Genomic DNA, 112,484 nt, shown 5'->3' on the forward strand with positions numbered 1-112,484 from the left:
GGCGATGACGATCGTCACCAGCCTGCTGGCACAGCTTTCCAATGCCATGACCTCCATTTTCCTGCTGTTTTTAACGGTGGTTTTCATGCTGCTGGAGGTGCCGCAGCTGCCAGCAAAGCTGCAGCAGATGATGGTCCGTCCGGTCGAAGGAATGGGGGCGATTCAACGCGCGTTGGACAGCGTTTCCCGCTATCTGGTGCTGAAAACCGCCATTAGCCTGGTGACGGGCGTTGTCGTCTGGTTGATGCTTCTGGCGCTGGACGTTCGCTTTGCGTTTGTCTGGGGGTTGCTGGCGTTTGCGCTCAACTACATTCCCAACATTGGCTCCGTGCTGGCGGCGATCCCCCCTATCCTCCAGGTGCTGGTTTTCAGCGGGCTTTATGACGCGCTGATCCTGCTTGCCGGATACCTGGTCATCAATCTTGTGTTCGGTAACATTCTTGAGCCACGCATGATGGGTCGTGGCCTGGGGCTCTCCACGCTGGTGGTCTTTTTGTCCCTGATTTTCTGGGGCTGGCTGCTCGGGCCCGTTGGGATGCTGCTCTCCGTTCCACTCACCATCATCGTCAAGATTGGTCTGGAACAGACGGCAGGCGGGCAAAGTATCGCCGTGCTGCTGAGCGATATGAGCCATAAATAGCGCTCAGTCCTCCATCGACAGGAGGGGCTTGCGGGTCCTTCCACCTTCACGATAAGCGCTGAGCGCCCTCTGCCACTCCGCCAGCGGGTACACCGTAACGTCGCTGTACTCACTGCCAGGCAACATCCGCCAGATGCGCTCGAACTCCGCGCGCCACGCCTCAACGCCGAGCGCATCCAGACCGTTTCGGATATGGAACCACGTCACGCGCGGCGCAGGCCGCCGCTGTGTGAAGGCTTGCCCGGAGAGCAGCCCGTAGCAGACAAACATGCCCTGCTCGGGCATCACGCTGAGGATCGCTTCCGCAAGCGGCCCGCCGGTGGCATCGTAGACGATATCGCTACGGGCGGCGACGATGCCGATTCTGTTTGCGTCATGCTGCGCGACAGGCGTGATGCCCATCGCTTCCAGCCGTTCAGCATGCACGGCAGAACGGTGAATGCCATACACCGCTTCCGCCCCCGCCTGACGCGCCCACTGCCCCAGCAGAATGGCGCAATCCGATCCGGCAGCCGTGAGCAAGACCCGCTTTCCACGAGGCGGGTAGCGGGTCAGCATCATCTGCGCCGCCAGCGGGTTGATATAGGCCCGTGCGGCCAGATGTGCGGCGACGGTGTCCGGAACGGGTATCGCATACTCTGCCGGGCAATCAACATAGCGCTGCCAGGTTCCCTGACCGCGCAGCGGCAGGACTCGCTGACCCACAAGATGCTTAAACGAGGCGGGCGCCTCGATGACAACCCCAACACCCTCATACCCCGCGACCGCCGGTAACGGGGTTCGGTGGCGATAGGCACCGGTGATGGGGATAAGATCGGACGCGTTCACCGGAGAAAATAGCATCCGCACGCGGAGCTGTCCCGGCGCAAGCGCGCCCGGGGGCGTGGTTTCAGGTTGCAGAACGGTTTCTGGCTCGCCAAAACGGCGATACCAGAGGGCCAGATTTTCCATTACGATCTCAAGGCTGATAGCGGAACTACTCGCGCCAGCCCATTGCCGGTGCGACATGCTTGAGAATAGACTCAATCACGTGCGCATTATAATCCACACCCAGCTGGTTCGGTACGGTCAGTAAGAGCGTGTCCGCCTCGGCAATCGCCTCGTCTTTTTTCAGCTGTTCAACCAGCTTGTCCGGCTCCGCGGCATAGCTTCGCCCGAAGATGGCGCGCGTTTTCTCATCAAGGTAACCCACGCTATCGCTGTCGTTCCGGCTGGCACCGAAATACATCCGGTCACGGTCGTCCATCAGCGCAAAAATACTGCGGCTGACCGACACCCGCGGCTCGCGCGTATGCCCTGCGTCTTTCCAGGCCTGACGGTACGCGCGGATCTGTTTTGCCTGCTGAATATGGAACGGCTCACCGGTTTCATCGTCCTTCAGGGTTGAACTTTGCAGGTTCATGCCCAGTTTTGCGGCCCATACGGCCGTCGCATTGGAACCTGCGCCCCACCAGATACGCTCGCGCAGCCCTTCAGAATACGGCTCCAGGCGCAGCAGCCCCGGCGGATTAGGGAACATTGGCTGCGGGTTCGGTTTGGCAAACCCTTCCCCACGCAGCACCTCAAGCAGCACCTCGGTATGACGACGCGCCATGTCCGACTCGTTTTCCCCTTCCTGCGGGACATAGCCGAAATGACGCCAGCCATCAATAACCTGCTCCGGGGAGCCGCGGCTGATGCCGAGCTGCAGGCGACCGCCGGAAATCAAATCCGCCGCGCCCGCATCCTCGGCCATGTACATCGGGTTTTCGTAACGCATGTCGATCACGCCGGTGCCGATTTCGATGGTTTTCGTTTTTGCACCAATAGCGGCCAGCAGAGGGAACGGCGAGCTAAGCTGTCGGGCGAAGTGGTGCACGCGGAAATAGGCGCCGTCTGCGCCCAGCTCCTCAGCCGCCACGGCTAAATCAATGGACTGCAGCAGCGTGTCTGCCGCCGAGCGCGTGCCCGACTGCGGCGAAGGCGTCCAGTGACCAAAGGATAAAAATCCGATCTTTTTCATAACCATTTTTCCTGATAATACGTTGCGTTCTGTCCACTTTACGCATTACCCGATAAGAATAAATGCCGTTTATTTAACGGAAAGCATCAAATAAATTGACAGAATAGCGCGGTTCTTCATTCCGCCCCATAATGGGATATAATCTTCCCCACTCTTTTCATGGCAGGTAAAACCGGCAATGGCTTTGATCCCCAAAAACTACGCGCGGCTGGAAAGCGGCTATCGCGAAAAAGCATTAAAAATCTATCCATGGGTGTGTGGACGCTGCTCGCGCGAGTTTGTCTATTCCAATCTTCGCGAACTCACGGTTCACCATATCGATCACGACCATACCAACAACCCGGAAGATGGCAGCAACTGGGAGCTGTTGTGCCTGTTTTGCCACGATCACGAGCATTCGAAATACACCGAAGCGGATCGGTACGGCACCACCGTGGTCGCCGGGGAAGACGCGCAAAAAGACGTGGGCGTCGCCACGTTTAACCCGTTTGCCGATTTAAAGGCGATGATGGATAAGAAGAAGTAATCCTCTCGCCCCCTCGCTCACATCGTGATCCGCGAATTTAGAATGTCCAGGTGATAGCGGCGGTTGCAGACCCCTCATTACGCCGCATCACTATCGGGCTGTCATTGGCATGGTCGCCAAGCCAGGTATAGTCCGCGCTCAGGACCGTCCCCCAGTGGGCATTGAACTGGTGGCTCCAGGTCAGGCTGGTGTCGACGCCGTAAAATCCACCCGGCGCAGCATAGCGGCGATAGCCGGTGCGGCGGCTCTGCTGCTCGCTGACCCCATACCAGGTATTCAGATAACGGCTGTCGCCAAACAGGGCCGCAGACTGCAAGGCGATCGTGTCCTGGTTATTTTGTACCGGGATCAGCGTAACGGAGGCCTGATAGCTTGCCCCCTGGCTGTCGGTTAACGGCAGCGTCGCTTTGCCTTCCATACTCAGCCATGGCGCGGCCTGCCAGCCGACGGCAAGGCCGGTATTCAGGGTGGCATCAATGTCCCCCATTCCTTTCAGATTGTTTGCGCCCTCACGCCAGCCAGAATTTTTATCAGCCCTTCCGAAGTCGTAGCCCAGCGTGTGTTCGAAATACCAGCCGCTGTCATTTTGCAGGTCATACCCCACCCCTTTTTGCACATCAACGAAGAAAGCGCCTTTGCGTCCCTGCAGCACAGGAACCACCTGCCACACCTGCTTGTCTGAGCCTGAGTAACGCGGGGCGTATTGCCCTCCCAGCCCGACGGTTAGGGAATCGGACGCGGTGCCATCATCCGCCTGCGCGCCGGAAGCCACGGCCATCAGAAGCGGGACGGACATATACAGGACTTTATTTATCGCTATCATACTGCTCTCCATACGGACGCTGGCGCCTCCTGATACGGGGGCGGCCACACAATGTTGGCGCAGTATGATTTGGCTGAATCAATGAATCGTCGGGATAGTGTTAAGAAATGGTCAAGGTGAACGGATGTTGTCCAGAAGAGTGCTTATTATTGAAGATGACGCCGATGCGGCCGGCGTGCTCGAAGCCTATTTACGGCGGGAAAATTACGACGTGACCATTACCGGGGACGGTCATTCCGGGCTGGATATAGCACAGCGGTGGAAGCCAGACCTCATTCTGCTGGACGTGATGCTGCCGGGGCTTAACGGCACCGAAGTGCTGGCTGGCCTGCGTCGTAAAAGCGATGTGCCGGTGATTATGGTCACGGCCATGGGGGATACTCCCGATCGCATTGGCGCCCTGCGGTACGGTGCCGATGATTACGTTGTGAAGCCTTATCATCCGGGCGAAGTGGTGGCTCGGGTGCAGGCGGTGCTGCGGCGCAGCAGTAAAAAAGAGGCTGACGAAGAGATCCTTCGCTGGCAAACGCTGGCGGTGGATGTCGCCGCCATTGTGGCGAGCGTAGACAACGGCGACGACGCGCCCGTGATGCTCGATCTTACGCCAACGGAATTCTCGCTTCTGGCAACGCTGCTGCGCTCTCCCGCACGCCCCTTTTCCCGTCAGTACCTGCTGGAACACTGTCTGCCGGAAAGCGAGGCGCTGGAGCGCGTGGTGGACACCCATATTTATAACCTGCGTAGAAAACTCGAAGCGGCGGGCATCTCCGGCGTGTTGATTAACGTTCGCGGCGTGGGTTACAGGTTCAGACAGCCATGATAAAAAACCGGCACTCCTCTCTGTGGCGCTGGATTTGCGCGCGCATCCTGGCGCTGGCTATCGGCAGCGTGATCGTCATTGCCACCTGCATGTGGCTGCGCTATGCGGTCCAGAACTACTGGATCATGGGCAGGATGCCACCGGCGGTCCGGCAGGAGTTTCTTACGCTCAGCCAGAACCCGCAGGCCAATCCGGCCCGCTTCCACTCGATTGTGGACACCTGGTGGGGCCTGAGCTATTCCACACCGTCCATCGCCTCTGCGGACTGGGTTACGGTGGCCCTGCTGGTGCTGGTGATGATCCCGTTTATCGTGGTGATGGGGCTCAAACACGCCCGACCGCTGGCACTGCAGTTCAGCCGCCTTCGCGATGCGGCAAAGGATGTCGCCGACGGGCAGTTTGGCCGTCAGGCTGAGCTCATCAAGGATGCACCGGCGGAAATGGTCAGCTTTGCGACCGACTTTAACTCCATGACGGGGCAACTCGCCCGCTATGAAAAAGAGCTCCGCGCCTCGCACGTCGCGATGGCGCACGAGCTGCGCTCGCCCCTGACGGCCGCCATTGGTCGTCTGCAGGGCATGTTGGACGGCGTGTTTGATGCCAGCCCGGCACAGCTGGGCATGGTGATGAAACAGCTCCAGCACCTCAATCGTCTCACCGATGAGCTCCATCTTCTCTCGCTCGCCGACGCGGGTAACCTTGTGCTGGAGAACCAGCCGTTCTGTCTGGATGAGCTGATTCAGGAGCGGGCGGCCTGGATCATGCCCGAGGCTGACGCGCATCATTTTCGGATAACGTTTCGCAACCCGCGCACCAGCCCCTTCAGAGGCGATGCGTTCCGTCTTGGACAGGTCGTTACCATCCTCATGGAAAATGCGCTACGTTACGGGCGCGATGGCGGCCACCTTGAGGTGGCGCTGCACTACGCCAGCGGTCATTACATCCTCGAATTTACCGATGACGGGCCGGGCGTGTCGCCCCAGTTCTTACCGGAAATGTTTAAACGCTTTAGCCGCGAGGAGCAGTCCCGCGCGCGGCATTCCGGCGGCAGCGGCCTCGGATTGTCCATCGCCCGGGCAATTTGCCAGGCGCATGGGGGTGAGATTAGCGCGTCATTATCCAAAACGGGCGGCCTCGCCGTACGCATCGTATTGCCCTGGCACCCGTCCGGTAATGAAAATATCCACTCTTGATAAAGCCTTGACAGAACGTCGAATCTTTCTCGACGTAGCGCGCATTTAATAACGCCATTCCCTTTATGGAGCGGCGTTATGTCAGACGATTTTTTTCTCTCCCTCCGCCACTGCCTGCATCATTTGTACGGCGTGGCGCGCACCCTTTCCTGGCTGCATTTTCTTCCCCTGGCCCTGCTTGCGCTGGCGATTTTTCCGCTGACTGGCTGCGGTGATAAACACGAAAACAAACCTGACCCAGTGCGTAAGGTACGCTACGTCGTCGTTGGCTCCGCCCAATCCCCTCCCGCGCTGGAAAGAACCGGTGAGATCCATGCCCACGATGAAACGACCATGAGCTTTCGGACCGGGGGCAGGATACTGACGCGCAGCGTTGATATTGGCGACCGGGTCACTGCCGGACAGCTACTGGCCACGCTTGACGATACGACCGGGAAAAACCAGCTCGACAGCGCTGAGGCCGACTATGAAGGTGCCAAAGCCTCTGCTCAGGTCGCCGCGATTAACGTCAGTCGCATGCAAAAGCTTATGCCAACGGGTGCGATAGCCCGCACGCAGCTCGACAGCGCCCGTGCGGACTGGCTTGTCGCCCGCGCGCGCTTAAAAAGCAGCGAGGCCGCCTGGCGAAATGCTCGCGAAAGCCTCGGCTGGACGCGCCTGATCGCGCCACAAGCGGGCGTCATCACGGCCGTGAGCGCCTCAGCGGGGCAGGTTGTCAGCGACGGCCAGTCCGTGCTGACGCTGGCGACCGGAGAAGGTCGCGACGTGGCGTTTGATATTGCTACTCCGGATGCGATTCCGCCTCTGGATAAGACAGAATTGCGGGTTTCCCTCCTCAGCGACCCGTCGGTACAGGCCTCTGCCGTACTGCGGGATATTACCCCGCAGGCCGATCCTCAGACCCGCACCTGGCGCGTCAGAGCGACCCTGCAAAACCCGTCGGAGGCCATGGCGCTGGGCGCCAGCGTCACCGTTACGTTGCCCTCCGCCGCCCCGCACGGGTACGCGCTTCCCGCGTCGGCGCTGACCCGCGTCGGCGACAAACCGGCCGTTTTTGTCATTACCCCGCGGTCGCAGGCGCAGCTGCGCGTGGTGGTGCCCGTCGGCTATACGGCCTCCTCCGTCATGATTGCCTCCGGCCTTGAGCCCGGTGACAGGGTGATTACGGCGGGCGTGAGCACATTACGATCCGGCGAGCCGGTGGTGCCAGGGGAGGTTCAGCCATGAGTACCGGAGCGGAAGCCAAATTTAACCTCTCCGCCTGGGCGCTTAAGAACCAGCAGATGGTCAGCTTTTTCATGCTGCTGGTGATTGCGATGGGCGTGTTCTGCTATGAGAAGCTGCCGCGTAACGAAGATCCGGCGTTCACCATTAAAACGGCCGTCGTCTCCGCGCAGTGGCCGGGAGCCTCCGTGACGGATACCACCCGCCTGCTGACCGATACGCTTGAAAAAAAGCTGCAGGAAACGCCCTGGCTGGACTATCTCGAAAGTGAAACCCGTGCCGGACGCACCGTTATCCACGTCAACCTCCGTGACGATACGCCCCCGCAACGCGTGCCCGATATCTGGTATCAGGTTCGCAAAAAAATGCAGGACATCGCGCCGTCCCTGCCTGACGGGGTGCAGGGCCCTGCCGTGGACGATGAGTTTGACGACACGTTCGGCACTATTTATGCCTTTATTCCCGACGGTTTTACCCTGCGGGAGGTGCGGGATCGCGCAGAGACAATACGTCGCGAGCTCATGTCCCTGCCGGATATGGGTAAGACCACCCTGCTGGGCGAACAGCAGGAGCAGTGGGTCCTCGCCTTTTCTCCGGCACGTCTGGCCGGTATGGGGCTCGATATTCAGGAAGTTGCCGACGCCCTCCGGGCGCAAAACGCGGTTGTCCCGGCTGGCGTTATGCGAACCGGGCAGGAGAACATGGCGATAAAGGTCAGCGGAGCGCTCACCACCGAAGAGAGCTTACGCGCCGTCACGCTGCACGTTAACAATCGCTATATTCCGCTGACCGATATTGCCACCGTCACCCGTGAAATCGCCGAGCCACCGGCTCCGGCCTACCGGGTGAACGGCAAGCCGGCTATCGGGCTGGCGGTGTCGATGGCGCCGACAGGCAACATGCTGCGTTTCGGCGCTGCGCTGAATGCCAGAATGGCGACCCTCAGCGCCGGGCTGCCGCACGGTATCGAGATGGTGAAAGTCGCCGATCAGTCCGCGGTGGTGAGTGACGCGGTAAGCGGGTTTATCCGGGTGCTTATCGAAGCCGTTGTTATCGTGCTGGCGGTTTCATTTGTCTCGCTGGGTTTACGGGCCGGACTGGTGGTGGCGACGGCCATTCCGCTGGTGCTCGCCATGACGTTTGCCGGCATGATGCTCGCAGGTATTGGCCTTCAGCGTATCTCGCTCGGGGCGCTGATCATCGCCCTGGGCCTGCTGGTGGATGACGCCATGATCGCCGTCGAAACGATGGTCTCCCGGCTGGAAGCGGGGGATTCCCGTCGGCACGCGGCCACCCATGCATTCAAAACGACGGCCTTCCCGATGCTCACCGGGACTCTGGTAATGATTGCCGGTTTTATTCCCGTTGGTTTTGCGACCTCCAGCGCCGGTGAATACTGTTTTTCCCTCTTTGCGGTGGTGCTCATTGCCCTGCTCTGCTCCTGGATTGTCGCGATCTTGTTTTCGCCGCTAACGGGTACGTGGATGCTGCCGGAAACAGTCAGACATCACGCGGCAGAACCCGGAAGGATCGCGCGCGGGTACGGACGGCTTTTACGCCTGGCATTGCGTCACCGGGTCGCTACCGTGCTGCTCGCCCTTTCCGCGCTGGGGCTGTCAGCGTACGGCACGACGTTTATGCAGGGCGAGTTTTTCCCCGCCTCGGACCGGCCCGAGCTGCTGGTCAGCCTGACGCTTCCGGCTAACGCGTCGCAGCCGGAAACGCTCAGAGAGGTGGAAAAGCTGGAAAAGGCGCTGGCCGACAACAGCAATATCGATCGCTTTTCGACGTACGTTGGCTCAGGCGCCATCCGTTTTTACCTGCCGATGGACGTGCTGCTGGAAAATGAAAATATCGCCCAGATGGTTGTGGTCGCGAAGGATCTTGCGGCGCGGGATCGTCTGCACGCACAGCTCAACACGATCCTGGCGACGCAATTTAGCGACATCATCACGCGCGTGTCGCCCCTTGAGCTGGGGCCGCCCGTCGGCTGGCCCATCAAATACCGGGTGAGCGGGCCAGATTATCTGCAGGTCCGGGCGTTTGCGAACCGTCTCACGGACGCGATTGGCCGGTCTTCGTTCTCACGCGACGTTAACCGGACGGCCGGAGAGCCTGAAAGGGTCATCACCCTTAAGGTGAATCAGACGGCGGCCAGGGCGGCGGGAATATCGTCCGAAAGCCTCGCCCGCACGCTGAATACCGTCTGGTCCGGCAGCGTCGTCACCTCGGTCAGGGATAATGACCGCCTTGTCGACGTGGTGCTGCGGGCCGAGGACAGCGCGCGCCACAGCACCGCCACCCTCTCCTCGCTCACGATTCAGGGGAATGACGGTAAAAAAATTCCGCTCAGCGCCGTCGCGACGCCGGTCTGGGGCGTGGACGATCCGGTCATCTGGCGCCGCCAGCGCGTGCCCTTTATCACGGTGCAAACCGACCTTGCCCCGGGGCTGAAGGCTGAAGCGGTATCCGCCGCGCTGCGTCCGGCGGTCGACAAGCTGCGCGCGAGCCTGCCCGCAGGTTACAGCATTGAAGAGGGCGGCGCGGTTGCCGAATCGGACAAGGGGAACAGCTCCGTCTTTACCGTTCTTCCGGTAACGCTGGCCCTCATGCTGTTGCTGCTGATGCTTCAGCTGCGGCGATATTCCCGGATGCTGCTGGCCCTCCTGATGGCCCCGTTTGGCCTGCCGGGGATCGTGCTGGCTATGCTGCCCGGCGGCACGCCGATGGGGTTTGTCGCGCTGCTGGGCGTCATCGCCCTGGCGGGGATGATCGTGCGCAACGCGGTGATACTGATTAGCGAAGTTGACAGCAATCTTGCTCAGGGGATGGCAAACGATGCCGCAATTATGGCGGCCGCGGAGCACCGGGCCAGACCCATCTGTCTGACCGCCTGCGCCGCCATTCTGGGCATGATCCCGATCTCTCATCAGGTCTTCTGGGGGCCAATGGCCTATGCCATTATCGGCGGGCTGCTGGCTGCGACGCTGGTGACGCTGACCGTGTTACCCGCGTCGTTTAGCCTGCTGTTACAGTGGGGAGCTCAGCGCAACGCCGCAGAAGACGGACTGCGCTGAGGCTCCACCGTTTCCCGGCAGATTACGCGGCGGTCAGCGCAAAACGGTCTTTCAGGACATGGCGGATTTCCTCCTCCGCCAGCTGCCGCGTTTCAGTGCCGTTCGCCGTGATGGTTTTCAGCACATCGCCCAGCAAAATCTGGCGTCCCTCCGGGCTGTGCTGCACCACCACCCTCTTCTGCACAAAGATGGCATCCGGGTGCGTGGAGTTAAGGTAGTTGGCCGGAACGAAATCAATCCATTCCTGAGGGGTGAGATCAAAGCCGTACTGCCGGGCCCACTCTCCCTCAACCTTCGCCTCAAGCAAATACTCACCCTCCGCGCTGCGGCTCAGTCGGAACGTGTCGAAATCCTGTACGATCTCAACATCAAGCGTGTCCAGCGCCATCGGCGCACGAATACCGTAGCTGCCGAAACCGAGGTCGCAAAGCCACTGTCGGCTATCTACCTCAGCAACGATCGCCATGTGGGTTTTCGGCCGCCGCGCGGGGTAGAACATCGGGCGCGCCGCCACGAAGCGGTAAGGGATCCCTAACGCCTCCAGCGCCATGGCAAAAAGCCCGTTTACCTCATAGCAGTAGCCGCCGCGCCCCTGCGTTAACACCTTATCGGCGATATCGTCTGGCGCCAGCGAGACAATTTTCCCCGCCTGAACGTCCAGATTTTCAAAGGGAACGGAAAAGAGCTGACGGCGCATGAGTGCATGCAGGGTGGCCGTATCGGCACCCGCCGGTCCGGTATAGTTTATGCGTTTGAAATAGGTGGAAATGTTGAAGTTATCGCTTTGCATAATGCCTCCTTGTCCTGAACATGCCGGACACTATAGATGGCGCGCATCAATGGCTGTATAGTCAGTTTTATCGAAAATTAGCCTGAACAGTTACCCATGTCTGCCCCGTCCCGGTCCTCTCCTCACTATCGCCGTATTGCGGATATGCTGCGTCTTACCATTACGTCCGGCGCGCTGCGCGCCGGTGACAGGATGATCTCCGCGCGCAAACTGGCCGAACGCGAGCGCGTTAGCCTTCCGACGGCGCTGGAGGCCCTTCGCTGCCTTGAGGCTGAGGGGCTGATCGTTGCGCGCCCGCGTTCAGGCTATTACATCCGTCTGACCAGCCAGCCTCCGCGTGCGGAGCCCGCGCGTTCCCCACCCGGCCCGGTCCCCGTCACGATGTCCGCCGTGGCCCGGTCGCTGTTCAGCAGTGCAGAAGCCCGGCTGATCCCGCTGGGCGCCGCCCTGCCCGATCCCGCGTGGCTGCCGGGAGATGCGCTGCAGCGGGCGTTACACTCTGCGGGCCGTCGTCTGGACGCACATGGACAGAGCTACAGCCTGCCTCCGGGAAGGCGGGATTTGCGAAGTAAAATTGCCGCGCGCTCTGCGCAGTGGGGAGCCCGTTTCAGTGCGGACGATCTCATTATTACCGCAGGCGCGACGCAGGCGCTGCGCCTGGCCCTTCGGGCCGTATGCCAGCCGGGAGATGTGGTGGCGATTGAGCAGCCCGCCTACTTTGGCACGCTCCTGCTGCTGGAGGATTTAGGCCTGAAGGCCTTAGCGGTCCCCACCGACCCTGCAGAAGGCCTGCTGCTGGAACCGCTGGCGGACGCCATCCGCTGCCACCGCCCCGCGGCCGTTCTGGCCTCGCCCACCGTGCAAAACCCGTTGGGTGCCAGCATGCCCGTCGCGCGCAAGCAGGAACTGGTTTCTCTGCTTGAAGAAGCCGGTATTCCTCTGATTGAGGACGACGTTTACGGTGACCTGGTCGGCGAGGGGCAACGCCCTCCGGCCTGCAAGGCATTCGACCAGAGCGGAAATGTGATCTACTGCAGCTCCCTGTCTAAAACGCTTGCGCCGGGGTGGCGAATCGGCTGGATTGCCGCCGGACGCTACTCCCCGCAGGTCTTGCAGGCCCGCATGGCCGGAGACTGGGCCGGTGCGCCGCTGCTGGAAGCGGCGACGAGCGACGTCCTGGCAAGCGGCGACTACGATCGTCACCTGCGGCGGCTGAAGCGGCGGATCGCAGAGGGCGTTCGCGCCGTCGTGGCACAGGTCAAGGCGAGCTTTCCACCCGGTACATGCGTTAACGTGCCCGCTGCCGGTTTCCTGCTGTGGGTAGAACTGCCTCAGCAGGTCAACGCGCTGGAGGTGCATCGTCGCGCGCTGGCGCTGGGTATAGGCGTCAGCCCCGGTCCCCTGTTTTCCCCTGCCGCCGAATTAACGCACTTTCTGCGGCTGAACTGCGCAAACGAACCCACGCCCCGCCTGCTGAACGCCGTGGAACAAATTGGTGCGCTGTGCCACGAGCTGGCCGTTTTCACACAAGACTCTCCAGCCACTCGGTAAAAACCCGCACCTTGCGGGAGAGGTGACGGTGTGGATAGAGCAGTGACAGCTTGCGGTCCGGCGAGCGATAGCCTGGCAAGACTTCAACCAGAAGACCGCGGTCTATGTAAGGCTGGAGAAAAAGATTCATCCCCTGCATTAACCCCAGCCCGGCCAGGCCTGCCGCGATGTAGGCCTCGGAGTTATCCACGACAAGCTTACCGGGCAGGGTAATCTCCGCGATGCCTTCTGGCGTGGTAAACGTCCACGGATGAATGTGTCTGCTGCGGTTATTAATCCAGTTGATGGCCTGATGCTTGCGTAAATCATCCGGCGTTTCTGGCGTACCGTGTTTTGCCAGCCAGGCCGGGCTGGCGCAGGTCGTGATTTTGATATTCCCGATTTTACGCGCAATATAATCGCCGTCCTCCAGCTCACCCACCCGCAGCACGCAGTCCAGTCCATCCCGCAGCATATCCCGACGGCGGTCAGAGCTGCTCAGAATGATGTCGATCCCGGGATGCTGACGATAAAAGTCAGGCAGATTGGGTATCACCCGCAGCGTTGCAAACGAGACCGGCATATCGACTCTAAGCTGGCCATGTATTGCCCGATCCGTACCAAACGACTCCAGTAATTCGTCCGCCTGCGCCAGCAGGGGTTTACTGCGGCGATAAAACGCTTCCCCATCCGGCGTCAGGTTAATCCGACGCGTGGTGCGCTGCAGGAGCCGCGTGCCGCTGTGTTGCTCAAGAAGCTGCAGCGCTTTGGTGACCGCCGGGCGATGGATCTGCAGATTCTCCGCCGCTTGGGTAAGACTGCCTGACTCGACAATTTCAATAAAAATCCGAATAGATTCAAAGAGGTTTATTTGCATAAGGGATGTTTTTGCCGCGAGCAGGATAAAGTTATTGTTATTAATTTTATAACAGTGATGAATATTTTTGGCTATTTTTCCTAACAATACTGCGCCCTACACTCTTCCCCATTCAAACGTAAGGGAGAGTCTGCTATGAAAAATAACCGTATTTGTCAGATCCTGGGTATCGAAAAACCTGTTATTCAGGGGCCATTGTCCTGGCTTACTGACGCCCGCCTGGTCGCTGCGGTCAGCAATGCCGGAGGGCTCGGCGTGCTGGGGCCCAACGCTGGGTTAACCGCCGATACCGCGGTCTCCACGCCGGAAGAGACCGCCGAAAAAATGCGTGAAGAAATTCGAAAAACCAAACGGCTGACCGAAAAACCGTTTGGTGTGAACCTGATCCCTACCGCCGTTAATGACGTCTGGACAGGGCCTATTCTTCAGGTGGTAAAAGAGGAAGGCGTCAGAGTCGTGGTGTATACGGGCTATGGGGAAGGCAGCATTATTCCCGCGCTGTTTAGTGAGTTAAAAGAGGCGGGTATTGCCATTATCTACCGCGACATCAACCCAACGCCGGAAAACACCCGTCTCGCAGAAGAAATGGGGGCAGACATTATCGTCGCCACCGGTTTTGACGAGGGCGGAACATTGCCCGCAACGGTGCTTGGCACCTTTTCCATCGTGCCGCTGATTGCCGATGCCGTGAAGCATATCCCGGTGATGGCCGCGGGCGGCATTACCGATAATCGCACCGCCAGAGCGGCGCATGCGTTAGGCGCTGAAGGCGTGTTTGCCGGTTCGGTCTTTATCAGCAGCGAAGAAAGCCGCGTGCCGCAGGGAGTCAAAGAGAAAATTATTGCCGCCAACGGCCTGGACCTGCTGCTTTTCCGGACCGTGCCCCATTACTACCGCTCTCTACCCGGCAAGCTGGCGGAAAAACTGGCGGCGATGGATAAAGCAGGCGCAAGCAACGAAGCGCTGGGCAAGGCGATGGGAGGATTACGGGGCCTGCGCCTGGGCATGCTGGAAGATAACACCGATGAAGGCTATATCGCGCTCGGCACGGGGATTGGGAACATCCACAGCGTGAAAAGCGTGGCCGAGATCGTCAATATGTTAGCGGTTGAGTAAGCCCCTGGCGTCCTGACGGTTATCAGGACGCCCTGTGTTCTCAGGGAATAATCCGCGCGGCTCTCATCTGCGCGAACAGGCTGAAAAACATCTCATCGGTCGCCTGCATTTGCGTAAAACCCGCCCTGCGCAGCTTGCTCCCGTCACCGAACATGTCGTAATCCCAGCTAAAGACAAAATCGGCAAACCGCCCGTCGCTCAGCTGCAGAATATCCGCTTCCACCAGCCGCTCTTCGGCAAGTTCGCGCCATACGCCGCGATAGTCGTTAAACAGCTGATGAAATGACAGCCTCACCGGCGGCGCAGAGTCCAGTTCAAACCAGCGTGCGATGCGCGGCCACAGCTCGCTCCAGCGCCAGATATCTCCATTGTTTACGTTGAAGGCCTGATTCTGTGCCGCAGGTGACGCGGCGGCCCACAGCGTGGCCTCGGCCAGCAGCCCGGCGTCGGTATGATCCACAATGCTGTGCCAGGTCTGTTCTGAACCGGGAAAACGCAGCGGTAAACCCAACGCCTTGCACAGGGAGGCGTACAGGGCGATGCTCAGCGCAAGGTTCATGGCATTGCCCGGCACCGCGCTCCCCACCACGCCCGGCCTGATGGCATTCCAGTGCCAGCGTTTTCCCCGCTGAAACTGGCTGAGCCACGTGAGCTGTGCGGCGTTAAACTCGGCCCCCGGCACGCCGGGATCGCTTTCCCGCGCCGGGGTTTTAAACGGCCCCAGATGCGCGCCGTAGACCTTGTACCCCTGCATCAGGCTTATCGTCTGCAAAGGTGCCGCTGTTTCGAGGGTGCTGACCAGATTGCGCAGCATGGTGACGTTCGGCTCAACCATGTCCGTCCAGTTCGCCGCGTTCGCCCAGGCGCTGTAAAAGATGTGGGTGACACCGTTCAGGGAGCGCAGCGCCCGGGCGCTGTCCTGTTCATCCAGTAAATCGACCTTGACCATCGGAATGCCGTCAGGATGCGATCCGGCATGACGGCTGAGGCCAATCACCTCCCACTGATGGTTCAGGAGCGTGTTGACCAGCTGCCTGCCGACAATGCCGCTGGCGCCCGCGACCAGGGCGACGTTGTGTTGCTGCCTCTTACTCATGGTGTTTCTCCGGAAAGGGTGACAGCCACAGTGTGATATATTATTTTTTCTGCAAATACTCCCTGAAATCGATGGCACTTATAAGCAGAATCATTAAATGAATAACAAGCTCACCGCCATTTCTACCTTTCTACGCGTCGCTGAAGCAGGCTCGTTCTCAGCGGCCGCCCGTCAGACCGGGATTAAGCAGTCCGCCGTCAGTCAACAGATCGCGGCGCTTGAGGAAGCGCTTGGTGTGGTATTGCTGCACCGAACGACGCGTACGATGAAGCTGACCGAACAGGGTGAACGTTACCGGCGTGATATGCAGCTTGTGCTGGACGCCATGGGGGAAGCGGAGAGGCGTTTACATCCTGCCGATCATAGCGTTCAGGGACGCGTCCATGTCCAGTTACCGAGCGGCCTGGGTCAGATCTTTTTACCGCATCTGCTGGCGCTGCAGCGCCTGCATCCCGAACTGCAGCTGATGATTTCTCTCGATGACCGCCTTGCCGATCTGGTGACGGAGGGCGTGGATATCGCGATACGGCTGGGCAGCGAGCCTCCGCAGGCGCATGCGGCTCGCGTGCTGGGGCGTATTGAGGCGGCGCTGTTTGCCGCTCCCGATTTTCAGGCGGTACACGCCGTCAGCGAGCTGGCGACGCTCCCACACGTGCGGTTCAGCGGCATTCCGCTGGATGCCCCCCTGCGCCTGATTTCTGACGAGGAAACGGTCGAGGTCAACGTGAATACCGTTTTCCGTGCCAACACCAGCGACGCGCTGCTGCAGGCGCTGGAATCCGGCATGGGTATCGGCGGCATGCAGCGACCGCTCGTGGCCAGAGCGCTGCAGGTGGGCACGCTGGTACCGGTGCTGCCCGACTGGCGGTTACCCGATCGCTTCCTCTATGCCGTTTATCCTGATGCCCGCTTTATTCCGCAGCGCGTCAGAAAGGTCGTCAGCGTGATTGAGCAGTTACTGCCTGAAATAATAAAGAAATGCTGATGATTCCCCCCCGTAAATTACGTGCATTTTTCAACCGCCAGGAATAGAGTATTTTTACCGTATCCCCTTTTTCTGGAGCACTTATGCCGGAGTACTGTTTTTTCCAAAAAGGCCCAAACCTCATAGCAATCGAAAGCGCAAACACCGATGCGGCTGCACAGCTCATCGCCCAGGGGTTCGAAAAACAGTTCGAGGAGATCGGCGCCGCGGATGAAAAAGAGGCGCTTACTCGCCTTACCGATATCCGTAAAAATAGTGAGATCGATCGTCATAACTTCCTGGCCGGTGCGGGCGAAATGCCGCTGATCGGCGTGCTGGCGGCTGCGGCAACCTGGTTGATTCAAAAGAAATAACGCAACGATACTCTACCTCGCCACCGGCAAATCGGCGTACCGCGTTGTATAGGCCGGTGACAACATTTCCCGTTTCATCGCCCACGGTTTCTCAATACCCTGCCCGGCAAACCATATCTTCCCTTTGCCGGAATGATTCAGGCTGTCGATCGTTTCCATCAGCGCCGCGCTGTTGGCGCGCAGGCGATTATCGTCAAACAGGTTAAGCTGGGCGACGCCGCTGCTGAAAAAGTCCGCCAGCATGACCCCGGCCTTCATATAGCGATACCCGTCGAGCCATATCCGCCCCAGCGCTTCCGTGGCGGCGCGGATGATATCGCGCGAGTCATTGGTGGGCGTCATCAGGGTGACCGAAGCCTGATTGCCGTAATAAATTTCGTTGTCCGCATGCGGGCTGGTGCGCACAAACACGCTGATAAAACGACAGTATTGATGCTCGCCGCGCAATTTCTCTGCGGCGCGTTCCGCGTAGGCGCAAATCGCCTGGTGCATTTCCTCGTACTGCATAATACGGTGTCCAAACGAACGGCTACAGATAATTTGCTGCTTCGTGGGGGTGAACTCCTCCAGGTCAAGGCAGGGCTCACCGCGAAGCTCGCGGGCCGTACGCTCCAGCACCACGTTAAAATGTTTGCGAATGACCCACGAGGAGGCCTCCGCCAGCTCCAGCGCCGTGGTGATCCCCATCGCGTTGAGCTTTTTCGTGATGCGTCGGCCTACCCCCCACACCTCCTCTACCGGAACCTTTTCCAGCAGTTTACGCTGCCGCTCGCGGCCTGAGAGATCGACCACGCCGCCGGTGCCGGACCACCGTTTCGCCGCATAGTTGGCCAGCTTCGCCAGCGTTTTGGTCGGGGCAATACCGACGCCAACGGTTAATCCCGTATTTTTAAAGACCTGCGAGCGCATCTGGTGACCAAACGCTTCCAGTGACAGGCAGTGACTGACCCCTGAAACGTTCACGAACGCCTCATCAATGGAGTAAATCTCTATTGCCGGGGCGAGATCGGTCAGCGTCTGCATTACCCGACTGCTGAGATCGGCATACAGCGCATAATTCGAGCTAAAGACGTAAACTTTTGACGGATATAGTTTTTGTTTGAATTTAAAATACGGCTCACCCATTTTTATGCCGAACTGCTTTGCCTCCCGCGACAGTGAAATAATGCAGCCGTCGTTATTGGAAACCACCACGATGGGCTTCCCCTCCAGATCGGGGCGGAAGACCCGCTCGCAGGAGGCATAGAAGCTGTTCACATCAACCAGCGCGAACATGTCTATGCGTTTTAAGCGTGTGGGTGACGACGCCGAAGATCTGCAGCTCCTCTTCGGACTGAAAGGTAATCGGCTGATAGCGGACATTATGTGGCAACAACCTCAGAACCGGGCGCGTCTGTAGCTCCTTCACCGTAAACTCACCGGCGACCGACGCCACGACGATATCTCCGTGTTCGGCATTTAACGAGCGGTCAACCACCAGCAGATCGCCATCGCCGATCCCCGCCCCAATCATGGAGTCTCCACTCACCTTAATAAAATAGGTCGCACTGGGGTGCCTTACTGCCAGCCGGTTAAGATCGAGACGATCCTCCACATAATCCTGTGCCGGGCTGGGGAACCCACAGGCAACACGTTCTAAAAACAAAGGTAATTCAATGATTTGTTTTGGTTGATAAGAAAAGAGAGTGTCCATAATGCCTTTCTCGCCGAATGCTGTATATAAATACAGTATTACGGATTATGGACAAGGATCAAGGTCATTTCCGGAAGCGGACCCAAACGCGTTGAAGTGTCAGAAGATTTAAAACGCGCAAAGCCCGGAAGCGCATGTCGGGCTTTGCGCCTGTGACGATCAGTCCATCAGCGTATTCAATGTTTCCAGCGCGTCAGGCGGCAGCTGCAGTTCCCCCGCCGCGAGGTTTTGCCGCAGATGCGCCACGGAAGAGGTGCCCGGGATCAGCAGAATATTCGGAGAACGCTGCAGCAGCCATGCCAGCGCAACCTGCATTGCCGTGACGCCCAGTGAATCCGCGACAGCCTTAAGCCCGGAAGATTGCAGCGGCGTAAAGCCGCCCAGCGGGAAGAACGGTACATACGCGATCCCTTGCTGCGCGAGCAGATCCACCAGCGCATCATCACCCCGGTTAACAATGTTGTACATGTTCTGCACGCACACCACCGGCACCATCTTCTGCGCTTCCGCAACCTGGGTGGCCGTGACGTTGCTCAGGCCAATATGCCGCACCAGCCCCTGCCGCTGTAATTCTGCCAGGGTGGAGAGCGGTTCAGCAATCGACCCTTCCGCAGGCCCGTGTGCGCTAAACATGATCCGCAGATTCACCACGTCCAGCACGTCCAGCTGCAGATTACGCAGGTTGTCATGCACCGCCTGCGTCAGTTCCTGTGCGGAAAAGGCCGGCAGCCAGGCGCCTTTGTCGTTGCGACGGGCGCCAATCTTGGTGACGATCGTCAGATCGTCCCGGTAAGGATGAAGCGCCTCGCGGATCAGCTGGTTGGTGACATGAGGACCATAAAAATCACTGGTATCAATATGGTTCACCCCCGCCGTCACCGCCTCGCGCAGCACGTCCAGCGCGGCCTGCTTATCCTTCGGTGGGCCAAAGACGCCCGGCCCGGCGAGCTGCATCGCACCGTAGCCCAGTCTTTTAACCGTCCGCGTCCCGAGCGCGTACGTCCCGCTTTTATCAATGCTGCTCATGTTAACCTTCCTCATAAAAATGATCCGGATTTACAACAGGTTCCTCACCGGAGCCCTTAGTTAAGCGCGAGTTAAATTAAAGTTTAAATTCTATACGACGATAGTATTGGTGTACCTCTGCATCCTTTCTAACGGACGACCGCTATGCTGAAAAATTTGCACGTGATTACCGGTATTATCTTTGCTCTCACCATATTCTGTCTGCTGCAAGTTGTCACGGGAGGGTTGTTCTACTCTGCCGTCAGCAACGATCGCCATAACTTCCAGAATTCCGGCGTGCTCAATGCCCAGCAGGAAAGCCTGAGCGACAGCGTGAACACGCTGGTGAAAACGCGCGTCACCGTCACCCGCGTGGCGATCCGCTACCTGAAAAACCAGCGTGACCCGGCTTCCCTGGCAGCGATCAACAAACTGCTTGGCACCGCAGGCGACTCGCTGGCAAAAGCCGAAGCCTATAACAAAGAGTGGCAGAAGCTGCCGCAGGTTAAGGGCCAGGAGGCGGCATTGACCGACGAGATGCAGAAATCCTGGAACCAGATGCATGAAGTCATGCGTTTATCGATTGAGTATCTGCGCGCCGACAACTATCAGGCCTATGGCGATCTGGATGCGCAGCAGGCGCAGGACGATATGGAAGCGGTCTATAACCGCTGGCGCGCCGAAAACAACACCCTGCTGAAGGCCGCAACCGAAGAGAACCAGAGCAGCTTCACGCAGATGCAGTGGACGCTGGCGGCAATTCTGCTGGCCGTGATCGCGGTTCTGGTGGTCATCTGGCAGGGTTTACAACATCTGCTGTTAAAACCACTCCACTCCATTATGAACCATATTCGCGCCATTGCAGGGGGCGACCTGACGCAGGAGATCGCTATCTCGGGTCGCAATGAGATGGGTCAGCTGGCCGCCGGCCTGCATGAGATGCAGCAGTCGCTGGTAACCACCGTCAGCGCCGTACGCGGAAGTACCGATTCCATCTACACCGGCGCAGGTGAAATTGCCGCGGGGAGCAACGATCTTTCCGCCCGCACCGAGCAGCAGGCCGCCTCGCTCGAAGAGACCGCTGCCAGCATGGAAGAGCTGACCGCGACGGTTAAACAGAACTCCGATAACGCCCGTCAGGCCACGCTGCTGGCGAAAAACGCCTCTGAAACGGCCGCGCGCGGCGGTCACGTCGTGGATAACGTGGTTCGCACCATGAACGAAATCGCCGACAGTTCGCAGCAAATTGCGCATATTACCGGCGTGATCGACAGCATTGCGTTCCAGACCAACATTCTGGCGCTTAACGCCGCGGTGGAAGCGGCACGCGCCGGGGAACAGGGCCGTGGTTTTGCGGTTGTTGCAGGCGAAGTCCGTACGCTGGCGAGCCGCAGCGCGCAGGCGGCGAAAGAGATCAAAGGGCTTATCGAGAACTCTGTCAGCCGGGTGAATACCGGTTCTGAGCAGGTTAGCGAGGCCGGCACCACCATGAAGGAAATTGTCGCCGCCGTCACCCGCGTGACCGATATCATGGGTGAGATTTCATCTGCCTCTGACGAGCAGAGCCGCGGTATTGAGCAGGTGAGCCTGGCCGTTTCGCAGATGGACAGCGTGACGCAGCAAAACGCCGCGCTGGTGCAGGAGTCCGCCACGGCGGCTGCGGCACTGGAAGATCAGTCCGAGCAGCTGCGCCAAGCGGTGGCCGCGTTTCGCTTGAACGGCAAAGAAAAAGCGGTCGCCCCGCGCCCGGCCAGTCTGAAAACGCCACAGCTGCTGCGCCCGGCGACAACTACCGCCTCTACCGACAGCAACTGGGAAACGTTCTGAGTCATCGGCGGGCGAGGAGATCGCCCGCTAGCGGCTGCGCTTGGCGTGCCGCTCCCAGTTTTCCTGTTTTGCTTCATCCGATTTTCGCAGTGAAACATAACATGCCCCGCTGCCGCCGTGATGCGGCAGCGCCACGCAGAAAGCCTGCACTTCCTCAAACTCGGTTAACCAGCGCGCCAGATAGCTGCGCACCACATTGGGATGCGAGTTCTGCTCGCGCCCTTTCCCGTGAATGATAATCAGATTGCGTAACCCGTCGCGTCCGGCCTGACGAATAAAAGAATAGAGCATCTGACGGCAGCGTTCGGCGGGCTGGCGCAGGAGGTTTAAGCTGGCCTGGCGGGCATATTTACCCGCGCACAGCTTATCAATAACGCCCTGCTGTACCCCTTCGCGCTGGAACGCCAGCGGTTCTTCCAGGGGAAGCACGTCGAGAAAATCCAGCGTCAGGAAGTTATCCAGCTGTTCGCTATCCACCTCCTCGCGCGCCCGCGTATTGCGGCTGGGCTGCCAGTGAATATCCGCGCAGCGCTTCAGTGGCTGGACATCTTCCATGGCGTCAAGAAAAAATGATTTGTCGTCAGGGTTCATGGACATCCTCCGGCTACATCTGAGGACTGTACTATACCTGCGCCAGAGACCGGCCTCAATCACCGTTACAGGGCGATACGTGGCAATAATATTAACCTGATGAATATATATAGTCATTATTAAAGAAAGTTAAACTACACTTAACTAAAACTTCAGCAAAGTTAAATTACGTGATTTATGTTAAAAATTCATTAAATCAATTACTCGCCTGCCTTTCATTTTTCGGAAAAGGTGTTATACCTAAATATACCTGCCTCATGGATATAATACTCAGGATTGGCGAAAGGACGCACTGCTGTGTGTACTATAGGGTCTGTTTGATGTCGGACAGATCCTGTTTTTTTTATATGCATTTCAGGCGATGACTATTTTCCTCACCTCCCTTCTGAACTGCGTAATTAATGACTCAGCAAGGGGAGTCTGACGTGAATCACGGCGCTGAATTAAATAATAGGTTGCTTTAGGAAGCGATTCGACAACCGGCAGCATGACCAGCCGGTGCGCCAGCAGCGGGTCACACCCTAGCTCCTGCGGCAATATGCTTAAAAAGTCACTTTGCGCAACCAGGCTAATACAGGAAGAAAATGTTTCGCAAACCACACCAATTCGCGGTATTTGCGAACGATCGCTAAATACCTCCTCTAATTGCTTATAATAACTTCCCCGCGGCGTCGGCATTGTCCAGTTATAATGCAGGAGTTCATTAATTGACGTTGCTCCCATTGCCGGGTGACCTTCACGACAAAATACCGCAAACGGTTTTTCGAAGAGCTTTTCAAACGTAAACTCCTGGTCGTAAGGCCCCTGATAATAAGTGTTGATGGTGAAGTCCAGTTCGCCCTGGCGTAATTCATTGATCATCGACACCAGCTGCCCTTCCATAATCCTCACCTTGACCTGCGGATGCTGCGCATGGAAGCGGGTGATAACGGCGGGCATAAGCGTGCGTGAAACGCTGGCCCCCATCCCGATGTTGATCTGCCCGGCCAGCTCCCCCTGCCGCTGACGGATGTCATCCTGCGCCGCGCGCAGCTCTTCCAGAATCAACCTGGCGCGCTGGTAAAAGCCCTCACCGCATTCGGTCAACGCGACGCCCTTACTCCTGCGCACGAAAAGCTGCGCCGCCATGCCCTCCTCCAGTTCTTTAATGGATTTGGTCAGCGCCGGCTGCGAAAGATTCAGCGTCCTGCTGGCACCGCGAATGCTGCCCTGACGCGCAACCTCAACAAACGCCCGGATTTGATGAAATTTAATCTGGAATGTCATAGCCCAACCGATAACCGTTGTTTATCAGAGTAAAGAAACTGTCATCTACTTTAATGGAAAGGGATGTGCGAGGGTAATTCCTGAACGGTTGAAACTGTGAAAAATCGGTTAGTGATAAGTAAAAACTATCACAGCGTGAAGCAGTTCACATATTTTAATGATGACAGGAACAGATATGGACACACTGGCGCAGTACATCCAGACGTTAACGCCGCAGCTGAGCGCGTGGCGTCGCGATTTTCACCATTTTGCGGAATCCGGCTGGGTAGAGTTTCGTACCGCCGCGAAAGTCGCGGAAATACTGGACTCGCTGGGTTACGCACTGGCGATGGGCCGCGACGTGGTCGATGCCGAAAGCCGGATGGGGTTACCCGATGACACAACCCTGGCGCGAGAGTTTGCCCGCGCGCGCGCGCAGGGCGCGCCTGAGAAATGGCTGGCGCCGTTTGAAGGCGGGTTTACCGGCATTGTCGCCACCCTGAATACCGGCCGCCCGGGCCCAACCCTGGCGTTTCGCGTCGACATGGACGCCCTTGATTTAAGCGAAGCGCTTGACGACAGCCATCGCCCGTTCCGCGACGGGTTTGCCTCCTGCAATCCGGACATGATGCACGCCTGCGCGCACGACGGCCACACCACGATTGGTCTGGGACTGGCACAGGTGCTAAAGCAGAATGAAGCCCGGCTCAACGGCACCATCAAGCTGATCTTCCAGCCTGCCGAAGAAGGAACGCGCGGCGCGCGCGCCATGGTTGCCGCCGGGGCGCTGGATGACGTGGACTATTTCACGGCTATCCATATTGGCACCGGCGTACCTGCCGGGACGGTAATCTGCGGCAGCGATAACTTTATGGCCACCACCAAGTTCGACGTGAGCTTCACCGGCGTGGCCGCGCACGCGGGCGGTAAGCCGGAGGACGGTCGTAACGCCCTGCTCGCCGCCGCGCAGGCCGCCCTCGCCCTGCACAGCATCGCCCCGCACAGCGACGGCGCATCCCGGGTGAACGTCGGGGTGATGCAGGCGGGCAGCGGGCGCAACGTGGTCCCCGCGAATGCGCTGATTAAGGTTGAAACCCGCGGCGAAAGCGAAGCGATTAATCAGTACGTCTTTGAACGCGCGAAGGCGGTGATTACCGGCGCGGCGGCGCTCTACGGCGTGAGCGCGGAGATGCGCCTGATGGGGGCTGCCACCTCCAGCGCGCCGACATCGGCGTGGGTGGATTATCTGCGCGAACAGGCGAGCCGGGTTTCCGGGGTTGTTCACGCCATCGATAAGGTGAAAGCGCCAGCGGGCTCCGAAGACGCCACGCTGATGATGGCCCGCGTGCAGCAGAACGGCGGCATGGCGTCCTATATGGTGTTTGGCACGGATTTGAGCGCCGGGCATCACAACGAAAAATTCGACTTCGATGAGCAGGTGATGCCTGTCGCCATCGAAACGCTGGCGCGAACTGCGCTTAATTTCCCGTGGACGCGAGGTGTGTAATGCAGGAGAACTACGCTTTTATTGCCGATGCGATCGACACGCGATGTCGGACGTTAGCCGATATTGCCGACGCGATCTGGGATCGTCCCGAAACCCGCTTTGAAGAGTTCTGGTCCGCCGAACGGCTGGCCAGCGAGCTGGAAGCAGAAGGCTTCACGCTGACCCGCGAGGCAGGCGGTATTCCAAATGCCTTTATCGCCAGCTTCGGCAGCGGAAAACCGGTTATCGCCCTGCTGGGCGAGTACGACGCGCTGGCCGGGTTAAGCCAGCAGGCACACTGCGCGACCGCGCAAACCGCCACGCCGGGGGCTAACGGCCACGGCTGCGGGCATAACCTCTTAGGCACCGCGGCGCTTGCGGGCGCGGTGGCGGTGAAAAGCTGGCTGGAGCAGCACGGCGGCAGCGGAACGGTGCGTTTTTACGGCTGTCCCGGCGAGGAAGGCGGCTCCGGGAAAACCTTTATGGTGCGCGAAGGGCTGTTTGATGACGTCGATGCCGCCGTCACCTGGCACCCGGAAGCCTTTGCCGGGATGTTTAACGTCAGCACGCTGGCGAATATTCAGGCCGCCTGGCGTTTTCACGGCGTGGCGGCGCACGCGGCCAACTCCCCCCATTTGGGACGCAGCGCTCTGGACGCCGTGACGCTGATGACCACCGGCACCAACTTCCTCAACGAACACATCATTGAGAAAGCGCGCGTCCATTACGCCATCACCGACACCGGCGGGATTTCCCCCAACGTGGTACAGGCGCAGGCCGAAGTGCTGTACCTGATCCGCGCCCCGGAGATGGCCGATGCGCAGCAGATCTACGAACGCATCGAGAAAATTGCCCAGGGCGCGGCGATGATGACCGAAACCACCGTCGAGTGTCGCTTTGATAAAGCCTGCTCAAGCTACCTGCCGAACCGCACGCTCGAGGCGGCGATGTATCGCGCCCTGCAGCACTACGGCACGCCGCAGTGGACCGAAGAAGAGCGAAAATTTGCCCGCGAGATCCGCGCCACGCTGACGCCCAACGATCTGCAAAACAGCCTGAAAAATATTGCCGCCACGGGTGGCGACGCGGGTAAAGCCTTTGCCCGTCGTCATCAGGCGACGCTGCTGGTAGATGAAGTCGCGCCTTACGCCGTCACCGACAACGTGCTGGCGGGTTCAACCGACGTGGGCGACGTCAGCTGGAAAATGCCGGTGGCCCAGTGCTTCAGCCCCTGCTTTACCGTCGGCACGCCGCTGCACACCTGGCAGCTGGTGTCTCAGGGGCGAACCTCTATTGCCCACAAAGGCATGCTGCTGGCCGGAAAAGTGATGGGCGCAACCGCGCTCAATCTGCTGCAGGACGCATCGCTGCTGAAAAAATGCCGTGAAGAGTTTGAACAGCAAATACAAGAAAAACCGTACGCGTGTCCGATCCCACGGGGCGTGACACCGTCACCTTTAAAATAAAAAAACATAACACAACACAACAACACTCCCGAGGAACGCCCATGAGTATGTCATCCATACCTTCGCATTCCCCATCCGGTAAGCTCTATGGCTGGGTTGAAAGGATCGGCAATAAAGTGCCGCACCCTTTCCTGCTGTTTATCTATCTGATTGTGATTTTGATGGTCGCCACTGCCGTGCTCTCCGCCTTTGACGTCAGCGTGCGCAGTCCGGCCGACGGCAGCCTGGTGGCGGTGAAAAACCTGCTCAGCGTTGAGGGGCTGCACTGGTTTTTACCCAACGTGATTAAAAACTTCAGCGGCTTCGCCCCGCTGGGCGCCATTCTGGCGCTGGTGCTGGGTGCCGGACTGGCCGAACGCGTGGGCCTGCTGCCCGCATTGATGGTAAAGATGGCTTCTCACGTCAGCGCGCGGTACGCCAGCTACATGGTGCTGTTTATCGCCTTCTTTAGCCATATCTCCTCCGACGCCGCGCTGGTGATCATGCCGCCGATGGGGGCGCTGATCTTCCTCGCCGTCGGGCGCCACCCCGTGGCGGGCCTGCTGTCGGCGATTGCGGGCGTGGGCTGTGGATTCACCGCCAATCTGCTGATCGTCACCACCGACGTGCTGCTCTCGGGCATCAGTACGGAGGCGGCGAAAACCATTGATGCGGCCATGCACGTCAGCGTGATCGACAACTGGTACTTTATGGCAAGCTCGGTCATTGTCCTGACGATTGTCGGCGGGCTGATTACCGATAAGATCGTCGAGCCGCGCCTGGGCAAATGGGAAGGCCGCAGTGATGAAAAGCTGGAGACGCTGAGCGAAACGCAGAGCTTTGGCCTGCGCGTGGCGGGGATTGTCTCGCTGGCCTTTATCGCCGCGGTGGCGCTGATGGTGGTGCCGGAAAACGGCATACTGCGCGATCCGGTTAAACATACGGTCCTGCCTTCGCCGTTTATCCAGGGCATCGTGCCGCTGATTATTCTGTTTTTCTTTGTCGTCTCGCTCGCCTACGGTATCGCCACCGGTAAAATCCGCCGCCAGGGCGATCTGCCGCAGCTGATGATCGAGCCGATGAAGGAGATGGCGGGTTTTATCGTGATGGTGTTCCCGCTGGCCCAGTTTGTGGCGATGTTTAACTGGAGCAACATGGGCAAGTTTATGGCCGTGGGCCTGACCGACGCGCTGGAGGCTGCCGGGCTAAGCGGCGTACCGGCGTTTGTCGGCCTGGCGCTGCTGTCATCCCTGCTGTGCATGTTTATCGCCAGCGGCTCCGCCATCTGGTCGATTCTGGCCCCGATCTTCGTGCCGATGTTTATGATGCTGGGTTTTCACCCGGCGTTTGCCCAGATCCTGTTCCGTATCGCGGACTCCTCGGTGATACCGCTGGCGCCGGTCTCGCCGTTTGTTCCGCTGTTTTTAGGCTTCCTCCAGCGCTATAAACCCGAGGCCAAACTGGGTACCTACTATTCGCTGGTTTTACCCTACCCGCTTATCTTTTTAGGGGTATGGCTGGTGATGCTGGTGGCATGGTATCTTGTCGGCCTGCCGATTGGGCCGGGAATATACCCGAGGCTGAACTGAAGGAATGAGGATGCTGAGATTACTCGAAGATAAGATTGCGACGCCGCTTGGACCGCTGTGGGTTATCGCGGATGAGACGTTCAATCTGCGCGCCGTTGAGTGGGAAGAGCACAGCGACCGCATGGAAGAGCTGCTCAATATTCATTACCGCTTGCAGGGTTATGAACGTATCAGCGCAACCAACCCGGGTGGGCTGAGCGACAAGCTTGCGGCGTACTTCGAAGGCGATCTCAGCATCATTGATACTCTGCCGACCGCCACGGCTGGCACGCCTTTTCAGCGCGAAGTGTGGCAGGCGCTGCGGTCGATTCCGTGCGGGCAGGTCATGCATTACGGCCAGCTCGCGGAGCAGTTAGGTCGCGCAGGCGCTGCACGCGCGGTGGGTGCCGCTAACGGCTCTAACCCGGTCAGCATAGTGGTGCCCTGCCATCGCGTCATTGGCCGCAACGGTACCATGACAGGCTATGCCGGTGGCGTGCAGCGAAAAGAGTGGTTGCTGCGTCACGAAGGGTATCTCTTGCTCTAGTTCCCAGGCTTTTTGTGCTTAATTTTCTACCGGTTAGGCTAAAAATCCATAATCAAGCTGTGGAATTTCAAGAAGATGGCGACGCATTGTCGTCTCTTGTCCTTATTGAGGGTTTGTCAGGCTTACGTACTTACCAAAAAGATGTTAAAATTGACCAATATCAATTAAGGCTTGAGCAAACCTATGATCCCGGAAAAGCGAATTATACGACGCATTCAGTCTGGCGGTTGTGCTATCCATTGCCAGGATTGCAGCATCAGCCAGCTCTGTATCCCGTTTACCCTGAATGAGCATGAACTCGATCAGCTTGATAATATTATCGAGCGTAAGAAGCCTATTCAGAAAGGGCAGACGCTGTTTAAAGCGGGAGACGAACTGAAATCGCTCTATGCTATCCGTTCTGGCACCATCAAGAGCTACACCATCACCGAACAGGGCGATGAGCAGATCACCGGCTTCCATCTGGCGGGTGACCTGGTAGGCTTTGATGCCATCGGTACGGGCCACCACCCGAGCTTTGCTCAGGCACTCGAAACCTCGATGGTTTGCGAAATTCCGTTTGAAACCCTGGACGATCTGTCCGGCAAGATGCCTAACCTGCGTCAGCAGATGATGCGTCTGATGAGCGGTGAGATCAAAGGCGATCAGGACATGATCCTGCTGCTTTCTAAAAAGAATGCCGAAGAGCGCCTGGCCGCGTTTATCTACAACCTCTCCCGCCGCTTCGCCGAGCGTGGCTTCTCGCCGCGTGAATTCCGTCTGACGATGACGCGTGGCGATATCGGCAACTACCTGGGTCTGACCGTGGAAACCATCAGCCGTCTGCTGGGTCGTTTCCAGAAAAGCGGGATGCTGGCCGTTAAGGGTAAATATATCACTATCGAAAACGGTGAAGCGCTGGCCGTTCTTGCCGGGCACGCCCGTAACGTGGCGTAAACGCCATACGTATACTGCCAGACCGATAAATTTTCCTGATTCATTGGTCTGGCATATTACCCCGTCATTTATCTGACCTTTTCACCGTAGCACACCCCCACACAGCGCCCGAAAGGTTCTCGTTGAGGTTATGAATTGAGAGAAAGTTTGTTTTTCGTTTCAGTCGTGATTGCCTCAGTGACCTTTATCTTCATCTGGATCATGCTTGTCGGCCCAATGAAGGGGGAAGAAAAAACCTACGTCCAGGACTCCACGACCTTTGCGATAGCAGTGATGGTGCTGCTGTTTATTGCGTTTATCGCGGTGACGACGACGGTACTTTTCCTCTGATAAATTTTCATGAAATATTGATCTGGCAAAACCTCCCCTCTGTTTCATTCAGGATATATAGGTTACTCTTTTAATTACAGACTGTGGTGACAGTAGTAAGGAGACCTGTATGGCCAAGTATCAAAACATGCTGGTAGCTATCGATCCGAACCAGGACGATCAGCCGGCATTACGACGTGCTGTGTATTTACATCAACGGATTGGTGGCAAAATCAAAGCGTTTTTGCCGATCTATGACTTCTCGTATGAGATGACCACCCTTCTGTCGCCTGACGAGCGAACCGCTATGCGTCAGGGCGTCATCAGCCAGCGTACCGCGTGGATCCGAGAACAGGCGAAGTATTACCTGGAAGCGGGTGTTCCCATTGATATTAAAGTGGTCTGGCACAACCGACCTTTCGAAGCCATCATCCAGGAAGTTGTCGCCGGTGGGCACGATCTGCTGCTGAAGATGGCGCACCAGCACGACAAGCTGGAATCCGTGATCTTCACCCCGACCGACTGGCACCTGCTGCGCAAATGCCCTTGCCCGGTCTGGATGGTTAAAGACCAGCCGTGGCCTGAAGGCGGGAAAGCCGTTGTGGCGGTAAACCTCGCTAGCGAAGAGGATTACCACAACTCCCTGAACGAGAAGCTGGTGAAGGAGACCATCCAGCTTGCCGACCAGGTCAATCATACTGAAGTGCACCTGGTAGGTGCCTATCCGGTCACCCCTATTAACATTGCCATTGAGCTACCTGAATTTGACCCGAGCGTGTACAACGACGCGATCCGTGGTCAGCATCTGCTGGCCATGAAAGCGCTGCGCCAGAAATTCAGCATTGATGAGAAAATGACCCACGTGGAAAAAGGGTTGCCTGAAGAGGTGATCCCGGACCTGGCGGAACACCTGCAGGCGGGGATTGTGGTGCTGGGTACTATCGGCCGGACCGGTATTTCTGCCGCCTTCCTCGGCAATACCGCCGAACAGGTGATCGACCATCTGCGCTGCGACCTGCTGGTCATTAAGCCGGATGAGTACCAGACGCCGGTTGAGCTGGACGATCCGGAAGACGATTAACACCTGACGCCGCCCGACAATAAAAAAACCGCCAAATTCGGCGGTTTTTTCGTTTCAGCGCAACTTACAGCGCTTTCAGAATCGCATCCACGCTGGCTTTAGCATCGCCAAACAGCATGTGGGTATTCTCTTTGAAGAACAGCGGGTTCTGCACCCCGGCATAACCGGTATTCATAGAACGTTTGAAGACGATTACGTTCTGCGCCTTCCACACTTCCAGAACCGGCATACCGGCGATTGGGCTACCCGGATCGTCCTGTGCAGCAGGGTTAACGGTATCGTTGGCACCAATGACCAGCACGGTGTCGGTGTCGGCGAAATCATCGTTGATCTCATCCATTTCCAGCACGATGTCGTAAGGCACTTTCGCTTCCGCCAGCAGCACGTTCATGTGGCCAGGCAGACGCCCTGCCACCGGGTGAATACCAAAGCGAACCTTGATGCCCCGCGCGCGCAGCTTCTCGGTGATTTCCGCAACCGGATACTGCGCCTGCGCCACCGCCATGCCGTAGCCGGGGGTGATGATCACAGAATGCGAGTTTTTCAGCATGTCTGCGGTATCTTCCGCAGAAATTTCACGGTGCTCACCCACTTCTTCATCAGCACTGGAAGAAGAGCCATCTGTCCCGAAACCACCGGCGATTACGCTAATGAACGAACGGTTCATCGCCTTACACATGATATAAGACAGGATCGCGCCGGAAGAACCCACCAGCGCACCGGTGACGATCAGCAGGTCGTTGCTCAGCATAAAGCCTGCCGCCGCTGCCGCCCAACCGGAGTAGGAGTTCAGCATCGAGACAACTACCGGCATATCCGCACCACCGATGGATGCCACCAGGTGCCAGCCGAATGCCAGCGCGATGATGGTCATTACCAGCAACGCCAGCACCTGCAGACCGACGCTTTCGGTACGCACGAAGATCACCAGCAGAACAAATGACACCACCAGCGCCGCCAGGTTCAGCTTATGACGGTTTGGCAGCATCAGCGGTTTAGAGGAGATCTTCCCGCGCAGTTTACCGAACGCGACAATGGAGCCCGTGAAGGTCACCGCACCGATGAAGATACCCAGGAACACTTCAGTCAGGTGGATGTTGACCAGAATCGGTTCCAGACCCGGTTCGTGATACAGGTAGCTGTTGAAGCCCACCAGCACCGCGGCCAGACCCACAAAGCTGTGCAGAATGGCAACCAGCTCCGGCATCTCGGTCATTTCAACGCGTTTTGCCAGACGAATACCAATCGCGCCACCGATGATCATCGCCACCAGGATCCACGCTACGTTGCCGGTATCCGGCCCGAAGATGGTGGCAATCAGCGCAATCGCCATCCCGGCGATACCAAAGTTATTCCCCTGCTGAGACGTTTCGTGTTTGGAAAGCCCCGCCAGACTGAAAATAAACAGGATTGCAGCAACAATGTATGCGGCTGTCACTAATCCTCCAGACATATGCTACCCCTTAGCCTTTACGAAACATTTTCAGCATGCGCTGAGTCACGGTGAAACCACCGAAAATATTGATACTGGCGATCAGTACCGCGATAAAGCTCAGGAAGCTGATCCAGCCGCCGTGACCAATCTGCAGTAACGCCCCCACCACGATGATCCCGGAGATGGCGTTGGTTACCGACATCAGCGGCGTGTGCAGCGCATGGGAGACGTTCCACACCACGTAGTAACCTACGACGCAGGAGAGCGCGAAGACGGTAAAATGGCCGAGGAACTCTTTTGGCGCGACGTCAGCCAGCCAGCCGAACAGAATAATCACCAGCGCCATGATCGCGTATTTACGCCACGGTGAAGCCGGTTTAGCAGATTCTTTTGGCTCAGGCGCCGCTTTCGGTGCCGCCTGAGGCTGAGCAGATACCTGAATAGGCGGCGCAGGCCAGGTAATTTCACCTTCACGGACCACGGTCACACCGCGCACCACCACATCGTCGAAATCAACGGTGACGTTGCCGTCTTTCTCTTTGCAGAGCAGCTTAAGCAGGTTGACGAGGTTAGTGCCGTACAGCTGAGAAGACTGCGTTGGCAGACGGCCCGGCAGATCGGTATAGCCGATCACCTTCACGCCGTTAGCGGTCGTGGTCACCTGATTCGGTACGGTATATTCACAGTTACCGCCGTTTTGGGCGGCCAGGTCGACAATCACGCTGCCCGGCTTCATGGAATCAACCATCTCACGGGTAATCAGCTTCGGCGCAGGTTTACCCGGGATAAGCGCGGTGGTGACAATAATGTCGACATCTTTCGCCTGAGCGGCGAAGAGTTCCATTTCGGCTTTGATAAAGGCTTCGGACATCACCTTCGCGTAACCGTCGCCGCTGCCGGCTTCTTCCTTGAAGTCCAGCTCAAGGAATTCGGCGCCCATACTCTGGACCTGTTCCTTTACTTCAGGACGGGTGTCAAAGGCGCGTACGATAGCGCCCAGGCTATTTGCCGCACCGATTGCGGCAAGGCCCGCCACGCCCGCGCCAATCACCATGACTTTCGCCGGAGGGACTTTACCCGCGGCGGTGATTTGACCGGTAAAGAAGCGACCAAATTCGTGGGCTGCTTCAACAATGGCGCGGTAGCCAGCAATGTTTGCCATGGAGCTTAAGGCATCCAGCGACTGCGCGCGCGAAATGCGCGGCACGGAGTCCATCGCCATTACGGTCACGCCACGGGCCGCCAGCTTCTCCATTAGCTCCGGGTTTTGCGCAGGCCAGATGAAGCTCACCAGGGTTGTCCCCGGATTCAGCAGCGCAATCTCACCCTCTTCCGGTGCGTTGACCTTCAGAATCACCTGCGACTGCCAGACGTCAGCACCGTCGACCACTTCCGCGCCAGCCTGGATAAAGGCCTCGTCATCGAAACTCGCCAGTTTGCCCGCGCCGCTTTCAACCGCGACCGTAAAACCCAGCTTAAGCAGTTGCTCCACCGTTTTCGGTGTTGCCGCTACGCGGGTTTCATTGGCTAACCGTTCTTTTGGTACCCCAATACGCATAGTTTTCCCTTCCATCGGTTCTTGATGATGGTTTATCGATAAATGCCCGCGGTTTGTATCAATTTTCACCATCGCGCCAGCGACGAGATATGATTAACCCCGGAAAATAAAACAGTAACAAACTGTCTATAACCTACTGAAAATAGCGCCCGTGATCTACCGCCAGAAAACACTATTTCTTACTTTATCTGTGAAAAATAAGCGATCGGCGTCACTGACAGTGATATTTACCTTAAATTCATCGCCGGAACCGATAAATCGCGCAAGCGAAGCGGTAAAAACATGATATAGCGCCGTAAGAGAACAACTTATTAACATTAAATTAACTTGCAAAAGTCATATGCTTTATCAGTTTTACTTGTCAAACGCGTGTTTTTTCAACATATCACTAAATGTTATCGAATAAGGTGATTCAGTGAGCACAGGCAGTGAAAAATGGCGCAGACAGCGACGGGTTTTAAATGCAATAATCGGGACCGTCTTAAATTAACAACAATACCAGTACATGGTTTGCGCAAGGCGAAGGATCATTTTTATGAAGCTTAAGAACACACTCCTGGCGTCCGCACTTCTTTCCGCGACCGCCCTGTCTGCGAATGCCGCAACAGAGTTAACGCCGGAGCAAGCGGCAGCGTTAAAACCTTTTGACCATACGGTCATTGTGGGTCGTTATAATTCTATTGGCGACGCCGTCGCCGCTGCATCAAAAGCTGCTGATAAAAACGGGGCGGCCTCGTTTTATGTCGTTGACCAGTCCGATTACGGCAACAGCGGTAACCTGCGCGTGACCATCGCGCTATTCAAAGACAATGCGCCAAAAGCTGACGCACCGAAAAACCGCGTGATCAACGGTGTTGTTGAACTGCCGAAAGATCAGGCGATTGAGCTGGAACCCTACGACACCGTCACCGTTCAGGGCTTTTACCGCAGCCAGCCTGAAGTGAACGATGCCATCACCAAAGCCGCGAAAGAGAAAGGAGCTTATTCTTTCTACATCGTGCGTCAGGTCGATGCTAACCAGGGTGGCAACCAGCGCATTACCGCGTTCATCTATAAAAAAGATGCGAAAAAACGTGTTCTGCAAAGCCCGGATGCCATCCCGGCGAATTCAGAAGCGGGTCGCGCGGCGATAGCGAAAGGTGGCGAAGCCGCGAAGAAAGTTGAAATTCCAGGCGTCGCAACGACGGCGGCCCCAAGCGCTGAAGTGGGTCGTTTCTTTGAAACGCAGTCCACGAAAGGTGGCCGTTACTCCGTTACGCTGCCGGACGGTACCAAAATTGAAGAGTTGAACAACGCCACTGCAGCGCAGATGGTGCCGTTCGACAGCATCAAATTTACCGGCAACTACGGCAACATGACGGAAGTCTCTTACCAGGTCGCGAAGCGTGCGGCGAAGAAAGGGGCGAAGTACTACCACATCACCCGCCAGTGGCAGGAACGTGGTAACAACGTGACCATCAGCGCCGATCTGTACAAGTAACAAAAGTCGTTTACGAAAGGCGGCGCAATGCCGCCTTTTTTGTTACTTTTTTTGAATTTCTGCCTCACGTCATTGCATGCTTTCGTTACACTCCGTAAAATCCCGCGCCTTAGTGTGATCCACCATTTTTATGCGCCTGAGCGAAATAATTATTCTGGATTTTGACCTTTCATAACAGGAAGCCAATGGAAAAGAAACTTGGCCTGAGTGCTCTGACTGCACTCGTTTTAAGCTCAATGCTGGGTGCGGGCGTATTCAGTTTGCCGCAAAATATGGCGGCAGTCGCGAGCCCTTCTGCGCTCATCATTGGCTGGGGCATTACGGGTGTCGGAATATTGCTGCTGGCCTTCGCTATGCTGCTGCTCACCCGCATTCGCCCGGATCTGGACGGCGGCATTTTCACCTATGCGCGTGAAGGTTTCGGCGAGCTGATTGGCTTCTGTTCCGCGTGGGGATACTGGCTGTGTGCCGTTATCGCCAACGTCTCCTATCTGGTAATCGTCTTCTCGGCGCTCAGTTTCTTTACCGATACGCCTGAGCTGCGCCTCTTTGGCGACGGAAATACCTGGCAGTCTATTGTGGGCGCCTCGGTGTTATTGTGGTTCGTCCACTGGCTGGTGTTACGTGGCGTACAAACGGCCGCCAGCATCAACCTGGTAGCGACGCTCGCGAAGCTGGTTCCGCTCGGCCTGTTTATCGTTCTGGCCTTCATTGCGTTCCGTATGGACGTGTTTAAGCTTGATTTCAGCGGTGTTGCGCTGGGCGTCCCCGTCTGGGAGCAGGTGAAAAACACGATGCTGATTACCCTGTGGGTGTTCATCGGTGTAGAAGGCGCGGTCGTGGTTTCTGCCCGAGCCCGAAATAAACGCGATGTGGGCCGCGCCACGCTGCTGGCCGTACTCGCTGCGCTCGGGGTCTATCTGCTGGTAACGCTGCTGTCGCTGGGCGTGGTGGCGCGTCCTGAACTGGCTGAAATGCGTAACCCGTCAATGGCAGGGCTGATGGTGAAAATGCTCGGCCCCTGGGGCGACGTGGTGATTGCGGCTGGCCTTATCATCTCCGTCTGCGGCGCGTACCTGAGCTGGACCATCATGGCGGCAGAAGTGCCTTTCCTGGCCGCGACGCACAAAGCGTTTCCACGCCTTTTCGCCCGTCAAAACCAAAACAGCGCGCCGTCGGCATCGCTCTGGCTGACCAACATCAGCGTTCAGGTCTGTCTGGTGCTGATCTGGCTCACAGGTTCAGACTATAACACCCTGCTGACCATCGCCTCGGAGATGATTCTGGTACCCTATTTCTTAGTGGGTGCGTATCTGTTAAAAATTGCCACACGCCCGGCGCATTATGTTGTGGGTGTCGGAGCCTGTATTTACGGCCTGTGGTTGTTGTATGCTTCCGGTCCTATGCATCTGCTGCTGTCGGTGGTGCTGTACGCACCGGGTCTGCTGGTGTTTATCTATGCCCGCCGCACGCATCAGTTGGAGAACGCGCTGAAACGCCGTGAGATGGCATTGATTGGACTGTTACTGGTTGCTGCCCTACCGGCAACCTGGATGTTAATGGGATAGCATCGCCTTTCCCATTGTTGAACTGTAAAGGAGAATACGATGGGAAATGCACCGCTTCGCCCAATACTGATTACCGGTGGAGGCCGCCGTATCGGCCTCGCCCTCGCCCATCACTTTCTCAACCTTCGCCATTCGGTCATTGTCAGCTACCGTACGGAATACCCGTCGATTGAAGGGTTACGCAAAGCGGGGGCGGTCTGCATTCAGGCTGATTTTTCAACCGATGAAGGCATTCTGGCTTTCGCGGAAACGGTAAAAGCCACCACGACGGGGCTGCGCGCCGTGATCCATAACGCCAGCGCATGGCGTGCCGAAAAACCCGGTACGTCACTTAGCGAAACGCTCTCCTCCATGCTGCAGATCCACGTCAATGCCCCTTATCTGCTTAACCACGCTCTGCAGGACCTGCTGCGCGGCCACGGGCACGCTGCGGGCGACATCATTCATTTCACCGATTATGTAGTGGAGCGCGGCAGCGACAAGCACATCGCCTACGCGGCCAGTAAAGCCGCGCTGGATAACATGACCCGCTCGTTTGCCCGCAAGCTCGCCCCCGAGGTGAAGGTGAACGCCATCGCCCCGGCGATGATTTTATTTAACGAAAACGATGATGCAGAGTATCGCCAGCAGGCGCTGAATAAGTCGCTCATGAAAATCGCCCCCGGCGAGAAAGAGGTCATCGACCTCGTGGATTACCTGCTCACCAGCTGCTACGTCACCGGCAGAACCTTTGCCGTGGACGGTGGCCGTCCGCTGCGCTAGTGAAAGCGAATAACAGCCAGAATTACGGAACCGGCGTTAATTTAGAAAGATTAATGGAAGGTTAAGGTTTCGCGGTGTATGTTGGCTTTTTTCACGAAAACAGACGCTGTATGAATAAGATTGTTTATGTTGAAGACGAACCCGAAGTCGGGCAGCTGATCGCCGCCTATCTGGGTAAACATGATATGGACGTCATTGTTGAACCTCGCGGCGATCGTGCCGAAGAGGTGGTCGTCCGTGAAAACCCGGATCTGGTGCTGCTGGATATCATGTTGCCAGGCAAAGACGGCATGACGCTCTGCCGTGACCTGCGCGCCCGGTGGGAGGGCCCTATTGTCCTGCTCACCTCGCTGGACAGCGATATGAACCACATTTTGTCGCTGGAGATGGGTGCCAATGACTACATTCTGAAAACCACACCGCCTGCCGTCCTGCTTGCTCGCCTGCGCCTCCATTTACGCCAGCACGCCAGTATCGAACGCGAAGCACCGGCGCCGTCTCTGACGCCGCACAAAGCGATGCGCTTCGGGACGCTGTCTATTGATCCGATTAATCGACAGGTGCTGCTCTCTGGCGAACTTATCGCCCTTTCTACCGCAGATTTTGACCTGCTGTGGGAGCTGGCAACGCATGCCGGACAGATTATGGACCGTGACGCGCTGCTGAAAAACCTGCGTGGCGTGAGCTATGACGGAATGGACCGCAGCGTTGACGTGGCGATTTCGCGTCTGCGCAAAAAACTGCAGGATAACGCCACCGAGCCCTACCGCATTAAAACCGTGCGTAACAAGGGTTATCTGTTTGCCCCGCACGCCTGGGAAACCTGACTCCGTTATCCGGTTAGCATAACCTGCGCGAAATGAAGGGATTAAACACCGATGCCCTCTCTTTCGCGCGTTTATTTATCCGTTTGCGCAACAATTGACTTGCTAAGCACGCGAACTATTCCATAATTAAGTCTCCCACTCTCCTTTCTTCAGCTCGCCCCGACTGCATGTAGACTCGCTTTCACCGCGAAGCGTTACGATATCTCTCCCATACAATCTTGAAATGAGGATTTAAGCCTATGGCATATGTATAGCTACAATCAGGTAGAAGCCATCAAAACCAATCTCGAGTGGATTGTTAATCAGGCAGCTTTAAGGCGCGCCTCTCCCTCGCGCTCCGATCAAAAAGCGCTTTTTGACCTGCTGGAACTTATCCAGTATTTCGAAATACTCCTGGATTTAATTAACGAATTCGGTACCGATGTGATTGATACGCACATTGCAGAAGGCCTGGCCGTGACCGAAAAACTCATCGCCAAGTTAAAAAAAAGCGCGAAAGCCATATAACACGCTCGACAGACGTGAAAAACTCGAAGGGTTTTCATGTATATTCTGCACATAGCGTTTTTGCGGTGAGATCCAATGAAAAAGCTGTTTGTGCAGTTTTATCTTTTACTGTTTGTCTGCTTCCTGGTGATGACCATGCTGGTCGGGCTGGTTTATAAATTTACCGCCGAACGTGCGGGCAGGCAGTCGCTGGACGATCTGATGAAAAGCTCGCTCTATCTGATGCGCAGCGAGCTAAGAGAGATCCCGCCACACGACTGGGCGAAAACCCTGAAAGAGCTGGATCTGAATCTGTCATTCGATTTACGCATCGAGCCGTTGAAAGATTTCGATCTGGACCCGCCCGCCATGCAGCGTCTGCGCGACGGGGACATCGTCGCGCTGGATGAGAAATACACCTTTATCCAGCGTATTCCTCGCAGCCATTACGTGCTTGCCGTCGGGCCGGTGCCCTATCTCTATTATCTGCACCAGATGCGTCTGCTGGACATGGCGCTGATGGCCTTTATCGCCATTTCGCTCGCTTTTCCGGTTTTTATCTGGATGCGCCCCCACTGGCAGGACATGCTGAAACTGGAATCCGCCGCGCAGCGTTTTGGCGAAGGGCATTTCACCGAACGTATTCACTTCGACAGCGGTTCCAGCTTTGAACGCCTTGGCGTGGCCTTTAACCAGATGGCCGATAACATTAATGCCCTGATCGCCAGTAAAAAGCAGCTGATCGACGGGATTGCACATGAGCTGCGCACGCCGCTGGTGCGCCTGCGCTATCGTCTGGAGATGAGCGAGAATCTGACGGAAGCGGAGTCTCAGGCTCTGAACCGCGATATTGGCCAGCTCGAAGCGCTGATTGAGGAGCTGCTGACCTATGCGCGCCTCGATCGCCCGCAAAACGAACTGAACCTCAGCACGCCGGATCTGCCCGCGTGGCTGCAAACCCATATTGACGATGTTCAGAGCGTAAACCCGCAGCGCACGCTGTTGACGCGCGTCACGCCGGGTGATTACGGCGCGCTTGATATGCGCCTGATGGAGCGCGTGCTGGACAACCTGATGAACAACGCCATGCGCTACAGCGAAAGTACGCTGCAGATTGGGCTGGATTTGCAGGGAAACCAGGCCAGCCTGACGGTAGAGGATGACGGACCGGGGATTGCCCCGGAGGCACGCGAAACCGTGTTTGAACCGTTTGTCCGCCTCGATCCCAGCCGCGATCGCGCCACCGGAGGATGCGGCCTGGGGCTGGCCATTGTCTACTCTATCGCCCAGGCCATGGGCGGTACGGTGCATTGCGAGGAGAGCGAGCTCGGCGGCGCGCGCTTCTGCTTTAGCTGGCCGGTGTACCATAACATCGCCCTTCCCGTACCTGCCTGACTTCAAGCGCACGCTGGCCTGACCCGGCGTGCTGTGCTATATGATAAGTATGTTGTAACTAATGAGAGTATTTATGGCGACCTACGATCTCATCGAACGGCTGAACAGCACGTTCCGGGAAATAGAACACGAGCTGCTAACCCTGACAGAACGTTTGCAGACCTGCCGCCTGCTGGCCGCGCGCGTCTTTACCCTGCCCGAGGTGGTCAAAGGGGCCGAGCACGATCCGCTGGACACCATCGACGTGAAGCAGCACATCGGCAAGGCCGCACTGGAGCTGGCGATGAAGCACTATCGCCATCTTTTTATCCAGCAGCAGTCTGAACAGCGCAGCAGCAAGGCGGCGGTGCGGCTGCCCGGCGTGATCTGCCTGCAAACCGATGCCGCAGCGCGCGACGCGCTGGAAAGCCAGATTACCCATATCAACACCCTGAAAGCGGCATTTGAGAAAATCGTTACCGAAGAGTCGGGCCTGGCCCCCGCCGCCCGGTTTGAGTGGGTGCACCGTCAGCTTCCGGGGTTAATTACCCTGAATGCCTATCGCACGCTGACGGTACTACGTCATCCCGCCACGCTGCGCTTCGGCTGGGCGAATAAGCACATCATTAAAAACTTCACCCGGGATGAAATTCTGGCGCAGCTGGAAAAAAGCCTGAAGACGCCGCGCACCGTCGCGCCGTGGTCGCGTGAGCAGTGGATTGAGCGCCTCGAACAGGAGTACCACAGCATCGCCTCGCTGCCGGCGGACACGCGCCTCAAAATTAAGCGCCCGGTGAAGGTTCAGCCTATCGCCCGCGTCTGGTATTCCGGCCAGCAAAAACAGGTGCAGTATGCCTGCCCAACGCCGCTGATTGCGCTCTATGATGACGATCGGGGGGCTATCGTGCCGGATATTGGTGAATTGCTGAATTACGATGCTGAAAATGTCCAGCACCGTTACCGACCTCAGGCGCAGCCGCTTCAGCTGATTATTCCGCGGCTGCACCTGTACGTAGCGAGTTGATTATTTCAGGCTGCCAACCATCGCCTCGGGACGTACCCAGGCATCGAACTCCGCCTCCGTCAGATAGCCCAGCGCCAGGGCGGAGGCTTTCAGCGTCAGCCCCTCCTTATGCGCTTTTTTGGCGATCTCGGCGGCTTTGTCGTAGCCAATATGGGTATTGAGCGCGGTCACCAGCATCAGCGATTCGTTCAACAGCTGGCTGATGCGCTCGCGGTTTGGCTCGATCCCCACCGCGCAGTGTTCATTAAAGCTCTCCATGCCGTCAGCCAGCAGACGAATCGATTGCAGAACGTTGTGGATCACCATCGGGCGATAGACGTTCAGCTCGAAGTTGCCGGATGCACCGCCCAGGTTGACGGCCACGTCGTTGCCCAGTACCTGACAGCAGAGCATGGTCATGGCTTCGCACTGGGTCGGGTTAACTTTACCCGGCATGATGGAGCTGCCCGGCTCGTTTTCCGGAATGCTGATTTCACCGATGCCGCAGCGCGGGCCCGAGGCCAGCCAGCGCACGTCGTTGGCGATTTTCATCAGCGACGCCGCCAGCCCTTTCAGCGCGCCGTGGGTGTGGACCAGCGCATCGCAGGTCGCCAGCGCCTCGAACTTGTTGGGCGCCGTGACGAACGGCTGCCCGGTGATGTTTGCCAGCTCCTCCGCCACGCGCACCGCATACTCCGGATGGGTGTTCAACCCGGTCCCAACCGCCGTCCCGCCGAGCGCCAGCTCCGCCAGATGCGGCAGGCTGTTCTCAATATGCTTCAGGTTGTGTTCCAGCATCGCCACCCAGCCGGAAATCTCCTGGCCGAGCGTCAGCGGCGTGGCGTCCTGCAGGTGCGTACGGCCAATTTTGACGATGTAGCGGAAGGCCTGCGCCTTCTCGTTGAGCGTAGACTTCAGGACGTTGAGCTGCGGGATAAGCTGCTCGCGGATAGCAATCACCGCCGCCACGTGCATGGCCGTCGGGAAGACGTCGTTGGAACTCTGGCTTTTGTTGACGTCATCGTTCGGGTGAACCTTGCGCTCCATGCCGCGCACGCCGCCCAGCAGTTCGCTTGCCCGGTTCGCCAGCACTTCGTTCATGTTCATGTTGCTCTGGGTGCCGGAACCGGTCTGCCAGATAGCGAGGGGAAATTCGTCGGGATGCTTGCCCGCCAGCACTTCGTCGGCGGCGTTGATGATGGCGGTCGCTTTGTCTGCCGTCAGCAGGCCTAAATCCTGGTTCACTTTCGCGGCCGCGCGTTTGGTGAGCGCCAGCGCCTGAATCAGCGAGACGGGCATTTTTTCAGTCGAGATACGGAAATGCTCCAGCGAACGCTGGGTTTGCGCGCCCCATAGCTTGTCGGCCGGGACGTCGATGGCGCCCATCGAGTCTTTCTCATGGCGTACCGTGGTCATTACTTTCTCCTTGATAACAAAAGAGGGATAGCTCACATGCTTAAGGGATAAGTATTGATGACTTCTGAGAAACGTTATGGCGCTTTGTGCGCTCTTTTTGATGTCGGGTGTCGGCTGCGCCTTACCCGACCTACGAAAATCCAGGCCGGGTAAGCGTCAGCGCCACCCGGCAATTTACAGATTTACTTCACACACGCCGAACACTGGGACGACTGGATCTGCTTGAAGAAGTCGTTGCCTTTGTCATCCACGAGGATGAACGCCGGGAAATCTTCCACCTCAATTTTCCAGATCGCTTCCATACCCAGTTCCGGGTATTCCACGCACTCCAGGCTCTTGATGCTGCCCTGCGCCAGAACCGCAGCCGGGCCGCCGATGCTGCCGAGGTAGAAGCCGCCGTGCTTGTGGCAGGCGTCCGTCACCTGCTGGCTGCGGTTGCCTTTCGCGAGCATGATCATGCTGCCGCCGTTGGCCTGCAGCTGGTCAACGTACGAGTCCATACGGCCCGCCGTGGTTGGGCCTAACGAGCCAGAGGCGTAGCCTTCAGGCGTTTTCGCCGGGCCGGCGTAGTAGATCGGGTGATCTTTAATGTACTGCGGCAGCCCTTCGCCGTTGTCCAGACGCTCTTTCAGCTTCGCGTGCGCGATGTCGCGGCCCACGATAATCGTGCCGTTCAGGGAGAGACGGGTCGAGACCGGATACTGCGAAAGCTGCGCCAGAATCTCTTTCATCGGACGGTTCAGGTCAACGCGGACCGCTTCCCCCTCGCCCGCTTTGCGCAGCTCTTCCGGGATATATTTGCCCGGGTTGTTTTCCAGTTTTTCGATCCACACGCCTTCGCGGTTGATCTTCGCCTTGATGTTGCGATCCGCAGAGCAGGAGACGCCCATCCCGACCGGACAGGAAGCACCGTGACGCGGCAGACGGATCACGCGCACGTCGTGGGCAAAGTATTTGCCGCCAAACTGCGCGCCAAGACCCAGGTTACGCGCTTCTTCCAGAAGCTCCTGCTCAAGCTGAACGTCGCGGAACGCCTGGCCGTGCTCGTTACCTTCGGTTGGCAGGCCGTCGTAGTATTTGGTTGAGGCTAGCTTCACAGTCTTCAGCGTGCTTTCAGCCGACGTGCCGCCAATCACAAACGCGATATGGTACGGCGGGCACGCCGCGGTGCCGAGGGTGCGCATCTTCTCAACCAGGTAGTTCTTCAGCTTACCCGGGGTGAGCAGCGCTTTGGTTTCCTGATAGAGATAGGTTTTGTTGGCCGAACCGCCGCCTTTGGCGATACAGAGGAATTTGTACTCGTCCCCGTCGACGCTGTAGAGGTCTATCTGTGCAGGCAGGTTGGTGCCGGTGTTGACCTCTTTATACATGTCCAGCGCCGCGTTTTGCGAATAGCGCAGGTTGTCTTCGGTGTAGGTGTTATAAACGCCGTGTGCCAGCGCCGCTTCGTCACCGCCGCCGGTCCAGACGCGCTGGCCTTTTTTACCGACGATGATCGCCGTACCGGTATCCTGACAGGTTGGCAGAATGCCTTTCGCCGCGATATCGGAGTTACGCAGGAACTGCAGGGCAACGTACTTATCGTTTTCGCTGGCTTCCGGGTCACTCAGAATATCGGCCACCTGCTGCTGATGGGCAGGACGGAGCATAAACGAGGCGTCGTGGAAAGCGTGCTGCGCCAGCAGCGTCAGCGCCTGCGGATCCACCTTGAGGATCTCTTGTCCTTCAAACTCAGAGACGGAGACGTGATCGCGGGTTAACAGGTAATACTCGGTCTGATCCTTACTGAGGGGAAAAGGATCCTGATAATGGAAGGGTTTATTCGACATTGTTCTCTCACTTACTGCTTCGGTCTGTTTATTCAGGGCAGATGTTCCGCTGCCCGGCTTAAAAGCGAGTCAGCTTATCCTACACAATTTTTTAACAAAAACTGAGACTAGTACGACTTTTTACATCCACAGGTTACTTCCATGTGGTTTATTGCTTTAATACCCGGAGTTAATTCCATCATTGAATCAGGGCTTGATAATGCAAAAACTCATTAACTCAGTGCAGAACTACGCCTGGGGAAGTAAAACTGCGTTAACGGATCTCTACGGTATCGCGAACCCGAACAACCTGCCGATGGCAGAACTGTGGATGGGGGCGCACCCGAAGAGCAGCTCAAAAATTGAAGACGCCAGCGGCCAGGTGCGCAGCCTGCGTGACGTAATCGAGGCCGATAAAGCCGCGCTGCTGGGCGACAAGGTGGCTCAGCGCTTTGGCGAACTGCCGTTCCTGTTTAAAGTGCTGTGCGCAGACCAGCCGCTCTCCATCCAGGTTCACCCGAACAAGCAAGCGTCTGAAATCGGCTTTGCGAAAGAGAACGCGGCGGGTATTCCGTTAGACGCCGCCGAGCGTAACTACAAAGATCCTAACCACAAGCCGGAACTGGTGTTCGCGCTGACGCCTTTCCTGGCGATGAACGCATTCCGCGAGTTTTCAGAAATTATCTCCCTGCTGCAGCCGGTCGCGGGTGCCCATAACGCTATCGCGCATTTCCTTGAAAACCCGAACGCCGACGCGCTTAGCCAGCTGTTTGCCAGCCTGCTGAATATGCAGGGTGAAGAGAAGTCCCACGCGCTGGCGGTACTGAAAGCCGCCCTGGACAGCCAGCAAGGTGAACCGTGGGAGACCATCCGTCTGATTTCCGAATTCTATCCGGACGACAGCGGCCTGTTCTCCCCTCTGCTGCTGAACGTGGTGAAGCTGAATCCGGGTGAAGCAATGTTCCTGTTCGCTGAAACCCCGCACGCCTACCTTCAGGGCGTGGCGCTGGAGGTGATGGCCAACTCCGATAACGTGCTGCGCGCGGGCCTGACGCCAAAATATATCGACATCCCCGAGCTGGTTGCCAACGTGAAGTTTGTGGCGAAACCTGCCGCAGAGCTGCTGACTCAGCCGGTGAAAAACGGCGCAGAACTGGACTTCCCGATTCCGGTGGACGATTTTGCCTTCTCCCTGCACGACCTGAGCAGCGCCGAAACGTCTGTGGCTCAGGAGAGCGCGGCGATCCTGTTCTGCGTGGAAGGCGAAGCGACGCTGCGTAAAGGCGAACAGTATCTGGTGCTTAAGCCCGGTGAGTCAGCATTCGTTGCAGCCAATGAGTCTCCGGTTAGCGTAAGCGGCACCGGTCGTCTGGCGCGCGTTTTCAATAAGCTTTAACCACTTACTGAATTTTTTAACAACTCTTGCTAAGCTAGTTGCAGGCTTAATATCTCCAGGCGGTTTTTACCGCCTGGTTTCATTTTAGGGATAGTCGCAATGAAAAAATCGGTCGTAGCGGTTGGAGTGATTGTAGCGTTAGGCGTGGTCTGGACGGGTGCCTCCTGGTTTACCGGGAAACAGTTGGAAGGCCGTCTGGCTGAGATGGTGGCGCAGGCTAACGGAGAGATTAAGCGCAGCGCGCCGGAAGCAGGTCTGGAACTGAGCTACCAGAATTATCATCGCGGCGTGTTTACCAGCCGCATGCAGCTGGTAGTGAAGCCGGTTGCCGGTGCTGCAAACGGCTGGCTGAAACCGGGCCAGAGCGTGGTGCTGGACGAGGTGGTGAGCCACGGTCCCCTGCCGCTGGCGCAGCTGAAGTCCTTTAACCTGATCCCGTCGATGGCGTCCGTCCATACCGTGCTGGTGAATAATGACGTCACCAAACCGCTTTTTGACCTGGCGAAGAATGAATCGCCTTTCGACATTAATACCCGCATTAGCTATTCCGGTGACACGAGTTCCGATATTGCTCTGAAAGCGCTGAACTACGAGAAAGAGAATGAGAAAGTCGCCTTCAGCGGCGGTCACTTCAAACTCGATGCTGACCGCGATGGAAACGTGTTCTCCCTGACGGGTGAAGCGGAAAGCGGCCTGGTCAATGCCGTGAACGAATATAACCAAAAAGTTCAGCTCACCTTCAATAACCTGAAAGCCGACGGCAACAGCCGCATGACCGATTTCCAGGAGCGTATCGGCGATCAGAAACTGTCTCTCGACAAAGTCGCCATTGCTGTTGAAGGAAAAGAGATGGCCGTGCTGGAAGGCATGGACGTCAACGGAAAATCCGACGTTTCTAAAGATGGTAAGAGCATCAATACCCAGCTGGATTACACGCTGAAGAGCCTGAAAGTGCAGAATCAGGATCTGGGCACCGGCAAACTCTCGCTCAAGATCGGCAATATCGACGGTCAGGCGTGGCACGAGTTTAGCCAGAAATACAGCAAAGAGAGCCAGGCGCTGCTGACCGACGCCGCGCTGCAGCAAAACCCGGAAGTCTACCAGCAGCAGGCGATGGCGGTGCTGTTCAACAACCTGCCGATCCTGCTGAAAGGTGAGCCGGTGGTCACCGTTGCGCCGCTGAGCTGGAAAAACAGCAAAGGCGAAACCAGCTTCAACCTGTCGCTGTTCCTGAAAGATCCGGCCACCGCAACGGGTGAACCGCAGACGCTGGCGCAGGAAGTGGATCGCAGCGTGAAGTCGCTCGACAGCAAGCTGACCATTCCGATGGATATGGCAACCGAGTTCATGACCCAGATTGCGAAGCTGGAAGGCTACGGCGATGAAGACGCCGGCAAGCTGGCGAACCAGCAAGTGAAAGGCCTGGCGGCAATGGGCCAGATGTTCCGCATCACGAAGGTGGATAACAACGCGATTTCCACCAGCCTGCAGTACGCCAACGGCCAGGTCACGCTCAACGGCGACAAAATGCCGCTGGAGGATTTTGTCGGCATGTTTGGTATGCCTACTCTGGGAATGCCGGAACCGGCTGAACCGGCAGCGCCAGCCGAACCGGCGGCACCGCAGCAGTAAACAGCAAAACCCCTCGCATGAGGGGTTTTTATTGCCTGCTAGCTTTTCCATCCCGCCAGGAAATCCAGCAGAAGCGCGTTAACTTTCTCAGGCTGTTCTTCCTGCGGAAGGTGGCCGCACTCATCAATACCATGCGCCCGCAGGTTCTCCGCCATTTCGGCCCAGACGCTTTCCATATCGAAAAGCTTGCCGACCGCATGAAAATCATTTCCCCACAGCGACATTACCGGGCAGGTGATTTTCACCTCAGCGTCTGCCATATCCTGCGCCACATCCTCTGCGTTGGCGCGATAGTCAGCCATAGCGCCTCGCACGGCACCCGGTGCCTGATACGCCCGAACATAGGTATCAAACGCCTCGCCGCTGATGGTCGACGGATCGTAGGTCCAGTCCGAGAAAAAGTGGCGTAGCCAGATATTCTCCCGACCCGCAATCAGCGCTTCCGGCAGGTCTGGCACAAGATGAAACAGAAAGAACCAGTATGCACGCGCAATCGACGCATTCAGATCGCGCGCCACAATACGCGTTGGCACGTTATCCATCACCACCAGTCGATCCACCAGCTCAGGGTAATCTTTTGCAAACCGCGTCGCGACGCGCGCCCCGCGATCGTGCCCCACCAGTACCACTTTCTGTAAACCCAGGACACGCATCAGTTCCCGGATGTCCCGCGCCATGTTGCGCTTATCATAGCCAGAAGCAGGTTTATCCGTTTCGCCATACCCGCGTAAATCCGGCGCAATCACGCGATAGTGCCTGGACAGTACGGGTATCTGGTAGCGCCAGGCATAGTTTGTTTCAGGAAAACCATGCAGGAGAATAACCGGTGCGCCTTCACCCTCTTCGACCACAAACTGACGGATACCGTTTGCCGTTACGGTGTAACTTTTCATGCTCGTCACCTCACTTTATTTCAGCAGAGGCACGTTGGCCGCACGTTGATAAGGACCGTAATTTACCGGGTTCCAGCTAAAGCCCTGCTGCCAGGCGGTGATATGCCCGATACCGGGGAAAGGCAGATGCGCTGCGGCCATCCACTCACCGTCTTTCGCCAGCGCGTTAAACTCCTGCGCCCGGGATGAGATGGCTTTTTTCGGATCGACATCAAAGCGAATAGACACTTCAGGGTGCGGGAACTGGACGGCAGGAGCATGAATCAAATCCCCAATGAAGTTGATAGCCGTCCCCTGCGACGCGAAGCGATAAACGGTACTGCCAGGCGTATGACCAGTGGCATATGCCGTCTGGACTTCCGGGATGGGCGAAGCTGGCGGGACAAAGGTTTTGAGGTGACCGGTGGCTTTATACGCAGACAGCGCATTCCTGGCGATAGCGAAATACTCCTTCGCGTTAACCGGCGCGCTCGCTTCTTTTGCAGGGTCAAGCCAGTAGTCGGCCTCCCCCTGCGGTACGTAGACGGTGGCATTGGGGAACAGCGCCTTACCGTCTGCATCGCTCAGGCCGCACACGTGGTCAAGATGCAGGTGGGTCAGGAAAATGGTATCGACCTGCTCAGGACGATACCCTGATGCGTTTATATTGCTGACCAGCTGGCCGGCCGTTTCCGACATGCAGTGGCCTCCTCCGCTGTCAATCATCACAAGGTGTTTACCGGTATTGACCAAAAACGCGTTGAAGGCGGTAGGCATGCGTTCGGCATCAATTTTGTGTTGAGCCAACAGTTCGCGAACCTTGTCGCCTGAGAGCCCGTGCAGTAGGGAAGGCGAAAGATCGTTATAGCCGTCGAACAGCGCCGTCACCTCATATTCCCCTATCGCCAGACGATAATAACCGGGGACCTGCTGTTTCACCTGCGCGGGGGCATCTGCCCATGATGTGCTTGCAAAGAGCAGGCCGCTGAACGCCAGAACCGTTTTCAACTTTTTCATCTTCACCCCAGACTGATATTTTTTCAGGTTGTGAAGAGACTATGGCAGCGTAACGATTAATAATGTAGACATGTACTTTGATAGGTCAGCATAACGAAAAGCGATACAATGAAACTGGAAGACGTTGAAGTGTTTATCGAAGCCGTCAAGGCGGGTAGCCTGGCGGGTGCCGCGCGTCGGCTCTCTGTGAGCCCTATGGCGGCATCACGGTCTCTTAATAATCTTGAGGCGGAACTGGGGGTCAGGCTGGTGCATCGCACCACGCGTTCCCTCTCACCCACCAGCGATGGGGATGTTTTTTTGCCGCATGCGCAGGCGCTGCTGGAAGATAAAAATAATGCGCTGGCCGATCTGTTTCCCGAGGGGACGCATCTTACCGGACGCCTGCGCATTACCGCCTCAGCAGGGTTTGGCCGTAAGATCGTTGCTCCTATGCTGACCCGGTTCATGCAGCAGCATCCCGCCCTGCAGGTCGATTTACTCGCCACCGACGAACAGGTTGATATTGTCGGCAAAGGCATTGACGTGGCGTTACGCATTGCGCCGCTGCGCGATAACCGGCTGGTTGCCCATCGCCTGTGTCACAACCCTCGAGACCTTTGCGCCAGCCCGGCGTATCTGGTCGCACACGGCTATCCAAAATCGTTTAACGATCTGGCGGCACACAGCTGTCTGACCACCTCAGATACCGTCCACTGGTCATTCGAACAGGGCGAACAGCGCTACAGGCAAAAGGTCTCGGGCCGATTCTCCGCGAACTCTGTTGAGGCCATTTTCGAAGCCTGCCTTGGAGGGTTGGGCATCGCCAATTTATCTCGCTGGTACGTAGAACCGGCCTTCAGAGAGGGTAAACTCGAGCGGATCGTCCTGGAGGATGCCCGGCCGGAATCGCTGGCCGTTTGGGCGGTTTATCCGACCTCCAGGCTGATCCCGGCAAAAGTACGAAAATTTGTGGAGGCACTGGAAGCCGAACTGTTGCTCAATCCGCTAACGCAACTCACCTGATACTATTTTACCGGCACCAGGCGCGCCGCCACAATCTGGTGCCCGGCCTGTACATCCGTATTGTCGATACGCTGCATGATTCTGTCCGCCAGGGTGTAACCCATCTCCCGCGCGGGGGTAGTGGCCCAGACGATCGGCAGATCGTCCAGCGCGTTTTCACCGACGTCGGCGAACGCCCCCAGCGCCACCTGGTGGCCGAAGAAGGTTTCCACCCCGCCCTCGCCGCTCTGACGCCCGGCGCGGATCAGGCCAAACCAGGCCCCCATAGCGATCACATCGTTATAGCAAATCACGGCGCTGATCGTCGGGCTGCTTCGCAGCAGCGCGCCTATCGCTTCCGCCGCCATCTTCTGGCTGGACTCACACTCCACGACCCACTCGCTGTGGAACGGCAGGCCGTATTTAATCAGCGTCGCACAGTAGCCGCCGACCCGCTCGGCGCGGGTCAGGGACGAGCTTTTCCCGCCCAGCCAGGCAATGCGCTGATGACCGCGACGAATAAGATGCTCGGTCAGCATTTGCGCGGCCTGCATGTTATCCGGACGCAGCGTATCGGCTTCGTCGAGGTAGCTGGCGCGCGAGGCAAACACCAGCGGCACGCCTTTTTCGGCGGCACGCTCGCACAGCTCGCTGCCCACGCCCGACGCCCCTGCGACGATCACCCCGTCCACCCCCTGGTTCAGCAGCATATCGAGCCGGGAAAGCAGCTGATCGGCTTCGCGGCCGCCGTGAAGCAGAAAGACCATCCGCCCCTGCGCTTCAAGCGCTTCGGTTAACCCGGCCGTCAACTCCGCATAGAAAGGTGACGTCAGGTCACGAACGATCAGACCAATCACCCCGCTTTGCCCCCCGCGCAGCGCCGACGCCTGGCGGTTACGCACAAAGCCCAACTGTTCAACCGCCTCGTTCACCCGCTGACCGGTCGCGGGAGAGATGCGCCCTTTTCCGCTCAGTACCAGAGAAACGGTGCTGACGGAAACCCCCGCCGCCAGCGCGACATCGTTGATGGTGACTTTTTTCGCTACGGCCATGTGTTGGCGTGACTCCCTGAAAATGAGATCGGTAAAACGTTTTATCAATACGTTATCTTTATACTACCAGTCAAAGCCTGAGAATGTGATTTAGCGCGCACTAAACTTTGATAAAACGTTTTATCTTCTCGCAGCATTGAGGCAGACAAACTGATTTTAACAATAAAGGAGTCGTTTTATGACGGCGAAAGCAGCACAAAAAATATCGCTGTGGGAATTTTTCCAGCAACTGGGTAAAACCTTCATGCTGCCCGTGGCACTTCTCTCGTTCTGCGGGATCATGCTGGGGATCGGCAGTTCACTCAGCAGTAAAGACGTCATTACGCTGATCCCGTTCCTCGGCACCCCCGTGCTGCAGGCGATCTTTATCTGGATGAGTAAAGTCGGCTCTTTTGCGTTTAGCTTCCTGCCCGTCATGTTCTGTATCGCTATCCCGCTGGGCCTGGCCCGCGAGAACAAAGGCGTCGCGGCGTTTGCCGGTTTTGTGGGTTACGCGGTGATGAACCTGGCGGTTAACTTCTGGCTGACCGCGAAAGGCATTCTGCCGACAACCGACGCTGCCGTGCTGAAAGCTAACAACATTCAAAGCGTGATCGGTATCCAGTCTATTGATACCGGGATCCTCGGTGCAGTGATCGCGGGCGTGATTATCTGGATGCTGCACGAGCGCTTCCACAATATTCGTCTGCCGGATGCCCTGGCCTTCTTCGGCGGTACCCGCTTTGTGCCGATTGTGACCCTGGTGGTCATGGGTCTGTTTGGTTTGATCATTCCGCTGATCTGGCCGGTCTTTGCGATGGGCATTAACGGTATTGGCCGCATCATCAACGGCGCGGGAGATTTTGGTCCGATGATCTTCGGCACCGGCGAGCGTCTGCTCCTGCCGTTTGGCCTGCAGCATATCCTGGTGGCTCTAATTCGCTTCACCGAAGCGGGCGGCACCATGGAGGTGTGCGGTCACGATGTGAGCGGCGCGCTGACTATCTTCCAGGCGCAGCTGAGCTGCCCGGCCACCCACGGCTTCTCCGAGAGCGCAACCCGCTTCCTGTCTCAGGGTAAAATGCCGGCCTTCCTCGGCGGCCTGCCGGGTGCCGCGCTGGCGATGTACCACTGCGCGCGCCCGGAAAACCGTCATAAAATTAAAGGTCTGCTGATTTCCGGCGTGATCGCCTGCGTCGTGGGCGGTACCACCGAGCCTATCGAGTTCCTGTTCCTGTTCGTCGCGCCAGTGCTGTATCTGATTCACGCTGTGCTGACCGGTCTGGGCTTTACCGTGATGGCGGTGCTGGGCGTTACCATCGGCAACACCGACGGCAACGTGATCGACTTCGTGGTGTTCGGGATCCTGCACGGCCTCTCCACCAAGTGGTATCTGGTGCCGGTCGTGGCGGCGATCTGGTTCGTGGTGTACTACGGCATCTTCCGCTTCGCCATCACCCGCTTTAACCTGAAAACGCCTGGCCGCGATACCGATACGGCCACCAGCTTTGAGCAGGCGGTAGCCGGTACCGTGGGCAAATCCGGCTATAACACCCCAGCAATTCTGGCAGCGCTGGGCGGTGCAGATAACATTACCTCGCTGGATAACTGCATTACCCGCCTGCGTTTGTCGGTGGCGGATATGTCAAAAGTCGATACCAACGCCCTGAAAGCCAACCGGGCCATCGGCGTGGTACAGTTAAATCAGCACAATTTGCAGGTGGTTATCGGCCCGCAGGTACAGTCAGTGAAAGATGAGCTGGCTACCCTGATGCGAACAGTAGAAGCCTGATGCCTCAGCCCCCTCTCCATGAGGGGGTTTTACGTTAAGGATTAAAGCATGTTTGATTTCTCAACCGTCGTGGATCGACACGGCACCTGGTGTACGCAGTGGGACTACGTCGCCGACCGTTTTGGCGCGGACGATCTGCTGCCCTTCACCATCTCGGATATGGATTTCGCCACCGCCCCCTGCATAATCGACGCGCTGCATCAGCGCATTCATCACGGCGTGTTTGGCTATAGCCGCTGGAAAAACGACGAGTTTCTCGCAGCCGTCGCGCACTGGTTCCAGCAGCGCTTTAACAACCAGATTGATACGGAAACCGTGGTTTATGGCCCCTCCGTCATCTACATGGTCTCTGAACTGATACGCCTCTGGTCAAACCCCGGCGACGGCGTGGTGGTACACACCCCGGCATACGATGCGTTTTATAAGGCCATAGAGGGTAACGCGCGTCGTGTTGTGGCGGTTGAGATGGAAAAGCAGGCGGCAGGCTGGCAGGGCAATATGGCGGCCCTCGAAGCGGCGCTGGCGAAACCGGAAAACAAAATTTTGCTGCTGTGCAGCCCGCAGAATCCGACCGGTAAGGTCTGGACGCGGGATGAGCTGACGCACATGGCGGAACTGTGCGCACGCTATGACGTGGCGGTGATCAGCGATGAAATTCATATGGATATGGTGTGGGGAGAGCATCGTCACACGCCGTGGATCGCGGTGGCGCGCTGGAAATGGGCGCTTCTCACTTCCGGCTCGAAAAGCTTTAATATTCCAGCTCTTACGGGCGCTTACGGCTTGATTGGCGATGAAGAGAGCCGTAACGGTTATCTCAGCGCGCTAAAAGGACGGGACGGACTCTCTTCCCCTTCCGTGCTGGCGCTTACGGCCCACATCGCGGCCTATCAGCAGGGGGAGCCGTGGCTGGATGCCCTGCGGGGTTATCTCGAAGGGAATTTGTCGTATATCGCGCAGGAAGTAAACCACGCTTTTCCGAAACTAAACTGGCAGCCGCCGGAAGCGACCTATCTGGCCTGGATCGATCTGCGCCCGCTGAACATTGACGATCGGGCGCTGCAAAAAGTGCTGATCGAGCAGCAAAAGGTCGCCATCATGCCGGGATATACCTATGGAATAGAGGGAATTGGCTTCGTACGCCTGAATGCGGGCTGCCCGCGAAGCAAGCTTGAGCAAGGGGTTCAACGCCTGATTGCCGGGATTAATACGCTCCTGTAATCAATTTGCGCAACGGAATATTCCCTTGCGCAAATAGCTTTTTACCCCGTTTTGTTTTTATAATATGGCGCACTTTAACCAGAAAAGAGTGCGACCATGATTGATACACGCCTGCCTTTAACTGATATTCATCGTCACCTTGACGGTAACATTCGTGCCCAAACCATCCTCGATCTTGGCCGCCAGTTCAATTTAACGCTTCCTGCTCAGACCCTTGAGTCCCTGATCCCTCACGTACAGGTGACCTCTAATGAACCGGACCTGGTCAGCTTCCTGAGCAAACTCGACTGGGGTGTGAAGATGCTGGCGTCGCTGGAGGCCTGCCGCCGCGTGGCGTTTGAGAACATCGAAGATGCCGCCCGCAACGGCCTGCACTACGTCGAGCTGCGCTTCTCGCCGGGCTATATGGCAATGACCCACAGCCTGCCCGTTGCAGGCGTCGTGGAAGCCGTCATTGAAGGCGTGCGCGAAGGATGTAAAACCTTCGACGTTCAGGCTCGCCTGATCGGCATCATGAGCCGTACGTTCGGTGAAGCCGCCTGCCTGCAGGAGCTGGAGGCGCTGCTGGCCCATCGCGATGCCATCACCGCCGTCGATCTCGCCGGTGACGAGCTGGGCTTCCCGGGCAGCATGTTCCTCTCCCACTTCAACCGCGCGCGCGATGCCGGCTGGCACATTACCGTACATGCGGGTGAAGCGGCTGGCCCGGAAAGCATCTGGCAGGCCATCCGCGAGCTGGGCGCCGAGCGTATCGGTCACGGCGTGAAGGCGGTCGAAGATCGCGCGCTGATGGATTTCCTGGCGGAGCAGCGTATCGGGATTGAGTCGTGCCTGACGTCTAACATTCAGACCAGCACCGTGGCAACGCTGGCGCAGCACCCGCTGAAAACGTTCCTTGAGCACGGCGTACTGGCCTCTCTGAACACTGACGATCCGGCGGTACAGGGCGTGGATATCATCCATGAGTACAACATCGCCGCACCTCAGGCGGGTCTGAGCCGCGAGCAGATCCGTCAGGCGCAGATCAACGGGCTGGAGAGTGCCTTCCTGACGCCTGCAGAGAAGCAGGCGCTGAAAGATAAAGTGGCTCGCGGTTAACTCCGCTGCCGGGTGGCGCTAACGCTTACCCGGCCTACTAAAATATTTAAAATTATGCCAGACAGAGCGTCGCGCGATGTTTGGCAGATTCAATACCCAGCTCAATCAGCTCCATAATCTGTATCGCCTGGCTGGCCGGAACCGGATTTTCGCCCGTACCGTTCAGCGCATCGCGGATGCCCGCATAATAGGCCGGATAGTTACCCGGTATCGTCAGAAAGGTCTCCTCGACCAGCTCCTCGCCTTCCACCCGCGTCACTACGCCGTCGCGCATATCATAGCCCCAGTCTTCCTGCGGTAAACGTTCACCGCTTTTCAGCCGGTCTTCCTGCGGGTCGAGACCAAACTTCACGTAGCTCCCGCGCGTGCCGTGCATAATATAGCGGGCCGATTCCGCGGCCGCGACCATCGTACCGTGGAGCACAATCCGCCGCTGCGGGTAACTCAGCACCGCGTGGAAGTAATCGGTCGTCTGTGCTCCGGGCCTGAGCTGGGCCAGATCGACCGTCATGCTCACCGGCAGACCAAAAAGATTGACGGCCTGATCCAGCAGATGCGGGGCTAAATCGTACCAGATGCCGCTGCCCGGACCGGCCTGCTCGCGCCAGCGGTTTCGTACCTGCGGACGGAAGCGGTCAAAGTGCGATTCAAAAAAGAGGATCTCCCCTAATGTGCCCTCACTGAGAAGCCTTTTTACCGTTAAAAAGTCGCTGTCCCAGCGGCGGTTATGGAACACCGACAGCAACCTGCCCAGACTCTTTGCCAGCGCATCCAACTCGCGCGCCTGAGACAACGTAACGGTAAAGGGCTTATCGACAACCACGTGCTTGCCGGCTTCCAGCGCGGCCTTTGCCAGTGGAAAGTGGGTGTCGTTCGGCGTGGGGATAACGATTAAATCAATATTCGGATCGTTGAAAAGGTGTTTTGGCTCAGAGACAACCGGCACGGAAGGCCAGTCTGTATGGACTTTAGCGGCATCGCTGCTGGTTACCGCTGCCAGCGCCATTCCCGGCGTCCCGGCTATCAGAGGCGCATGAAACGTTTTGCTTGCATACCCGTAGCCGATAAGCCCAACGCGGATATTATCACTCATAGTGCCATCCTCTTTTATGACGTTCTTATTTCACACTGGCTAGCCTGGCATTGCCACAGATTAATAATGTGCCATATGACTTAAAATAGCAGGTCGTACGGGTTGTTTTTGTTACATAGTATTAACCTACTGATTTTGTTTAAGGGAACCGTTCCCAAAGCGCTTGCGGCCGGGGAAACGTCGCTGTAACATTTGCACCCTGTATTTAAGGATAAAGTACAACTACGAATCATGACGTCAATTATTAATCGAATCATTGAATTAGCGGGATGGATTGTCCTTGGGGTTTCGGTCATTTTGCTGGGTGTAGCCAGCCATATCGATAACTACCAGCCGCCGGAGCCTGTCACAGTCGCCCAACCCAAGTAACCGGTTACCGCAATAAAGAGTGACATAATATGTCAGTTACTTATTGCCAGCCCTGGTGAACACGGTTAACCTTCTCTTCCAGGCATCGTCTGATGCCTGAATTTCAGCAAAGAAAACTCCTAATTTCGTCGCGTTACCTGAGTGGGCTGTTTACGTCTTTATTAATCCGTTTATTATTCGAACGAATTACCTTAACTGGTATTACTCACTTTTATATGGAAACTTATTAATATGACAGTTCAGGACTATTTATTAAAATTTCGCAAGATCAATTCGCTTGAGAGCCTGGAAAAACTGTTTGACCATCTGAACTACACCCTGTCTGATAATCAGGACATCATTAATATGTATCGTGCCGCTGACCATCGCCGTGCGGAGCTGGTTTCCGGCGGTCGTTTGTTCAACGTGGGTGAAGTGCCTAAGTCCGTATGGCGCTACGTTTTATAAGAAAGTAGCCATCCGCGCGAAATGTTATATACTCTCCGCCCTGCCAACTGGCTGTAAAACATTTCGCGCAGATTATGGGAGAGTTCATGACCGCAACGCCTGGAGAACGCATTGGAGGCTGGTTAATCGCCCCACTGGCATGGCTGCTGGTTGCCTTATTAAGCGCATCACTTGCGCTGCTGCTTTATACCACCGCACTGATTACCCCTCACGCCATCCAGACCCTGATGTCGCAAAACGTGCTGAATATTGCTTTGTGGTTTGTGTCATTCGTTTTCGCGATCGGGATGTGGTACTACACGCTGTGGCTGACCATCGCCTTCTTTAAGCGCCGTAAGAATGTGCCTAAGCACTACATTATCTGGCTGCTGGTTTCGGTCCTGCTGGCGGTTAAGGCGTTTGCTTTTTCGCCCGTTTCAGACGCGCTGGCCGTTCGTCAGCTGCTTTTCCCGTTGCTGGCCGCGGCGCTGCTGGTACCCTACTTCAAGCGTTCGACGCGGGTGAAAAACACCTTCGTGAACCCGTAATAACCCTACAGATAACCTGTTGTCGCCTGCGTGTGTTTGTCCGATAATAGGCGGCTTTTTTATTTCAGGCTAAATAATGACCGATTACTTACTGCTCTTTGTCGGCACCGTGCTGGTTAACAACTTCGTTCTGGTGAAGTTCCTTGGCCTGTGTCCGTTTATGGGCGTTTCCAAAAAGCTGGAAACGGCAATGGGCATGGGGCTAGCGACGACCTTCGTCATGACGCTGGCGTCCATCTGCGCGTGGTGGATTGATACCTGGATCCTCATTCCGCTGGGGTTAACCTATCTCCGGACGCTGGCCTTTATTCTGGTTATCGCAGTGGTAGTGCAATTTACCGAAATGGTGGTGCGCAAAACCAGCCCGGCGCTCTATCGCCTGCTGGGTATCTTCCTGCCGCTGATCACTACCAACTGCGCCGTTCTCGGCGTGGCGCTGCTGAATATCAACCTTGGCCATAACTTTATGCAGTCGGCGCTGTACGGTTTTTCCGCTGCAGTCGGTTTCTCATTTGTTATGGTTCTGTTCGCGTCGATTCGCGAGCGTCTGGCGGCAGCGGATATCCCCGCCCCCTTCCGCGGTAACGCGATTGCGCTGGTGACCGCAGGTTTAATGTCTCTGGCCTTTATGGGCTTTAGTGGTCTGGTGAAGTTGTAATGAGTGCTATCTGGATTGCCATCGCCTCTATTAGCGTTCTGGGGTTGGTGTTTGGCCTTATCCTGGGTTACGCCTCCCGCCGCTTCGCGGTAGAGGACGATCCTGTTGTTGAGAAAATTGATGAACTCCTGCCGCAAAGCCAGTGCGGGCAGTGCGGCTACCCTGGCTGCCGTCCCTACGCGGAAGCGGTAGGCATTCAGGGTGAAAAAATTAACCGCTGTGCGCCCGGCGGCGAAGCGGTGATGTTGAAAATTGCGGCCCTGCTTAACGTTGATCCGCAGCCCGTTGACGGCGATGCGGAGATGCTGGAGCCGGTCCGCGCGCTGGCCGTGATCGACGAAGCGAACTGCATCGGCTGCACCAAATGTATTCAGGCCTGCCCGGTCGACGCCATTGTTGGCGCAACTCGCGCCATGCATACCGTGGTGGCGGACCTGTGCACCGGCTGTAACCTCTGCGTAGCACCCTGCCCGACGCAATGTATCGAGCTGCGCCCGGTTGAAACGACTACCGAAAGCTGGAAGTGGGATCTTCAAACCATTCCGGTTCGCAATATTCCTGTGGAACAACATGCTTAAGTTATTTTCTGCTTTCAGAAAAGAGAAGATTTGGGATTTTGACGGGGGTATTCATCCACCGGAGATGAAAACCCAGTCTAGCGGCACGCCGCTGCGTCAAATTCCGCTGGCGACCCGTTTCGTTATGCCGCTCAAGCAGCACATCGGCGCTGAGGGTGAGCTGTGCGTCAAAGAAGGCGATACGGTCCTTCGCGGTCAGCCGCTGACCTTTGGCCGCGGACGTATGCTGCCGGTGCACGCTCCCACCTCCGGTAAGGTGGTCGCCATCGCACCCCATACGGTGGCCCATCCGTCAGCGCTTTCAGAGCTGAGCGTGATTATTGAAGCCGACGGTGAAGACCGCTGGATCGACCGTGATGGCTGGAGCGATTACCGCAGCCAGAGCCGCGAAGTACTCATCGAACGTATTCATCAGTTCGGCGTTGCCGGCCTCGGCGGCGCAGGCTTCCCGACAGGCGTCAAGCTGCGCGGCGGTGGCGATAATATTCAGACGCTGATTATCAACGCCGCCGAATGCGAACCGTACATTACCGCTGACGATCGTCTGATGCAGGACTGCGCCGCCCAGGTGGTGGAAGGCATCCGCATCCTGGCGCACATTCTGCAGCCGCGGGAAGTGCTGATCGGTATCGAAGACAATAAACCTCAGGCTATCTCGATGCTTCGCGCCGTGCTGGCCGGTAGCCACGATATCAGCCTGCGCGTCATCCCGACCAAGTACCCCTCTGGCGGTGCTAAACAGCTGACGCAAATCCTTACCGGTAAGCAGGTGCCGCACGGCGGACGCTCTTCGGATATCGGCGTGCTGATGCAGAACGTCGGCACCGCGTACGCCGTGAAGCGCGCGGTGATCGACGGCGAGCCGCTGACCGAGCGCGTGGTAACGCTGACCGGGGAATCGGTCTCTCGTCCGGGCAACGTCTGGGCACGACTGGGTACGCCGGTGCGTCACCTGCTGGAGCAGGCTGAGTTTTGCCCGGGCAGCGACCAGATGGTGATCATGGGAGGCCCGCTGATGGGCTTTACCCTGCCGTGGCTCGATGTGCCTGTAGTGAAAATTACCAACTGTCTGCTCGCCCCTTCCCCGACCGAGATGGGCGAAGAGCAGGAAGAGAAAGGCTGCATCCGCTGCAGCGCCTGCGCCGATGCCTGCCCGGCGGATCTGCTGCCGCAACAGCTGTACTGGTACAGCAAAGGGCAGCTGCACGACAAGGCAAAAGCCCATAACCTGGCCGACTGCATCGAATGCGGCGCCTGCGCCTGGGTCTGCCCAAGCAACATCCCGCTGGTGCAGTATTTCCGCCAGGAGAAGGCTGAGATTTATGCTATCTCCATGGAAGAAAAACGCGCCGCGGAAGCTAAGGCACGTTTCGAAGCGCGCCAGGCGCGACTGGAGCGCGAAAAAATCGCCCGTCAGGAGCGCCATAAGCAGGCCGCGGTTCAGCCCGGCGAGAAAGATCAGGATGCCATTAACGCCGCACTGGCGCGCGTTCGTGAGAAAAAAGCGACAGCTGCGCAGCCTGTGGTGATCCCGGCCGGCGAGAAGCCTGACAACAGTGAAGCCATCGCGGCGCGTGAAGCTCGCAAAGCCCAGGCTCGCGCTCGTCAGGCTGAAAAAGCGCAAACGGTCCAGACGGATGCCGAGGTTGACCCGCGTAAAGCGGCCGTTGAAGCGGCAATAGCCCGCGCCAAAGCGCGCAAAGCCGGCGAGCAGAACGTGGTGGTTGAGCAGGAAGCGGTCGACCCTCGCAAAGCGGCCGTCGAAGCGGCGATTGCCCGGGCCAAAGCGCGCAAGGCGGCGCAGCAGACGCCAGCTGCAGAAACAGAAGCACCGGTCGACCCGCGTAAAGCCGCCGTCGAAGCGGCGATTGCCCGGGCTAAAGCCCGTAAGGCGGCGCAGCAGGAAGAGCAGCCGCAGGCCGCCAACGATGACCCGCGCAAAGCCGCCGTGGCCGCCGCCATCGCGCGCGTTCAGGCGAAGAAAGCCGCACAGCAAGCAGTTAACGAGGATTAAATGGTTTTCAGAATCGCAAGCTCCCCTTACACCCACAATCAGCGCCAGACGTCGCGCATTATGATGCTGGTCTGCCTGGCCGCGCTGCCGGGCATTGCCGTTCAGTGCTGGTTTTTCGGCTGGGGAACCCTGTTCCAGATAATCCTGGGCTGTGCCAGCGCCTTAGCGGCGGAAGCGCTTGTCCTTAAGCTGCGCAAGGCGGCTGTCTCCCGTATTCTTGCCGACAACTCCGCGCTGCTGACCGGCCTGCTTCTCGCCATCAGTATTCCGCCGTTTGCCCCGTGGTGGATGGTAGTGCTCGGCACCGTGTTTGCGGTGATCATTGCCAAACAGCTGTACGGCGGGCTCGGTCATAACCCGTTTAACCCGGCGATGATTGGCTACGTGGTGCTGCTGATCTCCTTCCCGGTGCAGATGACCAGCTGGCTGCCACCGCACGAGATTGCGGCCACGGTTCCGGGCTTTATGGATGCCCTGCACGTCATCTTTACCGGCCATACGGCACTCGGTGCGGATATGAACGCCCTGCGCATGGGCGTGGACGGTATCAGCCAGGCGACGCCTCTCGATACCTTTAAAACATCCCTGCATGCCGGGCACAGCGTTGAGCAGATCATGAAGTCCGCGATCTACAGCGGCATGCTGGCGGGCGCGGGCTGGCAGTGGGTCAACCTGGCGTATCTGCTGGGCGGCCTGTTCCTGCTGCAGCAGAAAGCCATCCGCTGGCATATTCCGGTCAGCTTCCTCGTGACGCTGGCGGTGTGCGCCACGCTGGGATGGGTCTTTTCTCCTGAATCACTGGCCAGCCCGCAGATGCATTTGCTCTCCGGTGCCACCATGTTAGGAGCCTTCTTTATCCTGACGGATCCGGTGACGGCGTCAACGACTAACCGCGGCCGCCTGATCTTCGGCGCGCTGGCGGGCCTGCTGGTCTGGCTCATCCGCAGCTTTGGCGGGTACCCGGACGGCGTGGCCTTTGCCGTCCTGCTTGCCAACATTACCGTTCCGCTCATCGACTACTACACGCGCCCTCGTGTGTATGGCCATCGCTAGGGGTTTCGCCATGTTAAAAACGATGCAAAAACACGGCGTCACGCTGGCTGTCTTCGCCGCGGTGCTGACGGGGCTGACGGCACTGGTTAATGCGCTGACCAAAACGACCATCGAAGAACAGGCCTCGAAGCAGCAAAAGGCGCTGTTCGATCAGGTGATCCCGTCCGATTTCTACGATAACGATCTGCAAAAAAGCTGCTTTGTGGTAGACGCGCCGCAGCTAGGGAAAGGCCCGCACCGCCTCTTTATCGCCCGCAAAGGGGATAAACCGGTTGGCGCGGTGATGGAAGCGACGGCGCCTGACGGCTATTCCGGCGCCATTCAGCTGCTCGTGGGCAGCGATTTCTCCGGCACCATACTGGGCACCCGCGTGACGGAACACCATGAAACGCCGGGTCTTGGCGATAAAATTGAAACCCGTCTTAGCGACTGGATTTTGCACTTTGCCGGTAAAGCGATCCATGGCGAAGGTGACACCGCGTTTGCGGTGAAAAAAGATGGCGGCGAGTTCGACCAGTTCACCGGTGCGACCATCACCCCACGCGCGGTGGTAAATGCCGTAAAACGAGCCGGGCTGTTCGCTGAAACGCTGCCCGCGCAGATCAACAATCTTCCGGTCTGTGAGGAGTAATCATGAGCCAGGTTAAAGAGGTTATTGTCCAGGGGTTGTGGAAGAACAACTCCGCGCTGGTGCAGCTTCTGGGGATGTGCCCCCTGCTGGCGGTAACGTCCACCGCCACCAACGCGCTCGGTCTGGGTCTGGCAACCACCCTGGTATTGACCCTGACCAACCTCTCCATCTCTGCCCTGCGACGCTGGACGCCGTCGGAAATTCGTATTCCGATTTACGTCATGATCATTGCGTCGGTGGTCAGTATTGTTCAGATGCTGATTAACGCCTACGCGTTCGGCCTGTACCAGTCGCTCGGGATCTTTATTCCTCTTATCGTCACCAACTGTATCGTCGTTGGGCGTGCGGAAGCGTTCGCGGTGAAAAATAGCCCCGCCATGTCGGCGCTGGACGGTTTTTCCATAGGCATGGGCGCCACCTGCGCCATGTTCGTGCTGGGCTCTCTGCGCGAAATCCTCGGCAACGGTACGCTGTTCGACGGCGCAGATGCCCTGCTGGGCGGCTGGGCCAAGGCCCTGCGCGTTGAAGTGTTCCACACCGATACGCCGTTCCTGCTGGCGATGCTGCCGCCCGGCGCGTTTATTGGCCTTGGCATGATGCTGGCGATAAAATACCTGATTGATGAGAAACGTAAGCGCCGCGCGGCTGAGCGCAGCGTTCTGGAAGGGACACCCGAGAAGGCTTCATGAATAAAGAAAAGCGCATTGCGATCCTGACCCGTCTGCGGGACGAGAACCCGCACCCGACGACGGAGCTGAATTTTACCTCCCCGTTTGAGCTGCTGATCGCCGTGTTGCTCTCCGCACAGGCTACCGACGTGAGCGTCAATAAAGCCACCGCCCTGCTCTATCCGGTCGCCAATACGCCGAAGGCCATGCTGGAGCTGGGCGTGGAAGGCGTGAAGTCGTATATCAAAACCATCGGCCTGTTTAACAGCAAAGCCGAGAACGTCATTAAGACCTGCCGGATCCTGCTCGAACAGCATGGAGGGGAAGTGCCGGAAGATCGCGCCGCGCTGGAAGCCTTACCGGGCGTGGGGCGTAAGACTGCCAACGTGGTGCTCAACACCGCGTTTGGCTGGCCCACTATTGCCGTAGATACGCATATTTTTCGCGTGTCTAACCGGACCAACTTCGCGCCGGGGAAAAATGTCGAGCAGGTCGAAGAGAAGCTGCTTAAAGTGGTTCCGGCTGAGTTTAAGGTTGATTGCCATCACTGGCTGATTCTGCACGGTCGTTACACGTGTATTGCCCGTAAGCCTCGCTGCGGCTCCTGTATTATTGAAGATCTCTGCGAATACAAAGAAAAAGTGTATCCCTGAATGTCACAATCCCTTACCAAAACAAGGGCTACCAGAAGCCCTTCTTTTCCCCGCTATTTGTCCGCCTTTCGTTTACCCTCACCTGTCACTTCTTCGGTTGTTTAACGCTCAAACAGGTTAATAGTTTTTTCATAGCCAAAAATTTCTATACATCTGTGATCGCGATCACCCTGATAACTTCATGTTGTATTTTTGTTGTCAAAATCAGCCTAAACCCTTTATCTGACAAGACACTCTTCTTTTTTTGCCGACGATAAGACCATCTATTTTTCAGAATATGGGCTATATCACTGCCAGAAGCAGCAAATAGCAGAACATATCGCCAAACACCGGTCCTGACGGGGCTCTGCCAGTCGAAAAAACTACCTTTATACATCGTATAAAATTTAACGCTGAATAACATTTGCATGAACCGACGATTATACCACTTCAGATATATGTAACAGATTATTACAAACGTATTGCCAGATGGGGCAGGATAGTGAACATTACCCGCCGTTTCTCCTCCCAATATAACTATAAGGCGTATGGACTACGGCCATCACGCTATGAACACCCCCGTTAATATGGGATGTAAAAAAAGAGGTATATGTGTCTACTGCAAACAATAAACCAACAGATGAAAGCGTGAGTCTTAACGCTTTTAAACAGCCTAAAGCGTTCTATCTCATCTTCTCTATCGAGTTATGGGAGCGTTTTGGTTATTACGGCCTGCAAGGGATCATGGCGGTTTACCTGGTCAAACAGCTGGGTATGTCTGAAGCTGATTCCATCACGCTGTTCTCCTCCTTCAGTGCCCTTGTCTATGGTCTGGTTGCTATCGGCGGCTGGCTGGGTGATAAAGTTCTGGGTACTAAGCGCGTCATTATGCTGGGCGCTATTGTACTGGCAATTGGCTATGGTCTGGTGGCATGGTCAGGGCACGATGCCGCTGTCGTGTATATGGGCATGGCAACGATCGCCGTGGGTAACGGTCTGTTCAAAGCGAACCCGTCTTCCCTGCTCTCTACCTGCTACAGCAAAGATGACCCGCGTCTGGACGGTGCATTTACCATGTACTACATGTCCATCAACATCGGTTCATTCTTCTCGATGCTGGCAACCCCATGGCTCGCCGCGAAATTCGGCTGGAGCGTGGCGTTTGCGCTGAGCTTCGTGGGTATGCTGATCACCGTTGTGAACTTCCTGTTCTGCCGCAGCTGGGTTAAAGACTACGGTTCAAAACCTGACTTCGAGCCTGTACACATGGGCAAACTGCTGGCGACTATCGTGGGCGTTGTTGTCCTCGCGGCAATAGCCACCTGGCTACTGCACAACCAGGGTATCGCTCGTGCCGTTCTGGGCGTGGTTGCGCTGGGTATCGTGGTTATCTTTGCAAAAGAAGCGTTCGCCATGCAGGGTGCTGCCCGCCGCAAGATGATTGTGGCGTTCATTCTGATGCTGGAAGCGATTATCTTCTTCGTGCTGTACAGCCAGATGCCAACCTCTCTGAACTTCTTCGCCATTCGTAACGTTGAGCACTCTATTCTGGGCATCGCGTTCGAGCCGGAGCAATATCAGGCGCTGAACCCGTTCTGGATCATGATTGGTAGCCCGATTCTGGCCGCTATCTATAACAAGATGGGTGACCGTCTGCCAATGCCGCACAAGTTCGCAATCGGTATGGTACTGTGCTCAGGCGCGTTCCTGGTGCTGCCGCTGGGTACCAAGTTTGCCACTGACGCAGGCATCGTCTCCGTTAACTGGCTGATCCTGAGCTACGCGCTGCAGTCTATCGGCGAACTGATGATCTCCGGTCTGGGTCTGGCGATGGTTGCACAGCTGGTGCCGCAGCGTCTGATGGGCTTCATTATGGGTAGCTGGTTCCTGACCACTGCCGGTGCGGCAATCATTGCGGGTAAAATTGCGAACCTGATGGCTGTGCCTGAAAACGTCACTGACCCACTGGTCTCCCTGAACGTCTACGGTACCGTGTTCATGCAGATTGGTATCGCGACAGCGGTGATCGCTGCGCTGATGCTGCTGACCGCGCCGAAACTGAATCGTATGACTCAGGACGACGACAAGACGGCTGAAGCGACCAAAACTGCTACTGCGTAAGATTATTGAGAAACGACTGAACAGAAGCCGCTAACGCATTAGCGGCTTTTTTTTTGGCCGTTCGCGCACTAACATAGCTGAAACCTCAGCAAAAAGGAGTTACCGATGAAACTGTTCTACAAACCGGGCGCGTGCTCTCTTGCTTCCCATATCACCCTGCGCGAGAGCGGCAAAGATTTCACGCTGGATGGCGTTGATCTGATGAAAAAGCGCCTGGAAAATGGCGATGACTTTCTTGCCATTAACCCGAAAGGACAAGTTCCGGCGCTCCTGCTGGATGACGGTACTCTGCTGACCGAAGGCGTGGCGATTATGCAGTTTCTGGCCGATAGCGTGCCCGATCGCCAGCTGCTGGCACCGGTCAGTACCATTTCTCGCTATAAGACGCTGGAATGGCTGAACTACATTGCCACCGAGCTGCACAAAGGGTTTACCCCCCTGTTCCGCCCGGATACGCCGGAAGAGTTTAAGCCGACCCTGCGTGCGCTTCTTGAGAAAAAGCTGCAGTACGTTAACGAATCACTGAAAGACGGACAGTGGATTGGCGGGTCGCGCTTCACGATTGCCGATGCGTATCTGTTCACCGTGCTGCGCTGGGCTCGTGCGGTTAAGCTGAATCTGGAAGGGTTAGACCACATTGCATCGTATATGAAGCGTGTGGCAGAGCGTCCTGCGGTGGCTGCGGCGCTGAAAGCGGAAGGGTTGAACTAACCGAGCGGCCTCTGTTGCCGGGTGGCGCTGCGCTTACCCGGCCTACAAAATTCACAGCCCCTCACGCGCAGCGCCACCCGGTATCGTTTAAAGCTGGGTTGCGCTGAAATAGTGCTCCGGCTTCGCGATTCGATCCTGTGCTGCGACCACCTGCAGTTCATATTCCTGCATTTCTTTCGTCGCCATCATAATTTCGTATACTGCCGCAGTCACATGCTCCAGCGCATCGCGCAGCGTTGCCCCCTGAAGTAATTTCACCAGCAGCAGGCCGCTGGTCACATCCCCCACGCCCACCGGCTGGCGTTTACCAAAATCCACCAGCGGACGGCTGATGTGCCAGGCATCGTCTTTCGTCACCAGCAGCATCTCAAAGCGATCCTGACTTAGCCCTGCGCGTGCGAGATGTTTTACCAGCACAACCTCAGGCCCCTGCGCGATCAGCTCGCGAGATGCAGTTACTGCCTCTTCTACGCTGTTAACCGGATGCTCGCAGAGGATCTCCAGTTCCACCAGGTTTGGCGCAATGATATCGCTGGCGGGCAGAGCGTGGCGGACGTGGAACTCCGCAACGCCTGGCGCCACGATGCAGCCTTTTTCCGGATGACCCATAACCGGGTCGCAGAAGTATTTTGCCGACGGATTTGCGGCTTTCACCTGGCGTACGATGCCGAGGATATGCTCCCCCTGCTCCGCTGAACCAAGATAACCGCTCAGTACGGCATCACAGCGCTTGAGCTGGTCGATATCGGCAATGCCCTGCACAACCTCGGTAAGGTGCGAAGGCGGCATCACGCAGCCGGTCCATTTGCCGTACTGCGTGTGATTGGAAAACTGGACGGTATTGAGGGGCCAGACGTTGGCGCCGAGGCGACGCATCGGGAATTCCGCTGCGCTATTGCCAGCATGTCCAAAAACGACGTGGGACTGAATGGCGAGGATGTTCTTCATTATTTTCTTACCAAACCCTGAAAAAACAAAAGGGGCGTGGTTTCCCACGCCCCTGGAGACTGTTAATTATTTCCAGCAGACAAGGCAGTAGTTTTTCTTACCGCGACGCAGCAGGGTGTAACGGCCATACAGACGATCGCCGTCAACGAAGGTGTATTCCGGGTCGGCCTGTTTCTCACCGTTGATGGTGATCGCGTTAGACGCGATGGTTTTACGCGCCTGACCGCGGGAAGGCTGCAGTTCAGAGTCCACCAGCGCCTGCATCAGGTCAGCCCCTTTCTCCATCTCAACCATTGGCACGCCGTCCTGCGCCAGCTGTTCAAAGTCCGCTTCGCTCAGATCGCTCAGGGTGCCGTTAAACAGGCTAGCGGTAATGCGTTTTGCCGCGGCCAGACCTTCTTCACCGTGAACCAGTTTGGTCACTTCATCCGCCAGCACGTACTGCGCGCGTGGCGCTTTACCGCTGTTCTTATCTTCTTCTTCCAGCGCGTTGATCTCTGCGATATCCATGAAGGTGAAGAACTTCAGGAAGCGATAAACATCGGCATCCGCCGTGTTGATCCAGAACTGGTAGAATTTGTACGGACTGGTTTTCTTCGGATCGAGCCATACCGCGCCGCCCTCAGTCTTACCAAATTTGGTGCCGTCTGCTTTGGTAATCAGCGGAACGGTCAGACCAAACACCTGGTTCTGGTGCAGACGACGGGTCAGATCGATACCGGAGGTGATGTTGCCCCACTGGTCAGAACCGCCAATCTGCAGGGAAACGCCGTGCAGTTTGTTCAGGCAGGCAAAGTCATACCCCTGCAGCAGGTTGTAGGAGAACTCGGTAAAGGAGATACCCTGGTCGTCACGGTTCAGACGCTGCTTCACAGCCTCTTTGTTAATCATCTGGTTAACAGAGAAGTGTTTGCCGATGTCACGCAGGAAGGTCAGCACGTTCATGCTGCCAAACCAGTCGTAGTTGTTGGCGGCAATCGCGGCGTTATCACCACAGTTGAAGTCGAGGAACGGCGCAACCTGTTTGCGGATCTTATCCACCCACTCCTGCACGGTATCTTCGGTGTTCAGTTTACGCTCAGCGGCTTTAAAGCTTGGGTCACCAATCAGACCGGTCGCGCCGCCCACCAGGGCAACAGGCTTATGGCCCGCCATCTGGAAGCGTTTCAGGCATAACAATGGAACAAGATGCCCCAAATGCAAGCTGTCAGCGGTGGGATCGAAGCCGCAATAGAGCGCGATCGGGCCTTGCGCCAGTCGCTCTGCTAACGCTTCCTCGTCCGTCACCTGGGCCACGAGGCCCCGCTCTTGCAATTGTTTAATCAAGTTACTGCTTGCCATCAAATTCTCCATGTATAAACGACTGCACCTTTGCCGGTACACGACTTTTCGCCTGATGCGAAAGGACCCATAGAATAAAGCGCAAGCGCGGCGTGCGCTAGCGCTTAAATCAACAAATTTCGGGGATTACGGTGCCAGTCTGTCGATTTTCCAGCCGCCATTCTCGCGCTGGTATAAAAAGCGGTCGTGCAGGCGATGTTCGCCCCCCTGCCAGAACTCAATCTGATCTATCGGGATGCGGAAACCACCCCAGAAGCTCGGCAGCGGGATTTCACCCTGCTGGAACTTCTGCTTCAGCTCCAGGAATTTACTTTCCAGCACGCCGCGGGCGGAAATGCGGCTCGACTGTTTTGATACCCAGGCGCCAATCTGGCTGTCACGCGGGCGGCTGTGGAAATACTTCACCACTTCCAGCGTCGAAAGACGTTCCGCTTTGCCGGTCACCATGACCTGACGTTCCAGCATGTGCCACGGGAACAGCAGGCTGATACGCGGATTGTTTTCCAGATGGTGCGCTTTGCGGCTGCCAAGGTTGGTGTAGAACACCAGTCCTTTCTCGTCATAATGCTTGAGCAATACGATGCGCTGATAGGGTTGACCGTTTTCATCCACCGTCGCGACAACCATGGCCGTGGGGTCGGCGAGCTTCGCTTCGCAGGCCTGTTTCAGCCAGCGTTCAAAAAGCACGAGGGGTTCAGCGGGAAGATCCTGGCGACGCAGGCCGCCTTTGGTGTATTCACGGCGCAGATGCGCAATTTGCTGCAGTTCGTCGTTATCTGACATGGCGTTAGCTGACATTGAGAGTGGGTGGCGCTATTGTGCGCCGCCCCTGTAAAAATCTCAACGCTTCGGATTTTCAAGCTGGCAATTGTTCAGCACAATGCGGTCGCGTTTGTAGACCGTGGCGCTGTCGCCTTTCGACCAGAAGACATAGATACCGTCAGTGTAGCGGGCGCCTGAGGCTGAAATGCCCTGCTTCAGCGTAAGCAATTTATTGTCGTAAACAAAACTGGCTTCCTGGCGTGGATTGTTCAGCTTCACGGTCAGCGGTTTTTCGTCGCAGCGATACTCCAGCGTATCGGTCTGCATGCGCTCAAGGAGCTGGTTGTAGACGCTGCATCCTGACAGCAACAAAGGAGCGGCAATAAGAAGAAGTTTTTTCATGGGCGTATTCCGAAGACTTTCCTGGTCCTGGAGGGCATGTCCGCCCTCCTGTTTCGTTTCATTCTAACGGCGACGCACCGCGCTGAATTTCAGTTAACTCTGATTATGACGCGGATTCGCCGGGAAAATCGCCCCAAGAACGCTCGCCTCGCGAGCACCGGTTACCGACGGCAAATTACCCGGCAGCCCGGCAATGGTGCGCCAGGCAAGCCAGGCGAAAGCCAGCGCCTCCATGTCATCCCCGCTGATGCCAGCCTCATCGGTCGTAGACACTTCGGTACCCGGCAGTAGCCCCGCAAGACGCGCCATCACCAGCGGGTTACGGCTTCCCCCGCCGCACACCAGCAGGCGTTCGCATCCGCCGCTGAGGAGCACCTGTTCGGAAATCGACACGGCCGTGAGCTCGGCAAGCGTCGCCTGGACATCCTGCGGTGCAAGCGCCGGGAATGACGCCAGCTGGCGCTCAAGCCAGCCAAAGTTGAAGTATTCACGCCCCGTACTTTTCGGTGCCGGTAAGGCAAAATAAGGGTCGCTCAGCATGGACTGCAGCAGCGGGATAATCACCTTACCCTCGCTCGCCCACTCCGCGTTTTTATCATAAGGTTGACCGCACTGACGCCAGATCCAGGCATCCATCAGCATATTGCCCGGGCCGGTATCGTAGCCGCGAACCGGCTGCCCCGGGATCAGCATCGACAGATTGGCGATCCCACCAATGTTGAGCACCATACGACGTTCTGAAGGGTGCGCCAGTAGCGCCTGATGGAACGCAGGCACCAGCGGCGCGCCCTGTCCGCCAAGGGCGATATCGCGACGACGGAAATCGCCAACCACCGTCACGCCCGTCTTCGCCACAATCTGGTTGTTATCACCGATTTGCAGCGTATGCGGGGCAACTCCTCCGGGTTCATGCCAGACCGTTTGTCCATGACACCCGATGGCCACCACATCCTGCGGGCGAAGATGTTCTTTCTGCATTAAAGCCAACACCGCATCCGCAAACAGCGCCCCCAGGCGAACATCAAGCTGTCCAAGCTGGGAGAGGGTCAGCTGCTGCCCCTGACAAATGCTCAAAATATCCTCTTTCAGTGAAATGGGGATTGGCCAGGTCAGGCTCGCCTGCTGTGCCACCATGTTTTCGTCAATGGCGGCCAGAACGACATCTACCCCATCCAGACTGGTGCCTGACATCACACCAATGTAGCGACCCGATTTCATGCGCTTTCCTTACGTTGCGTGGGCTAAGGATACCCACTCAACCATAAACGGCGCAGCTTTGCCATCCGGCGATAATATTTTTTAACAATGTCAGACGCGTAACGCTGGCGGTTCCTGTTTATCTCTCGTTAAGTCAAATTCAAGTACAATTTTCTTATTGTTAGTGCAAAGATATGAACTATGGCTCCTTATGCCATATAATTTAGCCATAACGGATGCCCCAACCGGGCGTTTTTGGTGAACAGGAGATTCAAATGATTTTACGTGTACTGGGCGTTTCGCTGATTGGTTTAACTCTGGCTGGCTGTGTGAATGACAGTTCACTCTCTGGCGACGTTTACAGCGCTTCTGAAGCGAAACAGGTTCAGAACGTAACTTACGGTACCGTTGTTAACGCACGCCCTGTACAGATCCAGGGTGGTGATGAAAACAACGTGATGGGCGCAATCGGCGGTGCCGTCCTGGGTGGTTTCCTGGGTAATACCGTCGGCGGTGGCACTGGCCGCTCGCTGGCGACGGCCGCAGGCGCCGTTGCAGGTGGTGTAGCTGGCCAGGGCGTTCAGGGCGCAATGAACAAAACTCAGGGCGTAGAGCTGGAAATTCGTAAAGACGATGGCAGCACTATCATGGTTGTCCAGAAACAAGGCAACACTCGCTTCTCTGCAGGCCAGCGCGTCGTTCTGGCAAGCAACGGAAGCCAGGTGACCGTTTCTCCACGTTAATTAAAAATGGATGTGGTCATCGGACCACATCCATTTACAATATATATCACTCCCACAAATATATTTACAAAATAAATTCACCCCGCCAATTTTTAACCACATCATATATTGTTTTTGCGCAAAGTATTTAGCAGGCTAATTGATTAAACTCTCGCAATTACCTCACCTTAATTCATTATAAAGCCATTAAAAACGTATATGTTTTCTAATCATCGTTCCGTAAAGGGTCGTTATACCTCGTTCTGTCTGGGTTGTATTGTTGTCATTGGCATATTACACGCCCTGTTTTCGAAAATTGCCGAATGGGTACCTAGCTTCTCGTCTCATTTGTTCCCTACGCTCACCATTTTTTTGCTGGTGTTTAACCTGTTTATTGCCTTCTTTATGGCAATGAAATACTGGTGTGACCGAAAACGGTTGTATCTGGTAGCGATCGCTTTTGCCTTTGCCGGGGCGGCATCGCTGATGGTCGGAACGTTGTCCTGCTTTCCCGCCTGGCTGGACCTCTATCAGTTCAACGCTGTAAACTACAACGATGCGATGATCTTCTATATGTTCCGCCATCTTTTAATGGCGGTGCTAATAATCGTTTCGGCAATACTCTATACCACGCGCAATTGTCCTCTTTCACGACTGGCGCATATCCTTATTGTGGGCGGCGAGTTTCTCTTTACCGTCTTTGCAGTAGGGTTGGCCTGGATGTATTCCAGTCACTCTTCATTTTTATCCATTGATCTGGTGGATAATGAAACCCGTGAGTTTATGGTTCTCTGGAGCCACTTCATTAATATTGCATTAATTGCACTCTGGGTGGTGACATTAGGAACGCTGATGTTTATTACGCGCATACGCAACTTATTCTGGGTGGGCGGTAATTTTCTGTGCGTCTGCTATATCGTCACGCTCACAATGCTGTTAGCGGGTGGAAATGTCGAAGATATCTCCTGGTATCGCGCCCGCTTATTTGAGACTGTCGCCACGCTGCTGCTCATTTTTGTTCTGCTCTACGATGTTTTCAGGCTGTATCGCGACTCGCACGCCAAGTATCAGCAGTCGTACCAGAACTCAATTCGCGACCCGCTGACGCGCCTTTATAACCGCAGCTATTTTTATGAAACATTAAAGCAGGCGCTGGATATTGCCAAACCCAGCCGCCCTGTTTCCGTCATCGTCAGCGATCTCGATCGCTTCAAGCGTATCAACGACACCTACGGGCATCTTCAGGGCGACAAAGTCCTGCAGTTTGTCGCTAACCTGCTGATGGATTCCGTACGCCCGCAGGACATCGCGGCCCGTATCGGTGGTGAGGAGTTTGTTCTGATGCTGGCCAACACCTCATCAGAAGCAGCGCACCAGGTGGCGGAGCGCATACGGTTAAATCTGAGCAGCTTCGATAACACCAGCAGCGGCGGTCAACTACCGGAGCCAGTCACCATCAGCATGGGGGTGTATACGGCGACGTCACCCGCGATAGCCGCAGAAACGTGCGTGGAAAACGCCGACAAAGCGATGTATGAAGCGAAGGAGACGGGACGTAATCGTGTGGTCGTCTTTAAATAAAAAAAGGCCTTGCTGCTGCAAGGCCTTCGTGTTTATTAGTCGCGAGAATGCAGCTCATGGATGTTTTGCTCAAGGCGAGCAATAAGGCTGATGAGCATTTCCAGCTCCGCGGGTGAAACGCCTGACAGGATTTCACCGCGCGTCCTGGTGATCACGGCTTCCATTTCCGTGATGATTGGCGCCGCTTTCTCGGTGAGTTTAATCCGCTTGGCGCGACGATCGCTGGCGCAGGTTTGCCGCGAGATCAACCCCTTCTCTTCCAGCTGGTCAAGCGTGCGCACCAGCGACGGTTGCTCAATCCCTATCGCTTTTGCCAGCTGAATTTGCGACTGATCGGGCGGCAGCTGATGGATGTTGTGCAGCGTGACCCAATGCGTCTGTGTGAGTTCCAGAGGTTTCAGGCGATGGTCAATCAGAGCACGCCAGACGCGTACCAACCTTGCCAGATCAGAACCTAATGGCGATTCCAATTTCATCTCCTTATAATTAGCTTGCTAAGTTATTATACTGATTTTAGAATAGTGTGCAGCATTTGTATTGCCAAAACAAATGCAATACTGCATTCATCGAACTTAAAAGTATGACTAACACTGAATTGTGATGCTTCATCATACTAAGACAAGCCAACGCGGCATTCTGTTCACTGCAAAGGATTTCTGCCCGTGACGTTTTTTCATCGCTCAGAGGGGTTGCCCCTTCAGGACCTGATCTTCGGTGCGTCAGTCTATTTTCCTCCGCTGTTTAAGGCCGTTCTGGTGGGTTTTCTGCTCTGGCTCATCGCGCATCGTCTGCTTCGCGACTGGATGTACTCCGGTGAAATCTGGCATCCCATGCTGATGGATCTTTCCCTGTTTGCCCTTTCCGTATGCCTGGGCCTTGCCGTTTTGACTGTGTGGTGAATATGTCCCTGAAAACGCTAAAGTACTTTTCCACCCTGTTTGTCCTTGCCCTCGCGCTGGTTGCGGGGTGGTGGATGTGGAATTTTTATATGCAGTCGCCCTGGACGCGTGACGGCAAAGTTCGCGCTGAACAGGTCAGCATTACTCCTCAGGTGTCGGGAAGTATCACAACGCTTTTAGTTAAGGATAACCAGTTTGTCAAAAAGGGGGACGTTTTATTCCGTATCGACGATACCCCGTACCACATTGCGATTCTGAACGCCCAGGCCCAGCTGGCAAAAGCCCAGTCGGATCTGGCAAAGGCCAACAACGAGGCCAATCGCCGCCGTCACCTGTCGCAAAACTACATCTCAGCGGAAGACTTAGATACCGCCAATATCAACGTGAAGGCAATGCAGGCTAACGTCAACGTGGCGGAGGCGACGCTGAAGCAGGCGCAGTGGCAGCTGACCCAAACTGTGATTACAGCACCTGTCGATGGATGGGTGACCAACCTCTCCGCCCGCGTGGGGAATTATGCCACCACGGGACAACCGATATTCGCCCTCGTCGACAGTCACTCCTTCTACGTCGTGGGCTATTTCGAAGAGACCAAGCTTCGGCATATTCGCGAGGGCTCGCCAGCCACGATAACGCTTTACAGCGGCTCTCAGAGGTTACAGGGTCACGTATCCAGCGTTGGCCGTGCCATTTACGATCAAAGCGTTGAAACGGATTCAGGTCTTGTGCCGGATATTAAGCCGAACGTACCCTGGGTGCGTCTGGCCCAGCGCGTTCCGGTTCGCGTGGAGTTTGACCGTTTACCGCAGGACATTACGCTGGTGTCCGGCACCACCTGCACAGTCTCCATTGGAACCCGTTAATGAAGCTGCAGGGGATCGCCTGGCAAAACACGCCGTGGATGAAAGCGACGCGCCCACAGTGGCGCTACTCCCTACGTAACGGCATTGCCATGTGTCTGGCGCTGACCGTCGCCTATTACCTGAACCTGGATGAGCCCTACTGGGCGATGACGTCTGCGGCGGTGGTTAGTTTCCCAACGGTGGGCGGGGTGATCAGTAAAAGCCTTGGCCGTATCGCAGGCAGCCTGCTGGGCGCCACCGCAGCGTTAATTATCGCCGGGCATACGCTGAACGATCCGTGGCTGTTCCTGCTCAGTATGGCGGCATGGCTGGGGGGCTGTACCTGGGCCTGCGCCCATTTTACTAATAACGTCGCCTACGCTTTTCAGCTGGCGGGCTATACCGCCGCCATTATCGCCTTTCCGGTAGTTAACGTGCTCGACACCACCGAGCTGTGGAATATCGCCCAGGCGCGCGTCTGTGAAGTGATTGTCGGGATCCTCAGCGGCGGCTTCATGATGATGATCCTCCCCAGCACATCCGACGGCACAGCGCTTATCACTGCGCTAAAAACCATGCACACCCGGCTACTGGAACACGCGAGCCTGCTGTGGCAACCGGATAACAGCGACGATATCCGCCTCGCGCATGAAAAGGTTATCGGACAGATTCTGACGATGAATCTGTTGCGTATTCAGGCGTTCTGGAGTCACTACCGCTTTCGCCGCCAGAACACCCTACTTAACTATTTGCTGCATCAGCAGCTGCGCATGACCAGCGCCATATCCAGCCTGCGCCGGATGCTGCTCAACTGGCCGACGCCGCCGGATAACACCCGTGCCGTTATCGAAACGCTGCTCGCGGCACTTGCGCGCCCGGATGCGGACATCTACACCGTTGCGAAGATCATCGCCCCGCTCGCCCCTGTTGATGAGTACGACTACCGCCATCGCGCCTTCTGGCAGCGCCTGAACTACTTCTGCCGTCTGTACCTGCGCAGCAGCCGCTGGATTATGGCCGTCGAAAATGCGACCCCATTGACGGAGTTCAACGTCCCCGGCAGCCCGGCACTTGCACGCCATACCGACTATCTTGAAGCGTTGTGGAGCGGTTTTCGCACCTTCTGCGCGCTGATGCTGGTGGGAGCATGGAGCATTACCACGCAGTGGGAGTCCGGAACGGCGGCCCTGACGCTTGCCGCCATCAGCTGCGTGCTATACTCCGTCGCGGCATCGCCGTTCAACTCTCTTACTCTCCTGTTGCGCACGCTGGTGCTGCTATCGCTGTTCAGCTTCGTGGTGAAATTTGGCCTAATGGTGCAGATAAGCGATCTTTGGCAGTTCCTGCTGTTCCTGTTTCCCCTGTTGACCACCATGCAGCTTCTGAAGCTGCAGATGCCGAAGCTGGCGGGCCTCTGGGGACAGCTGATTGTCTTTATGGGCTCGTTTATCTCCGTAACGAATCCGCCGGTTTATGATTACGCCGACTTTCTCAATGACAACCTGGCAAAGATCCTTGGCGTGGGGCTGGCGTGGCTGGCCTTCGCGGTGTTGCGTCCCGGCTCCGATGCACGCAAGAGCCGCAGGCATATCCGAGAGTTACGCAGAGGGTTTGTCGACCAGCTCAGCCGTAAACCACACATGAGTGAAAACGAATATGAATCGCTGGTTTATCATCACGTCAGCCAGCTGAACAGCAGCCAGGACGCACTTTCCCGGCGCTGGCTGCTGCGCTGGGGCGTGGTGCTGTTGAACTGCTCGCACGTGGTCTGGCAGCTTCGCGGGTGGGAAACGCGTTCCGACCCGCTGTCGCAGGTTCGTGATGTTTGCATATCCCTGCTGCGCGATGTGATGAGCGAACGCGGTGTTCAGCAGCGCCCGCTGGCAACCACTCTTAATGAACTGCAGCGGATCTGCGATACGCTTGCACTGCATCATCTGCCCGCAGCCCGTGATTTGGCCTCGATAATCTGGCGGCTGCACTGCTCGCTGTCGCAGCTGGAGCAGGCACCACCGCCGGGAACGATTGGGGATCAGATCACGCCGCACGCATAGCGTGCCCCTCCGCCGCCAAGCGGTTTAGGCCGATCGGACATATTGTCGCCGCCGACATGGATCATCAGCGCTTTGCCTTTCACCTCATCCAGCTTTTTCAGACGCGGCGCGACGACGGGTTCGGTGGCTTTACCGTCGTTATTGACCACCAGCACGGGCAGATCGCCTAAATGCCCCATTCCATCCGGGCCTTCATGCTTACCGGAATGCTGGGGATCGAGGTGCCCCCCTGCCGCTTCCGCCGCCGACGGTTTACCTTCTTTTAAAGCGGGCTGACAGCTGCCTTTGGCATGAACATGGAAACCATGCTCACCGGGCGGGAGTGCTTTGAGGCTGGGGGCAAACTCCAGTCCTTTATCGGTTTCCGTGATTTTCACCGTCCCGATGGACTGACCCACTCCTTGTGGGGTGACGAGATTCATTTCCACTTCGTCGCTGGCTGCCTGCGCCCCTGCGCAAACAACCAGCGTGATCAGTGCCAGAGCAAAACGCTTCATATGACCTCCGCGGGTTATTTTTTGCCCCTTAAGTGTATACCAGGGGCAAAGATTTCACCGGAAAGTCACCTTCTGGCGGTTTATGGCACGTCGTAACCCAGAGCGGCTTTGCGGATGCGGAACCACTGCTGGCGGGTCATCTGCAGCTCTTCAGCGGCCAGTGCAGAACGCACGCGTTCTATTTTGCCGGAACCGATAATGGGCAGCGGTTTTGACGGCAGGCGCAGGATCCACGCGTAAACCACCTGTTCGATGCTTTCCGCGTTCAGTTCGCGGGCGATCGTCTCAAGCTCGTTGCGCAGCGGCTGGAATTCATCATCATTAAACAGGCGTCCGCCCCCCAGGCAGGACCAGGCCATCGGGCGAATGCGCAGCTGTTGTAGCTGATCGAGGGTACCATCCAGCAGCAGCGGCTGGTGAACCGGGGAGATCTCAACCTGGTTTGTGGCCAGGGTAAACGGCAGACGAGACTGAAGAAGCGCAAACTGCGCCGGGGTAAAGTTAGAAACGCCGAAATGACGCACTTTCCCACTCTGATGGAGGTTCAAGAAAGCTTCGGCCACCTCGTCAGCATCCATCAGCGGGTCGGGGCGGTGGATTAACAGCAGGTCGATACGATCGGTCGCCAGATTGACCAGCGACTGCTCGGCGCTCTTGATGATATGCGCGCTGTCGGTGATGTAATGACCGAGGGCGTGTTCAGGTTTTGCCGTGGTGGCAATCCCACACTTCGTGACAATTTCCATGCGATCGCGCAGTGCCGGAACCAGCTTAAGCGCCTCGCCGAACGCGGCCTCGCACTGGTAGCCACCGTAAATATCAGCATGATCGACCGTGGTGATGCCTAAATCGAGGTGCTCTTCAATAAAGCTCGCCAGCTGGAGCGGAGACATATTCCAGTCCATCAGGCGCCAGTAGCCCATCACAAAACGGGAGAATTCTGGCCCCTGGGGGGCAAGGGTAATTCGCTGAACCATAACATTTTCCTCAAGGACGTGATGTCATGAGTATACGCAATTACCGTGTTAAAAAAGTGAAGGTTGCTGGGGTTCTTCGGTCTCACCCGCTTTGTTTGCGCGTATTTTGCGCAGAAGGCGCTGTCGACAGAGGCGTAGTACCTCCTGCTTTTGCGTGTCGCTAAAGTTTTGCCAGTTGAAACGCTCGTCACGGGTACGCATGCATCCACGGCAATATCCGCGTTCATCCACCTGACAAATACCCCGGCACGGGCTCTGGATGGGGAAAAACTCCAGCTGCTCTGCCACACTCACCTCCAGATAGCCACTCTCACCTACAGTGAAGACGCTAAACGCGCCACGTGCAAGGCCTATAGCACAGATTTGTGGCATTAAGGTTTCACTAATCTTCCCTCTCTATACTCGGCCCATCATGACAATAACAGGTTTACCGATCGATGTGGTCAATCAAAAAGTTACACTGTAACGACATTAAATTTACTCTGGGTTGTGCTCTCTTCTTTACGTTAATCAACGGGCTGTTTATCCAGCGCAGCTGGGCCATTATCGGCCCAATTCATCTGCACGACTTCCTCTTTGCCGCCTCCGTACCGCTGGTGCTGTTTTGCGGCTGGGTGATTGTCTTTAGCCTGCTTAATATCCCGTATATCCGTAAACCGCTGCTGATTGTTTTAACCATCGGTTGCGCCGCTGCGACGTATTTTATGTACACCTACGGCGCGGTGATCGATCAGAATATGATTGTGAACGTCTTCGAAACCAACTCTCAGGAAGCGACCGCCCTGGTGACCCCGCAGATGATTCTGTGGATTGTTATCGCAGGCCTCGTTCCCTCGGTGGTGCTGGCTCTTACCCGCATTCGTACCGGGAAATGGTGGTATGCCCTGCTGACGCGGGTTGCCGCGATGCTCGGCGCTCTGCTGGTGATTATTCTGGTTGCCGCGCTGTTTTATAAAGATTACGCGTCGCTATTCCGCAATAACAAAAGCATCGTCAAAATGGTCACTCCGGCGAACTATGTCAGCGCCGTGGTGAAGTACAGCAAGATGCGCTGGTTTGCCGGCGATCAGACGCTGGTGCGGATTGGTGAAGATGCCCATAAAGGGCCACTGATTTCCGGTCAACAAAAGAAAACCGTTCTGGTGCTTGTCGTCGGCGAAGCGTCTCGCGCGGCAAACTACTCCCTGAACGGTTACGATCGTGAAACCAACCCGGAGCTAAAAAAGCAGGATGTGATTAACTTCCCGCAGGCCTCCTCATGCGGCACTGAAACCGCGGTTTCCGTTCCGTGCATGTTCTCCGGCATGACGCGCAGCAAGTACGATGCCGACCTTGCACACCATCAGGAAGGTCTGCTCGATGTGCTGAAGCATGCGGGAATCAATCTGCTGTGGCGCGACAACGACGGCGGGTGTAAAGGTGCCTGCGATCGCATCCCCCATACCGATATGACGCAGTGGAATCTGGATCAGTTCTGCAAAGATAAATCCTGTATTGACGACGTGAACTTCTACCGTCTGGACAACGTGCTGGATGGCGTGAAGCAAGATACGGTGCTGGTTATCCACCTGATGGGGAGTCATGGACCGGCGTACTATCGCCGTTACCCGGACAATTTCCGGAAATTCACCCCAACCTGCGACACCAATGAAATTCAGGATTGCGACCATCAGGCGCTGGTAAACACCTATGACAACACTATCCTCTATACCGACAGCATGGTCAGCAAAACCATTGATGCGCTGAAAGCGCGACAGGCAAGCATGAACACCGCGCTGATTTACCTTTCGGATCACGGTGAATCACTGGGTGAAAGCGGTATTTATCTGCACGGCACGCCGTACATGCTGGCGCCGGAGCAGCAAACTCATATTCCGTTTATGTTCTGGCTGTCACCGGATTATGCAAAAAACTTTGGCATCAACGGACAGTGTTTGCGTGACCAGGCAGCAAAAAATGCGGTTTCCCAGGACAATTTGTTCTCAACCGTATTGGGTATGATGGACGTGAAATCAATGGTTTATCAACCGCAGCTGGATATACTGAGTGCATGTCGTCAGTAAACTCGCTTGCATTAGACCGAACGGTCTATTAGAGTGCGGCCATGAGCAGAAATACTGAACACGATACCCGCGAACATCTACTGGCAACCGGCGAGCAGCTTTGCATGCATCGCGGGTTTACCGGTATGGGGTTGAGCGAGTTATTAAAAACCGCTGAGGTACCGAAGGGGTCGTTTTATCACTACTTCCGGTCCAAAGAGGCCTTTGGCGTGGCGATGCTGGAGCGTCATTATGCTGGCTATCACCAGCGTCTGGCGACCCACTTTGCGTCGGGTGAGGGAAACTACCGGGATCGTGTTCTGAATTACTATCAGGAAACGCTGAACCAGTTCTGCCAGCAGGGCATTATCAGCGGATGCCTGACGGTCAAACTGTCTGCCGAAGTGTGCGATCTTTCCGAAGATATGCGCTCGGCGATGGATAAGGGTGCCCGCGGCGTAATCGCCCTGCTGGCCCAGGCGCTGGAAAAAGGCCGCGAAGAAAAAACGCTGGCCTTTTCCGGCGACCCCTTAATGCAGTCTCAGGTGCTCTACTCCCTCTGGTTAGGAGCCAACCTGCAGGCAAAAATTTCGCGCAGTGCCCTGCCGCTGGAAAGCGCGCTGGCACATGTGAAAAACAGTATTACTGCGCCAGGCGTATAACGGGCGCTTTTTATTTACCTTATTACTAGTCGACTGGTCTACTCAGGAGTCTTTATGTCAGCTGAAAAACTGTTTACCCCATTGAAAGTGGGTGCCGTCACGGCGCCAAACCGCGTGTTTATGGCTCCGCTGACCCGTCTGCGCAGCATTGAGCCGGGTGACATCCCCACCCCCCTGATGGGCGAATACTATCGTCAGCGCGCAAGCTCTGGCCTGATCATTACGGAAGCCACACAGATTTCTGCTCAGGCGAAGGGTTATGCGGGCGCGCCGGGCCTTCACAGCCCGGAACAGATCGCCGCATGGCAGAAAATTACCGCAGGCGTTCACGCTGAAGAGGGTCGCATTGCGGTCCAGCTGTGGCATACCGGTCGTATCTCTCACAGCAGCATTCAGCCTGGCGGCCAGGCTCCGGTCTCCGCTTCGGCCCTCAGTGCAAATACCCGCACTTCCCTGCGTGATGAAAACGGTAATGCGATCCGCGTGGATACCTCTATGCCACGTGCCCTGGAGCTGGATGAAATCCCGGGTATCGTTAACGACTTCCGCCAGGCCGTGGCCAACGCTCGTGAAGCCGGTTTTGACCTGATTGAGCTGCACTCCGCGCACGGCTACCTGCTGCACCAGTTCCTGTCACCGTCGTCTAACCATCGCACCGACCAGTACGGCGGCAGCGTCGAAAATCGCGCTCGCCTGGTACTGGAAGTGGTTGATGCCGTATGTCAGGAGTGGAGCCCGGATCGTATCGGGATCCGCGTTTCCCCAATCGGTTCTTTCCAGAACGTCGACAACGGTCCGAACGAAGAAGCCGATGCACTGTACCTGATCGAAGAACTGGCTAAACGTGGCATCGCTTATCTGCACATGTCCGAGCCGGACTGGGCCGGCGGCAAGCCATACACTGAGGCTTTCCGTCAGAAAGTGCGCGAACGTTTCCACGGGGTCATCATTGGTGCAGGGGCGTATACGCCGGAGAAAGCCGAAGATCTGATTAATAAAGGGCTGATTGATGCCGTCGCGTTTGGCCGTGACTACATCGCCAACCCGGATCTGGTTGCTCGTCTGCAGAAAAAAGCAGCGCTCAACCCGCAGCGTCCGGAAAGCTTCTACGGCGGCGGCGCGGAAGGCTACACCGACTACCCTTCACTGTAATCTCGCCATTGTTCATTGATAGCGGCGACAGTTCGCCGCTATACTAAAACATCGTTTCTGATCAAAAAGCTTTTTTATTCCATTGGTTAATGAGGAAATTATGCGCCTACTTCACACCATGCTGCGCGTTGGCGACCTGCAACGTTCTATCGATTTCTACACTAACGTCCTGGGCATGAAGCTGCTGCGCACCAGCGAAAACCCGGAATACAAATACTCGCTGGCGTTCGTGGGTTACGGCCCGGAAACGGATGAAGCAGTGATCGAGCTGACCTACAACTGGGGCGTTGACAGCTATGAGCTGGGCACGGCCTACGGCCATATCGCGCTGGAAGTGGATAACGCGGCCGATGCGTGCGAACGCATTCGCAAAAATGGCGGTAACGTTACGCGCGAAGCGGGCCCGGTAAAAGGCGGCACCACCGTGATTGCGTTTGTTGAAGATCCGGACGGTTACAAAATCGAGCTGATTGAAGCCAAAGACGCCGGTCGCGGTCTGGGCAACTGATCCCTCAGGGCGCAACGTGCGCCCGTAGTTTTACTGCATCACCCCGCAAAATTTGCCATAATGCGCTCTGCTTTTTCCCCATGTAAGAGACCCTGATGTCCGATAACGCTCAATTTAGCGGTCTGTGCGACCGTTTTCGTGGTTTTTATCCCGTTGTCATTGATGTAGAAACAGCCGGATTTAACGCTAAAACCGATGCGCTGCTCGAAATTGCCGCCATCACGCTGAAGATGGATGAACAGGGCTGGCTTACACCGGACACCACGCTGCATTTCCACGTTGAACCTTTCGAAGGGGCAAACTTACAGCCGGAAGCGCTGGCGTTTAACGGTATCGATCCGCATAACCCGCTGCGCGGTGCCGTCAGTGAATATGATGCGCTGCACGCCATTTTTAAAATGGTGCGTAAAGGCATGAAAGAGAGCAACTGCAGCCGCGCCATTATGGTGGCCCATAACGCCACCTTCGATCACAGCTTTACCATGGCTGCCGCGGAGCGCGCATCGCTCAAACGCAACCCCTTCCACCCTTTTGTCACCTTCGACACCGCCGCATTGAGCGGCCTGGCGCTGGGACAAACGGTGTTATCTAAAGCCTGCATTACGGCTGGCATTCCGTTCGACGGAACGCAGGCGCACTCCGCTCTATACGATACGGAGCGCACCGCAGAGCTGTTCTGTGAGATCGTCAACCGCTGGAAGCGTCTTGGCGGCTGGCCGCTGCCGATGGGTGACAGCGAAGAATAAAAAAAAGCGACCTTATCTGGTCGCTTTTTTATTTGCGCAGAAAATTACTCTGCGTCCGGCTCTTCCGTTTTGTACTTCGCCGCCGTCTCTTTGATCAGCTGCTGCAGTTCGCCGCGCTGATACATTTCAATCAGGATATCGCAGCCGCCAACCAGTTCGCCGTCAACCCACAGCTGTGGGAAAGTCGGCCAGTTAGCGTACTTAGGCAGCTCAGCGCGGATGTCCGGATTCTGCAGGATATCAACGTAAGCAAAACGCTCACCACAGGCTGACAGCGCCTGAACCGCTTGTGCGGAGAAGCCGCAGCTTGGCAGCTTCGGAGAACCTTTCATATACAGCAGAATCGGGTTTTCAGCGATCTGGCGCTGGATTTTTTCAATAGTGGTGCTCATGTCTTGCTTCCTTTAACTTCTGTTACGGCATTCGTCTGACATTGTAGCGGTTCAGACTGGCATCGGAAAATAACATTTTTGTCACGTTTATACATTCTACCCCGAGTCACGAAAAGTTGCATTGCAAATGGTGTTTACCCCTGCCGCATTCAGGGTTTTGCTTAGGGAGCGGGCAAATGTGCGACAGAACGATGAATTTTTTTGCACTTGCTAACGAAACACGATTGTAGATTGAAAAATGCTATTAACTTTCTGGCTTTTTATAGATTAGAATCGACGGGCTTTGTAAATCACACGCGGGTATTATTGATGACCTGCATTTATCAGGGGACTGCCCAGTGGCGCGGATAAATAAAATCTCGATCACGCTCTGTGCTTTACTGTTTACTTCACTCACTTTCACGCCAGTGGCAAACGCCTCTCAGCAGGCGCGGCATTCTGCTGTACAAAAAAACCATCTGGTGAAAGCCACAGAACGTAAGAAAAAAACCACCGCTAAGAACGACAAGAAAAAAACACCGGCTCAGACGAAACAGACCGCTTCCAGCAAAACGAAAACAAAACCTTCCCGCACTGCCCACTCTGCCAAAAGTAAAGCTTCGCAAACCACCTCTAACCTCGTTACTGAAAAATGCATCACCCGTAAAGGCCATAAGGCGAAATGCACGAAGGTCATGAAAATTGCTGAAGTGCATAAAGTGCGCGTACAAAAAGCGCAAAAAACCGCAATGAATAAACTGATGGGGCAGATTGGTAAACCTTATCACTGGGGTGGGACTTCGCCGCGTACCGGTTTTGACTGCAGCGGCCTCGTCTATTACGCCTATAAAGATCTGGTCAAGTTCCGCATTCCGCGCACCGCCAACGAAATGTACCACCTGCGCGATGCCTCACCGGTTGACCGCGGTGAGCTGGAAAATGGCGATCTGGTGTTCTTCCGCACCCAAGGCCGCGGGACGGCTGACCACGTTGGCGTCTATGTAGGCAACGGAAAATTCATCCAGTCTCCACGTAGCGGTCAGGATATTCAGATCACCTCTCTCAGTGAAGACTACTGGGTACGCCACTACGTCGGCGCACGCCGCGTGATGACGCCGAAAACCATTCGCTAACCCCTGCCCTGCCACACCCGTGGCAGGGTAAGTTCCTCTTTTGCATACCCTTTCAATTTGCTATCCTGTCCTTGTTGTCTGTGTGGTTATTGGCAACGCAAAATACAATAAGGAGAGAAGCAATGTCGTTCGAATTACCTGCACTACCGTATGCAAAAGACGCCCTGGCACCGCACATTTCTGCGGAAACCCTGGAATATCACTACGGCAAACATCACCAGACTTACGTCACCAACCTGAACAACCTGATCAAGGGCACCGATTTTGAAGGCAAAACGCTGGAAGAGATCGTCCGCAGCTCTGAGGGTGGCGTATTCAACAACGCCGCTCAGGTGTGGAACCACACCTTCTACTGGCACTGCCTGGCGCCGAATGCCGGCGGTGAACCTGTCGGTGAACTGGCTACCGCTATCAACGCCGCATTTGGCAACTTCGCAGATTTCAAAGCGAAATTTACCGATGCAGCCATCAAGAACTTCGGTTCAGGCTGGACGTGGCTGGTTAAAGAGGCGGATGGCAAACTGGCTATCGTATCCACCTCTAACGCGGGCACCCCGCTGACCACCAGCGCGAAGCCGCTGATGACCGTGGACGTATGGGAACACGCTTACTACATCGATTACCGTAACGCGCGCCCGAACTACCTGGAACACTTCTGGGCACTGGTTAACTGGGACTTTGTGGCGAAGAACTTCGCCGCGTAAAAGACACGCAGAAGGGTTCGCCCTTCTGCGTTTTTGGTTTATTCCGCAGCGCAGGCTGCTTCTGGCTGTTTACGACCCGACATCATCACCAACAGCAGGCCGAGCGCGGCAATGATTGCCCCCATCACCGGCACAAAGCTGTATCCCAGACCACCTGAAATCACGGCCCCACCGGCCGCCGCACCGAGCGCATTGCCCAGGTTAAAGGCACCGATATTGACCGAGGATGAGAGGCCCGGCGCTTCATGCGCAACACGCATCACGCGCATCTGCAGCGGTGGCACCACGGCGAACGTTGCTGCACCCCAGACGACCATCGCCATCGCGGCGCCAAACTCGTTACGCGCCAGCCACGGAATGGCGATCATGATGACAATCAGCAGGGTTAAGAAGCCCTTCAGCGTCCCGCTCACGGAACGGTCGGCAAATTTCCCGCCGAGATAGTTGCCAATCGAGAAGCCCACGCCAATCAGCACCAGCATCGCGGTCACAAAGAGAGGCGTTGCGTGGGTGATATCGTGCAGTACCGGTGAAATATAGGTATAGAGGGTAAACATCGCCCCTGCCCCGAGAACGGTGGTAAGCAGCGCGGAAAGCACCTGCGGGCGCACCAGCACCGACAGCTCCTTACGCACTTCCGGACGTTCTCCGGCGCTGCCTTTCGGCAGGGAGAAGAACAATGCCACCATCGCGACCACGCCCAGCCCGGCCGTCGCCAGGAAAGACATACGCCAGCCGATCGCTTCTCCCAGCCAGGTTGCAGCAGGAACACCGCCGATGTTAGCGATGGTCAGCCCCATAAACATGGTGGCCACGGCGCTCGCCTGCTTATGTTTTGGCACCACGCTTGCCGCCACGACCGACCCCAGCCCAAAGAACGCGCCGTGGTTGAGGCTTGTCAGAATACGCGACAGCATCAGCGTGGTGTAGTCCGGCGAAATGGCCGAAAGCACGTTGCCGAGGGTGAAAATCGCCATCAGGAAAATCAGCGCATTGCGGCGCGCGCGATGAGAAAGGAGAAGCGTCATCAGCGGCGCCCCCACCATCACGCCGATAGCGTAGGCGCTGATCAACATGCCAGCCGCAGGGATCGAGACGTCCACGCCGCGGGCGATGACGGGCAGTAACCCCATCGGGGAGAATTCAGTGGTGCCAATCCCAAAAGCGCCAATCGCCAGGGCCAGCAGGGGAAAATTGATTTTCATGCGTAAACTCCGGATGCCGTGTCACGTGGTGACACAGAACAAAGAAGCGGAAAGCATGACATCAATCACAAAAAATGAGAAGTTAACAAAATGGCAAAAGATTTTTGCCAGAGAAGTAACAATCCGGGGAGTCGGGAGGGAGAAGGCTCTCCCTCCGCGTAAATCAGTGCAGCGCAGCCGTCAGACCGGCCACAACAATCAGAGCCAGCACAACAACGGTGGTGAACAGCGAAAACTTAAGATCGGAACTCATCAATTTTTCTCCTTTTAATCCCCACACGAAAAGTGAGCTTGCTCATTTTTGCACAGATTACGTCAAAAATCTTCCTGGATTTATACTGATAACCACTTTACCTCTTCCCCTTTTCATCAAGATAGGACAAAATTCCACGCTAAATTTATTAGCGTACCGGCCATTGACCCCCTCCTGACGTCCCGTGTCGTTTTCCCGGCGTGCCGCAATTCAAGATTGCGTGATAAGGGTGAGAGAAGGCAAACGTTTACCTTCAAGTTTTTCAGGAGCTTAGGATATGGTCTGGAGTGACATTTAATGGCAACAATTAAAGACGTAGCAAAACGCGCAAACGTTTCCACTACAACCGTATCACATGTAATTAACAAAACCCGCTTTGTGGCGGAAGAGACGCGCAACGCCGTCTGGGCAGCGATCAAGGAGCTGCATTATTCGCCAAGTGCGGTCGCGCGTAGCCTTAAGGTTAATCACACCAAGTCCATTGGATTGCTGGCGACCAGTAGTGAAGCGGCCTATTTTGCCGAGATCATTGAAGCGGTTGAAAAAAACTGCTTCCAGAAAGGCTATACCCTGATTCTGGGCAACGCGTGGAACAGCATTGAAAAACAGCGCGCCTACCTGTCGATGATGGCTCAGAAGCGCGTTGACGGCCTGCTGGTGATGTGTTCCGAGTACCCGGAATCCGTGCTGTCGATGCTCGAAGAGTATCGCCACATCCCCATGGTCGTTATGGACTGGGGCGAAGCGCGTGCAGATTTCACCGACTCCGTTATCGACAATGCCTTTGAAGGCGGTTATATGGCCGGCCGTTACCTGATCGAACGCGGTCACCGCGAGATTGGCGTGATCCCGGGTCCGCTGGAGCGCAACACCGGGGCGGGCCGTCTTGCCGGTTTTATGAAAGCGATGGAAGAAGCGCTGATCACCGTGCCGGAAAACTGGATCGTGCAGGGCGACTTTGAGCCGGAATCAGGCTACCGCGCAATGCAGCAGATCGTTTCCCAGCCGCACCGTCCGACCGCCGTTTTCTGCGGGGGTGACATCATGGCCATGGGCGCGCTCTGCGCCGCCGATGAACTGGGTCTGCGCGTACCGCAGGATATTTCCGTGATCGGGTATGACAACGTGCGTAACGCGCGCTTCTTCACCCCTGCGCTGACCACCATTCACCAGCCGAAAGATTCGCTGGGCGAAACGGCCTTCAATATGCTGCTCGACAGGATCGTCAACAAGCGCGAAGAGTCGCAGTCCATTGAAGTTCACCCGCGCCTGATTGAACGCCGTTCCGTTGCGGACGGTCCGTTCCGCGACTACCGTCGTTAATCCCTTTACGGGGCCAGCTACGCTGGCTCCCGTAACCATTCCCGGTTCAGCGTTTCGCTGTCCCCCAGATAATCCAGCAGCCAGGCCATGGCGGGCGAGACATCATTTTGTTGCCAGGTCAGGCAGCAGGCCGCGTCCGGGAACGGATTTTCCAGCGTCAGTTCAACCCATTCGCCGGTATTGATGCGCGGACGCGCAAAATGAACGGGCACCATCGCGACGCACAGTCCGGCACTGAGGCACGTCGCCGACGATTCCCAGTCCGGAGCCACCACCCGCCGCTGGTTGTCCAGAAGCCAGGTGATACGCTTGGGCAATGAACGGGACGTATCCTCCAGCACCAGCGAGGGCCAGTTGCGCAGCGTATCGTCGCTAAGCGGCCCGTCCATCGCTGCCAGAGGATGATCGCTGGCCACCACGCATTTCCAGCTCAGCATCCCCATGTCGCGAAAGGCGTAACGTCCCCCGACCGGGATCGCCTGCGTCGCGCCAATCGCCATCTCCGCCCTGCCGTCCGCCAGCGCATCCCACACCCCGTTGAACACCTCCTGCGAGACCCGCAGCTCAACGTCAGAGAAATGACGATAGAAATCGACAATCATCTGTCGGGTGCGTTCCGGCTTCACGATGTTATCCACCGCGATGGAAAGATGTCCCCGCCAGCCGTTGGCGATCTGCTGGCACTGTTCGCGGGTGATCTGCATTTTTTTGATAACAGAACGCCCTTCCTTCAAAAACCACGCCCCGGCGGGCGTCAATTCCACGTCACGATGCCGCCGCTCAAACAGCGGAACCGCCAGCCACTCCTCCAGTTGACGCACCGTGTAGCTGATGGCCGAAGGGACGCGGTGCAGCTCCTGCGCCGCACCGCTGAAGCTGCCGTTACGCGCGACAGCATCGACCACTTCAAGAGAATAATCTGACCACATTTTCTGCCTGCAAAAAATTTGAATGCACCCGCCAAATATTAGCGTTTCACAAGCGGCTTTGCACTCCCTACACTCAGCGCCAATGTATACCTGCCTCCTCAGGAGAATAAAATAATGCAACCCAGGAACGGTTTTTTAGTCTGGCTCGGCGGCTTAAGCGTGCTGGGCTTTTTGGCCACCGATATGTACCTGCCGGCTTTTGCCGCGATGCAGGAAGATTTGCAAACCCCCGCTGCCGCCATCAGTGCCAGCCTGAGTTTGTTCCTCGCCGGTTTTGCTTTTGCACAGCTGCTCTGGGGACCGCTCTCGGATCGCTTTGGTCGTAAACCGGTACTGCTGCTGGGTCTGGCCATTTTTGCGGTGGGGTGCCTGGGGATGTTATGGGTACGCGACGCCACCTGGCTGCTGGTGCTGCGCTTCGTTCAGGCCGTGGGCGTCTGTGCCGCGGCCGTGACCTGGCAGGCGCTGGTGACTGACTACTACCCGGCTAACCGCACAAACCGTATTTTCGCCACCATTATGCCGCTGGTGGGCCTCTCCCCTGCCCTGGCTCCGCTGCTGGGCAGCTGGATCCTCGCGCACTTTGACTGGCAGGCCATTTTTGCCACGCTGTTTGCCATCACGCTGGTGCTGATGCTGCCGGCGTTTGCCCTCAAGCCTGCGCATAAAAAAGAGGCGCATGCCGACGCGAAGCCGATTACCTTCACCTCACTGTTGAGCGCCAAAGCGTATCGCGGGAATGTCCTGATCTATGCCGCCTGCTCGGCAAGCTTCTTCGCATGGCTCACCGGCTCGCCGTTCATTCTGCACGATATGGGCTACAGCCCGGCAGCCATCGGCCTGAGCTATGTTCCGCAGACAATCGCGTTCCTTGTGGGCGGGTACGGCTGTCGCGCGGCGCTGCAAAAATGGGAAGGCCAGCAGATGCTGCCATGGCTGCTGGTGCTCTATGCGCTGAGCGTCATCGGGACCTGGGCCGTTGGCTTTATTCCGGGTGCCGGTCTGGCCGAAATTTTGATCCCGTTCTGCGTGATGGCCATTGCGAACGGGGCGATTTACCCTATCGTTGTGGCGCAGGCGCTGCGTCCATTCCCGCAGGCAACAGGCCGCGCCGCCGCGCTGCAGAACACCCTGCAGCTGGGTTTGTGCTTCCTGGCAAGCCTGGTGGTCTCGGCGCTGATTGCTACGCCGCTTTTGACCACCACCAGCGTGATGCTGTTCACCGTAGCGCTGGCGGTATTGGGCTATCGCATGCAGGCCTCCGCGCAGCGTGAGCAGGATAACGGTGCTCAGGTGGAAACCTCGCATGCCTGATTGCGCCAGAAATCATGTTATATTTCAGTGATTAGGTTGCTAACAATTTTCTATTGAATCACCAAATTTTGAAGCCTATACTAAATTTGGTTCGATTAAATACGATAAATATTAAGTGTTAACGGGAGCCGGAGTGCTCCCGTTTTACCATGGAAGGCATTTCGGCAAGGGTTATCTCCCTTCCTCTGTTCTACGTCGGATACTAGCCTCGCGGTATTTACCGTGAGATTTCTCACAAACCAAAAAAAGCGTCTACGCTGTTTGAAGGTTCTGATCACATCAGGGTGATGGAGAAGCTATGAGTTCATCGTGTATAGAAGAAGTCAGCGTTCCGGACGACAACTGGTCCCGGATCGTCAGTGAACTGTTAGGTCGAGCAGGCATCACTATCAACGGATCTTCGCCATCCGATCCCCAGGTTAAACATCCCGACTTTTTTAAACGCGTGTTGCGGGAAGGGTCGTTAGGCCTGGGAGAAAGTTATATGGACGGCTGGTGGGATTGTGAACGGCTGGATATCTTTTTTGCCAGCGTGTTGCGTGCCGGTCTGGAAAATCAACTCCCCCGCAATCTGAAAGACACTTTGCGTGTCGCCTCTGCCCGACTGTTTAACTTGCAAAGTAAAAAACGCGCCTGGATCGTCGGCAAAGAGCATTACGATCTCGGCAATGACCTGTTCAGCCGCATGCTGGACCCTTTCATGCAATACTCCTGCGCCTACTGGAAAGAGGCCTCGACGCTTGAAGAGGCTCAGCAGGCGAAGCTGCGTCTGATTAGCGAGAAGCTGCAGCTACAGCCCGGCATGCGCGTGCTGGATATCGGCTGCGGCTGGGGTGGGCTGGCATATTTTATGGCGAAGCATTATGGCGTCAGCGTGGTCGGCGTGACGATCTCAGCGGAACAGCAAAAAATGGCGCGGGAGCGCTGCCAGGATCTCGATGTGGATATCAGGCTGCAGGACTACCGTGACCTGAATGAACAGTTTGACCGGATTGTTTCCGTCGGCATGTTCGAGCACGTGGGGCCAAAAAACTACGATACCTATTTTGAGGTGGTGGACCGGAATCTGAAACCGGACGGCATCTTCCTGCTGCACACCATCGGCTCTAAGCGGACCGACAACAACGTTGACCCGTGGATCAACAAATACATCTTTCCGAATGGCTGTTTACCGTCCGTTCGCCAGATTGCCAACGCCAGTGAACCCCATTTCGTGATGGAAGACTGGCATAACTTTGGCGCGGACTACGACACCACCTTAATGGCATGGCATGAACGTTTCCAGAAAGCCTGGCCAGAGATTGCGGACAACTATTCTGAACGATTCAAACGAATGTTTAGCTATTATTTGAATGCCTGCGCGGGGGCGTTTCGCGCACGGGATATTCAGCTCTGGCAGGTGGTATTCAGCCGTGGGATAGAACACGGACTGCGTGTCGCACGCTAAAAAAATAACCCCGGATATCCGGGGTTATTTTTTATTCTTCTTCGGCGGTCTTTATTATTGCGGCTTCTTTTGCTGCCAGCACGCGCTCAACCGTATCAACCACAGCCTGGGTCTGCGGATCGATTTCGATATTCACGCGATGCCCCAGTTTTTTCGCGCCCAGCGTGGTGCGCTGCAGCGTTTCAGGAATTAAATGCACGCAAAAACGCGTTGGCGTCACTTCCCCTACCGTCAGGCTAATCCCGTCAATGCCAATAAATCCTTTATAGAGAATGTATTTCATTAATGACGGGTCCTGCATTTTAAACCAGATTTGACGGTTATTTTCCGAGGTCACGATTTTCGCCACTTCGGCGGTGGTCATGATGTGCCCCGACATAAGATGACCGCCAATCTCATCGCTGAACTTCGCCGCGCGCTCAACGTTGATGGTATCGCCTACCACCAGCTCGCCCAGGTTAGTGATCCGCAGCGTCTCTTTCATTAAATCAAAGCTAATCTGGTTGCCGTTAATTTCGGTAACGGTCAGGCAGCAGCCGTTATGGGCAATCGACGCGCCGGTTTCAATGCCCTCGAGCATATATTCCGGCAGCTCAACAACATGAGTACGGAAATTAGGTTTTTCATCAATGGACACCACTTTGGCAGTGCCCTGCACAATACCAGTAAACATGCTTACAACTCCTGTTTTTTCCGAACGGTGATGACACCGTTTAATCCCTCCACAATAACAGTTGGAAAAACAGGTTGCCAGCAGAGCGCATTTTCTGGCGATTTTTTCACTAGATAAATAGCTAAAGCCCGCTACAATAGCTGGCACCCCCCTGCATTTTCTTCTTGCTGCCAGTTTCGGCGGCTTTTTTAGTCTCTCATATAACTACAAAATAAAGGTGTTCACGTGCAGAAGTACATGAATGAAGCGCGCCAGCTATTGGCACTGGCTATACCAGTGATCGTCGCGCAGGTGGCCCAGACCGCAATGGGATTTGTGGATACGGTAATGGCAGGTGGCTACAGCGCCACCGACATGGCGGCCGTTGCTATCGGCACGTCAATCTGGCTTCCGGCCATCCTGTTCGGCCACGGTCTGCTGCTCGCGCTCACGCCAGTTATCGCTCAGCTCAATGGTTCGGGGCGCCGCGATCGCATTGCCCATCAGGTCCGCCAGGGCTTCTGGCTGGCAGGATTTGTCTCGGTGCTAATTATGGTCGTGCTCTGGAACGCGGGCCATATCATTCGCGCTATGCATAATATTGACCCGGCACTGGCAGACAAAGCCGTGGGTTATTTGCGCGCGCTGCTCTGGGGTGCGCCTGGCTACCTCTTCTTCCAGGTGGCGCGTAACCAGTGTGAAGGCCTGGCGAAAACCAAGCCCGGCATGGTGATGGGCTTTATCGGGCTGCTGGTCAACATTCCCGTTAACTATGTCTTTATTTACGGTCATTTCGGGATGCCGGAGCTGGGCGGCGTCGGCTGCGGCGTGGCGACGGCCGTCGTTTACTGGGTAATGTTCTTCTCGATGCTTACCTTCGTGAAGCGCGCCCGCTCCATGCGCGATATTCGTAACGAGCACAGATTCAGCACGCCGGACTGGAACATCATGACGCGTCTGGTGCAGTTAGGGTTGCCGATTGCCCTCGCGCTGTTCTTTGAGGTGACCCTGTTTGCCGTGGTCGCCCTGCTGGTCTCCCCGCTGGGCATTGTGAACGTCGCCGGGCACCAGATCGCGCTGAACTTTAGCTCCCTGATGTTCGTCCTGCCGATGTCGCTGGCGGCGGCGGTGACGATTCGCGTAGGCTTCCGCCTGGGCCAGGGCTCAACGCTCGATGCGCAAACGGCCGCCCGAACCGGACTGGGCGTCGGCGTCTGCATGGCGATCTGTACTGCGCTCTTTACCGTTGCATTACGCGAGCAGATCGCTCTGCTCTATAACGACAATCCGGAAGTCGTCACGCTGGCATCGCACCTGATGCTGCTGGCCGCGATTTACCAGATTTCTGACTCCATTCAGGTGATTGGCAGCGGCGTGCTGCGCGGCTATAAAGACACGCGTTCCATCTTCTTTATCACTTTCATCGCCTACTGGGTGCTGGGTCTGCCGTGTGGCTATATTCTGGCCCTGACCGACCTGGTGGTTGAGCGCATGGGGCCGGCAGGGTTCTGGATGGGCTTTATCATCGGCCTGACCTCGGCGGCGATTATGATGATGATGCGCATGCGCTTCCTGCAGCGCCAGCCATCAACGGTCATTTTGCAACGCGCTGCACGTTAACGACGCAGTAGCCGCCGCCTGGCGGCTACTTTCTCTTCACTTTGCGCGGTAATACAGCAATCGCGTGAAATCAGAGAGAAAATTGCATTTTCCCTCTTGCCACCTCGATGCTGTGCCGCTAATATTCGTCCCCGTTGTCACCGACAACACGTTGCGTTCATAGCTCAGTTGGTTAGAGCACCACCTTGACATGGTGGGGGTCGTTGGTTCGAGTCCAATTGAACGCACCATTCTGCGTCCGTAGCTCAGTTGGTTAGAGCACCACCTTGACATGGTGGGGGTCGGTGGTTCGAGTCCACTCGGACGCACCATTTCAGTCCTGAAATGGTGCAACTCCTCTTCTGATATCCTGAATTTTCCTAATCCCTTATTTTCTTCATTGTTCTCCTGCTACGCTTTTCCTATGGAAAAAAACACAGGAAACGTGTTGATGAAGAAGATCGCGATTATCGGCTCCGGCCCCACAGGGATTTACACCTTTTATCACCTGCTTAAGAACAGCACGCCGCTCTCCGTTTCCGTTTTCGAACAGGCCGATGAAGCCGGCGTGGGAATGCCCTATAACGACGACGATAATTCCCGGCTGATGCTGGCGAACATTGCGAGCATTGAAATCCCGCCCATTTTTATGACCTACCTCGACTGGCTCAAGGAACAGAGCGACGCCCATCTGTCGCGTTTTAAGGTTGATAAAGCCAGCCTGCACGATCGGCAGTTCCTGCCGAGGATCCTGCTGGGGGAGTATTTTCGCGACAGCTTTCGATCAATCGTAAAAGAGGCGAAAAAGCTGGGGTTCCAGGTTGAGATCCATGAATCAGCGAAGGTCACCGACATCAACCCTTCGACAACCGGCGTGACGATTTCGGTCAACGACCGCGCCCTACCGGATAAATTCGACCTGGCGGTTATCGCCACCGGCCACGTCTGGCCAGAGGAGGATGAAGCCACGCGCACGTTCTTCCCAAGCCCGTGGTCCGGCCTGATGGATGCCAGCATTCCCCCTTGCCGCGTGGGCATTATGGGCACCTCGTTGAGCGGTCTCGACGCGGCTATGGCGGTGGTGATGCAGCACGGTGAGTTTAGTAACGGTAAATTCATCCTCGACAACGGCAGCGAAGGGTTACACATTACGCTGATGTCCCGGACGGGCATTCTGCCGGAAGCCGATTTTTACTGCCCTATTCCTTACGAACCGCTGTCGGTTTTGACCGAATTCGTGGTGGAAAGCGAGATAGCCAAAGGACCGGATGGCCTGCTTGACCGCATTTTTGCCCTGATGGTCAAAGAGCTTCAGCTTGCCGATCCGGCATGGTGCGAGAAAATGTCTCTGCATACGCTGAATGCGGACACTATTCGTGAGGCCTGGTTTGAGGATCGTAAACGCCACGGCCCCTTTACCTGGGCGGAAGAGAATCTCAACGAGGTTGAACGCAACAAACGGGAACGCCGTACCGTGGCCTGGCGCTATACCGTGCTTCGGCTGCATGAAGTGGTTCAGGAAATCGTCCCCCATCTCGATGAGCAAGACGGTGAACGCTTCAGTCAGGGGCTGGCTCGGGTATTTATCGACAATTATGCCGCCATTCCTCCGCAGTCTATCCGCAGGCTGCTCGCACTTCGCGAAGCCGGCATCATCAGCGTGGCCGCGCTCGGTGACGACTACACGCTCGACGTTGGCAGCGATCGAACGGTGATAACCACAAAAGAGACCGTCTATCGTTTCGACGTATTTATTGACGCACGCGGACAAAAGCCGCTCAAAACGAAAGATCTGCCCTTCCCGACGCTGCGAAAACAGCTGGAAGCAACGGGAGATCGGATACACGATATCGGCGAGGATTACACCTTAAAAGCGCCTGACACCGTGCGCGGACGCATCGCCTTCGGCGCGATACCGTGGCTGATGCACGACCGTCCCTTCGTTCAGGGGCTGGCAGAATGTGCTGAGATTGCAGAAGCGATGGCGAAGGCGGCTGAAAAACCCGCGTCGGGATCGCGGAGAAGGTTACCGTATATTGAGATCTGACAGGGCTTCCATGCCCTGCTGTCGGTAATTACTCGAAGAAGACTTCCGGGTTTTCCGACAGCGAAACGAAACTTTTCGTCGCTTTATCCAGCGCGAGGATTTCGCCGCTTTCAATATCGTACACCCAGCCGTGCAGTCGGATGGAGTTATTACGCAGGCCCACCGCAACGGACGGATGGGTCTTGATGTTGCTCAGCTGCGCAAACACGTTTTCCTGCACCATCGCATTGACCTTATCGATCGGCTTATCCCAGGTTTTCTTCTCAACCACGGCTTTCGCCGCGTCGGAATAGCGCAGCCAGTGTGACACCGCAGGCATCGGCTCCAGGTTCGCGTTATCGGCAATCGCCTTCATTGCGCCACAGTTGGAGTGACCACAAATCACGATATCCGTGACGCCCAGCGCCACCACGGCGTATTCGATGGTTGCGGACACACCGCCAGGCTCCGGTCCGAACGGCGGCACGATGTTGCCAGCATTACGAATGACAAAGAGTTGTCCTGGCTCTTGCTGGGTGACCAGTTCCGGGACCAGACGGCTGTCGGAGCATGAGATGAACAGCGCTTTGGGATTCTGGCTGGACGCTAAACTGCGGAAGAGTTCTTTACGTTGCGGGAAAATCTCTTTTTGAAAGCTGAGAAAACCTTCAATGATATGTTGCATAGCAATGTCTCTTTTATCTGTTTTAGTTTAGGTATGATCGAGATCACACTCGTAAAGTTTACCCATCGTGGTTTACTTCAGACAAGCAATATATTTCTGGCCCGACCGCTGCACGATCTCGTCCGCACTGGCCAGGATGTTCTGCCCTTCGAACGCGCCGTAAAGACGTTCAAAGGTTTTGCCTTCGAGATGACTCACCACCGACGCCACCGTTCGGGCCGGCAGCGGGAGATAATTCGGGTAGCTCCACATAAACGAGACGGCGTCTTTACCCGGCGTGATCTGCAGAATATCGCCCACCAGCAATACCCCGTCCCCCTCCTGCCAGTGCAGCACCGTCCCCCCGGCAAAATGCCCGCCCAGACGCAGCAGGGTAACCGACGGGCAAATCTCCAGCGCATCCCCCTCCCAGAAATGAATGGCAGGGCTGTCGCGCATGACCCACTCTCTGTCGCTGGCGTGCAGGTACACCGGCGCGTCAAACGCCGCAGCCCACTCCTGCATCGTGGTGTAATAGTGCGGGTGTGAAATCGCAATCGCGCTGATGCCGCCGAGCGAGGCGATGAGGGTTTGGGTTGCGGCATCGAGGTTGGCGATGCAGTCCCAGAGGATATTGCCGTGCGGCGTTTGCAGAAGCAGCGCCCGCTGGTTGATAGCAAACGCCGGGACCGTTTTGATACCGAACAATCGCGGCTCCAACTGCTGCCATTTGTTGCTGTGCGTCGCGTTGACGGTATCGAGATCGGTCCACGCCTGTCCCGTGATGGGCACATACTGGCGTTCATCCTCACAAATTGGGCATCTTTCCGGCTGCGTATCGTAGGCGGTTCCACAGGTTTTACAGAGTGTAATCATGTGCTCTCCTCAGCGATAAAGCACTGAGTATGGCAGGGATTATCCTTATGTGCTGCGAGGTACATTGCTGGCTTTTTTTGCCCTATACTGTGCCAGTATCGAAAACTGAACAGAGCAGGTGCAACATGGAAATTGATCTCGATAACTTAGTCTTTAACGGTCTGGATGAAGCAGAAGAGCGTAATGCGGAACGTCTGGACGATGCAGACAAAAAAGCGCAGGCGATTGTCGCCGACGACGACTGCGGCGACGCCTGCAAGATCTAATAAAAAAAGCACCGGGAAACCGGTGCTTTTTTTATTTCACTCGTTAAACGTCACGCACACCTCGTTCCAGTAGGTTTCGCGCGTGCGGCGCAGTTCAGCGTGACGTTTTATCATGGAACCACTCCGGGTCAATGTTGGCAACGTCTACGCCATACAGGCTGGCGACAGGCAGTATCGACTCAAGAACACGTTGCGCGCTGTTCTCCGCATTCGCTGGCCGGGCCGCAAAAAACCGCCGTAACGTGCTGATCCACTTTTTCATCGTCTTACCCTCTCTCGCCGTGTCTGACCTCAGTTAAGCACCCAAATCCCGTGCAGGGGAAATACCAAAATCCACTGTCTATGTGCAGGATCTGCAAATAGCACCCTCGTCCTTTTCACTCTTCATTAACACCTTGTTCACTAATGCTTTTTTGCTCATAGCAAAGAACGATTTCTTATTTGGCGATAGCTTTCCCTTATGGGAGCGTAACGGGGTAAAACAAAAACAACGGGATGGCGAATGACTATGGCAGCAAAAATGAAAGGGTTTAAAAAACGGACGCTGGCTCTGGGCGTAGTGGCAGCCTGGGGCCTGTTTTCAGCGCAGGCGCAGGCCGATCAGCTGGCGGATATCAAGGCAGCAGGGGTGGTGAAAGTGGCCACGTTTGATGCCAACCCGCCGTTTGGCTCGATTGATGCCAAAACGCATGAGATCGTGGGTTACGACGTGGACTTCGCCAAAGCGCTGGCAAAATCGCTCGGCGTGAAGCTTGAACTGGTTGCCACCAATCCGGCCAACCGCATTCCGCTGCTGCAGTCCGGCAAAGCCGACCTGATTGTGGCGGATATCACCATCACCCCGGAACGCGCACAGGTCATTGATTTCTCGACGCCTTACTTCGTTACCGGCCAGCAGTTCCTCGTTCCGGCGAAATCACCGGACAAGCTCGATGACTATAGCCGGGCGCGCATCGGCGCAGTCAAAGGAACGACGGGCGAGCAGGCGCTGCACCAGCGTTTCCCGCAGTCCCGCGTCCTCTCTTATGACGACATTCCCCTGGCGCTGACCGCACTGCGCAACGGCAACGTACAGGCCATCACTCAGGACAGCACCATTCTGGCCGGTCTGCTGGCGCAGGCGCCGGACAAAGCCAACTTCAAAATCCTGCCCGACCTGCTCAGTAAAGAAGAGATTGGCGTAGGGGTGAAGAAAGGTGAAACGGCGCTGCTGAAAGCCGTTAACGACGAACTGGTTAATCTCGAGAAGACCGGTCAGGCGGCAAAAATCTATGATGTCTGGTTTGGTCCTGGCACCCCTGCTCCACAGCCGCGCGCCTTTAAAATAGAAGCCAGGTAATTATGCTCTCAGGTTTATTTTCACACTCCGCGGCCGGTGCCGCGGATTTTTCACATCTGGAACAGGCCAGCGTCAAGTTTCGTCATGTGGACAAACGCTACGGTGACCATCAGGTTTTAAACGACATTAACCTCACCATCACGCCCGGAGAAGTGGTTGCCATCCTCGGCCCTTCAGGCTCCGGTAAATCCACCCTGATCCGTCTTATCAACCAGCTTGAAACCCTGAGCGGCGGGGAGATTCTGGTCGACAACAAGCCTACCGGAAAGCTCTCCGGTACCGGGCTGCGTCAGCTGCGTAGCCGCGTGGGGTTTGTGTTCCAGCAGTTCAATCTTTACGCCCATCTCACCGCCAGCCAGAACATCACCCTGGCACTGGAGCACGTTCACGGCTGGAAGCCACAGCCAGCCCAGGCGCGCGCGCTGGCCCTGCTGGAGAAAGTCGGGATGCTGGAAAAGGCCCACCATTACCCGGCAGAGCTTTCCGGCGGGCAGCAGCAGCGCGTGGCGATAGCCCGCGCCCTCGCCTCTTCACCGCAAATCATTCTGTTTGATGAACCCACCTCCGCGCTGGATCCGGAGATGATTGGTGAAGTGCTGTTCGTGATGAAAGCCCTCGCCCACAGCGGGATCACGATGATCGTGGTGACTCATGAGATGCAGTTTGCCCGGGAAATCGCCGACCGGATTGTCTTTATCGACGGCGGGCAAATTCTGGAAACCGCGCCGCCGGCGCAGTTTTTCAGCCAGCCAGCGCATCCGCGCGCGCAGCGCTTCCTGCAAAAGGTGCTCAACCCGCTGCATCAGGAGCATCTGTAATGCCCGCGCTCGACTGGCAGGGGGTACTGACCGGACAGCCTCTGCAGTGGATACTCTCCGGATTCCTCACCACCCTGTGGGTGACGCTGGCGGGGATCGTGCTGGCCAGCCTGCTCGCACTGCTCTTTATGCTCCTGCGCCTGTCCGGCGGACGCGTCGGGAAAGCGATCGTCAGCGGCTGGGTATCACTCTTTCGCAATACCCCGCTGCTGGTGCAGCTACTGTTCTGGTATTTTGCCGCCTGGAACGGGCTGCCGCAGGCGTTTCGCGACGCGGTCAACGCCGATCACAGCTGGTCGATTCTGCCCGGCGACGTCTGGTGGTTTACGCCCGAATTTTTATGCTCTGCCTGGGGGCTGGGCGTTTTTACCTCGGCGTTTTTAATCGAAGAGGTGGAAGCAGGATTGCGTTCCGTGCCCGCCGGGCAGCGGGAGGCGGCGCTCGCCCAGGGATTCTCAGCATGGCGCGTATTTCGCTTCATCCTTCTGCCGCAGGGCCTGGCCAACGCCTGGCAGCCCGTTGTGGGCCAGTATCTCAATCTGATGAAGCTCTCCTCGCTCGCCAGCGGGATTGGCTTCGCCGAGCTCACCTATCAGGTCAGGCAGATCGAAAGCTATAACGCGCACGCGCTGGAGGCGTTTACCCTCGGTACCGTGCTCTATCTGCTGACCGGCCTGGTCATGGGGATGGTGCTGGTACGCCTTGGGCCACAGGCGAAACGTAAACGCCCGAACGTCGTCATCGCAGGGAGTGAAAAACATGATTGCCGGACTTAATGTCATCACCGATAACCTCGATTATCTGCTGTGGGGACGCGCGGCAACGGGTGAACCGGGAGGCGTACTGCTTTCGTTAATGATGGCAGCAGGCGCTGCGGTTATCGCTCTGCCCGGAGGGATACTGCTCGCGTGCCTGGCCTGGCGCTTTACCGGGCTCGTGCGAAAAGTCCTCTTTTTATGGGCAGAGCTGATTCGCGGTATCCCGCTCATCTTCGTAATTTTCTGGATGTGGTATCTCCTGCCGCTCATCACCGGGGGCGATCTGCCCGGGGCGCTGACCGTCACGCTGGCGCTGGCCTGGTTTACGGCGGCCACCGTGATGCACTCGGTGCTGGCCGGGCTGAGCGCACTGCCGACCGGGCAGTACGAGGCCGCGCTGTCTCAGGGCTTCAGCACCCAACAAACCCTGTTGCGCGTGCTGCTGCCGCAGGCGCTGAGGAATATTCTGCCGTCGCTGGTGGGGATTTTTATCAGCCTGCTGAAGGATACGTCGCTGGCGTTTATCGTGAACGTCCCTGAACTGACCACGGTGGCGGGACAGGTCAACAACCGGGTGCAAATCTACCCGGCGGCCATTTTTATCTTTACGGGCGTGGTTTACTACCTGCTCTGCTGCTCGCTCGAGCAGCTTGCGAAGCGCTGGCGCCTTACCCGGCCAGCGCTTTAACCACCGTTTCCATTGCTTCGGTTGTCAATTCACTGCGTTTAACGCGCTGGTTCGCCAGCGCGGTACGCAGGACTCCGGCAATGACAATATGCTTTGGCTCCTGCCCTAAATCACGCATCTCGAGCACCACCTTTCCGACCACCCGGCACATCTCCTGGTATAGCGCTTCATCTTTGGTCACGTTACCCATCGTCATCACTCCATTGCCTTTTAAACGTTGAGCTTAAATGATTCTCCAGCCGGATACAAAAAAGAAGCCCGGCGATAGACTCGCCGGGCTTCATCAGCAAAATCAGTAAATTAGTTGTTTACAGGAATAACCGCGCCTTTGTACTTGGTGCGGATCCAGTCCTGAATCTCTTTCGAGTGCAGCACGTTCACCAGCGCGACGATATCTTTCTTCTTCTCGTCACCGCGGTGTACGGTAATGATGTTGGCGTACGGGTTGTTTTCACCGCTCTCTACCGCAATCGGGTCGTGAACCGGATCCAGACCGGCGTCAATCGCGTAGTTGGCGTTGATCACCACCGCATCGCCTTCGTTGTTGTTGTACATCTGCGGCAGCAGAGACGCTTCAACGTTAGGCGTGAACTTCAGCTTTTTCGGGTTCTCGACGATGTCGCTGATGCGCGCGGTCACTTTATCGATGCCCGGCTTCAGCTTGATCACGCCCTCTTTCTCGAAGATGGAAAGAATACGCCCCTCTTCAGAAACCGCGTCACGCATGATGATCTTGCCACCTTCCGGCAGGTCTTTCAGCGACTTGTATTTTTTGGAGTAGATGCCGATTGGCTCAATGTGGATCGCGCCCGCACTGACAAAATCGTAGTCCTTATCGCCCGCATGATCTTTCAGCACGCTGTTCAGGTAAGGAATATGCTGGAAATAGTTCGCGTCGATGTCATGACCCGCCAGCGCGGTATTCGGCAGAATGTAATCCTGGAACGGTTTAATCTCCAGGTCGATACCCTGCTTCGCCAGAATCGGCTTAGCCTGCTCCAGAATTTCCGCATGCGGCGTGTTGGACGCGCCCACGGTCAGTGTGTCGGCCCAGGAGGCGAAGCTCAGGGCGCTCAGGGTTGCTGCGGCGATCAGTGTCAGTGTCTTTTTCATGATGTGGTTCCTGTGTGTATTTATTAGCGTTTATCTAACAGTGAAGTAATGACATCGCCGCAGAACTGGATAATGAAAACGATGATTAAAATGGTCACCGTTGCCACCAGCGTGACGTCACCATGGTTGCGCTGGAATCCTTCCAGATAAGCCAGATTTCCCAAACCACCGGCGCCAATCACCCCCGCCATTGCGCTGTAGCTCACCAGCGCAATCAGCGTCACCGTAATACCTGATACCAGTGCGGGTGATGATTCCGGCAGTAAAACCCGAAACACGAGCGTGCTCAGTCGTGCGCCCATCGAGCGCGTCGCTTCAATCACGCCTTTATCCACTTCACGCAGGGAGATCTCCACCAGGCGTGCGTAGAACGGTGCGGCACCCACTATCAGGGCCGGCAGCGCCGCGTTGGCGCCAAGAATGGTGCCGACGACGGTCTTGGTGAACGGGATCAGCAGCACAATCAAAATGATGAACGGAATCGAGCGGAACACGTTCACCACAATCGAAATCACGCTGTAGACCGTGCGGTTATGGAACAGACCGCCGCGCGCGGTTAAAAACAGCGCCAGACCCAGCACGATGCCCAGCACAAAGGTCGCCACGCCGGACAGCGCGGTCATGTACAGCGTCTCAAGCGTCGCCGCCCAGAGCTGATCCCACTTGAGATGCGGAAAGAGATTCTCAGCCATGTTTAATCACCTCGCCTTCAATATCGCTGTGCTGCAGGTCGGCGAGGATATTGTTCAGTTGTTCGTCAGATGCCACGACGTGCACCCAGAGTTGACCAAACACGCCGTGAGCGGTTTGGGTCATTTTTCCGTGCAGGATGTTAAACGGCAGGCCGTAGCGCAGCGTCAGTTCGCCCACAATCGGCTTATGCGTGCTGTGCCCGGTAAAGGTCAGCCTGATGACCGTCCCTTCCAGATCGTTTGCCAGTTCGGTATTGAACGTTTCTTCTTCAGCGTACTGGCTCACCTGACGCACAAACTGCTGCGTAATCGGCTGCTGCGGATGGGTAAAGACGCTCAGCACGTCTCCCTCTTCCACCACCTTACCGTTCTCCATTACCGCCACGCAGTCGCAGATTTTGCGCACCACGTGCATCTCGTGCGTGATGAGCACGATGGTCAGCTTAAAGCGGCGGTTAATATCCAGCAGCAGATCGAGGATCTGATCGGTGGTCTGCGGGTCAAGCGCGGAGGTGGCTTCATCGCAGAGCAGCACATCCGGGCGATTAGCCAGCGCACGCGCAATACCCACGCGCTGCTTTTGACCACCGCTCAGCTGCGACGGATAGGCATGCTCGCGGCCTTTCAGGCCAACGAGTTCAATAAGCTCGGCCACGCGGGCCTTAATTTCGGCTTTCGGTACGCCGGCAATTTGCATCGAGAACGCAATATTCTCGCTGACCGTGCGCGACCACAGCAGGTTAAAGTGTTGAAACACCATGCTGATCTTCAGACGCGCCTGGCGCAGCGCTTCACCTTTTGCGGCAGAAATGTTCTGCCCGTTGATGGTTACGCTGCCGCTGCTCGGTTTTTCCAGACCATTCAGCAGGCGGATAAGCGTACTTTTACCTGCGCCGCTGTAACCAATGATCCCGTATATCTGTCCCTGTGCTATCGTCAAATTGACGTTATCAACGGCTGTGAGTACCACCTTTCCGTTGTCAAAAACCTTCGAAATATTGCTCAGTACAATCATTCTTATTCATTATCCGTGCCGCCCGTGGCGGTTTAGCAGTATGGATGTCCAAACGATAGTAAACAGGCGTTACCCGCTTTTAAATGAACAAAAAAGAATGTGTTATAACTTTCCGAAATAAACAGCGGATTTACCGGGTGGGAAGCATTTAGACCAATTTCAGCAATGATTATCTGGCGGATGCATATCTGCTGGCGGACGGGCGCAAAAAACGGTCATTTTTGCAGCATTTTATCCCGATATAGCCATCCTCACATCCAGACAACTTTACGTCTTGCTGTCCTGCCATCCAGAAATGGCATTTATATTCCTTTCTGTTCTAAACGGCAGTGAATGGTTCTTTATTGAGAAAATTTCACCGCCCTATCATCCCGTCATGACATCCAGAAAGGAAAACATCATGACGATTTATCACTCCGTCACCGAACTGATTGGTCGTACCCCGCTGATCCAGCTGCATAAGCTTGATACCGGTCCCTGCTCGCTCTTTCTGAAGCTGGAAAACCAGAACCCGGGCGGTTCGATTAAGGATCGCGTTGCGCTGTCGATGATTAACGAAGCGGAACGTACCGGTAAACTGAAGCCTGGCGGCACGATAATTGAGGCTACGGCGGGCAATACCGGTCTCGGCCTGGCCCTAATCGCCGCCCAGAAAGGCTACTCGCTGATTCTGGTGGTGCCGGACAAAATGAGCCGCGAGAAGATTTTCCACCTGCGCGCGCTGGGTGCCCAGGTGGTGCTGACCCGCTCCGACGTCAATAAGGGCCACCCGGCCTATTACCAGGATTACGCCCAGCGCCTGGCGAACGAACTTCCCGGCGCGTTTTACATCGACCAGTTCAACAACGAAGCCAACCCGCTGGCGCACCGCACAACCACGGCGCCGGAACTGTATGAACAGCTTGACGGCCGGATCGACGCCATCGTCGTGGGCGTCGGCTCAGGCGGCACGCTGGGCGGCCTGCAGGCGTGGTTCGCCGAGCACTCTCCGCATACTGAATTTGTCCTGGCAGACCCGGCCGGATCCGTGCTAGCCGACCAGGTGGAAACCGGATGCTACCACGACGCGGGCTCCTGGCTGGTTGAGGGAATTGGCGAAGACTTTATTCCGCCGCTGGCCCACATTGAAGGGGTGAATCGCGCCTGGCGCATCACCGACCGCGAAGCCTTCACCACCGCGCGCGAGCTGCTGAAAACGGAGGGCATTCTGGCGGGCTCCTCCAGCGGCACGCTGCTTGCGGCCGCGCTGAAGTATTGCCAGGCGCAGACCACGCCGAAGCGCGTGGTGACCTTCGCCTGCGACAGCGGCAATAAGTATCTTTCGAAGATGTTCAACGACGACTGGATGCGACAGCAGGGGCTCATCACGCGTCCTCAGGCCGGCGATCTCTCCGACTATATCGCCCTGCGCCACGATGAAGGCGCCACCGTTACCGCCGCCCCGGACGACACGCTTTCCACCGTACTGGCACGCATGCGCCTGTATGACATCTCCCAGCTGCCGGTGCTGGAGAACGGCAAGGTGGTGGGTATTATCGACGAGTGGGATCTTCTGCGGCATATCGGCGGCGACGGCGATCGCTTCGCGCTGCCGGTGACGGCAGCCATGACGCGTCAGGTGGAGTTTCTTGATAAACACGCCCCGGAAAGCGCCCTGCACGCCATCTTCGACCGCGGCCTGGTGGCCGTCATTAATGACAACGACCGTTTTCTCGGTCTGATTACGCGCAGCGACGTTCTGACCGCCTGGCGCAACCGTCTTCAGCAATAAAGGAACAGATGATGAAAAACCTGGCTACCCTGAGCGTCCACAGCGGCGAGTTCAACGACCAGCACGGCGCCGTCATGCCGCCGATTTACGCCACCTCGACGTTTGCGCAACCGTCACCCGGCGAGCATACCGGCTATGAGTATTCGCGCAGCGGCAACCCTACCCGCCACGCGCTGGAAACCGCGATCGCCGAACTGGAGGGCGGCGCGCGCGGCTACGCCTTCGCCTCCGGTCTGGCGGCCATCTCCACGGTGCTCGAACTGCTGGATAAAGACAGCCATATCGTCGCCATTGATGACGTTTACGGCGGGACGTACCGCCTGATCGAAAACGTGCGCAAACGCAGCACCGGCCTGCAGGTCAGCTGGGTTAAACCGGACGACCTCGCCGGGCTCGAGGCCGCCATCCGCCCGGATACGCGTATGGTGTGGGTCGAGACGCCGACCAACCCGCTGCTGAAGCTGGCGGATCTGGCGGCCATCGCGGCAATCGCCCGTCGTCATAACGTCATCAGCGTGGCGGATAACACCTTCGCGTCGCCGGTGATCCACCGTCCGCTGGAGTCTGGTTTCGATATCGTGGTGCACTCTGCCACCAAATACCTTAACGGCCACTCTGACGTGGTCGCCGGGCTGGCGATTGTCGGGGATAACAAGGAACTGGCGGACAAGCTGGGCTATCTGCAAAACGCGGTGGGCGGCGTTCTGGATCCGTTCAGCAGTTTCCTGACGCTGCGCGGTATTCGCACGCTCGCGTTGAGGGTAGAAAAGCACAGCACCAACGCGCTGGCGATTGCGCAATGGCTGGATCAGCACCCTCTGGTCGAAAAAGTGTTCTATCCCGGCCTGGAATCGCATCCGCAATATCAGCTTGCCCGCACGCAGATGGCCCTGCCCGGTGGGATGATTTCCGTCGTGGTAAAAGGCGATGCGCAACGAGTCACCGAGGTGATTCGCAACCTGAAGCTGTTCACCCTCGCAGAAAGCCTGGGCGGCGTGGAAAGTCTGGTGAGCCAGCCTTACAGCATGACGCACGCCTCCATTCCGCTGGAGCAACGCCTGGCAAACGGCATTGTGCCGCAGCTGATCCGCCTGTCAGTCGGGATTGAAGATCCGAAAGACCTGATTGCCGACCTCAGCCAGGCGCTGCAGAAATAAGCAAATGGCGGCAGGTCCATCACCTGCCGCCACAAGTTGTCATCATGGCTTAACGCCTTGATAACAATATTATGAGAAACAGCACAGATTATTTCTGAAACACCGTTTCCATTTTCCTTTTATCTTAAAATCAGCGTATAATGCGCGCCAAATCCCTGGTGAATGGTTTCAGCGCTTGGAATACAAAAAACAACGTACAACATCTCCTCTCCTTCGTTGGGCTGTCACTCAGGCACACTTTCTTCTGCACGCTCATTTGATGTCTCCTATCCTTAGTGCGTGTCATATACTCTTTTGCAACACAGGTTTGACTCCGCGGCGGTGCGCCCCCGGAGCGAGATTTCCATATCCTTCCCAACTTAAAGACTAAGACTGTCATGAAAAAGACGAAAATTGTTTGTACTATCGGCCCGAAAACCGAATCTGAAGAGATGCTGAGCAAAATGCTGGATGCCGGCATGAACGTGATGCGTCTGAACTTCTCCCACGGTGACTACGCAGAACACGGTCAGCGTATCCAGAACTTGCGCAACGTGATGAGCAAGACCGGTAAAAAAGCCGCGATCCTGCTGGATACCAAAGGTCCAGAAATCCGTACTATCAAACTGGAAGGCGGTAACGACGTCTCTCTGAAAGCAGGCCAGACCTTCACCTTCACCACCGACAAATCCGTTGTCGGCAACAGCGAAATCGTTGCAGTGACCTATGAAGGCTTCACCAACGACCTGTCCGTCGGTAACACCGTGCTGGTAGACGATGGTCTGATCGGTATGGAAGTTACCGCTATCGAAGGCAACAAGGTTATCTGTAAAGTACTGAACAACGGCGACCTGGGCGAAAACAAAGGCGTTAACCTGCCGGGCGTTTCTATCGCACTGCCAGCGCTGGCTGAAAAAGACAAACAGGACCTGATCTTCGGTTGCGAACAAGGCGTTGACTTTGTTGCGGCATCCTTCATCCGTAAGCGTTCTGACGTGGTTGAAATTCGTGAGCACCTGAAAGCCCACGGCGGCGAGAAGATCCAGATCATCTCCAAAATTGAAAACCAGGAAGGCCTGAATAACTTCGACGAAATCCTCGAAGCGTCTGACGGCATCATGGTTGCACGTGGCGACCTGGGTGTAGAAATCCCGGTTGAAGAAGTGATCTTCGCGCAGAAGATGATGATCGAGAAATGCGTGCGCGCGCGTAAAGTGGTTATCACCGCAACGCAGATGCTGGACTCCATGATCAAAAACCCACGCCCTACCCGCGCTGAAGCAGGCGACGTGGCAAACGCCATCCTCGACGGTACTGATGCGGTTATGCTGTCCGGCGAATCCGCCAAAGGTAAATATCCGCTGGAAGCGGTGTCCATCATGGCCACCATCTGCGAACGTACCGACCGCGTGATGAAAAGCCGTCTGGACTACAACAACGACAGCCGCAAGCTGCGCATCACCGAAGCGGTATGCCGCGGTGCGGTAGAAACGGCTGAGAAACTGGAAGCCCCACTGATCGTGGTTGCCACCCAGGGCGGTAAATCTGCTCGCGCCGTGCGTAAATACTTCCCGGATGCGACTATCCTGGCGCTGACCACCAACGAAACCACTGCGCGTCAGCTGGTGCTGAGCAAAGGCGTGATCCCACACCTGGTGAAAGAGATCGCGTCTACGGATGATTTCTACCGTCTGGGTAAAGAAGTGGCTCTGGAGCTGGTGGATCGCGGTCTGGCACAGAAAGGTGACGTTGTGGTCATGGTTTCTGGCGCACTGGTACCAAGCGGCACAACCAATACCGCATCTGTTCACGTGCTGTAATAATTCCCGAACCAATTAATTTGGATAAAAAGCGCCCTCCGGGCGCTTTTTTTATTCCTCGTATTAGCCAAAGTCATTCAAAATGCAAATCGGGTTTTTCTATTTAATTGCGATTTATCTAAGATGAATCCGATGATAAATGCCTTTTTTTCCTTAGATTTTTGCCCGAAAAGGGCTGATTCGATGCTTCTTTGAGCGAACGATCAAAAATAGGTGTATTCCCATCAAAAAAATATTCTCAACCCAAAAAACTTTGTGTAATACTTGTAACGCTACATGGAGATTAACTCAATCTAGAGGGTATTAATAATGAATCGTACTAAACTGGTACTGGGCGCGGTAATCCTGGGTTCTACTCTGCTGGCTGGTTGCTCCAGCAACGCTAAAATCGATCAGCTGTCTTCTGACGTTCAGACTCTGAACGCTAAAGTTGACCAGCTGAGCAACGACGTGAACGCAATGCGTTCCGACGTTCAGGCTGCTAAAGACGACGCAGCTCGCGCTAACCAGCGTCTGGACAACCAGGCTACTAAATACCGTAAGTAATAGTACCTGTTAATAAAATGGCGCACATTGTGCGCCATTTTTTTTGCCTGAGTCAAACGGCTACTGCGTCACCTTCTCCCCTTCATCTTCCGCTACCGCAGCAGACACCCGGCTGTTCTGCACCGACAATACGCTATTGCTGGCTGAAGGACCGCTCCCTGACGACACGATAACCGGGATGCCCGCACGACGTGCCAGGGCTTTCTCAATCAGCGCCTTATCGCTTCCCGCCTGAGAAACAAAGGTCGCAAAGTCGGCAGAATGGGTAATGGGCGAGACCTGTGGATTCTCCCCTTCTACCTGCGCCAGCGGACGGTGGACCTCAATATAGCGTTTACCATCCGGCTCAACGGAGAATTTCACGGGTTCATTAATAATCTGCACCCGCGTGCCCACCCGCACCTGTTCGAACAGGGCCTTAATGTCCGGGCCGTTCATCCGCATACAGCCGGAGCTGACCCGCAGGCCGACGCTGTCCGGCGCGCTGGTGCCGTGGATGAGATATTCCCCGTTGCCCACGCCTAAACGCAGCGCGAAGCGTCCCAGGGGGTTATTTGGCCCGGCAGGAACCACCGGAGGCAATTTGATGCCCTGCTCCAGAGAACGTGCTCTGATGCCCGGCGTGGGCGTCCAGGTGGGATTAGGGATCTTCTGGCTCACCCGCGTGGTCGTCACCGGCGTTTCCAGCCCCAGCTGACCAATGCCCAGCGGGAAAACCTGAACAATGTTTTGCCCCGGCGGGAAATAGTAGAGCCGAAGCTCAGCGAGATTCACCACAATCCCCTCGCGCGGCGTATCCGGCAACAGCATTTGCGACGGAATGGTAATGACGGTTCCCGGCGCAGGGTTAACCGGCGCAATGGTATTGTTGGTTTCCAGGATCACCTGCGCCGCCGTATTAAACCGACGGGCGATGGTCTGCAGCTTATTATCCCCTTCCTGTATCGTGTAGGTTTGATTTTGCCCAATCAGACGACTGCCCGCGGGCGGCAACGGATAGTCCATCGCGCGGGCCGAATTAAGGGCACCGAGCGAACTGAGGAGTAATAGAGTTATGAGAGACGCGCGCTTCATGCTGAGATTCCTTATTCACTGGCAGGACGCCAGAAAGCTGAAAAACCAGCGAGGCGGGAACCACCTCGCGAAACAGAATGAATGCTGTTCTGTAAGTCTAGCTAAGGATTGCAGCTTTGGCGCGGATCGCGCGAATCATCGCTTCCAGTCCCTGGGAGCGTGACGGGGTGAGGTGTTGGGTCAGGGCCATTTTTTCAAACCACGGGCGGACGTCAAACGCAACAATATCCTGCGCCGACATCCGGTGGTAAAGAATAAAGACGACCGCAATAAGCCCTTTTACAATGGCCGCATCGCTGTCGCCGTGCAGTGCTATCGTGCCGTCGTCAGACTGCTCCATCACAATCCACACCTGACTCTGACAGCCCTGAATACTGTTTTCCGGGTTATGCGCCTCTTCACCGAGCGGCGGCAGACGCTGCCCCAGCTCGATGATATAAAGGTACTTCTCTTCCCAGTTTGCGCAACGCCCAAAGTTGCGCAGCAATTTGTCTCTGTCCGGCAGTTCTGCCATCGTTTGCCTCTCCGTTAGCCCAGCAGCTGGTGTATGCGCTTAAGCCCCGCCACCAGCCT

General features: G+C 56.4%; 113 protein-coding genes and 2 tRNA genes (2 of these 115 running past the window's edge). 72 read left to right on the plus strand and 43 right to left on the minus strand.

Features of this window, described 5'->3' with window-relative positions:
* On the plus strand, positions 1-640 hold the 3' portion of the coding sequence (locus AC4IBF_RS11860; RefSeq protein WP_111965717.1) for an AI-2E family transporter. It extends 395 nt beyond the left edge of the window; the window shows 640 of its 1,035 coding nt (coding positions 396-1,035); its start codon lies off the left edge, out of view; its stop codon occupies positions 638-640.
* 3 nt (positions 641-643) lie between these two features.
* On the opposite strand, the gene AC4IBF_RS11865 is transcribed toward AC4IBF_RS11860, so the two are convergent.
* Both AC4IBF_RS11865 and AC4IBF_RS11870 read right to left on the minus strand, forming a co-directional pair.
* On the minus strand, positions 644-1,591 hold the full coding sequence (locus AC4IBF_RS11865; protein WP_325813402.1) for a zinc-dependent alcohol dehydrogenase family protein: 948 nt from the start codon (positions 1,589-1,591) through the stop codon (positions 644-646).
* A 25-nt stretch (positions 1,592-1,616) separates the two neighbouring features.
* Entirely contained in the window at positions 1,617-2,642 is a 1,026-nt protein-coding gene (locus tag AC4IBF_RS11870; protein ID WP_008500518.1) for an LLM class flavin-dependent oxidoreductase, read from the minus strand.
* A 178-nt stretch (positions 2,643-2,820) separates the two neighbouring features.
* Here AC4IBF_RS11870 and yajD point away from each other — a divergent pair, with 178 nt between their 5' ends.
* Complete coding sequence (yajD, locus tag AC4IBF_RS11875) at positions 2,821-3,168, plus strand: HNH nuclease YajD (RefSeq protein WP_023617218.1); 348 nt, start codon at positions 2,821-2,823, stop codon at positions 3,166-3,168.
* Positions 3,169-3,205: 37 nt separating this feature from the next.
* Here yajD and AC4IBF_RS11880 read toward each other — a convergent pair whose 3' ends face one another.
* On the minus strand, positions 3,206-3,991 hold the full coding sequence (locus tag AC4IBF_RS11880) for a MipA/OmpV family protein (RefSeq protein ID WP_491462837.1): 786 nt from the start codon (positions 3,989-3,991) through the stop codon (positions 3,206-3,208).
* 124 nt (positions 3,992-4,115) lie between these two features.
* Here AC4IBF_RS11880 and AC4IBF_RS11885 point away from each other — a divergent pair, with 124 nt between their 5' ends.
* The 4 genes from AC4IBF_RS11885 (at position 4,116) to AC4IBF_RS11900 (ending at position 10,305) form a co-directional block, all read left to right on the plus strand.
* Complete coding sequence (locus AC4IBF_RS11885; RefSeq protein ID WP_133294284.1) at positions 4,116-4,811, plus strand: response regulator; 696 nt, start codon at positions 4,116-4,118, stop codon at positions 4,809-4,811.
* Positions 4,808-6,004 (plus strand): sensor histidine kinase, encoded by a 1,197-nt coding sequence (locus tag AC4IBF_RS11890; RefSeq protein ID WP_325813399.1) that lies wholly within the window; start codon positions 4,808-4,810, stop codon positions 6,002-6,004. Before AC4IBF_RS11885 ends, AC4IBF_RS11890 begins: the two co-directional genes overlap by 4 nt.
* A 78-nt stretch (positions 6,005-6,082) precedes the next feature.
* On the plus strand, positions 6,083-7,231 hold the full coding sequence (locus AC4IBF_RS11895; protein ID WP_491462838.1) for an efflux RND transporter periplasmic adaptor subunit: 1,149 nt from the start codon (positions 6,083-6,085) through the stop codon (positions 7,229-7,231).
* Positions 7,228-10,305: an efflux RND transporter permease subunit gene (locus AC4IBF_RS11900; RefSeq protein WP_491462839.1), complete on the plus strand. Its 3,078-nt coding sequence runs from the start codon at positions 7,228-7,230 to the stop codon at positions 10,303-10,305. The genes AC4IBF_RS11895 and AC4IBF_RS11900 overlap by 4 nt, the downstream gene beginning before the upstream one ends.
* Before the next feature lie 22 nt (positions 10,306-10,327).
* Here AC4IBF_RS11900 and AC4IBF_RS11905 read toward each other — a convergent pair whose 3' ends face one another.
* Positions 10,328-11,095, minus strand: coding sequence for an arylamine N-acetyltransferase family protein (locus tag AC4IBF_RS11905; protein WP_367897234.1), 768 nt, complete (start codon positions 11,093-11,095; stop codon positions 10,328-10,330).
* A gap of 96 nt (positions 11,096-11,191) precedes the next feature.
* On the opposite strand from AC4IBF_RS11905, the gene AC4IBF_RS11910 reads away from it, so the two are divergent.
* Positions 11,192-12,646 carry an aminotransferase-like domain-containing protein gene (locus AC4IBF_RS11910; RefSeq protein WP_367897233.1) on the plus strand — a complete coding sequence of 485 codons (1,455 nt, stop codon included), beginning with the start codon at positions 11,192-11,194 and terminating at the stop codon, positions 12,644-12,646.
* On the opposite strand, the gene AC4IBF_RS11915 is transcribed toward AC4IBF_RS11910, so the two are convergent.
* A complete protein-coding gene (locus AC4IBF_RS11915; RefSeq protein ID WP_367897232.1) occupies positions 12,618-13,502 on the minus strand; it encodes a LysR family transcriptional regulator in 885 nt (294 codons plus the stop codon). The two genes, AC4IBF_RS11910 and AC4IBF_RS11915, sit on opposite strands and share 29 nt — an antisense overlap.
* A 135-nt stretch (positions 13,503-13,637) precedes the next feature.
* Here AC4IBF_RS11915 and AC4IBF_RS11920 point away from each other — a divergent pair, with 135 nt between their 5' ends.
* Entirely contained in the window at positions 13,638-14,618 is a 981-nt protein-coding gene (locus AC4IBF_RS11920; RefSeq protein WP_491462840.1) for an NAD(P)H-dependent flavin oxidoreductase, read from the plus strand.
* Positions 14,619-14,658: 40 nt separating this feature from the next.
* Here AC4IBF_RS11920 and AC4IBF_RS11925 read toward each other — a convergent pair whose 3' ends face one another.
* Positions 14,659-15,714: an SDR family oxidoreductase gene (locus tag AC4IBF_RS11925; RefSeq protein ID WP_133294276.1), complete on the minus strand. Its 1,056-nt coding sequence runs from the start codon at positions 15,712-15,714 to the stop codon at positions 14,659-14,661.
* Between the two features lie 97 nt (positions 15,715-15,811).
* Between AC4IBF_RS11925 and AC4IBF_RS11930 the strand changes: the two genes are divergently transcribed.
* On the plus strand, positions 15,812-16,699 hold the full coding sequence (locus tag AC4IBF_RS11930; protein WP_133294275.1) for a LysR family transcriptional regulator: 888 nt from the start codon (positions 15,812-15,814) through the stop codon (positions 16,697-16,699).
* 83 nt (positions 16,700-16,782) lie between these two features.
* A complete protein-coding gene (locus tag AC4IBF_RS11935; RefSeq protein WP_126303207.1) occupies positions 16,783-17,052 on the plus strand; it encodes a hypothetical protein in 270 nt (89 codons plus the stop codon).
* A gap of 12 nt (positions 17,053-17,064) precedes the next feature.
* Here the strand turns inward: AC4IBF_RS11935 and umuC are convergent, their stop codons facing one another.
* The 3 genes from umuC to AC4IBF_RS11950 form a co-directional block, all read right to left on the minus strand.
* Entirely contained in the window at positions 17,065-18,327 is a 1,263-nt protein-coding gene (gene umuC, locus AC4IBF_RS11940) for a translesion error-prone DNA polymerase V subunit UmuC (protein ID WP_136194757.1), read from the minus strand.
* Positions 18,311-18,745, minus strand: a complete 435-nt coding sequence (gene umuD / locus AC4IBF_RS11945) for a translesion error-prone DNA polymerase V autoproteolytic subunit (protein WP_133294273.1) — start codon at positions 18,743-18,745, stop codon at positions 18,311-18,313. The genes umuC and umuD overlap by 17 nt, the downstream gene beginning before the upstream one ends.
* A 159-nt stretch (positions 18,746-18,904) precedes the next feature.
* A complete protein-coding gene (locus AC4IBF_RS11950) occupies positions 18,905-19,771 on the minus strand; it encodes an aldo/keto reductase family oxidoreductase (protein ID WP_136194756.1) in 867 nt (288 codons plus the stop codon).
* A 144-nt stretch (positions 19,772-19,915) separates the two neighbouring features.
* Here AC4IBF_RS11950 and tcp point away from each other — a divergent pair, with 144 nt between their 5' ends.
* A complete protein-coding gene (gene tcp, locus AC4IBF_RS11955) occupies positions 19,916-21,577 on the plus strand; it encodes a methyl-accepting chemotaxis citrate transducer (RefSeq protein ID WP_136194755.1) in 1,662 nt (553 codons plus the stop codon).
* Positions 21,578-21,604: 27 nt separating this feature from the next.
* Here the strand turns inward: tcp and smrA are convergent, their stop codons facing one another.
* Together smrA and AC4IBF_RS11965 are read right to left on the minus strand one after the other, a co-directional pair.
* Positions 21,605-22,168: a DNA endonuclease SmrA gene (gene smrA / locus AC4IBF_RS11960; RefSeq protein WP_252092814.1), complete on the minus strand. Its 564-nt coding sequence runs from the start codon at positions 22,166-22,168 to the stop codon at positions 21,605-21,607.
* A gap of 354 nt (positions 22,169-22,522) precedes the next feature.
* A complete protein-coding gene (locus AC4IBF_RS11965) occupies positions 22,523-23,434 on the minus strand; it encodes a LysR family transcriptional regulator (RefSeq protein WP_136194753.1) in 912 nt (303 codons plus the stop codon).
* 175 nt (positions 23,435-23,609) lie between these two features.
* Between AC4IBF_RS11965 and AC4IBF_RS11970 the strand changes: the two genes are divergently transcribed.
* The 7 genes from AC4IBF_RS11970 (at position 23,610) to uspE (ending at position 30,785) form a co-directional block, all read left to right on the plus strand.
* Positions 23,610-24,920, plus strand: a complete 1,311-nt coding sequence (locus tag AC4IBF_RS11970) for a M20 family metallo-hydrolase (RefSeq protein ID WP_136194752.1) — start codon at positions 23,610-23,612, stop codon at positions 24,918-24,920.
* Entirely contained in the window at positions 24,920-26,365 is a 1,446-nt protein-coding gene (locus tag AC4IBF_RS11975; RefSeq protein WP_143345026.1) for a M20 family metallopeptidase, read from the plus strand. Before AC4IBF_RS11970 ends, AC4IBF_RS11975 begins: the two co-directional genes overlap by 1 nt.
* 41 nt (positions 26,366-26,406) lie before the next feature.
* The gene (abgT, locus tag AC4IBF_RS11980; RefSeq protein ID WP_252092812.1) at positions 26,407-27,933 is read left to right on the plus strand and encodes a p-aminobenzoyl-glutamate transporter; all 1,527 of its coding nucleotides are present in this window, start codon (positions 26,407-26,409) and stop codon (positions 27,931-27,933) included.
* Between the two features lie 10 nt (positions 27,934-27,943).
* On the plus strand, positions 27,944-28,459 hold the full coding sequence (gene ogt, locus AC4IBF_RS11985) for a methylated-DNA--[protein]-cysteine S-methyltransferase (protein WP_045401311.1): 516 nt from the start codon (positions 27,944-27,946) through the stop codon (positions 28,457-28,459).
* A 183-nt stretch (positions 28,460-28,642) separates the two neighbouring features.
* Positions 28,643-29,395: a fumarate/nitrate reduction transcriptional regulator Fnr gene (gene fnr / locus AC4IBF_RS11990; protein WP_006174991.1), complete on the plus strand. Its 753-nt coding sequence runs from the start codon at positions 28,643-28,645 to the stop codon at positions 29,393-29,395.
* A gap of 147 nt (positions 29,396-29,542) precedes the next feature.
* Positions 29,543-29,725, plus strand: coding sequence for a hypothetical protein (locus tag AC4IBF_RS11995; protein WP_014883604.1), 183 nt, complete (start codon positions 29,543-29,545; stop codon positions 29,723-29,725).
* A gap of 109 nt (positions 29,726-29,834) precedes the next feature.
* Positions 29,835-30,785, plus strand: a complete 951-nt coding sequence (gene uspE / locus AC4IBF_RS12000; RefSeq protein ID WP_032640084.1) for a universal stress protein UspE — start codon at positions 29,835-29,837, stop codon at positions 30,783-30,785.
* Between the two features lie 64 nt (positions 30,786-30,849).
* On the opposite strand, the gene pntB is transcribed toward uspE, so the two are convergent.
* Entirely contained in the window at positions 30,850-32,238 is a 1,389-nt protein-coding gene (gene pntB / locus AC4IBF_RS12005) for a Re/Si-specific NAD(P)(+) transhydrogenase subunit beta (RefSeq protein ID WP_133294266.1), read from the minus strand.
* Positions 32,239-32,248: 10 nt separating this feature from the next.
* Positions 32,249-33,778, minus strand: coding sequence for a Re/Si-specific NAD(P)(+) transhydrogenase subunit alpha (gene pntA, locus AC4IBF_RS12010; RefSeq protein ID WP_133294265.1), 1,530 nt, complete (start codon positions 33,776-33,778; stop codon positions 32,249-32,251).
* 535 nt (positions 33,779-34,313) lie between these two features.
* Between pntA and ydgH the strand changes: the two genes are divergently transcribed.
* From ydgH to tus, 7 genes are all read left to right on the plus strand, one after another.
* Complete coding sequence (gene ydgH / locus AC4IBF_RS12015) at positions 34,314-35,258, plus strand: DUF1471 family protein YdgH (RefSeq protein WP_111965689.1); 945 nt, start codon at positions 34,314-34,316, stop codon at positions 35,256-35,258.
* 185 nt (positions 35,259-35,443) lie between these two features.
* Positions 35,444-36,826, plus strand: coding sequence for an amino acid permease (locus tag AC4IBF_RS12020; protein ID WP_115874886.1), 1,383 nt, complete (start codon positions 35,444-35,446; stop codon positions 36,824-36,826).
* Between the two features lie 39 nt (positions 36,827-36,865).
* Positions 36,866-37,588 carry a dihydromonapterin reductase gene (gene folM / locus AC4IBF_RS12025; RefSeq protein ID WP_491462841.1) on the plus strand — a complete coding sequence of 241 codons (723 nt, stop codon included), beginning with the start codon at positions 36,866-36,868 and terminating at the stop codon, positions 37,586-37,588.
* Positions 37,589-37,698: 110 nt separating this feature from the next.
* Positions 37,699-38,415, plus strand: coding sequence for a two-component system response regulator RstA (rstA, locus tag AC4IBF_RS12030; protein ID WP_021241154.1), 717 nt, complete (start codon positions 37,699-37,701; stop codon positions 38,413-38,415).
* Positions 38,416-38,661: 246 nt separating this feature from the next.
* Positions 38,662-38,922 carry a hypothetical protein gene (locus AC4IBF_RS12035; RefSeq protein ID WP_491462842.1) on the plus strand — a complete coding sequence of 87 codons (261 nt, stop codon included), beginning with the start codon at positions 38,662-38,664 and terminating at the stop codon, positions 38,920-38,922.
* 75 nt (positions 38,923-38,997) lie between these two features.
* On the plus strand, positions 38,998-40,296 hold the full coding sequence (rstB, locus tag AC4IBF_RS12040; protein ID WP_045910344.1) for a two-component system sensor histidine kinase RstB: 1,299 nt from the start codon (positions 38,998-39,000) through the stop codon (positions 40,294-40,296).
* A 73-nt stretch (positions 40,297-40,369) separates the two neighbouring features.
* Positions 40,370-41,299 (plus strand): DNA replication terminus site-binding protein, encoded by a 930-nt coding sequence (gene tus / locus AC4IBF_RS12045; protein WP_133294263.1) that lies wholly within the window; start codon positions 40,370-40,372, stop codon positions 41,297-41,299.
* Here tus and fumC read toward each other — a convergent pair whose 3' ends face one another.
* A complete protein-coding gene (fumC, locus tag AC4IBF_RS12050) occupies positions 41,300-42,694 on the minus strand; it encodes a class II fumarate hydratase (protein ID WP_491462843.1) in 1,395 nt (464 codons plus the stop codon).
* Between the two features lie 182 nt (positions 42,695-42,876).
* Positions 42,877-44,523 (minus strand): class I fumarate hydratase FumA, encoded by a 1,647-nt coding sequence (fumA, locus tag AC4IBF_RS12055; RefSeq protein WP_024909338.1) that lies wholly within the window; start codon positions 44,521-44,523, stop codon positions 42,877-42,879.
* Positions 44,524-44,722: 199 nt separating this feature from the next.
* Between fumA and manA the strand changes: the two genes are divergently transcribed.
* A complete protein-coding gene (manA, locus tag AC4IBF_RS12060; RefSeq protein ID WP_491462844.1) occupies positions 44,723-45,898 on the plus strand; it encodes a mannose-6-phosphate isomerase in 1,176 nt (391 codons plus the stop codon).
* 99 nt (positions 45,899-45,997) lie between these two features.
* Positions 45,998-47,530 (plus strand): YdgA family protein, encoded by a 1,533-nt coding sequence (locus AC4IBF_RS12065; protein ID WP_325848106.1) that lies wholly within the window; start codon positions 45,998-46,000, stop codon positions 47,528-47,530.
* 38 nt (positions 47,531-47,568) lie between these two features.
* On the opposite strand, the gene AC4IBF_RS12070 is transcribed toward AC4IBF_RS12065, so the two are convergent.
* Both AC4IBF_RS12070 and AC4IBF_RS12075 read right to left on the minus strand, forming a co-directional pair.
* Entirely contained in the window at positions 47,569-48,423 is an 855-nt protein-coding gene (locus AC4IBF_RS12070) for an alpha/beta fold hydrolase (protein WP_143345022.1), read from the minus strand.
* Positions 48,424-48,438: 15 nt separating this feature from the next.
* On the minus strand, positions 48,439-49,419 hold the full coding sequence (locus tag AC4IBF_RS12075; protein ID WP_133294257.1) for an MBL fold metallo-hydrolase: 981 nt from the start codon (positions 49,417-49,419) through the stop codon (positions 48,439-48,441).
* A gap of 108 nt (positions 49,420-49,527) precedes the next feature.
* Between AC4IBF_RS12075 and AC4IBF_RS12080 the strand changes: the two genes are divergently transcribed.
* Positions 49,528-50,424: a LysR family transcriptional regulator gene (locus AC4IBF_RS12080; RefSeq protein WP_133294256.1), complete on the plus strand. Its 897-nt coding sequence runs from the start codon at positions 49,528-49,530 to the stop codon at positions 50,422-50,424.
* Positions 50,425-50,426: 2 nt separating this feature from the next.
* Here the strand turns inward: AC4IBF_RS12080 and AC4IBF_RS12085 are convergent, their stop codons facing one another.
* Positions 50,427-51,455, minus strand: a complete 1,029-nt coding sequence (locus AC4IBF_RS12085; protein ID WP_032663672.1) for a Mal regulon transcriptional regulator MalI — start codon at positions 51,453-51,455, stop codon at positions 50,427-50,429.
* A 178-nt stretch (positions 51,456-51,633) separates the two neighbouring features.
* Here AC4IBF_RS12085 and malX point away from each other — a divergent pair, with 178 nt between their 5' ends.
* From malX to add, 3 genes are all read left to right on the plus strand, one after another.
* Positions 51,634-53,226, plus strand: coding sequence for a maltose/glucose-specific PTS transporter subunit IIBC (gene malX, locus AC4IBF_RS12090; protein WP_252092807.1), 1,593 nt, complete (start codon positions 51,634-51,636; stop codon positions 53,224-53,226).
* A gap of 48 nt (positions 53,227-53,274) precedes the next feature.
* Entirely contained in the window at positions 53,275-54,447 is a 1,173-nt protein-coding gene (locus AC4IBF_RS12095) for a MalY/PatB family protein (protein ID WP_252092806.1), read from the plus strand.
* A 96-nt stretch (positions 54,448-54,543) separates the two neighbouring features.
* Positions 54,544-55,545 carry an adenosine deaminase gene (add, locus tag AC4IBF_RS12100; protein ID WP_479974888.1) on the plus strand — a complete coding sequence of 334 codons (1,002 nt, stop codon included), beginning with the start codon at positions 54,544-54,546 and terminating at the stop codon, positions 55,543-55,545.
* A gap of 52 nt (positions 55,546-55,597) precedes the next feature.
* Here the strand turns inward: add and AC4IBF_RS12105 are convergent, their stop codons facing one another.
* Complete coding sequence (locus AC4IBF_RS12105; protein WP_133294253.1) at positions 55,598-56,638, minus strand: oxidoreductase; 1,041 nt, start codon at positions 56,636-56,638, stop codon at positions 55,598-55,600.
* Between the two features lie 243 nt (positions 56,639-56,881).
* Here AC4IBF_RS12105 and blr point away from each other — a divergent pair, with 243 nt between their 5' ends.
* From blr to gstA, 12 genes are all read left to right on the plus strand, one after another.
* Entirely contained in the window at positions 56,882-57,007 is a 126-nt protein-coding gene (blr, locus tag AC4IBF_RS12110) for a division septum protein Blr (RefSeq protein WP_168112406.1), read from the plus strand.
* Between the two features lie 231 nt (positions 57,008-57,238).
* Positions 57,239-57,454: a transcription modulator YdgT gene (gene ydgT, locus AC4IBF_RS12115; RefSeq protein WP_013096896.1), complete on the plus strand. Its 216-nt coding sequence runs from the start codon at positions 57,239-57,241 to the stop codon at positions 57,452-57,454.
* Positions 57,455-57,540: 86 nt separating this feature from the next.
* A complete protein-coding gene (locus AC4IBF_RS12120) occupies positions 57,541-57,981 on the plus strand; it encodes a DUF2569 domain-containing protein (RefSeq protein ID WP_115874872.1) in 441 nt (146 codons plus the stop codon).
* Between the two features lie 76 nt (positions 57,982-58,057).
* Positions 58,058-58,639, plus strand: a complete 582-nt coding sequence (gene rsxA, locus AC4IBF_RS12125; protein ID WP_063438368.1) for an electron transport complex subunit RsxA — start codon at positions 58,058-58,060, stop codon at positions 58,637-58,639.
* Positions 58,639-59,217, plus strand: a complete 579-nt coding sequence (gene rsxB, locus AC4IBF_RS12130; protein ID WP_252092805.1) for an electron transport complex subunit RsxB — start codon at positions 58,639-58,641, stop codon at positions 59,215-59,217. Before rsxA ends, rsxB begins: the two co-directional genes overlap by 1 nt.
* Positions 59,210-61,231, plus strand: a complete 2,022-nt coding sequence (gene rsxC / locus AC4IBF_RS12135) for an electron transport complex subunit RsxC (RefSeq protein WP_136194742.1) — start codon at positions 59,210-59,212, stop codon at positions 61,229-61,231. The genes rsxB and rsxC overlap by 8 nt, the downstream gene beginning before the upstream one ends.
* Positions 61,232-62,284, plus strand: coding sequence for an electron transport complex subunit RsxD (gene rsxD / locus AC4IBF_RS12140; protein ID WP_032651036.1), 1,053 nt, complete (start codon positions 61,232-61,234; stop codon positions 62,282-62,284).
* 10 nt (positions 62,285-62,294) lie between these two features.
* Positions 62,295-62,915 (plus strand): electron transport complex subunit RsxG, encoded by a 621-nt coding sequence (rsxG, locus tag AC4IBF_RS12145; protein ID WP_248173663.1) that lies wholly within the window; start codon positions 62,295-62,297, stop codon positions 62,913-62,915.
* Positions 62,916-62,917: 2 nt separating this feature from the next.
* Positions 62,918-63,604, plus strand: a complete 687-nt coding sequence (locus tag AC4IBF_RS12150) for an electron transport complex subunit E (protein ID WP_023617347.1) — start codon at positions 62,918-62,920, stop codon at positions 63,602-63,604.
* Entirely contained in the window at positions 63,601-64,236 is a 636-nt protein-coding gene (gene nth, locus AC4IBF_RS12155) for an endonuclease III (protein WP_008500570.1), read from the plus strand. Before AC4IBF_RS12150 ends, nth begins: the two co-directional genes overlap by 4 nt.
* A 591-nt stretch (positions 64,237-64,827) precedes the next feature.
* Positions 64,828-66,336, plus strand: coding sequence for a dipeptide/tripeptide permease DtpA (gene dtpA, locus AC4IBF_RS12160; RefSeq protein ID WP_063409046.1), 1,509 nt, complete (start codon positions 64,828-64,830; stop codon positions 66,334-66,336).
* 105 nt (positions 66,337-66,441) lie between these two features.
* Positions 66,442-67,047 carry a glutathione transferase GstA gene (gstA, locus tag AC4IBF_RS12165; protein WP_133294249.1) on the plus strand — a complete coding sequence of 202 codons (606 nt, stop codon included), beginning with the start codon at positions 66,442-66,444 and terminating at the stop codon, positions 67,045-67,047.
* 87 nt (positions 67,048-67,134) lie between these two features.
* Here the strand turns inward: gstA and pdxY are convergent, their stop codons facing one another.
* From pdxY to anmK, 5 genes are all read right to left on the minus strand, one after another.
* Positions 67,135-67,995, minus strand: a complete 861-nt coding sequence (gene pdxY / locus AC4IBF_RS12170; protein ID WP_115874868.1) for a pyridoxal kinase PdxY — start codon at positions 67,993-67,995, stop codon at positions 67,135-67,137.
* A 66-nt stretch (positions 67,996-68,061) separates the two neighbouring features.
* The gene (tyrS, locus tag AC4IBF_RS12175) at positions 68,062-69,336 is read right to left on the minus strand and encodes a tyrosine--tRNA ligase (protein ID WP_080327312.1); all 1,275 of its coding nucleotides are present in this window, start codon (positions 69,334-69,336) and stop codon (positions 68,062-68,064) included.
* Between the two features lie 126 nt (positions 69,337-69,462).
* Entirely contained in the window at positions 69,463-70,119 is a 657-nt protein-coding gene (gene pdxH / locus AC4IBF_RS12180) for a pyridoxamine 5'-phosphate oxidase (RefSeq protein WP_111965664.1), read from the minus strand.
* 57 nt (positions 70,120-70,176) lie between these two features.
* Complete coding sequence (gene mliC / locus AC4IBF_RS12185; RefSeq protein WP_025758348.1) at positions 70,177-70,500, minus strand: C-type lysozyme inhibitor; 324 nt, start codon at positions 70,498-70,500, stop codon at positions 70,177-70,179.
* Positions 70,501-70,593: 93 nt separating this feature from the next.
* Positions 70,594-71,718, minus strand: a complete 1,125-nt coding sequence (gene anmK / locus AC4IBF_RS12190; RefSeq protein WP_491462845.1) for an anhydro-N-acetylmuramic acid kinase — start codon at positions 71,716-71,718, stop codon at positions 70,594-70,596.
* 254 nt (positions 71,719-71,972) lie between these two features.
* On the opposite strand from anmK, the gene slyB reads away from it, so the two are divergent.
* Both slyB and AC4IBF_RS12200 read left to right on the plus strand, forming a co-directional pair.
* Positions 71,973-72,440: an outer membrane lipoprotein SlyB gene (gene slyB, locus AC4IBF_RS12195; RefSeq protein WP_047348789.1), complete on the plus strand. Its 468-nt coding sequence runs from the start codon at positions 71,973-71,975 to the stop codon at positions 72,438-72,440.
* Between the two features lie 198 nt (positions 72,441-72,638).
* A complete protein-coding gene (locus AC4IBF_RS12200) occupies positions 72,639-74,000 on the plus strand; it encodes a sensor domain-containing diguanylate cyclase (protein ID WP_271367736.1) in 1,362 nt (453 codons plus the stop codon).
* Between the two features lie 35 nt (positions 74,001-74,035).
* Here AC4IBF_RS12200 and slyA read toward each other — a convergent pair whose 3' ends face one another.
* Positions 74,036-74,476, minus strand: a complete 441-nt coding sequence (gene slyA, locus AC4IBF_RS12205; RefSeq protein WP_111965661.1) for a transcriptional regulator SlyA — start codon at positions 74,474-74,476, stop codon at positions 74,036-74,038.
* Positions 74,477-74,662: 186 nt separating this feature from the next.
* On the opposite strand from slyA, the gene AC4IBF_RS12210 reads away from it, so the two are divergent.
* Genes AC4IBF_RS12210 through AC4IBF_RS12220 form a run of 3 tightly spaced genes read left to right on the plus strand, consistent with a single transcriptional unit; the run spans position 74,663 to position 77,795 of the window.
* On the plus strand, positions 74,663-74,899 hold the full coding sequence (locus AC4IBF_RS12210; RefSeq protein WP_111965660.1) for a DUF1656 domain-containing protein: 237 nt from the start codon (positions 74,663-74,665) through the stop codon (positions 74,897-74,899).
* A 2-nt stretch (positions 74,900-74,901) separates the two neighbouring features.
* A complete protein-coding gene (locus AC4IBF_RS12215; protein ID WP_115874865.1) occupies positions 74,902-75,762 on the plus strand; it encodes an efflux RND transporter periplasmic adaptor subunit in 861 nt (286 codons plus the stop codon).
* On the plus strand, positions 75,762-77,795 hold the full coding sequence (locus AC4IBF_RS12220; protein ID WP_133294247.1) for an FUSC family protein: 2,034 nt from the start codon (positions 75,762-75,764) through the stop codon (positions 77,793-77,795). The genes AC4IBF_RS12215 and AC4IBF_RS12220 overlap by 1 nt, the downstream gene beginning before the upstream one ends.
* Here the strand turns inward: AC4IBF_RS12220 and sodC are convergent.
* From sodC to AC4IBF_RS12235, 3 genes are all read right to left on the minus strand, one after another.
* On the minus strand, positions 77,774-78,292 hold the full coding sequence (sodC, locus tag AC4IBF_RS12225) for a superoxide dismutase [Cu-Zn] SodC (RefSeq protein WP_115874864.1): 519 nt from the start codon (positions 78,290-78,292) through the stop codon (positions 77,774-77,776). The genes AC4IBF_RS12220 and sodC overlap by 22 nt on opposite strands.
* Positions 78,293-78,372: 80 nt before the next feature.
* Positions 78,373-79,269 (minus strand): aldo/keto reductase, encoded by an 897-nt coding sequence (locus AC4IBF_RS12230; protein ID WP_032638255.1) that lies wholly within the window; start codon positions 79,267-79,269, stop codon positions 78,373-78,375.
* Positions 79,270-79,317: 48 nt separating this feature from the next.
* Positions 79,318-79,557, minus strand: a complete 240-nt coding sequence (locus AC4IBF_RS12235) for a DUF1289 domain-containing protein (protein ID WP_008500587.1) — start codon at positions 79,555-79,557, stop codon at positions 79,318-79,320.
* 149 nt (positions 79,558-79,706) lie between these two features.
* Between AC4IBF_RS12235 and eptA the strand changes: the two genes are divergently transcribed.
* The 5 genes from eptA to rnt all read left to right on the plus strand — a co-directional run bounded on the left by eptA (position 79,707) and on the right by rnt (position 84,379).
* Positions 79,707-81,332: a phosphoethanolamine transferase EptA gene (gene eptA / locus AC4IBF_RS12240; protein ID WP_491462846.1), complete on the plus strand. Its 1,626-nt coding sequence runs from the start codon at positions 79,707-79,709 to the stop codon at positions 81,330-81,332.
* A gap of 41 nt (positions 81,333-81,373) precedes the next feature.
* On the plus strand, positions 81,374-81,973 hold the full coding sequence (locus AC4IBF_RS12245) for a TetR/AcrR family transcriptional regulator (RefSeq protein WP_111965654.1): 600 nt from the start codon (positions 81,374-81,376) through the stop codon (positions 81,971-81,973).
* Between the two features lie 54 nt (positions 81,974-82,027).
* Positions 82,028-83,125 (plus strand): alkene reductase, encoded by a 1,098-nt coding sequence (locus AC4IBF_RS12250; RefSeq protein ID WP_115874861.1) that lies wholly within the window; start codon positions 82,028-82,030, stop codon positions 83,123-83,125.
* Positions 83,126-83,225: 100 nt separating this feature from the next.
* A complete protein-coding gene (gene gloA / locus AC4IBF_RS12255) occupies positions 83,226-83,633 on the plus strand; it encodes a lactoylglutathione lyase (RefSeq protein WP_008500591.1) in 408 nt (135 codons plus the stop codon).
* A 95-nt stretch (positions 83,634-83,728) separates the two neighbouring features.
* Entirely contained in the window at positions 83,729-84,379 is a 651-nt protein-coding gene (gene rnt, locus AC4IBF_RS12260) for a ribonuclease T (protein WP_061098432.1), read from the plus strand.
* Positions 84,380-84,423: 44 nt separating this feature from the next.
* On the opposite strand, the gene grxD is transcribed toward rnt, so the two are convergent.
* On the minus strand, positions 84,424-84,771 hold the full coding sequence (gene grxD / locus AC4IBF_RS12265; RefSeq protein ID WP_003832760.1) for a monothiol glutaredoxin 4: 348 nt from the start codon (positions 84,769-84,771) through the stop codon (positions 84,424-84,426).
* 338 nt (positions 84,772-85,109) lie between these two features.
* On the opposite strand from grxD, the gene AC4IBF_RS12270 reads away from it, so the two are divergent.
* Both AC4IBF_RS12270 and sodB read left to right on the plus strand, forming a co-directional pair.
* Positions 85,110-85,883 (plus strand): C40 family peptidase, encoded by a 774-nt coding sequence (locus AC4IBF_RS12270; protein ID WP_491462847.1) that lies wholly within the window; start codon positions 85,110-85,112, stop codon positions 85,881-85,883.
* 122 nt (positions 85,884-86,005) lie between these two features.
* Positions 86,006-86,587: a superoxide dismutase [Fe] gene (gene sodB, locus AC4IBF_RS12275; RefSeq protein ID WP_133294242.1), complete on the plus strand. Its 582-nt coding sequence runs from the start codon at positions 86,006-86,008 to the stop codon at positions 86,585-86,587.
* A gap of 38 nt (positions 86,588-86,625) precedes the next feature.
* Here sodB and AC4IBF_RS12280 read toward each other — a convergent pair whose 3' ends face one another.
* The gene (locus AC4IBF_RS12280) at positions 86,626-87,792 is read right to left on the minus strand and encodes an MFS transporter (protein ID WP_149366745.1); all 1,167 of its coding nucleotides are present in this window, start codon (positions 87,790-87,792) and stop codon (positions 86,626-86,628) included.
* Positions 87,793-87,955: 163 nt separating this feature from the next.
* Positions 87,956-88,045 (minus strand): cytochrome bd-I oxidase subunit CydH, encoded by a 90-nt coding sequence (cydH, locus tag AC4IBF_RS12285; RefSeq protein ID WP_136194736.1) that lies wholly within the window; start codon positions 88,043-88,045, stop codon positions 87,956-87,958.
* 297 nt (positions 88,046-88,342) lie between these two features.
* Between cydH and purR the strand changes: the two genes are divergently transcribed.
* On the plus strand, positions 88,343-89,368 hold the full coding sequence (gene purR / locus AC4IBF_RS12290) for an HTH-type transcriptional repressor PurR (RefSeq protein ID WP_008500597.1): 1,026 nt from the start codon (positions 88,343-88,345) through the stop codon (positions 89,366-89,368).
* A 17-nt stretch (positions 89,369-89,385) separates the two neighbouring features.
* Here purR and punR read toward each other — a convergent pair whose 3' ends face one another.
* Positions 89,386-90,297 carry a DNA-binding transcriptional activator PunR gene (punR, locus tag AC4IBF_RS12295; protein ID WP_136194735.1) on the minus strand — a complete coding sequence of 304 codons (912 nt, stop codon included), beginning with the start codon at positions 90,295-90,297 and terminating at the stop codon, positions 89,386-89,388.
* 114 nt (positions 90,298-90,411) lie between these two features.
* Between punR and punC the strand changes: the two genes are divergently transcribed.
* A complete protein-coding gene (punC, locus tag AC4IBF_RS12300) occupies positions 90,412-91,611 on the plus strand; it encodes a purine nucleoside transporter PunC (protein ID WP_143345013.1) in 1,200 nt (399 codons plus the stop codon).
* 298 nt (positions 91,612-91,909) lie between these two features.
* Positions 91,910-93,058 carry a cyclopropane fatty acyl phospholipid synthase gene (cfa, locus tag AC4IBF_RS12305; protein WP_133294239.1) on the plus strand — a complete coding sequence of 383 codons (1,149 nt, stop codon included), beginning with the start codon at positions 91,910-91,912 and terminating at the stop codon, positions 93,056-93,058.
* Between the two features lie 31 nt (positions 93,059-93,089).
* Here cfa and AC4IBF_RS12310 read toward each other — a convergent pair whose 3' ends face one another.
* Complete coding sequence (locus AC4IBF_RS12310) at positions 93,090-93,731, minus strand: riboflavin synthase subunit alpha (protein WP_095442481.1); 642 nt, start codon at positions 93,729-93,731, stop codon at positions 93,090-93,092.
* A 225-nt stretch (positions 93,732-93,956) separates the two neighbouring features.
* Here AC4IBF_RS12310 and mdtK point away from each other — a divergent pair, with 225 nt between their 5' ends.
* The 4 genes from mdtK to AC4IBF_RS12330 all read left to right on the plus strand — a co-directional run bounded on the left by mdtK (position 93,957) and on the right by AC4IBF_RS12330 (position 97,356).
* A complete protein-coding gene (gene mdtK, locus AC4IBF_RS12315) occupies positions 93,957-95,330 on the plus strand; it encodes an MdtK family multidrug efflux MATE transporter (protein WP_491462848.1) in 1,374 nt (457 codons plus the stop codon).
* A 153-nt stretch (positions 95,331-95,483) separates the two neighbouring features.
* Positions 95,484-95,560: transfer RNA gene (locus tag AC4IBF_RS12320), tRNA-Val, on the plus strand.
* Between the two features lie 4 nt (positions 95,561-95,564).
* A tRNA-Val gene (locus tag AC4IBF_RS12325) sits at positions 95,565-95,641 on the plus strand.
* A 119-nt stretch (positions 95,642-95,760) separates the two neighbouring features.
* Complete coding sequence (locus AC4IBF_RS12330) at positions 95,761-97,356, plus strand: FAD-NAD(P)-binding protein (protein WP_143345011.1); 1,596 nt, start codon at positions 95,761-95,763, stop codon at positions 97,354-97,356.
* Between the two features lie 28 nt (positions 97,357-97,384).
* Here the strand turns inward: AC4IBF_RS12330 and AC4IBF_RS12335 are convergent, their stop codons facing one another.
* Together AC4IBF_RS12335 and AC4IBF_RS12340 are read right to left on the minus strand one after the other, a co-directional pair.
* Positions 97,385-98,020: a carbonic anhydrase gene (locus tag AC4IBF_RS12335; RefSeq protein WP_109844381.1), complete on the minus strand. Its 636-nt coding sequence runs from the start codon at positions 98,018-98,020 to the stop codon at positions 97,385-97,387.
* A 72-nt stretch (positions 98,021-98,092) separates the two neighbouring features.
* Positions 98,093-98,875 (minus strand): MBL fold metallo-hydrolase, encoded by a 783-nt coding sequence (locus AC4IBF_RS12340; protein WP_479974895.1) that lies wholly within the window; start codon positions 98,873-98,875, stop codon positions 98,093-98,095.
* A 125-nt stretch (positions 98,876-99,000) separates the two neighbouring features.
* Here AC4IBF_RS12340 and AC4IBF_RS12345 point away from each other — a divergent pair, with 125 nt between their 5' ends.
* Complete coding sequence (locus AC4IBF_RS12345; protein ID WP_003857665.1) at positions 99,001-99,141, plus strand: hypothetical protein; 141 nt, start codon at positions 99,001-99,003, stop codon at positions 99,139-99,141.
* A gap of 94 nt (positions 99,142-99,235) precedes the next feature.
* Here AC4IBF_RS12345 and AC4IBF_RS12350 read toward each other — a convergent pair whose 3' ends face one another.
* Complete coding sequence (locus AC4IBF_RS12350) at positions 99,236-99,403, minus strand: hypothetical protein (protein ID WP_038419198.1); 168 nt, start codon at positions 99,401-99,403, stop codon at positions 99,236-99,238.
* Between the two features lie 246 nt (positions 99,404-99,649).
* On the opposite strand from AC4IBF_RS12350, the gene AC4IBF_RS12355 reads away from it, so the two are divergent.
* The 4 genes from AC4IBF_RS12355 to AC4IBF_RS12370 are packed head-to-tail and all read left to right on the plus strand — an operon-like array spanning position 99,650 to position 102,744.
* Positions 99,650-100,480, plus strand: a complete 831-nt coding sequence (locus AC4IBF_RS12355) for an ABC transporter substrate-binding protein (protein WP_473719694.1) — start codon at positions 99,650-99,652, stop codon at positions 100,478-100,480.
* A 2-nt stretch (positions 100,481-100,482) separates the two neighbouring features.
* On the plus strand, positions 100,483-101,298 hold the full coding sequence (locus AC4IBF_RS12360) for an amino acid ABC transporter ATP-binding protein (RefSeq protein ID WP_479974896.1): 816 nt from the start codon (positions 100,483-100,485) through the stop codon (positions 101,296-101,298).
* Positions 101,298-102,074: an amino acid ABC transporter permease gene (locus AC4IBF_RS12365; RefSeq protein WP_479974897.1), complete on the plus strand. Its 777-nt coding sequence runs from the start codon at positions 101,298-101,300 to the stop codon at positions 102,072-102,074. The genes AC4IBF_RS12360 and AC4IBF_RS12365 overlap by 1 nt, the downstream gene beginning before the upstream one ends.
* Positions 102,058-102,744 (plus strand): amino acid ABC transporter permease, encoded by a 687-nt coding sequence (locus AC4IBF_RS12370; RefSeq protein WP_479974898.1) that lies wholly within the window; start codon positions 102,058-102,060, stop codon positions 102,742-102,744. The genes AC4IBF_RS12365 and AC4IBF_RS12370 overlap by 17 nt, the downstream gene beginning before the upstream one ends.
* Here the strand turns inward: AC4IBF_RS12370 and fumD are convergent.
* The 4 genes from fumD to AC4IBF_RS12390 form a co-directional block, all read right to left on the minus strand.
* Positions 102,725-102,934 (minus strand): fumarate hydratase FumD, encoded by a 210-nt coding sequence (gene fumD / locus AC4IBF_RS12375; protein WP_008500615.1) that lies wholly within the window; start codon positions 102,932-102,934, stop codon positions 102,725-102,727. The genes AC4IBF_RS12370 and fumD overlap by 20 nt on opposite strands.
* A 110-nt stretch (positions 102,935-103,044) precedes the next feature.
* Positions 103,045-103,857, minus strand: coding sequence for a MetQ/NlpA family ABC transporter substrate-binding protein (locus AC4IBF_RS12380; protein ID WP_008500616.1), 813 nt, complete (start codon positions 103,855-103,857; stop codon positions 103,045-103,047).
* Between the two features lie 23 nt (positions 103,858-103,880).
* Positions 103,881-104,549 (minus strand): methionine ABC transporter permease, encoded by a 669-nt coding sequence (locus AC4IBF_RS12385; protein ID WP_491462849.1) that lies wholly within the window; start codon positions 104,547-104,549, stop codon positions 103,881-103,883.
* Complete coding sequence (locus AC4IBF_RS12390; RefSeq protein ID WP_491462850.1) at positions 104,542-105,564, minus strand: methionine ABC transporter ATP-binding protein; 1,023 nt, start codon at positions 105,562-105,564, stop codon at positions 104,542-104,544. Before AC4IBF_RS12390 ends, AC4IBF_RS12385 begins: the two co-directional genes overlap by 8 nt.
* 400 nt (positions 105,565-105,964) lie before the next feature.
* Between AC4IBF_RS12390 and AC4IBF_RS12395 the strand changes: the two genes are divergently transcribed.
* The 5 genes from AC4IBF_RS12395 (at position 105,965) to lpp (ending at position 110,837) form a co-directional block, all read left to right on the plus strand.
* Entirely contained in the window at positions 105,965-107,335 is a 1,371-nt protein-coding gene (locus tag AC4IBF_RS12395) for a pyridoxal-phosphate dependent enzyme (RefSeq protein WP_491462851.1), read from the plus strand.
* An 11-nt stretch (positions 107,336-107,346) separates the two neighbouring features.
* A complete protein-coding gene (locus AC4IBF_RS12400; protein WP_491463320.1) occupies positions 107,347-108,492 on the plus strand; it encodes a trans-sulfuration enzyme family protein in 1,146 nt (381 codons plus the stop codon).
* 175 nt (positions 108,493-108,667) lie between these two features.
* On the plus strand, positions 108,668-108,862 hold the full coding sequence (gene ynhH, locus AC4IBF_RS12405; protein WP_418721936.1) for a protein YnhH: 195 nt from the start codon (positions 108,668-108,670) through the stop codon (positions 108,860-108,862).
* A 7-nt stretch (positions 108,863-108,869) separates the two neighbouring features.
* A complete protein-coding gene (gene pykF, locus AC4IBF_RS12410) occupies positions 108,870-110,291 on the plus strand; it encodes a pyruvate kinase PykF (RefSeq protein ID WP_115874849.1) in 1,422 nt (473 codons plus the stop codon).
* A gap of 309 nt (positions 110,292-110,600) precedes the next feature.
* Positions 110,601-110,837, plus strand: coding sequence for a murein lipoprotein Lpp (lpp, locus tag AC4IBF_RS12415; RefSeq protein WP_001082307.1), 237 nt, complete (start codon positions 110,601-110,603; stop codon positions 110,835-110,837).
* A gap of 60 nt (positions 110,838-110,897) precedes the next feature.
* Here lpp and ldtE read toward each other — a convergent pair whose 3' ends face one another.
* The 3 genes from ldtE to sufS all read right to left on the minus strand — a co-directional run.
* Entirely contained in the window at positions 110,898-111,911 is a 1,014-nt protein-coding gene (gene ldtE, locus AC4IBF_RS12420; RefSeq protein ID WP_491462852.1) for a L,D-transpeptidase LdtE, read from the minus strand.
* Between the two features lie 97 nt (positions 111,912-112,008).
* On the minus strand, positions 112,009-112,425 hold the full coding sequence (gene sufE, locus AC4IBF_RS12425; RefSeq protein WP_023311331.1) for a cysteine desulfuration protein SufE: 417 nt from the start codon (positions 112,423-112,425) through the stop codon (positions 112,009-112,011).
* 14 nt (positions 112,426-112,439) lie between these two features.
* Positions 112,440-112,484: the 3' portion of a cysteine desulfurase SufS gene (sufS, locus tag AC4IBF_RS12430; RefSeq protein ID WP_491462853.1), read on the minus strand. 1,176 nt of this gene lie beyond the right edge of the window; 45 of the gene's 1,221 nt are visible here — the last part of the coding sequence; its start codon lies off the right edge, out of view — the gene reads right to left on this strand; it ends in the stop codon at positions 112,440-112,442.

It is taken from the genome of Enterobacter sp. Taxon_8 (assembly GCF_058354585.1).

What these genes read in the sequence shown, in the direction of transcription:
- AC4IBF_RS11865 (WP_325813402.1), bottom strand. Translation starts at nt 1,591, where the DNA reads ATGGAAAATCTGGCCCTCTGGTATCGCCGTTTTGGCGAGCCAGAAACC.
- AC4IBF_RS11870 (WP_008500518.1), bottom strand. Translation starts at nt 2,642, where the DNA reads ATGAAAAAGATCGGATTTTTATCCTTTGGTCACTGGACGCCTTCGCCG.
- yajD (WP_023617218.1), top strand. Translation starts at nt 2,821, where the DNA reads ATGGCTTTGATCCCCAAAAACTACGCGCGGCTGGAAAGCGGCTATCGC.
- AC4IBF_RS11880 (WP_491462837.1), bottom strand. Translation starts at nt 3,991, where the DNA reads ATGATAGCGATAAATAAAGTCCTGTATATGTCCGTCCCGCTTCTGATG.
- AC4IBF_RS11885 (WP_133294284.1), top strand. Translation starts at nt 4,116, where the DNA reads ATGTTGTCCAGAAGAGTGCTTATTATTGAAGATGACGCCGATGCGGCC.
- AC4IBF_RS11890 (WP_325813399.1), top strand. Translation starts at nt 4,808, where the DNA reads ATGATAAAAAACCGGCACTCCTCTCTGTGGCGCTGGATTTGCGCGCGC.
- AC4IBF_RS11895 (WP_491462838.1), top strand. Translation starts at nt 6,083, where the DNA reads ATGTCAGACGATTTTTTTCTCTCCCTCCGCCACTGCCTGCATCATTTG.
- AC4IBF_RS11900 (WP_491462839.1), top strand. Translation starts at nt 7,228, where the DNA reads ATGAGTACCGGAGCGGAAGCCAAATTTAACCTCTCCGCCTGGGCGCTT.
- AC4IBF_RS11905 (WP_367897234.1), bottom strand. Translation starts at nt 11,095, where the DNA reads ATGCAAAGCGATAACTTCAACATTTCCACCTATTTCAAACGCATAAAC.
- AC4IBF_RS11910 (WP_367897233.1), top strand. Translation starts at nt 11,192, where the DNA reads ATGTCTGCCCCGTCCCGGTCCTCTCCTCACTATCGCCGTATTGCGGAT.
- AC4IBF_RS11915 (WP_367897232.1), bottom strand. Translation starts at nt 13,502, where the DNA reads ATGCAAATAAACCTCTTTGAATCTATTCGGATTTTTATTGAAATTGTC.
- AC4IBF_RS11920 (WP_491462840.1), top strand. Translation starts at nt 13,638, where the DNA reads ATGAAAAATAACCGTATTTGTCAGATCCTGGGTATCGAAAAACCTGTT.
- AC4IBF_RS11925 (WP_133294276.1), bottom strand. Translation starts at nt 15,714, where the DNA reads ATGAGTAAGAGGCAGCAACACAACGTCGCCCTGGTCGCGGGCGCCAGC.
- AC4IBF_RS11930 (WP_133294275.1), top strand. Translation starts at nt 15,812, where the DNA reads ATGAATAACAAGCTCACCGCCATTTCTACCTTTCTACGCGTCGCTGAA.
- AC4IBF_RS11935 (WP_126303207.1), top strand. Translation starts at nt 16,783, where the DNA reads ATGCCGGAGTACTGTTTTTTCCAAAAAGGCCCAAACCTCATAGCAATC.
- umuC (WP_136194757.1), bottom strand. Translation starts at nt 18,327, where the DNA reads ATGTTCGCGCTGGTTGATGTGAACAGCTTCTATGCCTCCTGCGAGCGG.
- umuD (WP_133294273.1), bottom strand. Translation starts at nt 18,745, where the DNA reads ATGGACACTCTCTTTTCTTATCAACCAAAACAAATCATTGAATTACCT.
- AC4IBF_RS11950 (WP_136194756.1), bottom strand. Translation starts at nt 19,771, where the DNA reads ATGAGCAGCATTGATAAAAGCGGGACGTACGCGCTCGGGACGCGGACG.
- tcp (WP_136194755.1), top strand. Translation starts at nt 19,916, where the DNA reads ATGCTGAAAAATTTGCACGTGATTACCGGTATTATCTTTGCTCTCACC.
- smrA (WP_252092814.1), bottom strand. Translation starts at nt 22,168, where the DNA reads ATGAACCCTGACGACAAATCATTTTTTCTTGACGCCATGGAAGATGTC.
- AC4IBF_RS11965 (WP_136194753.1), bottom strand. Translation starts at nt 23,434, where the DNA reads ATGACATTCCAGATTAAATTTCATCAAATCCGGGCGTTTGTTGAGGTT.
- AC4IBF_RS11970 (WP_136194752.1), top strand. Translation starts at nt 23,610, where the DNA reads ATGGACACACTGGCGCAGTACATCCAGACGTTAACGCCGCAGCTGAGC.
- AC4IBF_RS11975 (WP_143345026.1), top strand. Translation starts at nt 24,920, where the DNA reads ATGCAGGAGAACTACGCTTTTATTGCCGATGCGATCGACACGCGATGT.
- abgT (WP_252092812.1), top strand. Translation starts at nt 26,407, where the DNA reads ATGAGTATGTCATCCATACCTTCGCATTCCCCATCCGGTAAGCTCTAT.
- ogt (WP_045401311.1), top strand. Translation starts at nt 27,944, where the DNA reads ATGCTGAGATTACTCGAAGATAAGATTGCGACGCCGCTTGGACCGCTG.
- fnr (WP_006174991.1), top strand. Translation starts at nt 28,643, where the DNA reads ATGATCCCGGAAAAGCGAATTATACGACGCATTCAGTCTGGCGGTTGT.
- uspE (WP_032640084.1), top strand. Translation starts at nt 29,835, where the DNA reads ATGGCCAAGTATCAAAACATGCTGGTAGCTATCGATCCGAACCAGGAC.
- pntB (WP_133294266.1), bottom strand. Translation starts at nt 32,238, where the DNA reads ATGTCTGGAGGATTAGTGACAGCCGCATACATTGTTGCTGCAATCCTG.
- pntA (WP_133294265.1), bottom strand. Translation starts at nt 33,778, where the DNA reads ATGCGTATTGGGGTACCAAAAGAACGGTTAGCCAATGAAACCCGCGTA.
- ydgH (WP_111965689.1), top strand. Translation starts at nt 34,314, where the DNA reads ATGAAGCTTAAGAACACACTCCTGGCGTCCGCACTTCTTTCCGCGACC.
- AC4IBF_RS12020 (WP_115874886.1), top strand. Translation starts at nt 35,444, where the DNA reads ATGGAAAAGAAACTTGGCCTGAGTGCTCTGACTGCACTCGTTTTAAGC.
- folM (WP_491462841.1), top strand. Translation starts at nt 36,866, where the DNA reads ATGGGAAATGCACCGCTTCGCCCAATACTGATTACCGGTGGAGGCCGC.
- rstA (WP_021241154.1), top strand. Translation starts at nt 37,699, where the DNA reads ATGAATAAGATTGTTTATGTTGAAGACGAACCCGAAGTCGGGCAGCTG.
- AC4IBF_RS12035 (WP_491462842.1), top strand. Translation starts at nt 38,662, where the DNA reads ATGTATAGCTACAATCAGGTAGAAGCCATCAAAACCAATCTCGAGTGG.
- rstB (WP_045910344.1), top strand. Translation starts at nt 38,998, where the DNA reads ATGAAAAAGCTGTTTGTGCAGTTTTATCTTTTACTGTTTGTCTGCTTC.
- tus (WP_133294263.1), top strand. Translation starts at nt 40,370, where the DNA reads ATGGCGACCTACGATCTCATCGAACGGCTGAACAGCACGTTCCGGGAA.
- fumC (WP_491462843.1), bottom strand. Translation starts at nt 42,694, where the DNA reads ATGACCACGGTACGCCATGAGAAAGACTCGATGGGCGCCATCGACGTC.
- fumA (WP_024909338.1), bottom strand. Translation starts at nt 44,523, where the DNA reads ATGTCGAATAAACCCTTCCATTATCAGGATCCTTTTCCCCTCAGTAAG.
- manA (WP_491462844.1), top strand. Translation starts at nt 44,723, where the DNA reads ATGCAAAAACTCATTAACTCAGTGCAGAACTACGCCTGGGGAAGTAAA.
- AC4IBF_RS12065 (WP_325848106.1), top strand. Translation starts at nt 45,998, where the DNA reads ATGAAAAAATCGGTCGTAGCGGTTGGAGTGATTGTAGCGTTAGGCGTG.
- AC4IBF_RS12070 (WP_143345022.1), bottom strand. Translation starts at nt 48,423, where the DNA reads ATGAAAAGTTACACCGTAACGGCAAACGGTATCCGTCAGTTTGTGGTC.
- AC4IBF_RS12075 (WP_133294257.1), bottom strand. Translation starts at nt 49,419, where the DNA reads ATGAAAAAGTTGAAAACGGTTCTGGCGTTCAGCGGCCTGCTCTTTGCA.
- AC4IBF_RS12080 (WP_133294256.1), top strand. Translation starts at nt 49,528, where the DNA reads ATGAAACTGGAAGACGTTGAAGTGTTTATCGAAGCCGTCAAGGCGGGT.
- AC4IBF_RS12085 (WP_032663672.1), bottom strand. Translation starts at nt 51,455, where the DNA reads ATGGCCGTAGCGAAAAAAGTCACCATCAACGATGTCGCGCTGGCGGCG.
- malX (WP_252092807.1), top strand. Translation starts at nt 51,634, where the DNA reads ATGACGGCGAAAGCAGCACAAAAAATATCGCTGTGGGAATTTTTCCAG.
- AC4IBF_RS12095 (WP_252092806.1), top strand. Translation starts at nt 53,275, where the DNA reads ATGTTTGATTTCTCAACCGTCGTGGATCGACACGGCACCTGGTGTACG.
- add (WP_479974888.1), top strand. Translation starts at nt 54,544, where the DNA reads ATGATTGATACACGCCTGCCTTTAACTGATATTCATCGTCACCTTGAC.
- AC4IBF_RS12105 (WP_133294253.1), bottom strand. Translation starts at nt 56,638, where the DNA reads ATGAGTGATAATATCCGCGTTGGGCTTATCGGCTACGGGTATGCAAGC.
- ydgT (WP_013096896.1), top strand. Translation starts at nt 57,239, where the DNA reads ATGACAGTTCAGGACTATTTATTAAAATTTCGCAAGATCAATTCGCTT.
- AC4IBF_RS12120 (WP_115874872.1), top strand. Translation starts at nt 57,541, where the DNA reads ATGACCGCAACGCCTGGAGAACGCATTGGAGGCTGGTTAATCGCCCCA.
- rsxA (WP_063438368.1), top strand. Translation starts at nt 58,058, where the DNA reads ATGACCGATTACTTACTGCTCTTTGTCGGCACCGTGCTGGTTAACAAC.
- rsxB (WP_252092805.1), top strand. Translation starts at nt 58,639, where the DNA reads ATGAGTGCTATCTGGATTGCCATCGCCTCTATTAGCGTTCTGGGGTTG.
- rsxC (WP_136194742.1), top strand. Translation starts at nt 59,210, where the DNA reads ATGCTTAAGTTATTTTCTGCTTTCAGAAAAGAGAAGATTTGGGATTTT.
- rsxD (WP_032651036.1), top strand. Translation starts at nt 61,232, where the DNA reads ATGGTTTTCAGAATCGCAAGCTCCCCTTACACCCACAATCAGCGCCAG.
- rsxG (WP_248173663.1), top strand. Translation starts at nt 62,295, where the DNA reads ATGTTAAAAACGATGCAAAAACACGGCGTCACGCTGGCTGTCTTCGCC.
- AC4IBF_RS12150 (WP_023617347.1), top strand. Translation starts at nt 62,918, where the DNA reads ATGAGCCAGGTTAAAGAGGTTATTGTCCAGGGGTTGTGGAAGAACAAC.
- nth (WP_008500570.1), top strand. Translation starts at nt 63,601, where the DNA reads ATGAATAAAGAAAAGCGCATTGCGATCCTGACCCGTCTGCGGGACGAG.
- gstA (WP_133294249.1), top strand. Translation starts at nt 66,442, where the DNA reads ATGAAACTGTTCTACAAACCGGGCGCGTGCTCTCTTGCTTCCCATATC.
- pdxY (WP_115874868.1), bottom strand. Translation starts at nt 67,995, where the DNA reads ATGAAGAACATCCTCGCCATTCAGTCCCACGTCGTTTTTGGACATGCT.
- tyrS (WP_080327312.1), bottom strand. Translation starts at nt 69,336, where the DNA reads ATGGCAAGCAGTAACTTGATTAAACAATTGCAAGAGCGGGGCCTCGTG.
- pdxH (WP_111965664.1), bottom strand. Translation starts at nt 70,119, where the DNA reads ATGTCAGATAACGACGAACTGCAGCAAATTGCGCATCTGCGCCGTGAA.
- mliC (WP_025758348.1), bottom strand. Translation starts at nt 70,500, where the DNA reads ATGAAAAAACTTCTTCTTATTGCCGCTCCTTTGTTGCTGTCAGGATGC.
- anmK (WP_491462845.1), bottom strand. Translation starts at nt 71,718, where the DNA reads ATGAAATCGGGTCGCTACATTGGTGTGATGTCAGGCACCAGTCTGGAT.
- slyB (WP_047348789.1), top strand. Translation starts at nt 71,973, where the DNA reads ATGATTTTACGTGTACTGGGCGTTTCGCTGATTGGTTTAACTCTGGCT.
- AC4IBF_RS12200 (WP_271367736.1), top strand. Translation starts at nt 72,639, where the DNA reads ATGTTTTCTAATCATCGTTCCGTAAAGGGTCGTTATACCTCGTTCTGT.
- slyA (WP_111965661.1), bottom strand. Translation starts at nt 74,476, where the DNA reads ATGAAATTGGAATCGCCATTAGGTTCTGATCTGGCAAGGTTGGTACGC.
- AC4IBF_RS12215 (WP_115874865.1), top strand. Translation starts at nt 74,902, where the DNA reads ATGTCCCTGAAAACGCTAAAGTACTTTTCCACCCTGTTTGTCCTTGCC.
- AC4IBF_RS12220 (WP_133294247.1), top strand. Translation starts at nt 75,762, where the DNA reads ATGAAGCTGCAGGGGATCGCCTGGCAAAACACGCCGTGGATGAAAGCG.
- sodC (WP_115874864.1), bottom strand. Translation starts at nt 78,292, where the DNA reads ATGAAGCGTTTTGCTCTGGCACTGATCACGCTGGTTGTTTGCGCAGGG.
- AC4IBF_RS12230 (WP_032638255.1), bottom strand. Translation starts at nt 79,269, where the DNA reads ATGGTTCAGCGAATTACCCTTGCCCCCCAGGGGCCAGAATTCTCCCGT.
- eptA (WP_491462846.1), top strand. Translation starts at nt 79,707, where the DNA reads ATGTGGTCAATCAAAAAGTTACACTGTAACGACATTAAATTTACTCTG.
- AC4IBF_RS12245 (WP_111965654.1), top strand. Translation starts at nt 81,374, where the DNA reads ATGAGCAGAAATACTGAACACGATACCCGCGAACATCTACTGGCAACC.
- AC4IBF_RS12250 (WP_115874861.1), top strand. Translation starts at nt 82,028, where the DNA reads ATGTCAGCTGAAAAACTGTTTACCCCATTGAAAGTGGGTGCCGTCACG.
- gloA (WP_008500591.1), top strand. Translation starts at nt 83,226, where the DNA reads ATGCGCCTACTTCACACCATGCTGCGCGTTGGCGACCTGCAACGTTCT.
- rnt (WP_061098432.1), top strand. Translation starts at nt 83,729, where the DNA reads ATGTCCGATAACGCTCAATTTAGCGGTCTGTGCGACCGTTTTCGTGGT.
- grxD (WP_003832760.1), bottom strand. Translation starts at nt 84,771, where the DNA reads ATGAGCACCACTATTGAAAAAATCCAGCGCCAGATCGCTGAAAACCCG.
- sodB (WP_133294242.1), top strand. Translation starts at nt 86,006, where the DNA reads ATGTCGTTCGAATTACCTGCACTACCGTATGCAAAAGACGCCCTGGCA.
- AC4IBF_RS12280 (WP_149366745.1), bottom strand. Translation starts at nt 87,792, where the DNA reads ATGAAAATCAATTTTCCCCTGCTGGCCCTGGCGATTGGCGCTTTTGGG.
- cydH (WP_136194736.1), bottom strand. Translation starts at nt 88,045, where the DNA reads ATGAGTTCCGATCTTAAGTTTTCGCTGTTCACCACCGTTGTTGTGCTG.
- purR (WP_008500597.1), top strand. Translation starts at nt 88,343, where the DNA reads ATGGCAACAATTAAAGACGTAGCAAAACGCGCAAACGTTTCCACTACA.
- punR (WP_136194735.1), bottom strand. Translation starts at nt 90,297, where the DNA reads ATGTGGTCAGATTATTCTCTTGAAGTGGTCGATGCTGTCGCGCGTAAC.
- punC (WP_143345013.1), top strand. Translation starts at nt 90,412, where the DNA reads ATGCAACCCAGGAACGGTTTTTTAGTCTGGCTCGGCGGCTTAAGCGTG.
- cfa (WP_133294239.1), top strand. Translation starts at nt 91,910, where the DNA reads ATGAGTTCATCGTGTATAGAAGAAGTCAGCGTTCCGGACGACAACTGG.
- AC4IBF_RS12310 (WP_095442481.1), bottom strand. Translation starts at nt 93,731, where the DNA reads ATGTTTACTGGTATTGTGCAGGGCACTGCCAAAGTGGTGTCCATTGAT.
- AC4IBF_RS12330 (WP_143345011.1), top strand. Translation starts at nt 95,761, where the DNA reads ATGAAGAAGATCGCGATTATCGGCTCCGGCCCCACAGGGATTTACACC.
- AC4IBF_RS12335 (WP_109844381.1), bottom strand. Translation starts at nt 98,020, where the DNA reads ATGCAACATATCATTGAAGGTTTTCTCAGCTTTCAAAAAGAGATTTTC.
- AC4IBF_RS12340 (WP_479974895.1), bottom strand. Translation starts at nt 98,875, where the DNA reads ATGATTACACTCTGTAAAACCTGTGGAACCGCCTACGATACGCAGCCG.
- AC4IBF_RS12345 (WP_003857665.1), top strand. Translation starts at nt 99,001, where the DNA reads ATGGAAATTGATCTCGATAACTTAGTCTTTAACGGTCTGGATGAAGCA.
- AC4IBF_RS12350 (WP_038419198.1), bottom strand. Translation starts at nt 99,403, where the DNA reads ATGAAAAAGTGGATCAGCACGTTACGGCGGTTTTTTGCGGCCCGGCCA.
- AC4IBF_RS12355 (WP_473719694.1), top strand. Translation starts at nt 99,650, where the DNA reads ATGGCAGCAAAAATGAAAGGGTTTAAAAAACGGACGCTGGCTCTGGGC.
- AC4IBF_RS12360 (WP_479974896.1), top strand. Translation starts at nt 100,483, where the DNA reads ATGCTCTCAGGTTTATTTTCACACTCCGCGGCCGGTGCCGCGGATTTT.
- AC4IBF_RS12365 (WP_479974897.1), top strand. Translation starts at nt 101,298, where the DNA reads ATGCCCGCGCTCGACTGGCAGGGGGTACTGACCGGACAGCCTCTGCAG.
- AC4IBF_RS12370 (WP_479974898.1), top strand. Translation starts at nt 102,058, where the DNA reads ATGATTGCCGGACTTAATGTCATCACCGATAACCTCGATTATCTGCTG.
- fumD (WP_008500615.1), bottom strand. Translation starts at nt 102,934, where the DNA reads ATGGGTAACGTGACCAAAGATGAAGCGCTATACCAGGAGATGTGCCGG.
- AC4IBF_RS12380 (WP_008500616.1), bottom strand. Translation starts at nt 103,857, where the DNA reads ATGAAAAAGACACTGACACTGATCGCCGCAGCAACCCTGAGCGCCCTG.
- AC4IBF_RS12385 (WP_491462849.1), bottom strand. Translation starts at nt 104,549, where the DNA reads ATGGCTGAGAATCTCTTTCCGCATCTCAAGTGGGATCAGCTCTGGGCG.
- AC4IBF_RS12390 (WP_491462850.1), bottom strand. Translation starts at nt 105,564, where the DNA reads ATGATTGTACTGAGCAATATTTCGAAGGTTTTTGACAACGGAAAGGTG.
- AC4IBF_RS12395 (WP_491462851.1), top strand. Translation starts at nt 105,965, where the DNA reads ATGACGATTTATCACTCCGTCACCGAACTGATTGGTCGTACCCCGCTG.
- AC4IBF_RS12400 (WP_491463320.1), top strand. Translation starts at nt 107,347, where the DNA reads ATGAAAAACCTGGCTACCCTGAGCGTCCACAGCGGCGAGTTCAACGAC.
- pykF (WP_115874849.1), top strand. Translation starts at nt 108,870, where the DNA reads ATGAAAAAGACGAAAATTGTTTGTACTATCGGCCCGAAAACCGAATCT.
- lpp (WP_001082307.1), top strand. Translation starts at nt 110,601, where the DNA reads ATGAATCGTACTAAACTGGTACTGGGCGCGGTAATCCTGGGTTCTACT.
- ldtE (WP_491462852.1), bottom strand. Translation starts at nt 111,911, where the DNA reads ATGAAGCGCGCGTCTCTCATAACTCTATTACTCCTCAGTTCGCTCGGT.
- sufE (WP_023311331.1), bottom strand. Translation starts at nt 112,425, where the DNA reads ATGGCAGAACTGCCGGACAGAGACAAATTGCTGCGCAACTTTGGGCGT.